This window comes from Spirulina subsalsa PCC 9445 (genome assembly GCF_000314005.1).
In the GTDB taxonomy this organism is placed as follows: domain Bacteria; phylum Cyanobacteriota; class Cyanobacteriia; order Cyanobacteriales; family Spirulinaceae; genus Spirulina_A; species Spirulina_A subsalsa.
In genome coordinates, this window is record NZ_JH980292.1 from 4,287,455 (window position 1) to 4,402,797 (window position 115,343).

The window sequence follows — 115,343 nt, forward strand, 5'->3', positions numbered from 1 at the left end:
ATCGCGTTCTCCTTGATGCCCCTTGTTCCGGTTTAGGCACTCTCCACCGTCATCCTGATATTCGGTGGCGACAAACTCGGGAAAATCTCGCTGAATTAGTGCAACTGCAACGGGAACTTTTAAATCATACCGCTACTTGGGTTAAACCGGGGGGGTGTCTGGTTTATTCTACCTGTACCCTCAACCCCCAAGAAAATGAGGGAGTGATTCAGGACTTTTTGGCCACTCATCCCCAATGGTACCTACAACCCCCTCCCCCCGACTTTCCTGTGCAAAATCCCGCCGGATGGGTTAAAATCCTACCGACGAAAGAGGATATGGACGGTTTCTTTATGGCTAAACTTGTCCTAGAACCGCAAGAGCCATAGGGAATCCAGAGAAATAGGGCATGGTGAAGCGATCGCTCATAGCCTCTCCCACTGGGGTTGAAAAAGCAAAAAAAGCCTTTAAACGCAAAGGATGGACGCAAGAATATTTAGCGGCCGAAGTGGGTCTGCAAACTCGTCAATCCATTTGGAAATTCTTTTCCGGTAAACCGATTTACCGCCATGTTTTTATAGAAATCTGTTTCGCCCTCGACTTAAACCCTGAAGAAATTGCCCTTTCCCCTGAAGACGATTTAACTCCAGATACAGACCATCCGGATCTAGATTTTTGGGTCGAGGATTTGCGTCAGAGTCAAGCCAGCACTCTAGAACATCAATGTGGTTTTGTCCAGATGTTAGATGTAACTCGACCCATTGAACTGGAAGATATTTATGTAGATGTGAATATTTTGCCAGAAATTCCCCATCAACGCTGGTTAGAAATCTCTGATTTTCCCAGTGCTAGTGAGTATAATCGTTCAAGATTGACGAAAATTGCCCAACAACGAATTCCCGTTACTACAATTTTAGAAAAATACAAACATCTTGTCATTTTAGGTCAACCGGGTGCCGGAAAAACGACCCTTTTACAAGCTTTAGCGATTCAGTGTAATCAAGGGAGTTGGCGAAGAGATTTATTGCCTATTTTTATCCGACTGAAAAACCTACCGGAAGATAACCTTAAACTTAACTCAAGTAACTTCTTAAATGATTTATTTAGCTATTCTCCGGCTGATAATTTAGCACAACTTGAACACCTTTTATTACAAGGTAGAGTGCTTTTATTGCTGGATGGACTTGATGAAGTTCCGGCAAAATCTAAACTATTACTGCTGCAAAAACTACAGCGTTTCTTGGAAAAATATCATAATATTACCTGTTTAATCACTTGCCGACCTGCCGCCTATCAATACCACTTACCAAACTTTACAGAAATTGAAATAGCAGACTTTAGCGACCAGCAAATCTCCAGCTTTGTTCCTAAGTTTTTTCAGCTTTTGAACCATCATTCTCTCCTTAATCAAAAGGATTATAGCAGTGAAATTTTAAGTCAACAGTTTTTAAAACAAATTCAAAAGCCTAAAAATCGCTCAATTCGAGAACTCATTAAAACACCGATTTTACTTAACTTAAGTTGCCTTGTTTTTCAACAAAAAGCCGACTTTCCTCATAATTTACTCAAACTTTACCAACAGAGTCTAGATATCTTGCTCACTCGTTGGGATATGACGAGAGGTATCCAAAGAGATAGTGAACAATGCAATTTTTCCGTCGCAGAAAAAATAAACTTATTAAGCTACTTAGCTTATGTTATGATAAAAAAAGACCAATACTTTGTCGATCAGCACCACCTTCAAAAGTATATCATTCATTACTTAATTAATTACCAAAAAAGTCAAAAAAATAGGAATGAACTAGAACAGTATGTTATAAAAATTCTGAAGACAATTGAAAGCCAACATGGAATTTTAGTAGAACAAGCACGGGAAATCTATTCCTTTTCTCATCTTACGTTTCAAGAATATTTAGCGAGTCATTGGATTGCCCATCATCCCAAAACGTCCGTTTTTCAAACCTTGGTTAATCATCTTTATGATCCCAATTGGCACAATATTATTTTAATAACTTTTTCCTTATTGCCCAAGAGTGAAACCTTATTCACAGTAATTCAGGAGAAGAGTCAGGAAGATATTGCCCAAGATGTAGAATGTGTTTTATTTTTAACTTGGGTGCAACAACAAGCAAAACGTTGTCAAGAGCAAAGCAATTTTATTTTCGTTCAGGGAGTATTATTAAGTTTTGGACTATCGCGTAATCTTCGTTTACAACAGCGTAATTTAAAAGGATTAACGTTAGCAACTGCCTTAGTTCAGGAACTTTTATTTTGGCTCGATTTTCAACGCATGATCACCCCATTACGAGTTAAAAACTTAGCCGAAGCTTGGTTAAAAGGGCGGGAGTTAGCCAGCCAATGGGGTGAAAATTTACAGGTACAACTCCCCTCTCGGAAAGTGTCTTATGTGCGCGTTCAACAGAGTATGTTAAAGCGGGATTTGCAAGGACTTTGTGAACTAAGTTTAGAGGGAGAATTAGCGGTCAGCTTAAATTCTCTCTTGTTGGACTTACCGAGTTTAGAGATGAAAACGGAACAACTGAAAAAATGGTGGGAGACGGAGGGGAATATTTGGCTAGAAAAACTCCAAAATGTCTTAGCCCAGCAGGGATACAGCCAATTATTGCAACCTTTGGGCGATCGCCAGCGACAAGCCTTGTTACAATTCTATGAGGCTCAAGTCCTACTGGTGGAGGGGTTGACACGGGCGATAGACCTTTCCCCCGATGTGCGATCGCACCTTGAATCAAAACTCTTTCAAGTGACCTAGTTCAAAGTGCTTAGTTGCCCTCCATTTAATTGGCAACTTCTGCCATTTCAATCACTCGCTCCTCAATATCTTTCACCAAGAAATTAATCGGCTTTTTACTACGAACTTTAAACCGTAAACGTCGAGATTGTACCCGCAAAAGAAGTGTTTCTAAACAGTCTCGATCAAAACAGACATGACGCTGACGGTTTTTATGGCCATAAGTTGCCCCAGAAATCACATGAAGTTGCGTGTTTTTCTTCAGTTGATACCATAAACCCTCACTGCCCCCCATTGTACCGCTTAAAGCGCTCGGGGCAGGGGTAGCAGACAGATAAAGAGGATCTAAACTAGCCGCGCCTAAACTTTGCTCATAATTGTAATAGTAATGGAGGGGAACATCAGCCACAGGTAAATTTAATAACCCCTCGTAAAATTCCTTCGCAATTTGCAAATCCGACACCATGATTGTATGGACTTTTGGCGCACTCGACAGGAACATCCACATAGCCCCTGCATAGGCAACCAAGAGCATTACCATAATACCCTGGGTCGAAAAGAGACTGTCAAGGGCGGGTAAAAGCGCCCCAAGCACAGAAGTTACTGACATGGTGTAGTTCAAAAACATCAATAAGGTCATGTAAGCAATTGTAACGGTTTTCAGGGCTTAGTGAGCAGTCAACCTATCTAAATTCCCCACAGTCCACCTCCTGAAACAGTGCGTAGGTATCAAGTCTCCGTTGTCTGTCACCACTATTCTCTTTCATTTATGTCTTGGAGTGTGCTAGATTACCGGGTGATTCATCCGGAAAAAGTCTCTACAAGTTTGAAGCCTCAATATAGAGAGTTTGTGTTGAATTAATGATTAACCTACTGAATCATATTTGTCAAGAGATATGTGACGGTTTTTTGGATATTAAATGACTGAATATTTCATAATATCTGTGTAGGCTTACTGATGCCTTGATCCTTGACCAACCCATCTCACTGTAGATTTCAATTGAGGCTAAATCATGGAAGTTTTCGGATTATTTATCTCGGTTTACTTCATTTTCTTTACCTTGACCAACCTTGGATATTTTATCTTAGCTTTCTTAGGTCTGTTCACTGTTCAGTTTTGGCTAAAAAAACATCGAACCCGGATATCAAATAAATTTTTGATCCACCAAAAAATTAAACAAGAAATGCTAAATTCGCTCCAATCCAATGGCATTTTCTCGTTCTTTTGGGCAATAACTTGTTTAAAATTAACTCCCCACAATCAACTGTATTTTGACTTCACAAAATGGGGATGGCAATACTGGATTTTGAGCTTGATCGTTCTGCTTATTCTCCATGATACCTATGTCTACTGGGTTCATCGTTTAATGCACCACCCAAGGCTGTACCGATATTTACACCAAAAACACCACATTTCAGTAGATGCTTCTCCTTTTTCGGGTTACTCTTTAAACCGCACTGAAGCCATAATTCATGCTCTATTTTTCGGGGTTGTTAGCCATATTTTTCCGGTTCATTGGTTGGTGATTGTTGTGATGATGGGATTCTCTATCTTGGCCAATGTTATTGGACATTTAGGCTATGAACCAATGCCTAAAAATTGGCTAAAGCTTGGGGGGGTACTGTTTAATACTACAACTCACCATGATATTCATCATCTTTACGGAGGTCGCTATAATTATGGAGTGTATTTCCGTTTCTGGGATTGGATAATGGACACAGAATTTCCCCATTACTCGCAAACTTTTGCCCAAGCAACTCATTCTATTGATTTAGATTAAAAGGAATGAAAAATAGTTTATCCTAGAGGTAATTTGTGGATTGTCCCTACTGATTATTGTTCAACTAATCAATGTTGACAAGTTAAGACCCAAAGTTAGAAGTCAAGGAAACAGGGAACAGGGGGAGGGTGGGAAAATCCGGTTGTGTCCAAAATTGAAGTCAAGGAAACAGGGAACAGGGGAGTCGGGAGTCGAGAAATCAAAAATTATTACCTATTCCCGATTACCTATTCCCTATTCCTTAGAATAGATCGGCTTAATTGAACTAATTCCTGTTGTTCTGGCCAAAAAAGAGGGGGTAACTGGTCAAAAGTGAACCAATGGGTTTCATAGTAGCGATTAGGATCTGTCGGCTTGACATTAATTTGTTCAGTAGAAAAGAGAAAATAATGGGTTACTTTCCAATTGGTTTTAGCAAAATTAAACCGCTCTCGAATGCCTAATTTTGTAATTAGTTCCAATTGAGAAAAGCCCCCCTCTTCTTCAATTTCTCGTCGGGCGGCTTCTTCTAGGGTTTCTCCCGCTTCTAGATGCCCTTTGGGTAAAATATACTCGGTATATTTTTCCCCCCGGACTAATGCCACATAAACTTGTTGTCCTTCCCAACGCACAACAACACCCCCTGCCGAAATGAAAGTAGGAGCATTTTGGGTTTTGTGATACCAACTTTGATCAATCATAATTAGAGGAGTTTATAAAATGTTTAGCTAGATTTACCTTTGCGCTCTAGTTGATTAACTTGTCGCATTAATTGCAGCCAGACTAAAATTCCCATCCCTACACTGAGGGGCGTGGCGATAATATAGGCTATTTTAGGACTAATCGCTAACACTTGTAAGCTAGTCGCCAGAAAGAGACAAACGCCTCCCACAATGCCCAGAAAGGGCAAAAAAAGAGGGATACCGCGCAGTTGGTCTAAAACTTTGGATGAGCGAGTTTTTGACCATTTGTTTAATAGTTGTTTTAACCCTTGAAAAAAGGATAAACCACATACAATCCCTGCAAATAAGCCAAAAGCTAGTAAAACAAAGGGAGGGTTAGAAAAGTCTGTCATTGCTGTTAGAACACCGAGGCTAATTGATCTTTATTCTCTAGCATAACATGAAGGGAATACTCTAAACTAACTGGCTAAAATGGTCGTTAGTAATCTGAACAGAAAATTATGGACTCTCCACTGTTTTCTGAAAAAAAAGCAGATTTGAGATCGGAATTCATGCTTTTGGGTGATGTACCGGGTCACTCCTAATGAAACAATGTAAAGGGGAAGCCTATGGGATTCTGGAGTTTTTTGTAGATCAAATGCTCTAATTTTGTCAAGGCGGGGCATTTACCGCTACAATTGAAGAAACATTACAAAAAGTCACAAATCTTTATAAGTCAAAAATATAAAGTTCAAATTTACTAACTGAGGAAAAGCAGTGAGTCAAGACAGGAACATCACAGGTCAACCAGACCCAGAATCCGGGGTTATGGAGTCGTCTTCTGATCCTTCTGCAACCCTTAAGGGTGGGTTAGACCGTGCTTTAAGCAACAGTGCTTTCAGGAAATATCAGGGCAAAACCTTACTATTGGGGATTGGGATTGGGGTGTCCTTGGCTGTCTTTGGGATGCAGGTGATTGTACCGAAGGCGGAAGAGCCTGCAACGGCGCAGGAAACCCCCCAAACAGAGCCAAACGGTTCAAGCCAAACCATCACGACGGCGCTGGTAGAACGGACGGCGGTAGAACGGACTCTAGAGGCAACGGGAACCGTGAGGGCGCAGGAACTAATTCCGGTGTTTTCTGAGGCCACGGGGTTAAAAATTAGCCGTCTGTTGGTGGATGAGGGCAGTATGGTTCAACAGGGGCAATTGATGGCCGTGTTGGAAAGTTCGGTGCTGGAGGCACAACTGGCGCAGGCTCAGGCTTCCGTGGCGCAGGCGGAGGCAAGGGTGGCGGAGTTGCGGGCGGGGGCGCGAAGTGAGGAACTGACGCGGGCGCGGGAAGCGGTGCGCAGTGCGGAAGCGGGGGTGGCTCAAGCCCAGTCGAATTATGATTTGATTGCCAAGCGGGTGGAGAGTAACCAGAAGTTGGTGGATGAGGGGGCGATCGCCCGAGATCGTTTTGATGAACTCCTCAATCAGAAACAGGTGGCTTTTACCAATATTCAACAAGCCCAAGCCAGTCGGGAAGATGCCAACGCCCGCTTACAAGAAGTCAGTCGGGGGCCGCGGCCGGAGGTGATTTCCCAAGCAGAAGCCCAACTCGCCCAAGCTAAGGGACAAGTCCAATTGATTCGCGCTCAGTTGAATAATACCCGGGTGGTGGCTCCCCGGAGTGGTCAGGTGTTGCGCCGCCATGCCAGTGTGGGGAATTTAACCTCGTCGTCTCAGGAATTGTTCCAAATTGTGGAAAATGGCCGCTTAGAGGTACAGTTCACGGTGCCGGAAACCCAACTGTCCCAAATTCAGCCGGGGCAAGCGGTGGAAATTGTGGCGGAGAATCAATCGGGAATTAATGTAGTGGGGCGGGTGCGAGAAATTGAACCTTCGGTGAATGAAAATTCACGCCAAGCGGTGGTTCGGGTGGACTTACCCAGTGCGGAAGGATTAAAACCGGGGATGTTCCTCCGAGGAAGGATTGTCGTAGCTTCGACGGCAGGGATTACAGTTCCTTCGGGGGCGGTGTTACCCCAACCCGATGGTAGCGGCCGGGTGTTTATCCTACAAGGGGATAATACGGTGCAGGCTCAACGGATTGAGATGGGAGAGTTGTTAGATGGCGATCGCGTAGAAATTCTCTCGGGCTTACAAGTGGGGCAGGAAGTGGCCGTTAAAGGAGTTCCTTACTTGAAAGACGGCGATCGCATTACGGTTCGGAATAACTAGAAAAAACTATGTCCTTTCACGTCTCCTCTTGGTCGATTAAAAACCCGGTTCCCACCGTGGTGATGTTTCTCACCCTCGGCATTGTCGGCTTTTTCTCCTTCCTCGGTCTAGGGATTGATCAACAGCCCAATATTGATATTCCCACGATTCAAGTATCCGTCACCCAACCCGGAGCCGGCCCGGTGGAACTGGAAACCCAAGTGACGCGCAAGGTGGAAGATGCCATTGCTGGTCTAGCGGATGTGGATGATATTATCTCCAACATTAGCGAGGGGATTTCTAACACAACGGTACAGTTTACCCTCGGGGTGGATAGTAACCAAGCGACTAATGATGTACGGAATGCGATCGCCCAAATTCGCTCCGACTTGCCCCAAGATATTAACGAACCGATTGTTCAGAGATTAGAATTTGCGGGGGGGGCGATTATGACCTATACCCTCTCGTCCAATCAGCGTTCTGTGGAAGAGTTGAGTAACTTTATCGACCAAGATATTAGCCGCGCCCTCTCCTCTGTCCCCGGAATTGCCCAAATTGAGCGGATTGGTGGGGTAGATCGGGAAGTTCGGGTGAACCTACAATCCAAACGGCTCCAAGCCTATGGCATCACCGCCACCGCCGTTAATGACCAAATCCGTAGCCTTAACCTTGACCTACCCGGTGGACGGTCTGAAGTCGGGGGCAGTGAACAGAATATACGCACCCTCGGCAGCGCCCAAACCATCGCCCAGTTGCAACAATATCCTATTGTCCTCCCCGATGGTTCAACCGTTCCCTTGGGCAGTTTAGGCAGCGTCGAAGATGGTTCTTCGGATCCCCGACAAATGGCCTTATTAAATGGGGAGTCCGTTGTCACCTTTTCCATTCGCCGCAGCACAGGCAGCACCTTAGTCACCGTCGAAGAACAAACCCGTAAGGCGATCGCACAACTGGAGAAAACCCTACCCAGTGATCTGCGCATTGACCTAATCTTCACCCGTGCCACCGCCATTCGAGACTCCTATAAATCCACCATGGACGCGGTGATTATCGGCTCCATCCTAACCGTAATCACCGTTGGCCTCTTCCTGCGAGATTGGCGCATGACCCTAATCACCGCCCTCGCCCTCCCCTTGTCCATCATTCCCACCTTTGCCGTCATGGGGATGTTGAACTATACCCTCAACGGGATGACCTTGTTGGCGCTGGCCTTAGCGATGGGGAACTTGGTAGACGATGCCATCTGTATGATTGAAAACATCGACCAACACTTACAGATGGGCAAAACCCCCTTAAGAGCCGCTTGGGATGGGGCGCGGGAAATTGGGTTAGCTGTCATTACCACCACCGCCACCATTGTGGCCGTCTTCCTCCCTGTGGCCTTTATGGGGGGCATTCCGGGGCAGTTTTTCCAACCCTTCGGCGTAACCGTAGCCGTGGCGACCATGTTTTCTACCCTCGTCGCCACCACCATGACTCCCATGTTGAGTGCCTACCTGCTCAACCCCAAAACCAACCCCTCCAAATTTGTTAAAACCCCGCCCCAAGATCGGGACACGTTACACCTCCAAGAATGGCGGGAAGAACTACAAGAAGCTTATAGTCCCGCACCTCGACGCAAACGCCAACCCTACCGGGGGGCGCTGACCTGGGCGCTGCGTCATCGCATTGCGACGTTATTAATGGCGATCGCCTTTTTCATCGGCAGTTTACAACTCATCCCCTACATCCCCCAGGGCCTCTTTGATAGTGGGGACATTGGCTTAAGTACCGTTAACGTCAATTTGCCCCCCGGTTCCACCCTCAGCGACACAGAAACCGTCCTGCGAGAAGTGGATCAAGTCCTGCGAGATCATCCCGCCGTCGCCAACGTCCTCGCCAGTGCCTCCGCCCCTGACTCCGCTAGTGTTTTTGTCAACCTCGTTCCCCGTTCAGAACGCATTCATCAACGAGACTTTGAACAGGAAATGCGCTCCGTCTTCCAAACCATTCCGGGGGCCCGGATTTCCTTCCAAAGTGGCGGCGCAGGGGGGAGCAGTAAAGACCTCAGCCTGATTCTGAAGAGTCAAAACCCCGACAGTTTAGCCGACGTGGCCGACCGTTTGGAAAACGAAATGCGCCAACTTCCGGGCTTAGTGGAAGTCAGTTCCAGCGCCAGTTTAGTCCGACCGGAATTAGTCATCCAGCCCAACCTCCAACGGGCGGCCGACCTTGGGGTATCCGTGCAAGCCATTGCTCGGACGGCCTCTCTCGCCTTAATTGGGGATAATGAGTCCAATCTGGCTAAATTTAACCTTCCTGACCGTCAAATCCCCATCCGCGTCCAAATAGACCCCATAGAGCGGCAAAATATCGACACCATCCGGAACTTGCAAGTCCCCACCAACGGGGGGCGCTTAGTTCCCCTCTCCTCCGTCGCCACCATTCGCTTAGGCAGTGGTCCGGCAGAAATTCAGCGTTATGATCGCTACCGTCAGGTATCCCTTGAAGCCAACCTAGAAGGGATCGCCTTGGGGAATGCCGTCCAAGCGGTGCGCGCCTTACCCACCATGACCTCCCTCCCCCCAGATGTGTTTGAGGAGCCTTCTGGGGATGCGGAAATTATGCGAGATATCTTCGCCCGTTTTGCCTCGGCATTAGGATTAGCGATTCTCTCCATTTATGTGATTTTGGTCTTGTTATATAACAATTTCCTCTATCCCTTCGCCATCCTCGCCGCCCTGCCCCTATCAATTGGGGGGGCGTTGCTGGGTTTATTGGTCATGCAGAAGGAGTTAGGGTTATTTGCGCTGATTGGGATTGTCTTGTTGATGGGATTGGTGACGAAAAACGCCATTTTGTTGGTGGATTGTACTCTCGCTAACATGGCAGAGGGCAGCACTCGCCGACAAGCGATTATCGACGCGGGGGTGTCCCGTCTTCGTCCCATTATCATGACCTCCATTTCCACCGTAGCGGGGATGTTGCCTATTGCCTTAGAATTCGGGGCAGATGGGGAGGTGCGGAGTCCGATGGCGATCGCCGTCATTGGCGGATTTAGCACCTCTACCCTTCTCACCCTAATTGTGGTTCCCGTTTTGTTCACCTATGTTGATAGTGTGGTGAAAGGAATCGGCAAACTATTCCGTCGGGAGAATGCCCCTCAAGAGGAGTATTTAGAGATCAACCATTGACACTCCCCCATTGACGGCAGTTGCAGCTTTAAGGCTCTGTTAACAAAAATGTTGCGGAATTCCCCTTAATCGGTTAAAAGCTCTGGATCATGAGATGTAGAGACGTGAGCAAGGCGATGATAGGTTTCGAGATCCAAGAAGACTCCAACCTGCTCTCCTCTCTGATTGGTGAGATATTGTACTACTTCAGACATGGTTTCCGTTAGCTCATCGTCGGGAAGCCCCGCACTGTACGTTCGCGTTCACTTCGTGACGCTTCGCGAACGGGGATGTCCCTAAAAAGACATCTAGAGCCTCCCGTAGAAACAGGAAAGCCTCATAGTGATATGGGGAAGCCCGCACCGCACCCCTAGGGTCGGTGTCGGGAGGATGTCACAACAAGCCTTTATCTAATCTTAGCGAGGTTCTGGCTTGTTCAACTTCCCGCTCTTGCCTAGACGGGGATTCTTCATTTTCAGCAAGCCCCCATTAATTCTCATGCCCCCAACTCGGAACTTTCGGTGAAATAGCCCCGTCCCCAATACAGACTCTGAAATCTTGCTAGAACGAACGAAATAGGGAGAGCTTATGATAAAACTAAGCTTTCCCTCTTGTTTACCGTAAGCCCCTTACTGTGTAATGCACCATCATTCCTGCTCTCACTCCCATTCTTGCAGCCCTTCCCCTGAAAAAATGAAGCGTTTAACGTGGGTGTTGTGCCTCGTGGGAGGCTTTTCCTTGGTCGAGATTGGGATGGGGTGGTTTAGCCATAGTTTAGCCCTACAAGCCGACGCAGGACATTTATTATCGGACTGTTTCGCCTTATTATTAGCCTTGTTTGCCACTTGGTTTGCTCGGGCTAGCCCCCATTCTCACCATCGCCGGGTCGAATTTGCCGCCGCTTTCCTCAATGGGTTAGGATTAGTGGCGATCGCGCTTTGGATTGGTCACCAGGCCATGCTTCACCTCCAAGCCCCACCCCTCGACATTTTAAGCACCCCCATGTTAGCCACCGCCAGCCTCGGTTTTGGGGTGAATAGTATTAATATTTGGCTCCTCCATGAAGACAGTCACCACGATTTAAACCTCCGGGGGGCTTTTCTCCATGTCTTAGCCGATGCCGCCAGTTCCGTTGGGGTTATTTTAGCTGCGATCGCCGTTTGGACCCTCAATTGGTTCTGGGCAGATACCGTCATCAGTTTTGCCGTCGCCCTCCTCATCCTCCTCAGTGCCATTCCCCTCCTTTGGGAAAGTGCCAACGCACTGCGAACCGCAGATCCCACTTAGTTGAGGGGAAAAAACCAACGGAGATAGGTGGATAATAATATCTCACCCCAGAATAGAGTAAGTAAGGCGGCCAAGACTAAAAAAGGGCCGAAGGGAATAGGTTGACTACGTTTTAACCAACCGAGGGCGATCGCACCTCCCCCCACAATTGACCCTAACCCACAGGCCAAAAACCCCGCCACCAGTAGATATTGCCACCCCAACCATACCCCCATCATCGCCGCCAGTTTCCCATCCCCCGCCCCCATTGCCGCCCTACCCAGTACCATTGACCCCACAATGCGGATCAGATCCAACAACCAAATCCCCAATACCCCCCCCACAATCCCCCCCATCAGGGACAAAATCACCCCCTCCGGGGTCTGGCTTTCTTGCCACCCCACCCAAGCCGCAAACCCCAAACCCAATAATAGACCCGGTTGAGTTAAACAGTTAGGTAGGGTGAAAGTGTCGAGGTCAATAAAAGCGAGGGCCAATAATCCACTCACAAAGACCCAATAACCCAAGGTTTGCACCGTCAGTCCAAATTGCCAATAAACCCCCGCCAATAACAAGGCGGTAATGGCTTCAAGGAGGGGATAACGGATGGCAATGGGCGCATGACAATGTTTGCAGCGTCCTTTGAGCAGAAACCAGCCCAAAACGGGAATATTTTCCCGCATCCCCAAACGGTGTAAACAGTGGGGACACCGGGAGGGAGGCGACAAAATGGACAATCCGGCCGGGATGCGGTAGATCACCACATTTAAAAAACTGCCAATGGCCGCCCCAAAAACAAGGACAAATAGGGTAATGATGAGTTCAACCCAAAAGATCATCATGGTGGGTTTTAGGGATAGAGGACAGGAGGACGGGAAACACTCGCCCAAGCTGTTAAATTAGAATACTATATAGAGTTTTTTAAAGACGCGAATCTATGACATCCTATGCTGCCGCTTCTGCAAGAGCAGAAATGAGTGAACTCCGTCGTCTGAAAAGTCTTCTCCCCCCGGAATTACAAAGTTGGGTGATGGTGGAAGCTGCCACAGATGTAAACCCTCCCCTTATTCGCTGTGAAGAAATTGGGCGAGACGAAATTGAGATTCAGGTGGATCTCGCCAAGTGGGACAATTTAGCCATCGACCAGCGAAACTTGATGTTTTGGCACGAAGTCGGACGCATTCAAAATGACACCATCCCTCGGGAAGGTTGGGAAATGGCTGCCCTGGCCATTGGTTTAGGGGGTGCTGTGGGGGAATTGTGGGTGCAAGATGGTCTGTTGTTATTATTAGCCTTAGCCTTGTGTGGGGTTTCGGGATTCCGTCTCTGGCAGAAAAACAACGGGGAAAAACGGTTAGCGGAAAGTCTAGAAGCGGATGAGAAGGCGATCGCACTGGCCACCCGTTTTGGTTATACTCTCCCCAATGCCTACAAGAGTCTGGGCAGTGCCTTAAAGACTTTAATTGAACAAACCCCCAATCGCCGCGCCCGGAAGCAGTACGAAACCCGTTTACAAGCCTTACGGCGCAGTGCTTCTAAGGCGAAAGCAAAAATGGAGCAAGATAAAGAAAACCGCCCTGTGATCTAGTTAGGGCTTGCCGAATCAGTCCGAGAGTTGGGGAGTCGGGAATCGGGAATCGGGAGTCGGGAGTCGGGAGTCGGGAGTCGGGAGTCCGGGAACTCTCCCCCCCTGTTCCCTGTTCCCTGTTCCCCGTTCCCTAAAATAAAAGAGTTTTGGCTATTCACTACCCACTATTCCCCCTCTCCCTGTTCCCTTGATCAATTATCAATTCCCACCTCCCATTTCCCAATCCCTTGGCTAATCGTTCTCAATTACAACGACTCACGATTACCCCCTCACAACGTCAAGGGGAGCAAATCCGCTTAACCTCAGAACAAGAGCATTATTTATTACGGGTTTTACGCTTAGGGAAAGGCGATCGCTTTATTGCCCTATTGACTGGAGAGGGAGAAGCTTGGATTGCCGAAATTACCCAGGAGGGGGCGATTCTCACCCAACCCCTAGCAGGGAGTGGGGAATTGCCTGTGGCCGTGAGTTTGATGGTAGCCTTACCCAAGGGGAATGGCTTTGAAGAGATTGTGCGCTGTTGTACTGAGTTGGGAGTGGTGCAGTTTATTCCGGTTATAAGCGATCGCACCCTCCTGAAGCCCAGCGTTCAAAAAGTCACACGCTGGCGCAAAATCGCCCAAGAAGCCGCCGAACAATCCGAACGGCTGATCATTCCCACCCTATTAGATCCCCTGCCCTTAAACGCAGCCCTCAGCCAATTAGATTTAACCGCCAAACTCAGCTACTGGGCTTTAGCACGGGGGGCTAATGAGCATTTACTGCACCACTTAATCCACAATCCCTCAAGCCAATCCACCCCCGAAATTATCCTAGCCACCGGCCCAGAAGGCGGCTGGACAGCTTCAGAAGTCACCCAAGCCCGAGAAAAGGGGTTTCAGGTCATTTCCCTCGGGGAACGCATCCTCCGCGCCGTTACAGCCCCCATAGTAGCCGTTTCCCTCCTAGCCGCTTGGTCTGAACAAGGAAAAAACCAATCCCCAAACCCGTAGGTTAGGCACAGGAAAAGTGCAACCCAACACCCCCACTTAAACCCGTAGGTTAGGCACAGGAAAAGTGCAACCCAACAACAGATAAAATTCTAAAAAGATGAAAACCAAAACCATCTAGCCCTAGCACCCGTTTCAAGAAATAGCTGTGATTAGAAAAACATTCAACTCAGATCAAAGATCACAGGCAATCAAAATATAAGAGTCATTTCTGAATTGCCCCTAGGACAGAAACTACAGACAATCTTAACAGTTCTTAATAGTCCAACTAAATTGAATAAAGCGGCTATAATAGAAGCGAAAAACTAAATATTTTGGAACATAAATCATGAAAAATCTAGTTAAGTTTGTCATGACAGCAGGGGCAGCACTGACCCTATTTCTGCCCTCTCCCGTCCAAGCCTTCACCAGAAGCTACACCTTTGAATTAATCAACATCACAGGACCTTTATCCGGAGAAAAAATTGGTGGGTCGTTTAGTTTTGATGCAACAAATATGAGGGGAGAAGGTCGGGAGAGTACTTCCGTCAGGTGTCTTGGAGATTGCTCGTATAATTCACATGAATTTGATGGGCAATTGAGCTTTTCTTTCGACTTTTTTGGTACGACTTACACCGAAGAGCAGGAAATGTTCAATATGCCTATTGTATATTTCTTAGATGGCGTTCCCACAAGAATCTATTACCGAAAAGCCGACAGGAGCGACATGATTCCTCATTTTCGATTTAGCGCTCAAGGGGGAACCGATGCCCAAGGGAATACACTGCCCCTTCGGATGTTTGAGTATCATTTACCTTGGCCTGATTACGGCATGGGGAATGCCAGTATTATGTTTACCGAAGACAATGGTAAACGCTCTTACAGTTCCGATATTAATATTCCTGAACCCGGTGTAATCCTTGGACTGGTAACGGTGGGTTTATTGGGAATTGCGACCAAAAAAAATTCCCACACTTCTTAAACTTCCCCCTCTCCTATAACAAATAGGGAAATATTTTAACAAACAGTAATTCTGACCGAAAAACGGCTAAATGAGACTCCAATCAGTCAAGTAGAGAGGGTCTGCTGAATATCCCCCTAAGCACTGTTAATAGGGCTTTGGGCTGTTTTAATAGCGAGAAACTACAAGGTTTTAGGGATAAATCATCAAAAAGGCTTGCCTTTTTCCGATTCCCCCTGTTCCCTAGCCCCACGAGTAGAGTTATTCAGCAAGCCCTAGAGACAAAATCAAACACCAAAACGGGTGAGCCAAAAAGACGGATTTCCTAATTGCCAAAAAATAAAGACACATTAGAACTCATCACCCCAACCCTTGTTTCATTCCCTACCCTCACCGGAGTAAACACGACCTGCCAGACCGAATTTCCCTTTTCGAGGTAATACACCCCATCTTGTTTAAAATCATTAGACACCTCTTTCTCGACGAAGTTTCTCGCCTTTAAACGGGCAATGACCCGTTGCTCAAAAGCCTCCTGAGAAAGACCACTAGACCCCGGCAAACGTCCCCTTAAGGTTTGCCCTGACCCTAAACTAGGATCTACTAAATCAGACTCTTGGAAATTTTCTAACCCTAACTCCTGTTGTAACGCCAGAAAAATCTGTTCAAACTCGCTTTCTTCTGGGGAGAGATTTTCTAAATTTCTTAAACGGGCGAGTTCTGTCTCTGCAATGGGTTGAGACAGTAATAAAATCACGGTTTTATCTTGAACTTTCAGTAAATGTAAAAAACGTGGCTGACTATTGCCCTTAGACACCTGATAAATTTCCACCATGCCCGAACTTTGGGGCATTTTTTGCGGTTCATTAAAGCCCGCCTTAGTAATATTCTTTTGATACCAGTTCGCCACGTTTTCCAGTGAATCTGACGTATGAAATGCCCCTTGTTCAAATTCTGCCGAGAGGAGATTTAAGGCACCCCGTTGACAGGTGAAACTGTCGCAATAGTTGGGAAAGTCAGCAAAGGGATCTCTTGTATCTAATCCTTGGGGATTATTGCGATTCTCCCCTTGTCTTCCCCCCAAGGGACTGGAGAAAGGGCTGGGGGTGACTTGGGGGGTGGGAGAAGGTCGAGGGCTGGGGGTGACTTGAGGAGTGGGAGAAGGTCGAGGGGTGGGAGTGGGTTGAGGAAAGGGGGGAATCTCAAACCTTGGACTAGGAAGATTCAAGGGGGGAGGAGTCCAACTGGGGAGACTGGGGGAGGGTTCCGGTTGGGGGGTGGGTGCAAGGTCAGGGAGGGAGGGGGTTTCTGGTTCGGGAATGGGGGGAACATCGACCCCACGGGAGGGCAGTTGGGTAATTTTAATCAGGTCTTCGTCGTTGATTTTCGCTTCGGTTTGGGGGGAGTCTTCCTGAAGCGGGAGGAATAAAATCCCACCATGTAGACCCAAGGAAATGAGCAACATCGGCCGCCACAGGAAACGCAGCCAGGGGGGGGCGGTGAGTTTAGAGGAGGAGGCAGGAATATCTGTGGCAGCGTTCTCAAACATGGAACAGAAAGGGGGGGTGTCGGCGCTCTGTTGTTTTAGACCCCGAAGAATCTGGAGTTGTTTCCTGTTTTAACATATTTGTTGGAAACTCTGGATATACCATAGAAGGCGGTACAATATACGTCCTAATCATTTGAGTATTAACAATGGAGTGGCACACAACCGACGCGCAAAGTTTGGCAATTATTGATCAGGAGATTGGTGAACATATTTTCGCCCCGGCAGAGTATGAACTTGTGCGTCGTGTCATCTATGAGACGGCGGATTTTGAGTATAAGTCTTTGATTCGCTTTTCGGAGCGATCGCTACAAGCGGGGGCGGCGGCCTTGGCTGCCCGGAGTACCATTGTGGTAGATGTCCCAATGGTTCAGGTGGGGATTGCTTTAGCCCTTCAAGAAACCTTCGCCAATCCGGTCTATTGTAGTCTAGAAACTATTACCCGCCCCCAAAAGGAAAAAACCCAAGCGGCTTGGGGAATTCAGACCTTAGCGCGTCGCTATCCCGAGGGAATTTTTGTCATTGGTCAGTCCCAAACGGCTTTAACGGCTTTGGTAGAGTTGATTGAGTCGGAGGAAATTCGCCCCGCTTTGGTGGTTGGCACTCCGGCGGGTTTTGTGGGGGCAGATGTGGCCAAGGAACGGTTACAGGATTCTATGATTCCCAATATTCGCATCAATGGCCGCAAGGGGAGCGCTGTGGTGGCGGTGGCCTTGATGAATGGTTTGGTTGATTTGGCTTGGGAGGCCTACGGTAAGCCGAATTCAGAGTTTTAGCTAGGGCTTAGGGGAGCATCGGGAGGATGTCCAGAAGCGCTAATCCTAGCATTCCTAGCCAACGAAGCTCCCGGCAGAATCTTTGATTTGCCGGGAGAGAACGTCAAGGAACAACAAATTGATCTCTTCCGCGCCTAATGGCTTCTTGACCCCCAAAATCTTTGGTAAGCTGGAAAACATTATTAAGACTTCACCCCAGAATCGATTATGGCAGGAAAAATAAAAAAGGGTTCTTTAGTTCACGCTGTTCGGGAAAAATTAGAAGCTAGTGTAGAGGCGACGGCGAGTGATGCTCGTTTCCCCCCCTACTTGTTTGAAAGCAAAGGGGAAGTTGTGGAAATGGAGGGAGACTACGCTTTTGTTAAATTCTACGTTCCCACACCCGGAATGTGGTTGCGTTTGGATCAACTGGAATTAGCGGAATAACCCGCCCCCTTTCCCCTCCATAACAGTGTGAATGAACTCACTCCCTGCGTCCTTGGGGGATGATGCACCCAAGACGGAACGAAAGGTTCTGTCTCCAAGGGAAGTATCTCCTCAAGGAACGTCATTTTCCACTTATAGGAGGTTTCATGACACCTGTATCCCCTGCAATCGGGCCACAAAAACCCGCTCGCGTCACAGTTGTTGGAGCAGGAAAGGTGGGTAGCACCTTAGCTCAACGGATTTTAGAGAAAAATATCGCCAATGTTGTTTTACTGGATGTGGTGGACGGATTACCCCAAGGGGTGGCACTGGATCTATTAGAAGCACGAGGTTTGGAAGATCATGATGGGTTTATTCTGGGGACGAATGACTATCAAGACACGGCAAACTCCGACATTGTGGTAGTCACGGCCGGTCGTCCTCGCACACCGGGGATGGATCGTAATGATTTAATTAATATCAATGCGTCCATTATTGCCCAATCGGTTAAATCGGCGATCGCCCATTCCCCCAATGCCATTTTAATCCTTGTGACCAATCCCTTGGATGTCATGACCTATGTGGCCTGGCAAGTCACCCAGTTACCGACGACCCGAGTTATGGGCATGGCCGGGGTGTTAGACTCCGCTCGTCTTCAGACCTTCATCGCCATGGAATTAGGGGTGGCGATCGCGGATGTTCATGCCATGGTTCTCGGTGGTCATGGCGACTTGATGGTTCCCCTACCCAATTACTGCACCGTGCGGGGTGTTCCCATCACTGAACTGTTAGATCAACCCACCATTGACCGCTTGATTGAACGCACCCGCAACGGTGGCGCGGAATTAGTCAAACTGTTTAAAACAGGTGGGGCCTACTACGCCCCAGCTTCCTCAGTCTGTCGTATGGTAGAAGCCATCCTGCATAATCAGTCCCGTCTCCTCCCCACGGCCGCCTACTTACAAGGGGAATACGGCCTCAATGATGTGTTTGTCGGCGTTCCCTGTCGTTTAGGAGCCAATGGAGTTGAACAAATCCTAGAACTCAAACTCTCCGACGCAGAATTAGAAGCGTTGCACACCTCCGCCGAGTCGGTGCGCGCTAATAACAAAATCGCCCTAGAAGCACTACACGCTACCGTGTAGGTGTCTGTGCCCTCTCCCGTCTTCGGCTGGAGATAGCAGACGGGAGGGTTTTCTAGAGGTCTTAAAGCACGTGGCTTGGAAACGAGATGTTTATTTTGAGAAAGTTGATGCTAATTTCACTAGCCAAATTTGTCCGAATTGTGGTGTAGTGACTGGTAAGAAAGACTTGTCTCAACGAGTGCATAAATGTTCTCATTGTGGGTTTGTAACGGATAGGGACGTTGCTGCGGCGATGGTTGTTGAGCAACGTGGACTTGCAGCCCTTGGACTGGGGGTCAAGCTGCCTGTAGAGGAAGAGGTTATTGCTACGCAACGCTTCGCGAACGGGGATGTCCCTAAAAAGACATCTAGAGCCTCCCGTAGAAGCAGGAAAGCCTCATAGTAATATGGGGAAGCCCGCACCACCCCTAGGGTCGGTGTCGGGAGGATGTCACATTATGAAACCATTACCATCAGCAATGGCGGGAGTATGTTAATGGTGGCCACCAGTGGAACGGCTGTCCGCTATCGATAACGCGCCGTCATTCACCAACGGACAGGAAAAACAAGCAGGAGGACGTTGTAGTTCCTCCTGCTCGTTTGCTTAAAGCCTATCAAAAATTAATCCACTAGGTAGGGTCTGCTGAATATCCCTCTAAGCAGTGTTACTAGGACTTTTAGCTGTTTTAAGAGCGAGAAACTGCAAGGTTTTAGGAATAAATAATCAAAAAGGCTTGCCTTTTTTCGACCCCCTTCCTGTTCCCCGTTCCCCGTTCCCTGTTCCCTAGCCCCACGAGTAGAGTTATATTGCTACGCAACGCTTCGCGAACAGCAAGCCCTAGGTATTTTTATTTAAGAAAGATTGAACTTGACCCAGAGCAGCCGCAAAGATATTAAAACCTGCCCAGCCTGCTGCGATTAACAGGGGTCCGAGTACAACCACTAACCGCCAATCGAAATCCATATTTCACATCCTCCCTTGATCAATATTTTAAATTATCTTAATCTTTCTCATTTTTCCCCCATCTTGTCAAGCTCCAATAACTCATCAGAGGCGAACAACTCCGCCCACAAGGGGATGGAGAATTCCCAGCCAATTTATTCAACGGGGGGAGGGGCTTGCATTTTCCCAGACAAGGGGGTATAATAGGAGATCGCGGGCGATTAGCACAGGGGTAGCGCACTTCCTTCACACGGAAGGGGTCACTGGTTCAAATCCAGTATCGCCCATTTTGATTAAACCCTTACCATATATAGAGTTTATGGGTTTAGGCAATCTTGACAAGTTAAGGCTCAACGTTAGAAGTCAAGGGAACAGGGAACAGGGGGGAGTTATTCAGCAAGCCCTACCTAAAAAAGTCATTGATTGCTTAATAAAACCAGTCCAATTGCGTTAGCCGTGTTAAGAGGGAGAAACGGCAAGGTTTTAGGGATAAAGAATCAAAAAGGCAAGCCTTTTTCTGACTCCCCCTGTTTCCCGTTCCCCACCCGGAGCAGACCCTAATAGTGACTTGGTGGGTATTGCGACGAATTGGTTCGGTTCTACCCCTAGGGATACTCTACAGAAACCGTTACCATCAAGGATGAGAGACGAGTGCAACCAGAGAGGTCACAAGTGCAATGGGATTGTCTAATTGGGTGTTACCCACCCTCTACCAAGTTTTAGCGACACATAACCCGGATTCTGCTAGGCCGGGAGGGGCAAAATCATCCGGTGGGTCGGCTTTTAAAGCCGAGGGAGAATGGTATGGTGCGATCGCCGCCCTCCATCAAATCCTGCGCAACCTAACAGAAACGAGCCCCCATTCTTGTGTGGGGGTTGTTTTATCCGGTTGCGCCCCCATAGTTAGCGACTCCCAACTCCTCTCTCGTTTACAAACGGGTATTTTTACCCCGAAAGCCTTCCAAGATTTAGCCTCTCATCAGTTCCAACTCCCGGCCGCTCCGGGGGACGTAGCTCCGGTGGTTTTACCCACCTTAGTTGAATATTCCCTCCTCCCCACCGATCCCCTCGTAGACGAACAATTTTGTCTCGTCCTCACCGCAGAATTTGGGCTAGTCTTGGCCTTGGGAGAAACCCCCAGCGGAGACAGTCACTTTCAATTCTCCTTTGATCCTCACGTCATCCATCAAGCTTGGCAAGCCCTGCGATCGCGCCTTCTGCTGACCAGTCCCCAACACATTCACCCCCTCGACCATCTCCTAGGGGACTTTATCCCTCCCATCCCTGACTATCGACTGGTGACACAATTTAGCCATCACCTACTTCAGCACCTGCCAGACTTTAGCACCCTCGCTCAACGGTGTCCCTTCCCGAACACAGAACGCAGTGAAAGCAAACTCAACCTCGACCTTCCCCAATCCACCCCAGACCCCCCTGCTCCCCCTACCAAAGGTCAGGGGATTTCTGAACTGGAAATCCTACAAGCCTTAACCCATGAGGTACGCACCCCCTTAACAACCATTCGGATGCTCACCCGTTTGTTACTCAAAAAACGGCAACACCTCGGGGACGAAGTAACCAAACGTTTAGAAGTGATTGATCAAGAATGTACCGAACAAATCAACCGCATGGAATTGATTTTCCGGGCGGCCGAATTGGAAACCCAACCCCCCAATCGGGATCATTTCCATCTCATCCCCATTTCCCTCCACCAAGTCATTGAGCAGAACATCCCCCAATGGCAAAAACAAGCCAAGCGGCGTAATGTCCAGCTAGAGGTACTCTTACCGGAACAATTGCCCACCGTAATCACCAACCCCAGTATGTTAGATCAAGCGCTCACGGGCTTGATGGAGTGTTTCACCCGCACCTTACCCACCGGGGGACAATTACGGGTTAAAGTCACCACTGCCGGACATCAACTGAAACTACAATTAGTCTCGGAGAATGTTTCATTTACCAGTTCCCTAAAATCAATGGGACAGTTGTTAATGTTCCAACCCGAAACAGGCAGCATTAGCCTTAATTTAGATGTAACGAAAAATCTCTTTCAGGCTTTGGGCGGAAAATTAACCGTGCGACAACGCCCCCAACAAGGGGAAGTGTTGACCATTTTCCTCCCCTTGGGGGGCGCAGTGCGTTCTTATTTGTAACCGACTCTCGATTAGAAACCGGGTTTTTGTTCGGGTTTACCGAGAAAACGAGACAATAAACGCAACCCGGTTTCTAGCTAAAGTTGAGATCAAGAAACTAGGTTGCGTTATCCCTGAAGTGGGGGCCTCGGGAGCAGCAGAATTCTCTTAAAACCAGCGTTTTAATGGATTACCCACTACTTGGGCAATAAAACCAATGGTTAGGGCGAAGATAACCACGACTAACTGATTGGCAAATTGGGGAACGTGATGATGGGGGATGTGATAATCCAGATGACTAATTGCATTGATTTCAATGCCATCTGAACTCACGGGAATGGTTAATAGATCCCAGTGATTATCTTCCCCAATTTCAACGGACCAAATGCCGGGGATATTATAATCCGGTTCAAAGCGAAAACGTCCTTGTTGATCGGTGAAAGCTTGGAGCGTTTCTAAACCGGAGTCACTGGGAGGATGGATTAGGACATCGGCGTTTTCAAAAGGTTCTTCTGTGCTAAAGAGGGCGTGAATTTCTAGGGCTTGATCTTGCAACTCATAGAAGGTTTCCAGACTATGGGCTAAGGCCTGAGTCGGGAAACTGAACAAACTCATGAGGAGCAATAAAACAATGAACAGGGATTTGAATTTCATGGGTAAATCCTCGAACAAAGGTGGACAATTCGGGTTAGAGTAGCGATGTGCTAGAAACCCATGTTAGACCAAGACCAATAACCACGACAACACAAGCACTGGCCACGGATAAACGGCGAGAGATTTCCTGAGTTTGAGGAAATTTTTCCAGCCATTGCCGAGCATAAACGGCGATTAATCCTAATAGGACTAACACTAACGCTAATCCAAGACTAAAGCCTGTGACTAAAAATAAGCCGTAGACAATCTGATGTAGTGCGATCGCCCCCAATAACATCACCATAGCTGAAGGACAAGGCACTAAGCCCCCAGCAATCCCCAGTTTCACTAAGTCAGAGAGCGTATGGGATGAGTGATCATGGTGATGATCAGGATGATCATGATGATGATCATGATGGTGATGATCATGACTCTGGGATTGTAGCCGTTTGCGTACTAAACCGACCCCCACCAGACAAATCATTATCCCACTCAGTACACTTAAAACCGGATATAACTGTTCGGGTAGGATGTACTGGGAGGCAAAAAGTGCGATCGCCCCCAACAAAAACACCCCTAGGGTATGAGTGATTGTTGTCGTCACCCCCAAGACAATGGCCTGTTGTGGGGTGCCTTGGGTGCCGATGAGATAGGCGCTGACTAATGCCTTACCATGTCCGGGAGAGAGAGCGTGAAAAGCTCCGAAACTAAATGCGATCGCCATTCCTCCCAAAATACTGCCCAGAGTCGGTTCAGCGAGGAGAAAATGGGTTAACTCTCTAGATTGAGCTAAATGAGCGAGGAGAAAAGTTGATGTCATAACCCCAAAACCGTTACAAATCTAAAACTAATGTTAAAATTATCGCAAAAATTTTCAAACGCTAGGAAATCGTGGGGTTCATTTAACCACCGCAAGGAAATATAAACTCATGATCCCAATGAAAAAAGAAGTTCTGGTTATCTTGATGTTAATGGGGGGGGTAATGGGTTGTCAGCCCTCCCCTCCAGATGCCAGGAAGGTGGTTGATTCCTCCCCAGAGATTCCCGTCACCAAACGCTTAAGGGTTTCTGTTAATCCGAACTTTACCGAAATTCAAAGTCGTTCCGTGAGTTTATTGTTACCCCCCGGTTATGAAGGAGGCGACCCGGAAGAGGATTTAGAAACCGTTGCCAGTCAATTAGAAGGGGCAGGTGAAAGATATCGTGATTTAAGTCAAGCGTTACGGGAAAGTCGCCAAGTTGTTCATTTTCTTGCCTTTGATACAGCCGAGTCTACGCAAGGATTTGTCACGACGGTTAATGTAACGGCACCGACAACTATCCCCGGCACGACTCTACAAACGTTGACGGATGCAGTGGTGGAAAATTTCCGCCGTTTGGATTATGAGGTCACAGAACAGGAACTTCAACTCATTAATAATCAGTTGGTGGGACGGATTGTTGTGCAAATTCGGGCTGGGACGAAAGAAATCACCCAGTTGGTTTATGCCCTTGAGGAAAATGATCGGTTTTGGATTGTTACTTACTCTACTCCTCGCACAGAATTTCCCCAGCGTTTAAGTGGTTTTGAACAGAGCGTCGCGAGTTTTCAGGTCTTGCCGGATTTGTAGGATTGGCTGCGGGAATCGGGAGTCGGGAGTCGGGAGTCGGGAGTCGGGAATAGTTAATAATTATCAACTCCCCCTCTCCCCTGCTCCCCTGCTCCCCTGCTCCCCCTCCCCTGTTCCCCGTTCCCTAATCAAATCCAAGTCTTAGAGATTTCTGAGGAAAAATGTGTCATTTTGTAAAATTTCTGGTAATAATATTTGAAAGCAGGTTTTCCGATCTCAGGGTTCGGTAGTCCGAAATACCTAGATTGAAAGCCTTTTACTTGACTTGGGGGCAGATTAAGAAGTATTAATTTATTAAACGGGACTCAGCCCTATGCCCCCCGGGGTCTGAATTATTTTCCCTCACCTCTGGCTGAGTAGATGTTCTGCTTCAAAGCGCATCAATCTATCGACAGAGAGAGAAGAGTGGAACAGCTAAGTCCCTTACTGTCTTCTTAGCGATAGTCTGCCTAAATCTGGGCGAATTTCGGGGCGGTGGTGTTCTAACTCCCCCAACTGACCCGACAAACTGAGGACTTTCACCTGTTGAAAGGGATCAACAGCAAAATTTTCTCAGGAAAATCGAAAATCTGGGATAATAACCAGAACCTTAAAAAAGGGAAAGTCTCCCGTCTCTCCTTCCCAAGACTAATTGAGGAATTGGGAAAAGAGATATTTAGTAAACGTAAATCTTGCATTGTTTCAGTGAAGCAAGAGGTTTTGAATTATGACAATTGCAGTCGGGCGCGTACAGCAGGAACGAGGCTGGTTTGATTCAGTCGATGACTGGCTAAAGCGCGATCGCTTCGTATTTATCGGTTGGTCTGGTTTGTTGCTCTTCCCCTGTGCTTACATGGCATTAGGCGGATGGCTCACCGGAACCACCTTCGTTACCTCCTGGTACACCCACGGACTCGCCTCCTCCTACCTTGAAGGGGCAAACTTTATCACCGTTGCGGTTTCCTCCCCCGCCGATGCCTTCGGTCACTCCCTACTCTTCCTTTGGGGACCCGAAGCCAACTGGGATTTCACCCGTTGGTGCCAAATCGGTGGCCTGTGGCCCTTCGTGGCTTTACATGGCGCATTCGGGCTGATTGGCTTCATGCTGCGTCAGTTTGAGATTGCTCGCTTAGTGGGGATTCGTCCCTATAATGCGATCGCCTTCTCCGGTCCGATTTCCGTCTTCGTCAGCGTCTTCTTAATGTACCCCTTGGGACAATCCAGTTGGTTCTTTGCCCCCAGTTTCGGGGTAGCGGGCATCTTCCGCTTTATCCTGTTCCTGCAAGGCTTCCACAACTGGACTCTGAACCCCTTCCACATGATGGGCGTAGCCGGGATTCTCGGCGGTGCGTTACTCTGTGCCATCCACGGAGCCACCGTAGAAAACACCCTGTTTGAAGACAGCGACCAAGCCAACACCTTCCGCGCCTTCAACCCCACCCAAGCCGAAGAAACCTACAGCATGGTCACAGCTAACCGTTTCTGGAGCCAAATCTTCGGGATTGCCTTCTCTAACAAACGTTGGTTACACTTCTTCATGTTGTTTGTTCCCGTAACAGGCTTGTGGATGAGTTCAGTGGGTATCGTCGGTTTAGCCTTAAACCTACGCGCCTATGACTTCGTATCCCAAGAAATCCGGGCAGCAGAAGACCCCGAATTTGAAACGTTCTACACCAAGAACATCCTATTAAACGAAGGTCTGCGAGCTTGGATGGCTCCTCAAGACCAACCCCACGAAAACTTTGAATTCCCAGAGGAGGTATTGCCTCGTGGTAACGCTCTCTAGTACAACGATCAGTAGTGGTCGCGATATTGAATCCACCGGGTTCGCCTGGTGGTCGGGCAACGCTCGCTTAATCAACCTTTCCGGTAAACTGCTGGGCGCTCATGTAGCCCACGCTGGCCTAATTGTATTCTGGGCTGGGGCAATGACCTTGTTTGAACTGTCCCACTTCACGCCCGACAAACCCATGTATGAGCAAGGGGCGATCTTACTCCCCCACCTAGCCACCCTTGGTTTAGGCGTTGGCCCTGGTGGTGAAGTCGTCGATACTTTCCCCTACTTCGTTGTGGGTGTATTACACCTCATTTCCTCCGCCGTCCTCGGTTTAGGCGGGATTTACCACGCCATCCGTGGCCCCGAAACCTTAGAAGAATATTCCGACTTCTTCGGCTATGACTGGGCCGACAAAAACCAAATGACCAACATCATCGGGTATCACCTGATTCTGTTAGGTTCTGGTGCCTTGTTGCTCGTCGCTAAAGCCATGTTCTTCGGCGGTGTCTATGACACTTGGGCTCCCGGTGGTGGTGATGTTCGGATCATTACGAACCCCACCCTAAACCCCGCCGTGATTTTTGGCTACCTGATCAACGCTCCCTTTGGTGGAGAAGGTTGGATCATCGGGGTCAACAACATGGAAGACATCATCGGCGGTCACATTTGGATTGGCTTAATCTGTATCGGTGGTGGGATTTGGCACATTCTGACCAAGCCTTTTGGCTGGGTACGTCGCGCCTTTATCTGGTCTGGTGAAGCTTATCTCTCCTACAGCTTAGGCGCTCTGTCCTTAATGGGCTTTATCGCTTCCTTCTATGTGTGGTTTAACAACACGGCGTATCCCAGCGAGTTCTACGGTCCCACCAACGCTGAAGCGTCTCAAGCTCAAGCCTTAGTGTTCTTGGCTCGTGACCAACGCTTAGGTGCTAACGTCGGTTCTGCTCAAGGCCCCACAGGTCTGGGTAAATACCTGATGCGCTCTCCCACGGGTGAGATCATCTTCGGGGGTGAAACCATGCGTTTCTGGGACTTCCGAGGCCCTTGGTTAGAACCCCTCCGTGGCCCCAATGGTTTGGATCTTGACAAAATCCAAAACGATATTCAACCTTGGCAAATTCGCCGCGCTTCTGAGTATATGACCCACGCTCCCAACGGTTCTCTGAACTCTGTGGGTGGGATCATTACTGAGCCGAACTCCTTTAACTATGTGAATCCCCGCGCTTGGTTAGGAACTTCTCACTTTGTGTTAGGGTTCTTCTTCCTTGTGGGACACCTCTGGCACTCTGGACGCGCTCGGGCGGCGGCGGCTGGTTTTGAAAAAGGCATCGACCGCGAAACTGAACCCGTACTCTTTATGGATGATATTGACTAAGGGTTTATTCCTCGGTCAATGTTAGCTTGAGTTACGAAAGAAGAGGCGACTGGAAACAGTCGCCTCTTCTGTTTGCCTGTCTGTGAGGCAAGAATCCCCCGTTGCCGCAACACTAGAAACGTTGGGGACATCAGATTGAAGCTCTCCCCACCTGCGAGGGTGCGAGGTGGGAGAGTGCGTCGCTATTTTTGTTCAAAATAAGGACAGCTGGAGATAAGGACTATGCCAATTTGTCTCGCTCACAGGTCGAATGATGGTGGGATAATCGTCTAAACTGCGCCAGATTTCCTTATCCTGAGATAACCAATACTCGAACACTTCAAAACGGTCATCGTCAGGATTCACTAACTGATACACCCGGATTCGTTTTCGGGGTTGGTGGGGGTCTTTTTTGTATTTAATACATTGAACTCTGTAGCCGATTTGTTCCAAAAGTCGCCGCACAATGACAATGGGGGTGGAATTCTTAGCTAGTCCAATCCCTAAGACGGTTTTAATAAAGGAACGATGGCTCAGGGCGAGATGCTGTATGGCTTGGAGGTCGGTGTCGGTGTTGGAGAGTTCTCGCTCGGGGTGGGCGAGGAGGGTAGGAATCCCGAGTCGTTCCAATGTACCAATGGCGGCCCCGAGTTGAGAACGGTTGAAGTCTGGGGGGAAGATTGCCCCTTCTCCTTGTTCCATGAGTTGTTTGGCGATGAAACAATCTCGCTCGCTGAGGTAGGGACGACCAAAGGTGAGGAAGTAGTGTAAGCGTAACTGACTGTACCATCCCCCATCATCTCGGATGACAATTTGGGGGGAGATGGTGATTCCATAACGCTGTTGAAGTTCGTATTTGCGGACTGTGCGCCGTTGGCTGGGGGTTTTGATCAGTTGTTTTTTCAGCTGTTGATAGGTGGTTTCGGTGAGATCCCGACTTTGGGCGATCGCATTACATTCAAGGTGATAGTTGTGATCCCGGACTTGGGCGATCGCATCACTCAAAGAAAAGGGAGAGGGAGCTCCGGCTTCTGAAGGACTCTCAAGGTTTACCTCTTCTGCTGGGGGAGTCACTTCATAATGACCCTCCCGCAATAACCCCGTCAACACCATGTCCCGATAGTTCAACATGGCCGCATTGAGACGAACCGCAAACTTCGCCCAACAGAGCAAGGATTCGGCCCCAAAGCCCGTTTCTAGGTCATCCAAGGCCTCAAAATCCGACTGTTGGAGTAAACGGATGTTGACCTGAGTTAAACGCTGTCCTGAGTCCAAGAGGGCGGGAATAGAAGTAGACCCGTTACCCACTTGATTAAAGCCATAGGGAGCGACCCAAAGCCAGCGGGGCAAATTTTCCCGAATTCGACCCAAGGCCTGACGCACAGAATTCTCACTTTGGATGCCTTGGGCGATCGCCCAGACCGAGGTAAAATGCCCCCGTAACTCAATGCTCACCCCCGTTTCAATCACCGGACTGGCCAAGACAATATCATACTGTTTCAGTCGTTCATCCAGATTCGCCATACAGCCATAGGCCGCATGGGTAGGATCCGCCAAGGACTCAGAATCAAGGCGCAAAATCCGCGCTGTGGGAAATTGACTGCTTAAATAAGCCTCTAAATTGCAAGTTCCCCACTGACTTTGTAACTTTTGGGCGGAAAGACAGACAAACGGCTTGCCCCCCTCGGCGATATGTTGCACCAAATCCTGTAATAAGTGATCCGGCGTGGTTTCGGTGTAGTGGTGGAGGGGCCAAGCTTCCTCCCTTGTCGGCTGCCAGTGGTTTTCAATCACCCAAGGCTGCACCCGAACTCCGGCCAACTTGAGGAGGTAATCGAGGGACACATCACTTAAATCTGCATCCGCCACATAAACCTGTCCCTGACCGCCTAGGGTATTTTCTAACAAAGTTTTGAGGGATTTTAAGATAGCGACGCGCTGATTTTGGCAGGTGGTGGAGTTTAAACCATGCCAGAGGACTTGTTCCACTTCGTCGATAATCACGACCCCATTCGACCAATCCCCGGCCTTGAATTTAGCTTGGGAGTTGGGATGGAGGGAGTCAATACAAAGACCATACCCCAAGGCTTGCCCCGTGGGATTGTCTTGGACTTCGGTGATATATTTCAGCCCAAAACGCTGACAGAGGGCTTCGACTAAACGCACCCGATGGCCAATGACTAACACCCACTGGTGACGATTGAGGGCGTTTTGCACCACTTGGGTTAAAAATTGGGTTTTACCTGTGCCTTTGGGGGATTTTAGACCAATTAAGCGGGCTTCTGAGGGGATTTCTAAGGGGGGTAAATAACGAGTATTGAGGTCGTGGGTGGCCCGATAGGTGAGTTGACCTAAACTGTGGGCTTTCCAAGTATCGAGGGTCAGGGCTTGACCATAGGCGGTTTCAAAAGCCTTAACCCCTTGGGCGGCAATTAAATCATCGACCCCTTTCCCCTGTTGGGGCTGCCATTGCACCACTCGCACTTCGCAGTCTTGGCGGGTCAGGAGGTAGCCTGTTTGACGAATGGCTGCATTAACGGCTTTGATGGTTTTGGGCTTTTGATCTTGGTCAAAAACCATATAAATGGGGCGCTTCTCCTGGGCAAATTTTTCCAGTTGGGGGATGAGGCGAGCCTTGCCGATGATGTTCCCCTGCTCATCTCGGGGGACTCGGTAGCCGCCATAAATTCCCGGAAGTGCGATCGCCGCAAATCCAGCCGTTAACAAAGCACCCGCCTTTTTCGCCCCTTCTGTAATACACAGGGGAATCTCCCGATGAGTGATTAACCACTGCCAAAACCCTAAATCCGGTTGTTGGGGGTCTAAATCTTCTGGCAAAATACAGACCTTATAGCGTTGGGCGATGCGTTGCCAGAGGTGCAACGGTACCCGTAGGGCAAAAATCCCCGTATTGGTTTTTGGCGGGTGTTCGTATTTAATCGGCTTTTGTTTTTGGGGGGCATAACGGGGGGACATGGGCTTAAAACAGCCCCATAAATCCTCATCCCCGGTTAATACATCAATCCCCGAACACCACCATCCCCCCTCCTCTAGGTGTTGATAGCGCTTCAAAATCGAGTCGCGAATCCGCCCATCATTGCGTCGTGGCAGGTCATCGGCATAGAGGAGATAGTCATAGGGGCGATCGCCTTCTAAGACTGTCACATTTAAGCGAGTCAGTTGATCATCAACACAACTCGCAGCCCATTCCTTCAAATAATACACGGTGTCTTTTCTTCATGACTCATTCTTGGTCTTCCATCCTACGCTATAGCTAGCGGTCTGGGAAGTAGTCTTAAGGAAAAAACACTACTAATAGTGTACTATTGCTCCTGCCATCCTTGTTCAAAACCTTGCCAATATCCGACTAAATACCCACTAATATATTGAGGTCGCCACACCACACTAGAGGCAGGATGGGGTTGATAGTCCAGGCCTTGAGTTCGAGCGGAACGCCCCTCTTTCAAACCCATTTGATAGCCGCGATTATAACCATCTTCAAATTCTTCTACTTCATTTAAGGTTAAGTCCGCGTGGTTATAGAACCCATCGTGAAATCCGGCCAAAAATCCGGCTTTATAGCCTGCGATCGCCCTTTGATCCGTTTCGCCCTCCAAAACGTCCCCAATGCCCAAAATTGTGGGATCATAGTCTAACTGCTGACTCCGGTCTAGTTCTCCTTGTTGTAACCCCAAGCTATAGCCAAGATTGTAGCCTTGGGAAAAGGTCGAGGCCCCATAGGTTTGAGCGAGAGGGGAAGACACTTCTAAACTTACGGGACTCCAGGAAACCACAACCGGATTCAGACAGAGGGTTGCGATCGCCAGAAAACACACAACGTTCATACAGACACCCCAGTAGAAGCATTTGGTTGTCTTAATTTTAGCCTGACTTTTTCGGTACACTGGAAGATAGGCACTTTCACTGATTTACCATTCCCGAAAATGCCTCAACTGGTGTGGATAGTTTCTTGAAAAACCTTCTAGAGCCATTGCCCCCTATCGTCCAGATTTTCCTATGAATAATCCTGCGGTTGCCCTTTACTGCTCGGATGCTAAGTGTCAAGCAGCAAATGACCTAAAGCATAAATTTTGTCAAGCTTGTAGTACGCCATTACTGCGACGATATTTATGGATGATTGGGGGAGATGTGCGAGATGTGGCCGTGGGGACACTATTAGAGGAGCGTTATCAAGTCTGTCAAGCGCGGATTCTGCTGGATACGAAACCCGCCGCCCCCCCTACCCCTCCGGAAGAGATTCCCGAGGCGATCGCACCTTACCTAAAACTCATCCCCTATCGCCTGCATTTACCCCAAGTCTACGGCATTATCTCCCTGCCCCATCGCTCCACCCCCACCTGGTTATTAGAATACGGCACCCTCCCCACCCCCCCCGACTTCAGCACCGGGCATATTCTCCCCTCCCTCCTACAACAATGGCCCCACGCCACCGCCATCCGCCAACTCAATTGGCTGTGGCAAATGGCGCAACTGTGGGACCCTCTGGAAAATCAGGGGGTAGTCTCCAGCTTACTCAGTCCTGCCCTGCTGCGAGTGCAAGGGCAAATCTTGAAACTGGCTGAACTCCAAGGAGATAGTCGCCCCCGTGAAAACCCAGAAGTCCTCACCTTGAGCCATCTGGGGCAACTGTGGCTCACTTGGCAAGCCTCCGCCTCTCCCCTGATTCGTAAATTTATCCAACAACTGGCCGAAGCCCTAGAGAATGGCAAGATTAGCGACTCCCATCAACTGGTCTATGTTTTAGATCAGGCCATCGCCCAAGCCACCCAAGCCCGTCAACAGGAACATCATCTCTGTACCCTCACCGATGCGGGCCCTTCCCGGAGTCATAACGAAGATGCCTGTTACCCCCCCCATAACACCCGTCAATCCCTCGCCCAAGGGGAAAATAGCCTCGCCATTGTCTGTGATGGCATCGGGGGTCATGATGGGGGAGAAATTGCCTCCCAATTGGCCATAGAAGCCCTCCAAGAGAGTGTAAAACCCCTGTTAGACCAAAGCCCAGCCCAATCCCCTGAACTAATCACCGAACTCCTTGAAACGGCCATTTCCCGCGCCAATGATCGGATTAGCCAACGGAACGACAGCGAACAGCGCCAGATGCGCAAACGCATGGGAACCACCCTCGTTATGACTCTTTCCCATCAACATCAAATGTTTTGCGCCCATGTGGGGGACTCCCGCATCTATTGGATCACCCGTTCCGGTTGTCATCAAGTCACCTTAGATGATGATATTGCCTCCCGAGAAGTGCGCTTAGGCTATGCCCTTTATCCCGATGCTGTGTCCTATCCCAACGCCGGAGCCCTAGTCCAAGCCCTAGGGATGAGCGCCTCTACTCGTCTTTATCCCAACATTGGGCGGGTGATTATCGATGAGGACTCGGTTTTCTTGCTTTGTTCCGATGGTCTAAGTGATGATGATCGGGTGGATCAGTATTGGGTGACGGAAATCCTGCCCATTTTGACCGAAAAACGGGATCTTAAAGCCGTGACAGACCGTTTAATGGAAATTGGTCAAACCAAAAACGGCCACGACAACATCACCATTGCTCTCGTGCATTGTCAAGTTCAAGCTAAACCCGCCGCCGGAAGTAACCTGATCACCTTACCCCCGTTACACGAACTCCCCGCTCCCTCAACCTACCAAAACACCCATAGCACGGCTCTGTTGGATGAACCGACCGAACCGATGTTAAAGCTCAAACCCCGTTTAAACTGGGTGCAGCGTTCCCTATTGGCGGGGGGAATTTTACTGGGTTTAGTGTTGGCGCTTGGTTCTCTCTCTTGGCTGATGTTCCCGGAAATGCGGCAACAGGCGAATCGTTTGTTGGGCAATAATCCCGCCCGTCCTCCGGTGGCCTCTCCCCCTTCCTCCCCCCCGTCTCCCTCTCCCACGTTGCCCCAACCCACTCAATCCATTCGGAATGTTTCTGTCAATCAGTGGGTTGTTTTTGACCGTCCTCTAGAACTATACCCCAGTCCAAATTTGTTAGGGACTCCCCAAAACATCCCCCCAGAAACTCCCTTAAAAGTCTTCCGTCGTGTCACCCGTGCTGAAGATATGACTTGGGTACAACTAGGTCATTGTCTCTTGTCTCCGGCTCCAGATGAGGCAAACTCCGGGGAGGTTTCCTTACCCTCCCCGGAAACCTCTCCCCCAGATTCCCCGATGCCCCCCAATGAGGGAGAATTAGAAGAAGCGCTAAACCTTGGCTGGTTGCCTGTCGAGCCAGCAACGGATGCTCAAATGCTACTCGTTACTATTGTTGCACCTGTGACCGATTGTCGCCCAGACTGAGCAACTCGCGCTTGTCTCCTCTGTATAATCGGCTGTCCGAATTTTGTGATTTAATGCCCCGGACACCGGATTATTCCTAACCCACTGTTAACCCACTGCTTGGAATGTCTGAAGAAACCCCTTGTTTGAGTTTGGCGCTGACTCGTCTCCAAACGGCCGGACACACAAATTATGCGATTTGGGTGACTAAAGCCCCAGTTCCTGATGGTTATGTTCACCATGACTGTGAGTGGCCGCCGGAGTTAACCCGGCAATGGTTGGCTTGGCAACAAATGTTTTCTTTGGCGATGGGGCCTCATTTACCTGTGATTCATGACAATGTGAACCTGGAGGTGGGGTTTTTGTTGGAGGAATGGTCGGGAACGCCTCAGAATATTGGCGGGCGTTTGATGCAGGATTTAGGGATTAGTTTGTGGCAGTGGCTGTTTGCTGGGGCGATTGGTAAGACGTTAATGCAGGGGCAGGGGGTGGCGATTGGTCAGGGGAAGGCGTTGCGTCTCCGTTTGGATATTCGGGATCCGAATTTAATTCCTCTGCCTTGGGAGATTATGCAGCCGGGGGCGGGGAAACAGGCGATTTCGTTGAATCAACAGTTATTGTTTAGTCGCACGACGAGCGATGTGGATCCGTTGAGTATTGAAGGGACTCAAGATCGGTTACAAATTTTGTTGGTGTTGGGGGAAAGTTCTTATCCTGCCCAAGATACTTTAGATTTGGATGCAGAGGCGGCTACGTTATCGCAGTTTATTGAACGACGGACGGGACAGGCGAATTATGCGCGATCGCATTATCCGGTCCCAACCTATGTTACAACGCTCCTCCAACCGACTCGCGGTCAGTTGATTGAGGCCTTAGAATGCAGTCGTTACAATGTGTTTTTCTACGCCGGACATGGAACTCCTGCACCGGATGGGGGGTTACTCTATTTACGTCGGGATGCCACGATTAACGGCACGGAATTAGCCCAGATTTTAGTGCGGAATCAAGTGACGTTGGCTTTATTTAATGCCTGTTGGGGGGCGCAACCGGATTCCTACAAAACGCTAGGCGAACAAGCGGCGGAGCATACGATTCCTCGCAGTAGTTTGGCGGAGGTGTTGATTCATCATGGGGTTCCGGCTGTGTTGGCGATGCGGGATTCTATTGCCGATCGAGAGGCGTTAAGTTTTATTCAGGCGTTTACTGAGGCACTGTCGGAAAGAATGCCCGTTGATCAGGCGATGGCGATCGCTCGTCAACAACTCCTGACGCTCTACAAGTTTAACCAACCTGCTTGGACGTTGCCGATTCTCTATATGCACCCGGAGTTTAACGGGGAATTGGTGCAGGTGTTGGGGGAGGGGATTACTGAACTCCCTACCATTCTCCCCGGTAGTTCTGCCACTTTACCCCAGGCCAATTTGCGATCGCTCCAAGATCGTCAGCGGGTTTGGTCGTTGCAGGGGGGGTTAATTCGCATTGGTCGTCATCCGACGAATGATGTGGTTATTCAAGAGCGTTGGGTGAGTCAGGAACACGCGGAAATCTTCTATCGAGAAACCTTTACGGCATCGTCTAATGGCCCCAATTATTTCCTCCGGGACTTTTCCCGCTATGGCACTTTGATTCAAGACAGTCAAGGGTGGCGCACGGTTCACCGTCAGGAAATCCCCCTCCCCTCCGGCACCCAGATTAAGCTGGGCAGTAGTCAAGGTCAGATTTTGGAGTTTGTCATTGAGGAGTGATGGGGGAGTCGGGTGTCGGGAATCGGGAATCGGGAATCGGGAATCGGGAGTCGGGAGTCGGGAGTCGGGAGTCGGGAGTCGGGAATCGGAAGTAATGTCATTGCGTTTGCTGCGCAACGCTACGCGTTTGCAACGCAACGCTTCGCGAACGCGAAGCGTCACGAAGTGAACGCGTAGCGTTCCGAAGGAAGGTACGAAGCAATCTAGTCAGGAGTCAGGAGATTGCCTCTCCCTCTCTCCCCGTTCCCGACTAAACCATCCACTCAGAAGCCCGTTCCCCCAAATCAAGGGGAATACTGATCGCTTTTCCTAAACGGGGGCGCTCTCGACTATTCTCAATGGTTTGCTTGACCTGTTCCACCACCCCCCAACCATTGAGATACTGGGCGATCGCATTTAAATGTTCCTCATACTCCAGCGCCGACAGGGGAAACGAGGCCTGTTCTAGATACTTCCACATGACCTGAACATAAATCTTGCCCTTAATCCGTCGAATCTGAACATCGTAGGAACAGCCCCACTTTGCCCGTAAGAGTTGCTGGAGTTCTTGTCCGGTCATTGCGATCGCCTCATCCACTGCACAATCTTTTGATCTTCAGGTTATCCCCTTTGAATGCCCTTTTTCTGTAATAATTTAATACAAAGAGTTGTAACGCTTCTTAAAGAGCGAACCCCTATTCAACTCCTAATACGCTTGGTCGCTAAGTTTGGTTTACCATAACTTGGCAGGATTCTGAGAAAGTCTTCAGGATTCTTTACATCCTTTACAAAAGTATAATTTCTAGCGTTTAGTTATGACACAAATTCCTGCTTCCGATGCCCCTAGCATGGGTCGCCGCCAATTTATGAACCTCTTGGCTTTCGGTACCATCACCGGAACCGCATTAGGCGCTTTATATCCCATTGTGAAATACTTTATTCCCCCCTCCAGTGGCGCTGCTGGGGGTGGAGTTACCGCCAAAGATGCTCTGGGCAATAACGTTAAAGTCAGCGAATTTTTAGCCGAACACAAACCGGGCGATCGCACCTTGACCCAAGGCCTCAAAGGAGATCCCACCTACTTAATCGTTCAAGAAGATGCCACCCTAGCCTCCTACGGCTTAAACGCCATCTGTACCCACCTCGGTTGTGTGGTCCCTTGGAACGCCAGCGCCAATAAATTCATGTGTCCCTGTCACGGCTCCCAGTACAATGCAGAAGGCAAAGTCGTTCGTGGCCCCGCGCCCCTGTCCTTGGCCCTAGCCCATGCCACCGTCACCGACGAGGACACAGTAGAATATACCCCCTGGACAGAAACCGATTTCCGCACCAACGAGAACCCCTGGTGGTCTTAAATCCCCAGACCTTGCCCAATCCATTTGAGAGCTTTTGATGTAGAGATGAGAACACCCTCCTTTTTAAACGTGCTGCGCGTGAGTCAGCAGGTTGCTGTAAAACTGACAATCCTCGTCGTGGCAACTGTTGCAGTCTTCTTTACCAGTGATATCATTGCCCCCCAAAGTGCGGGCGCTTATCCCTTCTGGGCGCAAGAAACCGCCCCGGAAACCCCCCGCGAAGCCACCGGGCGGATTGTTTGCGCTAACTGCCACCTCGCCGAAAAACCCGCAGAAGTGGAACTTCCCATGTCCGTTGCACCGGACACCGTATTTGAAGCCGTCGTTAAAATCCCCTACGACTTAAACAGCCAACAAGTCCTAGGAGACGGTTCTAAAGGCGGTTTAAACGTCGGAGCCGTGTTAATGCTGCCCGAAGGTTTCAAAATTGCTCCCCCCGACCGGATTCCTGAAGAAATGCAGGAAAAAGTAGGCGGCCTTTACTTCCAATCCTACACCGCCGATCAGGAAAACGTGGTCATCGTCGGCCCCTTACCCGGGGAACAATACCAAGAGATTACTTTCCCCGTCCTCTCTCCTAACCCCAAAACGGACAAAAACCTGCACTTTGGGAAATATCCTGTTCACTTAGGCGCAAACCGTGGCCGTGGTCAACTCTACCCCACAGGAGCCAAGAGCAATAATAACGTCTTTACTGCTCCTGTAGCGGGAACCATTAGCGACATCAGCGAAGAGGCCGGAGTTGGCGCAACAGTGACAATTACCGCCGCCGATGGCAAAACCGTTGTAGAAAATATTCCCGTCGGTCCTGAATTAATCGTGGCCGCAGGTCAAACCGTTGAAGCAGGTCAAGAGTTAACCACTAATCCCAATGTGGGTGGTTTTGGTCAAGAGGATTCAGAAATTGTGCTGCAAGATCCGGCTCGGATTAAATGGTTATTACTGTTCTTTGTGGGCATTGCGTTAAGTCAAATGTTCCTCGCCCTGAAGAAGAAACAAATCGAACGAGTCCAAGCGGCAGAAATGAATATCTAACCAGTTTTTTAGATTTTCCCCCTAGGGTTTAAACGTTGTTAAACGGCAACTGTTTAAGCCCTTTTTTTTGTGGGTTATTATTCATTGAGTGTGAACAAAATCTGCATTACCCGGTATCGCTCCCCACTCCATAACCCGTGTAAGGTCGCTTATAAGGCGGCTGTAACCCTAAAACAATATCGTGCTTCGGGACTCCCATAGCCACCAGCGCTTCCCCCACATCACTATCCGTTGCATTCTGCTGTAACCAGATTTGGCCATCTCGAATATCAAAATGCAAGACGGTATAGTAAATTCGCTTCAAATGTTGCCAACCGACTCGCATTAACTGGTAGCGATCGCGTTCTAAATCGAAACACAGTAAACTCTCTACCTCGGCTGTGTCCTTACTGTAATGACTGTATTCCGTTAGGAGTTTTTGAATACAGTCTCGATAGTGCGCTACCTTATCCATTGCACAACCTCCTCAAAAACCGGATCATAAACCAACAACTTGACCTGATTTCGCTCAACAGCAACCTGAGCTAGACGACTCTGGAAAAAACTTTCATAGGCATCAATCGGAACTGCAAGATAAAGTTCTCGTTGAGGTTCATTCACTTCCAACATAATTCGGTAATTCAAAAACTGCCCCAATGCAGTATGAAAATCACTAATCGCGGAAGAACTAATAAAACTCTTAATCTCAACGGCAATTTTTTCATGTTCCCGTTCCGCAGCAATCAGCCGTTCTGCTGCCAGATCGATTTTAACGGTCACTTCTTCCCACTCCAACTCTAGCGGGTCATCTGTAATTTGCCAGCGATCCTTGAGTAACGCTCGTTTGACCGCTTCATGGAAAATATCTCTGGCAGACATAAAGAAAAAAAAATAATTTATTGTCTATATCTCCTTTTTTCCCTTTTTTGATTCTAGCTGAATCAATACACCAAATCGAAAATTCAAGGGGTCTAAGAGGGTTGATTTTTGGGAGTGTTCGCAAATGGGGTCTAGACAACAGGCAGGGCAAGGGGTTAGTTTGATGATTTATCCGTAAAACCTTGCAGTTTCTCGCTGTTAGAAGTCAAGGGAACAGGGGAAATTCAGGTTTTTGCCCTCAAGTCTATTTAATTTGGTATAAACCGCTAAAAGTCCTAGTAACACGGCTTAGAGGGATATATTGCTACGCAACGCTTCGCGAACGCGGAGCGTCACGAAGTGAACAGCAGACCCCAACTATGGCAGGCGCTGCGCCCCCCTACCAGTGGACTGAGAGGCTCTGGTTGAGGTTGATTTTTATATCAATAAAAAGCCGCTATTTAAATTTGGGCAAATTAATCCGCTAGGTTGATTATTTTATAAGGGTTTAGGGGGGAATTTTGGGGGTACATTAAAATAGTGGCTTTTGGGGATTTTGTGGGGTCTGGGGGGTGGGGGGGAGGCGCGGCCGGGATGGCTCGGTTATCTAGTGTTCTGTATGGTAGTTAAACACTAGATATAGGGGATTGACAAATATTTTGCTTTGTGGTAAGGGGAAGATAGCGGGGGGGGAGTTTTGCGACGGGTCGGGAAAATGGCTGAAACGTTGATTTTTCGTCGAGGTGTTCGATAGCTTGTCCTGTCTGAGTTTGAGGTGTGTTGATGGAAAATTCAAGGGGTCTAAGAGGGGTGATTTTTTGGAGTGTTCGCAAATGGGGTCTAGACAACAGGCAGGGCAAGGGGTTAAAATGGGGGTGTTCCTCTTTAATGGGGGACTAAATTGAATGGAAACGCCACTGAACTCAACCCCAGCTGCAGTGTGACAGAAAGGTTCCTCTTTAATGGGGGACTAAATTGAATGGAAACAGGGAATAGGGAATATTCGGTGCCATTTATTACATACTGCTGTTCCTCTTTAATGGGGGACTAAATTGAATGGAAACTTTACTATTGTTTAAAGTGATAGACGAAAATACCACTTGTTCCTCTTTAATGGGGGACTAAATTGAATGGAAACTTGGGCGGCTAGCACGAGGAACTGAATCGCCTCAGGATCGAGTTCCTCTTTAATGGGGGACTAAATTGAATGGAAACTCCAGGCTAAGACGCCCTTTAGCTGCTGCCCGTTGGGTTCCTCTTTAATGGGGGACTAAATTGAATGGAAACCATAGCCGACGTCGACTTCGTCTTCGTCTTCATAGTCGGTTCCTCTTTAATGGGGGACTAAATTGAATGGAAACAGTTTGTTTACTGGGTATGGGTAGGAGCCCTTCAACTGTTCCTCTTTAATGGGGGACTAAATTGAATGGAAACACAGCGTCTCGCAACGCTTCCTCATCCCCCTCATAAGTTGTTCCTCTTTAATGGGGGACTAAATTGAATGGAAACATTAATTACTTGCTAACACGGTAGTGAGTAGCCTCGGCGTTCCTCTTTAATGGGGGACTAAATTGAATGGAAACAGTGGGTGTATCTACATCTACACCCCAATGCATTGTTCCCTGTTCCTCTTTAATGGGGGACTAAATTGAATGGAAACTTCGGCAGACAATGAACCTGCCAGTGATCCGTTCTGGGTTCCTCTTTAATGGGGGACTAAATTGAATGGAAACTTCGGATTCCTCTAATATGGAATCGAATTCTGCTATGGTTCCTCTTTAATGGGGGACTAAATTGAATGGAAACTCTCTTTATCCGTACGGATGAGAGAGGCGCTGCCATCAGGTTCCTCTTTAATGGGGGACTAAATTGAATGGAAACGATGAGGCGCAAGCGGTCGAGATTCGGAACATCACTGTTCCTCTTTAATGGGGGACTAAATTGAATGGAAACACTAGACATCGAAACGACTGGTTCAGCCAAGAATCCTAGTTCCTCTTTAATGGGGGACTAAATTGAATGGAAACTACGTACTCTTCAAGCAACTCTCCCGCAGTGATTAGGTTCCTCTTTAATGGGGGACTAAATTGAATGGAAACATCTTTTGACCCGTTAGGGTATAACCAACCGTCCGAGCTGTTCCTCTTTAATGGGGGACTAAATTGAATGGAAACCAGACTTCTTCGGGAACATTAGCATGGGGAGATTAGTTCCTCTTTAATGGGGGACTAAATTGAATGGAAACTTAGGCAAAATCCGCCGTTACTGTTCCTTTTTCCGTTGTTCCTCTTTAATGGGGGACTAAATTGAATGGAAACTCCCCCGGTGAGGAGGTCACGATTCCCTGTCTTCCCTCGAGTTCCTCTTTAATGGGGGACTAAATTGAATGGAAACTATTTGAACTGGTCTTCAAGAGGGATCATAATCCTGTTCCTCTTTAATGGGGGACTAAATTGAATGGAAACTGCGAGTAATCCCACTCAGCAAAGTTTGTGTACCCGGGCGTTCCTCTTTAATGGGGGACTAAATTGAATGGAAACAAATGACGATCTTGTTAACCAACCATGTGATTTTGTTAAGTTCCTCTTTAATGGGGGACTAAATTGAATGGAAACTTTAATACTAATAGCCATAATTTTCTCCTAATGGCTAAGAGTTCCTCTTTAATGGGGGACTAAATTGAATGGAAACCCAGCGATCTGCAGAAGCAGAGATCCCAGCTAGACCGTTCCTCTTTAATGGGGGACTAAATTGAATGGAAACTCCGACAAAAAGTCTGTTGTTTGCTGCGCGATCCACGATCCTCCCTTTGAGTTCCTCTTTAATGGGGGACTAAATTGAATGGAAACCCTTGGCTCCGAGGGAAGCCGACAAGTTGAACACTAGGGTTCCTCTTTAATGGGGGACTAAATTGAATGGAAACTATTCTATCTCTTTTCAGAGCTATGAAGCTTTTAGAAGTTCCTCTTTAATGGGGGACTAAATTGAATGGAAACTAAATCTTCATACTGTTTCCTTTAGTTCAACGAACTTAGCAGTTCCTCTTTAATGGGGGACTAAATTGAATGGAAACATATTCTTCCGCACCAACTACGTGCTCCACTTGGGGTTCCTCTTTAATGGGGGACTAAATTGAATGGAAACAAGTTAGAGGGATTCAATCTCATCCTCTAACTCTGCCAGTTGTTCCTCTTTAATGGGGGACTAAATTGAATGGAAACAGTCGTTTATCAATCAAGAACTAGGTCGTTCCGATTTTGTGGTTCCTCTTTAATGGGGGACTAAATTGAATGGAAACTCAGTAGGCAAGTCATTACGATTGCCACCTGAAACATCGGTTCCTCTTTAATGGGGGACTAAATTGAATGGAAACCTAAAACCCGCGCTGGGGAAAGGGTGGGTAGTATTAGTTCCTCTTTAATGGGGGACTAAATTGAATGGAAACCAACCTTCTTTAGCTACCGTGTGGATGATCTTCCCAGTTCCTCTTTAATGGGGGACTAAATTGAATGGAAACGATACTAACGAGGATCCTTGGGACACAGCATTACAAAGTTCCTCTTTAATGGGGGACTAAATTGAATGGAAACGATGGCTTCTTCAGGTACGGATTGATCCACTAACAAGTTCCTCTTTAATGGGGGACTAAATTGAATGGAAACTCGTCTTTCATCATCCCGGCGACGACGATGTTTTTAAGTTCCTCTTTAATGGGGGACTAAATTGAATGGAAACCAAAAGCCATTTGTTGCTTTTGACTTTTTCTACTGTTGTTCCTCTTTAATGGGGGACTAAATTGAATGGAAACCTTGAAGCTTTCGCATACGAGCAAAAACTATTGCACCCATGGTTCCTCTTTAATGGGGGACTAAATTGAATGGAAACTTGACGTGGCTAAGTTCTCCGGCACGTTTAACCCAGTTCCTCTTTAATGGGGGACTAAATTGAATGGAAACGCTTTCGACAAGCCGGGCTCCATCAACCCCTCTTTGTTCCTCTTTAATGGGGGACTAAATTGAATGGAAACTATAATTTTGGTAGGAATACGTTTCCCGGCCTTATAGTTCCTCTTTAATGGGGGACTAAATTGATTGGATATGAAAAATTTCACCAATTTAAGCAAAATAGAGGCTTCAAAAATACCTGTAGATAAGCATTTTGTAGATGGAAATAAATCGTTAGATTTTACTGTCACCGATTTCTGGCAATGGGCATTGTCTGATTTAATTGAAAACAGAAACAGAGGGATTTTAGCTGAGTTTCTGGTAATGAAAGCACTCCATATTCAACAAAAAACACGCCTTGAATGGGATGCGTATGATTTATTAACACCCAATGGAATTAAAGTAGAAGTTAAATCCGCCGCATATTTTCAATCATGGAAACAAAAAGCCAAATCCACTATTTCATTTAGCATAGCCCCAAAATTAATAACTGACTCCACCACAAACACACCTATTTCAAAACGTCTGGCAGATGTTTATGTTTTTTGTTTGTTAAATGTTTCAGATTCAGAGACACTCATCAACCCGATGGATATGGAACAATGGACTTTTTTTATTGTAAAAACCGAAGAGTTAAACCAAAAACGAAGTAATCAGAAAACATTGAGATTGACAACGCTAAAAACACTCCGCCATATTGAGTGCAATTATGCTCATTTAAAAGAATCTTTGATAAAAACAACAACATTACCTTGTTAGCAATTGAAACCGGGTTTTTGCCAGAGTTTACTGGGAAAACGAACCCATTAACCCAACCCAGTTTCTGGCTAAGATTTAGGAGTTTATCAGAGGCGATTAAACCCTTTGGGCGTATGCAATACGCCCCTACAAACCGAATACAATGTAGGGGCGTATTGCATACGCCCTTTTGACCTAGGAGACGCAACAAAAACAGAGTCTTGACAACCCAGCCCATCCAGTATCTACAATCTTCTGCCTATTCCCCGTTCCCTTACTGAATCTATAGATAGGGATCGTGTTATCATTTAATTCATAGTTACCAATAAGAAACAATCGGAAGATGGAAATATGACCCAATTAGTCGAGCGAATGCTCCAACAACTCCGGCAGTTACCAGAATATGAACAAAATCAAATTGCTGAAAATGTTATGCAAAAAATCAAGGAGCTACAGAAAAATAAAACATCTAATTCAGTTTCTAAATTATCTGATGATTTATTGATGCCAATTTTAGATTCAGTGGAAGATGATTTATTTGTTAGAGATCAAGACACAGGTAGAGAAATCAGTTTATGAGCTATTTGTTAGATACTTGTAACGCCCCTACAAACCGAATACAATGTAGGGGCGTATTGCATACGCCCTTTTGACCTAGGAGACGCAACAAAAACAGAGTCTTGACAACCCAGCCCATCTAGTATCTACAATCTTCTGGCTATTCCCCTTGAGGATAGCGAGTCCATAAATCACTCACTTGGCGTAAACTCGCAAAATTGCCATTTCCTAAAATTAAATGATCTAAAATAGGCAGATCCAATAATTGAGCCGACTTTAATAACTGCTCCGTTAAAATTAAATCCGCTTGACTCGCTTCAAGATTTCCCGACGGATGATTGTGAGCAATAATTAACTTAGTCGCCCCTTGGCGAATCACTTCCCGGAAAATATCCCGAGGATGGGCTAAGGTTTCCGTGGCCGTGCCAATGGTAATCACTTGAGTCCCAATTAAACAATTTTTATTGTCCAATAATAACACCGCAAAACGTTCCTGATTTTGCCACATTAAATCATGACTCAAGGCATCAGCCGCCACTTGAGGACTATCAATTAAAGCCCGGGGAGCCGGCCGCAGTTGAAAGGCTCGTTTTCCCAGTTCAATGGCCGCTAAAATAGCCGTTGCTTTCGCCGGCCCCACCCCATTAATATCCATTAATTCTTGAGGAGAAACACTGCGTAAAACATCAAGGGGATCTCGTTGATGTTGCCCCAAGGTTTGTAAGATATACTGTCCTAAACCAACAGCCGAGAGTTTGCCAGGGCCTTGGCCTGTTCCGAGGAGAATAGCGAGGAGTTCAGCCGTCAGGAGATTTTTTGCTCCGACAGTGAGTAAACGTTCCCGGGGGCGCTCATTTTCCGGTAAATCGGCAATTCTTAGGCTGTAGGTCATAATACTTCATCAATTCATGTCCCTGTGAGGATTAATATACCCTAACTTTGCCCTCGTGGAACAGAAGCCTTAAGGTGCAGAGATCTGATAAGTCCAAGCCAGATATCCCTCAGCAAAAGCGGCCGGAATCCCTTCTAAGGAAATCTCTGCACTGCCATCAGGATTGAGACGATAGACCCAGCGACTCTCAGGACAAAGGGAATCCTCTAAGCTGTGAATTTGTTCGGGGAGTTGCTGGTTTTGTTGACCCATTAGTTTAATTTTTTGTACCTTTTCTGTCAAGTCCCAATGGAGTTGAGATGCTCCAACTCTTAACCATTGTTTATATAAGATTGAATTGCCGTACACATTCCAGCCCGCAAACGTTAGGTCTGGATTATTAACTAGGGTTTCTGGGATAAAATAACAAAAGGTTTGATGCTCTAAGTAATCGTAAATCCGGTTTTGGGTTGACCAAGTATCTGCGGCGACTAGATAAAAATAAGGCTTTTTAAAAACTTGTAAAAGACCGAGGGCGTAAGAGTTAGCAAGGTCATAGGTGAATGGGTCAAACAGCGCATTTGTCAAGATAGCATTTTCTAATCTTAAGGCGCGGATCATGGCTTGTTCTACGGCTTTAGGCTGTCGTTCAATTTGCCAAGGGGTGGGGGCAAGATTGAACTGGCGGACAATTTGGCTTAAACGTTTATCGAGGAGGAGAGAGGCCAGTTGGGTGATTAAATCCGGGCGTTGTTGGCGTAAGGTTTCAGTGAGTATTGCGGCGGCTTCTAGGTTTTCTGAGGCGGTGGTTATCTCCCCGGCTAAATAGCTCTCAAGGGCGGCTAAAATTAGCACTTGACTGAGGCGAAAATGACCCTGAATGGGGGGGGATTCTGTTTGTAAGTTAAGGCGGGTGATTTGGTAAGGAATGCCAAAGTAGAGGGAATCTGTGGTTAAGATGTGGCGACGAATGCCTGTGATTTCGTTGCGGTGAAGATTCAGATAATTTTGTAGTTTTTCGGGGATGGGGGGAATATTATCTTGGGTTGATTCTCCGAGTTGCTCTAAATATTGTGTGAGGTCGTCGCTAATTTCTGGAAGGAGTTGGGCTGTCGATTCTGGGGGGGTGGAGGAGTCGGAAAGTTCTAGGTTAATTCCTAGTGGATTGGCTAAGGTTTCTAGTTGCAAGGCGGCAGAATTGGGGGGAGTTGGGGGGAATTCTTGCTCAAGGTTGGTCAGATAGGTTTCAACGGCTTGAACGGTGTTTTTAGTTAAGGCTTTAATGCCGAATAGCCAAAAGAGTAAAAGGAGGGCAAAAACAGCACTAATGCTACTAATTCCGATGAATAGAGGAGTGGGTTTGAGATATTGCTTCATGGTGGCTATTGGGCTTGAGAATGTCCGGTTGTTGCTTAACCACAAGTGGAGAATTGGGGATTTCTGAAAATTTGAGGTTTTGAAAATGAAAACCTTTAACGAATAGGAGGAAAGGGGGGAAAGCAGGAACGGAGAGGTTGGAGTGACGGAACGGGGACTATATCCTGAGATGGAACTCTGTCGAGAGTTGAAAAAATCTGTCACAATGAGAAATCATAACGAAATTTTACATATACGGCGAGGTCACAATTTATGGTAGCAACGCTCAACCCACCACAAAAACGTTTAACGACTCAAACGGCGGAGATTGCCGCCGATACGATAACGATTCGCTCTTTGGATTGGGATCGCGATCGCTTTGATATTGAGTTTGGTTTACAAAATGGCACGACTTATAATTCTTTTTTGATTCGCGGGGATAAAGTGGCTTTGGTGGACACGTCCCATGAGAAATTTCGCCAGCAGTATCTGGATTTATTAACAGGATTAATCGATCCGATTGAGATTGATTATCTGGTCATTAGCCACACGGAACCGGATCATAGTGGTTTGGTGAAAGATGTTTTAGCGCTGGCTCCCCAAGCGGTGGTAGTGGGTTCCAAGGTGGCGATTCAGTTTCTGGAGGGGTTTTTACATCAACCTTTTGAACGGTTGGTGGTGAAAAATGGGGACAAATTGGACTTAGGCAAGGGTCACGTTTTAGAGTTTGTCAACGCGCCGAATTTACACTGGCCCGATACCATTTTGACCTATGATTGGGGAACCCAAACTCTGTTTACTTGTGATGTGTTTGGGATGCACTATTGTTCTGATGCCTTGTGGGATGAGAATTTAAGGGATATTGAGCCGGATTATCGGTTTTATTATGAGTGTTTGATGGCCCCTAATGCGCGGTCGGTGCTGTCGGCCTTGAAGCGGATGGGCAATTTAGGGGAGGTTGCCCAGGTGGCCAATGGTCACGGGCCCCTGTTGCGTCATAATGTGGCGGAGTTGATTAACCGTTATCAGGTCTGGAGTCAGGAACAGACGAAGGGTGAGAAACTGGTGGCGGTGTTTTATGTGTCGGATTATGGCTATAGCGATCGCCTTTCTCAAGCCATTGCCCACGGAATCACCAAAACGGAGATCTCGGTGGAGATGATGGATATGTTGGGGGCGGATCAGCAGGAAGTGCGAGAATTGGCGGAACGGGCCAGTGCGATTATTATTGGGATGCCCCCCTCTTCCGGTGAAAAAGCCCAAGAAGCCAGCACGGTGATTAGTACCATTTTGGCTTCCGTTGGGGATAAGCAATTAGTGGGCTTTTTTGAGTCCTACGGGGGCGATGACGAACCCATTGATCCGTTTTTAACCCAATTCCGCAATCAAGGGTTAACTAAGGCCTTTACCAGTATTCGCATTAAGGAAACCCCCAACGAGGCCACCTATCAACTCTGTGAGGAGACGGGAACGGACTTAGGACAGTTGCTGAGTCGGGAGAAGTCGATTAAACAACGGAAGTCTCTGGATTCGGAGTTAGATAAGGCCATTGGACGGATTAGCGGGGGGTTATATATTATCACCGCGCAAAAAGGGGATGTGAAGGGGGCGATGTTAGCCTCTTGGGTTGCCCAGGCGAGTTTTGAACCGTTGGGGGTGAGTATTGCGGTGGCGAAGGATCGGGCGATTGAGTCTTTGATGCAGGTAGGCGATCGCTTTGTGTTGAATATTTTGGAGGAGGGGAATTATCAGGCTTTGATGAAGCATTTCCTCAAGCGGTTTAAACCCGGTGAGGATCGCTTTGAGGGGGTGAAAACCCAGCCCGCTAGTGATGGTTCCCCCATTTTGATTGATGCCCTGGCCTATTTGGAATGTGAGGTGGTCAGTCGGATGGATGCCCCAGATCATTGGATTGTTTACAGCCAAGTCAATGGGGGGCGGGTGTCTAAAGCGGACGCGCTGACGGCGGTTCACCATCGCAAGGTGGGGAATTATTATTAGATTTTAGGGAACGGGGAACGGGGGGGCAGGGGAGAGGGGGAGTTGATAATTAGGGCTTGCTGAATAAGTCCGAGAGTTGGGGAGTCGGGAGTCGGGAGTCGGGAGTCGGGAGTCGGGAATAGGCAATCGTGCCAGTTTTAGATGATCTGTTCCCTGTTAAGAGTTCCCTGTTCCCTTGTTGAGCCTAGCATAGGCGTGTTATTCAGCAGACCCTAATTATTAACTATTCCCCATTCCCGATTCCCCATTCCCGACCCCCTACTCCCTCGCCCCTGCTTTTCTGGTATTTTTTATTCGTCACGAGACAAAAAAATATCAGTTCACAATAATACAGTTATTCCATGAAACAGTCCTCCCAATCTCCCCCCTCTTGGCAGATTTTTATTGTTTTGAGTCTGGGTGTGGTGGCGATATCTTGGTCAGCTATTTTTATCCGCTTGGCGATCGCAACAGCCCAGAAAGAGGGGATTGGCTTTAGTCTGTTTCTCGCGGCAGCCCGTTTAATTTTAGCCTCCGTGGTAGTCCTTCCCGCTTGGCGGAAGTTTAGACCCACCCAAACCCCCAAAAAAGCCCTACTCTTTGCCCTTGCCGCCGGAATTAGCTTGGCGCTTCATTTTGCCACTTGGATTACCTCCCTCTCCTTCACCTCGATTACCGCTTCAACCACCATTGTTACCACAAACCCGATCTGGATTTCCCTGTTACTCTGGGTGTGGTTTCGGGAAAAACCGACTAAACTCACCCTCTTAGGAATTGCGATCGCCCTAGGAGGAGGCGGCCTCATTGCTTGGGGGAGTGCAGAAGGAACAGAAGTCGGCAGTAATCCCCTCTTAGGCGACGGTTTAGCCCTATTCGGTGCTTGGTGTGCTAGTTTGTACTTAATCTGGGGACGAGAAGCCCAACGGCAAGGCCTCAGTACCGGGGTTTATGTTGCGATCGCCTACACCATCGCCGCCCTCATCCTTGCCCCCCTCCCCTTACTCTTCAACACCCCTTACGACGGGTACGCCCCTTGGGTCTATATCTACGTTCTCCTAATGGCCGTCTTTTCCCAAGTCCTCGGCCACACTAGCTTTAACTGGTCCATCCGTTGGCTATCCCCCACCCTCGTTACCCTCGTGATTTTACTCGAACCCGTAGGAGCGAGTTTATTGGGATTTTTCCTCTTCCAAGAAGTCCCCGGCCTTTATGTTTTCACCGGAGCCGTGGTCTTACTATTAGGGGTAATCTTCGCCGTCTTAGGCTTTAAGCCCCTCGAATAACTAGGGTCTGCTGAATATCCCTCTAAGCCGTGTTACTAGGACTTTTAGCCGTTTATACCAAATTAAATAGACTTGAGGGCAAAAACCTGAATTTCCCCTGTTCCTTCCCGTTCCCTGTTCCCTACCCCCACGAGTAGACTTATTCAGCAAGCCCTAACTATGAAAGACCTAAAACGCTGGCGACAGTCTTTGATTCAGTCTGCCCCCTGGTGGGGGACAGCATTAATTATCCTGTTAGTCATCTCCCTGTTAATCCTGCCGAGGCCTTGGTTTGTGCCGTTGATTGATTTAGCCGTCGCGGCCATCTTCGCCCATTTAATCTATCAAATGCGTCAGGAAGTCCTAGAGAAAAGTCGCCGTTTACGGGAAAGTCACGCCCGCTTAGACCTCGCCAACGACCTGATTTTAGTCCGGGATCTCAAAGATCGGATTACCTACTGGAATTTAGCCTGTCAGCGTGCCTATGGTTGGACGAAAGAAGAGGCATTAGGGCAGAATGTCCATGAGTTACTCCAGACCCAGTTTCCCCATTCTGTAGCCGCCATTAAGGAACAGTTTTTAGCAGGGGGAGAATGGCGAGGGGAGTTGATTCACACCACCAAAACCGGGGAAAAAATCATCGTCTCCAGTAGTTGGAGTTTATATCGAGATGAACGAGGGCGACCCATTGCTAACTTAGAGATTAATCAGGATATTAGCGAAGCGAAAAAAGCTGAGGCCGCCCTCCGCAAAAGTGAAAAACTCTATCGCACCCTGGCCGATAACGTCCCCAATGGGGCGGTTTTTCTCTTTGATCAAGATTTACGCTATATCATTGCAACCGGGGCAGAATTGGCCGTGATTGGGGTGACGGAACCCTTGGCGGGAAAATCGGTCTTAGAGGTAGAAGCGCCCCCATACCTCAAAACCCTCGAACCTCTCTATAGAGATGCCTTACAAGGGCAAAGAACAGTCACAGAGATGACGTTAGGCCGGGGGATCTATCAGATTTATGTGTTGCCTGTGAGTAATGAGGGGGGGGAGGTGTTTGCAGGCATGGTCATGATGCAGAATATCACCACCAGTAAACAAGGGGAACAAACCTTGCGCACACGGGCCGATGAGTTAGCCAAAACCACCGCCATCCTAGCGGAAACCATGACCAGTTTAGAGAAACGCAATCAAGAGTTAGATCAGTTTGCCTATATTGTCTCCCATGATCTCAAGGCTCCTTTGCGTGCGATCGCCAATTTATCCAGTTGGTTAGAAGAAGACTTAGAACAACAACTCACCCCAGAAACCCAACATCAGATGAACTTGTTGCGCAGTCGCGTCCGTCGTATGGAAGCCCTGATTGAAGGATTATTACAATATTCTCGCATTGGTCGGTTAAAATCAGAAGAGTCTGTTGTGGATGTTCAACAATTATTAGAAGAGGTGATTGATTCCCTTGACCCTCCCCCCGGAATTACGATAAAAATAGGTGCAGAAATGCCCATTTTTCCCACAGAACGTTTACCCTTATTTCAAGTGTTTTCTAACTTGATTAGCAATGGAATTAAACACCGAGATCAACCCATTGGTCAGGTGGCAATTACCGTCGAGGACAGGGGCGAGGACTTTCAGTTTACCATTAGTGATGATGGCTCTGGTATTGACCCTAGCTATCATGACAAAATCTTCATCATGTTTCAAACCTTACAACCCCGTGACAAAGTTGAGAATACAGGGGTGGGGTTAGCCATCGTGAAAAAAATTATTGAAGATCGGGGCGGGACAATTGAATTAGAATCAGAAGAAGGGAAGGGATCTAAATTTTCCTTTACTTGGTCTAAAAAGACTCCTTCCGAGTTAAAAAATACCTTAAAGATTCAAATTGAGAGGCGGTTAAATTAAGTCAAAAACCGTGATCTACAAACTATTTTAAATCGGGGTTAATTGGGTAAATATTGGGAGAATAAACCATGCCAAAACGTCTAAATGTTTTGTTAGTTGATGATGATGAAGTGGATGTGATGACCGTCCAGCGAGCCTTTAAAAAGAATAACTTAGAACATCATTTATGGGTAGCTCCTAATGGGTTAGATGCCTTAAGAATGCTCCGAGATAGCCTAGGATTATCTCAACATTATCCAGAGCATCATCGCCTAATTTTGTTAGATTTAAATATGCCTAAAATGGGAGGGATTGAATTTTTACAACAGTTACGAGCCGACCCTAAATTAAAACAAATCCCCGTAATTGTTTTAACCACCTCTAACGAGGACGAGGACAAGGTGAAAGCCTATAACTTGAATGTAGCGGGGTATATGATTAAACCTGTCACCTTTGAGAATTTCCTAGAAACTATTGCCACTTTAAATAATTATTGGACAATGAGCGAAATTTTGTAAGTCTAGGGGGGTGTTGGGTAGCGCTGATACTTCACCCAACCAACAGCAAGAGTTCACGGTAAGGCCTCCTTTGCCCTTAAGATAGAGGACGAAAAATCTAACGGGACGAACAAGATCAATCATGGTAGCGGTAGCAATTCTAGCAGCCGGACGGGGAACTCGCATGAAGTCAGACCTACCCAAAGTCTTACATCGCTTGGGTAGCAAAAGTTTAGTCGAACGAGTTTTACAAAGTTGTGAAACCAGTCAACCTGTGCGGAAAATGGTCATTATTGGCTATGGTGGGGAACAGGTGCAAGCGTCTCTCGCTCATTATGAGGGGGTGGAGTTTGTCGAACAGAGGGAACAGTTAGGCACAGGACACGCCATCCAACAGTTGCTTTCTCCCTTAGCAGACTATCAAGGGGATATCTTGATTTTAAATGGGGATGTGCCGCTTTTACGCCCGGAAACCCTAGAAAAACTGGTCACAACTCATCAACATTTTGGTAATGGGGCCACCTTGTTAACGGCACAGTTGGCAGATCCTTATGGCTATGGTCGGGTGTTTTGTGATGGGGAAAACTATGTCCAGCAGATTATTGAACATCGAGATTGTAGCGCCCAACAAAAGGAAAACCGTCGCATTAATGCGGGGGTCTATTGTTTTAATTGGCCTAAATTAGCGGCTATTTTGCCCCATTTAAAGGCCGATAATGACCAGCAAGAGTATTATCTCACCGATGTATTCAGCCAGTTAGATCAGGTGATGGCGCTGGATGTGGAGGATGAACAAGAGATTCTCGGCATTAATGATCGTCAACAGTTGGCGATCGCCTATTCCATTCTACAAGACCGCATCAAAACCGCTTGGATGAAGGCCGGAGTTACCCTGATTGACCCCGATAGCATCACGATTGATGATACTGTTGAACTAAGCCCAGATGTAATTATTGAACCCCAGACCCACCTCCGGGGGAATACCCAAATTGGTCGGGGGAGTCGCATTGGCCCCGGTAGTTTAATTGAAAATAGCCAGATTGGGGAACAGGTGACAGTCTTTTATTCGGTCATTACCGATAGTCGCGTAGCTACTGGGACAAGGGTAGGCCCCTATACCCACTTACGGGGTCATGTGACGGTGGGAGAGTCCTGTCGTCTAGGAAATTTTGTCGAGTTAAAGAAAACCACCCTTGGTCAAGGAACCAATGTCGCTCATTTGTCTTATTTAGGGGATGCCATATTAGGGGAGCGGGTGAATATTGGGGCTGGGACGATTACGGCCAATTATGATGGGGTGAACAAGCATGAGACAAAAATAGGCGATCGCACCAAAACCGGATCGAACAGCGTCCTAGTGGCCCCCCTCACCTTGGGGGAAGATGTCACCGTTGCAGCGGGATCTATTGTCACAGAAGACGTAGAAGCCGATTCCCTCGTTATTGCGCGCAGTCGTCAAGTCGTGAAAAAAGGCTGGCGTTTGAGTTAAGGGAACGGGGAACGGGGAACAGGGGGAGGGGGAGCAGGGGAGCAGGGGAGCAGGGGAGCAGGGGAGCAGGGGAGCAGGGGAGAGGGGGAGTTGATAATTATTAACTATTCCCGATTCCCGACTCCCGATTCCCGATTCCCGACTCCCGACTCCCGACTCCCGATTCCCGACTCCCGACTCCCGACTCCCGACTCCCGACTCCCGACTCCCGATTCCCGACTCCCGACTCCCGATTCCCGATTCCCGACTCCCGACTCCCGATTCCCGATTCCCGACTCCCGATTCCCGACTCCCGACTCCCGACTCCCGACTCCCTATTCCCCGTTCCCTGTTCCCTATCACTTATCAAAATGGCTTCTTGCCTCCAATCAATCAACGTTGTTTAATCACCACCAAAGTAATATCATCATAAATCGTCTGAACTCCAATATGGTGCTTCAAATCTTCAATCACCGCCTCGCGAATTTGTTGCGCGGTGCGGTGACTATTTTGCTGCACCACCTTACAGAGTGCATCAATCCCATACTGTAGATTTTCAGGATTTTCTGCCTCCGTAATGCCATCAGTATATAACACCACAATATCCCCAGATTCCAAGTGAATTGTAGACTGAGCAATAAAATCAACAATATTATCATCTAAGCCGATGGGAAACCCTAAATCCATCGTGTCAATGCGCTCAACACTGCCATTAGATCGGACTAAAATCACCTCTTCATGTTGACCACTTAACGTTAACGTTCCCTCCTGATAGTTGAGTAACGCTAACGTGAGATGTTTTTCCGAATTAATCCGGCGCACATTATCATAAATAGTCCGGTTTAACACCTCAAAAAACTTAATCAGATTGGTTTCCTCACTCGCGATTAAAGTACGAACCGCCGTTTGTACCATAATCATCAACACACCACTCTCTAAACCATGTCCCGTCACATCCCCAATGCCGATAAAAACTCGGTCGCCATAGCTCAAGATATCATAATAATCTCCACCAATTTCACTGGCTGGTTCCATAAAACCGACAATTTCTAGGGCATCAATACGAGTCAATTCCGATTCTTTCGGTAAAATCATCTGTTGCAGTTGGCGCGTAATTTCTAACTCCGAACTCATGCGCAAGTTTTCAGCCGTGAGTTGTTCATTTAGTTTTAAAATTTCTTGATGGGCTTTTTCCAGTTCTAACGTTCGTTGGGCGACTCGTTCCTCTAAAGCATGATTAATGGTTTCTAAAGATTGAAACGTCTGATTCAGTTGACTAGACATTTGATTAAACGATTCAGCCAAAAAGCCGATCTCATCTTGGGTTAGAATGGGTGCTTTTTCACTTAAATACCCTTGAGCAAACCGTTGCACCACTTTACTCAATTGGATAATCGGATAGGCAATAGAACGGGCAATATAGCGGGATAAAATAGCCACAATAATGACAGTTAATGTGACTAAAATAATAAAACTATTACGTTGAGTAACAACCGCTTTTAAGGCTTCCGCTTCGTCAATTTTAACCACCATTCCCCCATCTAGAGAGGGAAGATAACGCCAAGCGGCTAAGGTGATGCGATCGCGATAATCCCTCATCCTACCATAGCTAATTGTCCCCCGAACCGCCTGTTGTAAGGGAGAGAGAGACTCAGACACTAAAGGTTCACGATACTCTAAAGCCGCATTAGGATTATGTCGTGTCGGACTCACCAAAACAATGGAATCCTCCGTTTTAATCCCCACCAAAGTTTCCCCAGTTAATCCTAACCCTGTATAGTTGTTGACGATTTCAGAAAATACCGTATCATCAATTTGAATGACCAACACCCCAATCACTCGTTTTCGCTCCAACACTGGAGCCGCAATCAGGAAACTCGGAGTCCGCAAACGACGATCATAAAAAAAGTTAGAAATATTCACTTCTTGTAATGTTTTCGCCTGTTCAAACACATCCTTGAGTTCTGAATTTGGCGCAACAATTTGTAGGGATTGCCGAAAGGAATTTTGTCGATCCGTATAATCAAATAAAATCTCTCCCCGAGTATTCAGCAACACCACATTCCGATATTGAGCATCTTTAAAATATTCGGTTAAAAATAGATTAAACTTTAAAATTTCTTGGCGGACTTCATTAGAGGTTGCTGTGGGATCTTCCTCAATTAATTTAATCATCTCGGTGATGGTAGGCATATGACTGAGCATCACCACATTAAGCTTGGTATTATTAATATAGGTTTCTAACTGTTCTGCTTTGCTTCGGGTAATCGTAATCAGGTTATTATTGATTTCGCGAACGAGAGCATCTTTAGAGGAAAAAAAGGTTAAGGTACTGGCAATTAACAGAGGAACTAAAGTCAACAGTAAAAACCAGCCTAGCAATTTTTTGTAGATGGTCTTTTGAGCAATCAATAACCTCACCCTATCCCAGTTTATAAGATTTTTTATTCGGTTTTTGGATTTGACCATTGTCCTCGCCATTGCAGTTGATATTGCTGTAATAGTTTATTCCAGTCCGTTTCAGAACGATACATCGGATATGGGATGGGTCGAACAGGCTTGCCTGAACTCCAAACAATCTTAAATTGAGCGTCTTGATCAATTTGACCTACTCGAACAGTTTTCCAAAGATGTTGAGTCTGAGGATCCACATAAACCGGACCTTGGGGGGCGCTAAGGCTTTGATCCTTTAAATTTTCTCGCAGTAATTGAATATCAAAATTCGGAGTTTTTTCTATAGCCTGTTTCCATAAATAAACCCCAACATAAGCAGCTTCCATCGGATCACTTATCATGCGATTTTCTCCATACTTTTCACGAAAATTATGAATAAATTTTTCATTTTCTAAACTATCAATGCTTTGAAAATAATTCCAAGCGGCATAGTGTCCTTTCACAATATCTGGGTCAAAACTTTGCAATTCATTTTCACCAATACTCAACGAAATTACGGGTATAGATTCGGCGGTAATATTCGCTTTTTTGAGTTCATTAAAAAAAGCAATGTTGGTATCTCCATTAATCGTGTTAATCACAACATCTGGCTGAGTTTCTAGAATTTTTTCTATAACATTTTGTACCTGTGTTGTCCCTAACAGTAAGTATTCTTCTCCCAAAATTTCTGCATTTAAAGCCGAAAGTTGTTCCCGCACAATAGTATTGGCAACATGGGGGAAAATATAATCAGAACCCACTAAAAAGAAGCGTTTTCCTAAGTTATTAAATGCCCATTTGACGGCGGGTAAAATTTGCTGATTGGGGGCTGCCCCTGTATAAAGGATATTAGGAGAGGCTTCCAGGCCTTCATATTGAACAGGATAAATTAATAAGTGGTCATACTTCTCAAAAATGGGTTTAACGGTTTTCCGACTGGCTGAAGTCCAACAACCAAACACGGTGATAACTTGATCTTCGACAATCAATTTTTCCGCCAGTTCAGCAAAGATGTCCCAATTGGATGCACCATCTACTACTATAGGCTCAATCCTACGACCGAAAACGCCCCCTTGTTGGTTAATTTCCTCAATAGCCATGAGGGTGGCTTCGACGACAGGTTTTTCACTAATAGCCATTGTCCCGGTGAGGGAGTGGAGAACTCCCACTTTAATGGGGGTGTCTTGGGTTCTGCCCAGCAAGGGATTCAGAAGGAGAATTGTTAAAAAACTGGCTAGAATCAAGAACATTAGCCATGTGTTCTTTTTTAATAAATTGAGCATTCTGGAATCTCCCGATATGAACCGTTAGACTGATTTTTGTTTGAGAACCACTAGGGTAATGTCGTCATAGATTGTATGGCTGCCGATGTGCTGACGAATGTCATCAACGACGGCTTTTTGAATGGCTGAGGCGTTGAGATGGCGGTAGTTTTTCACTATATGACAGAGGCGGTCAAGTCCATAATGTTCTCCGGCTAGATTTTCTGCTTCAGTAATACCATCGGTATAGACTACGGCAATATCTCCGGTGAACAGTTGAACATAGGTTTGATCGACAAAATCCCGAATGTCGTCATCTAAACCAATGGGGAAGCCTAAATCAATGGTATCAATCCGTTCAATATCCCCATTGGCGCGGACTATGATTAATTCTTCATGTTGTCCACTGACACAGAGTTTTCCCTCGTAATAATCGAGGAGAGAGAGGGTGAGATTTTTCTCGGAGCCCATGCGTTGGACATTGGCGTAAATAGTGCGGTTAAGGGTATCCCAAAACTTTTTTGGATCTTGTTCATTGTTGGCGAGTAGGGTGCGGACGGCGGTTTGTACCATAATCATTAATACTCCACTTTCTAAGCCGTGTCCGGTGACATCGCCGATCCCAATTTTAATCCGACCGTCATGATTCAGGATGTCGTAGTAGTCACCACCAATTTCTGCGGCCGGTTCCATGAAGCCGGAAATATCGAGGTCTGCGATCGCCTCTAAATCCTTCTCCCGGGGTAACAGCATCTGTTGCAGTTGTCGAGTAATGTCCAATTCTGCACTTAACCGGAGGTTATCCGCTTTCAGTTGCTCATTGAGTTGGTAGATTTCCTCATTGGCGGTTTCTAGGGCATCCATCACCTGATTATAACGTTTGGCAATTTGCCCCACTTCCGTAAAGGGATCCACCGGCACCCGTAGACTCAGATTTTCACTCTGGGCGTGTTTCTCCATCACCGCAAAGAGATCATGGAGTTCTGTTGTCGCTTGGTGTTCGGAAACATTGAGTCCCGCCTGTTCGGCTTCAGCATTGACTCGCAGAGGAAAACGACGATTAATTAATTTTAAAATAATATAGGTAATCCCGAAACCCCAAAGCAAAGCCACAGAAGCCCCGAAAAACTGCACCGCGATTTGACTCCCTTTGCTTAACCCGGTGCCAATGAGTTCCGGATTGCCAAATAAGCCCACAGCGAGGGTTCCCCAAAAGCCGGCCGCCCCATGCACCGCCACCGCGTCCACCGCGTCATCAATTTGCCACTGTTCTAATTGAGCAGAAACCAGAACCATCACGGCGCCTCCTGTTCCCCCAATAACCAAAGCGAGGGGAGCCGAGACAAGATTACAGGCGGCCGTAATGGCCACTAAGCCCGCAATCGACCCGTTAATCACCATTTCCACTTCGGGAACCTTGCGCCGTTGCCAAGTCAGGGCAGTAGCCACTACCATTCCGGCCACTCCCGCTAAAATGGTGTTGAGTAGGATATGAGGGACTTTCGGACTTAATTCAAAGGTACTACCGCCATTAAAGCCTAACCAGCCAAACCAGAGAATCAGCGCACCTAGAACCGCGAGAGGAAGGTTAGAGCCTTGGATTTTGCGGCGTTTTCCGGGGGCAGGAAAGCGGCCGAGACGGGGGCCAATGACGAGGAGGGCAGCGAGGGACACCCAGCCCCCCATACTGTGGACAACAGTAGCCCCGGCAACGTCTACAAAGCCCAGTTGACCCAACCACCCGAGAGCTTGACCGTCTAGGAGGCCATTCCAAGCCCAATGGCCAAATAGGGGATAAATGCAGCCGGAAATGAGACAGGCAATGAGGAGATAGGCATTAAAATGAATCCGTTCAGCGATCGCCCCAGAAACAATGGTGGTGGCTGTGCTGCAAAACATGACTTGAAACAGAAAAATGGCGGCTTTAAAGGGGGTTTGATCAAAATGAAGAAACCAGTAGGAGTTTCCCCACCATCCTCCGTGAGAAGCCCCAAACATCAGGGCATAACCTACGCTAGTAAAGAGGGTGACGGAAATCCCGAAGTCGGCGAGATTCTTAACCGCGACATTAATACTGTTCTTGGAGCGAGTTAGCCCGGATTCTAAACACATAAATCCGGCTTGCATGGAAAACACCAAGCCAGAACAAACCAAAATCCATAAAATATCGATCACGTGGGTCAAGCATAGTGGGTAAGTTAGCAGGGTAGATCCCAAGGCTGAACCGTTAAGCTTTTTATCAAGGGAACCAGGAGTCGGGAAACTTACGACTTGACAAAATGTACACGGGCTTAACTTTTCACGGCTGGGTAGACTTTGAATCCGTAACCCATTGGGGGGTTTGGGGTTCTCAGGGCAGTGATATCCTCTGAGAACTTTAGCGATCAGCAGCCGGATCTTGCTGACTATTCCGTTACAATTGGCTATTTTCGATTGTATCGCTAAGAAGTGGCCAAAAACCAGTATTTTCCCGGTTGTGGAAAAGGAGGTGCTACCTGTAGTTAATTGTAGGTTGGGTGGGGTGGAGGCGAAACCTAACCATTCCCTGTCTCTAATAGACAGCTATTTCAGATTCTTTTGGTCTATTGGGGAAACCGGATTTCTCTGTTACGTTGAAATTTTATGGGCAAGCGGAAACGGAAGGGAATAAAGTTGAACCGGGTGGAGTTGGCAGAAACAACACGGCTCCAATCGCTATGGTATTTAGAGTGCTAAGATTATCTCTATTAACAATAGAAAGCGCACCTATTCCCCCTGTTCTAAAGAAAACATACTCTGTATCACTGGTATTTCCAGTTAAACTGACACAAGAGTTCTGAGCGCTATTTGTACCAATTTGCATAGATACTTCCGGGCTATTCATGTTTACAAAATTATTAAAAATGTTAGCGGTAAATCTAGCATTCCCTGTTGTCATGCTTGGATCTCCACCCGGTGCGGGAATGCCAAAGGCTGAAATTAAAATTCCAATATTATTATGATCAGCAATCTCATTATTAGAAATGGTTAAATTCGCGACAGAGCTAGCCAAAAAGGAAAGCCTAATCCCTTCCGTTTGACTATCCACAATTACATTATTATCAATCAACAAATTCCGAATTTCAGCCGTACTTCCCACATTTAACCCTACACCAATATCAATCCCTCCGGCGGCATTATTGCGGAATGTATTGCCTTGAATGGTGATATTTTCTGCAACGGCATTTTCAAATAAGCCAATCACTAAACCATCCCCTCGTTGTGTATTACCCGGCAGAATTGCACCATTGTCAATGACTTGATTGTTCCTAATATTCAAGGTTCCGGTGGCATTACCGGGATTTCCTGCAACGTTGGGATTGGTGCGACCTAAAATAACTAGAATGGCATCATCGTAGCTATTGCTAACAGTATTGTTCTCAAGATTTAACTGAATATTTCCCCGCTCATTCGCCACAGCAATAGCTTGTCCGCTCGCTGTTGTAATATTAGGGGGAGTAAAGGCAGAATCTCCCGTTCCGGTGGTGTTGATAATCCTATTTCCGGTAATGTTTACCGTACCGTTAACGTTATAAAAACCAATGCCTTGACCAATAAAATCATTAGCAAATTGAGTGTTGCTGATCTGGTTATTGGTAATATTAAATAGACCTGTTGATTCAGTAAAAGCGATTCCTTGATTGCGGACATTTGTCAAGGTATTGTTACTAACTGTAATCGTTGCATTGGTTAAATTACTGCCAAAAATTCCCCCGTCTGCGCCCGGTGTGCCGCCTGTTTCGGTGATTTGGAAGTTGGAGAGGGTGATAGTACCGGAGGAGTTCTGAATTTTTATCCCGGAGTTGGCGGTGTTGCGAATTTGACTCCCTTCTCCGGCGCTGATATTCACGGTTCCGGCAATATTATTAAGGCTGATTCCATTTTGTTGGGAGTTGGTGAGGTTGAAGGTGGTATTACTAATATTCACCCCTCCCGTCACATTGTTTAACACTAGGCCATTATTAGCAGAATTGGCGCTGGTGAGACTGCCCCCGGCAAAACTCAGGTTTTGGATAGTATTCCCCTGAAACGCCCCTTGTCCTGTGGCGCTGACGCTGGTATTGGTGAACTGGAGATTACTAACAGTATTGGCGACAATTGCCGCGCTACTGCCGGAGTGAGTAATATTGAAATTAGAAAAGGCGATCGCACCCGTTGAATTTTCCACCTCAAGCCCAGTCCTACCGCTCCCTTCAAGGCGATTCCCACTACTGCCCGTTAAATTCACCCCCCCCGTCACATTACTCAATTTCATCCCTGCCCCGGCCGCATTACTCACCGTAATGGGGCTATTTTCCACCGTTACCCTGCCGCGAACTTGGTCTAAACGAATCCCATCCCCCCCAGAATTACTCACAGAAATGGGGGTATTACTCAATTTCACCTCTCCCGTCACATTACTCAATTTCATCCCTGCCCCGGCCGCATTACTCACCGTAATGGGGCTATTTTCCACCGTTACCGTGCCGCGAACTTGGTCTAAACTAATTCCATCCCCCGGAGCATTGCGACTGTTAATGGACCCCCCAGTAATGCTCACATTCTCCACCTGTCGCCCTTCAATCGCCCCTTGATTATTGCCAATCATCTCATTGCGCAAAAACTCCATCGTCCCGGTGGTATTTTGCAGACGTAACGCCGGATGAGTGGCACTGGTGATCACATTATCCCGCACCTGCGCACCGCCCACATTTTCCCCCACAATCCCCGCATCCTGTACCCCCGTGATTTGGAAGCCAGAAATCACGCTATTTGTCCCTAATTTCACCGTATCCACAATTTGAGGACGATTGGCTAAACCCCTATCCGATAAGGGCAATTTCACCGTTCCCCGTTGAGTTGGGACAGTCTGTAAAGGAGCCGTAGAGAGGACTTGCACCTGATCCGGTATGGTAAAGCTAGGAATCCCCGGATTATTCCCCAACTGTACATAGACAATTTCGTTGCGATTGTCGATGTTGTTGGTATTTGCCCCAAAAATGGCGGTTCCTGAGATATTCAAATTCCCCACCAAACCAAAGGGATTTTCAATCGTCCCATCGCCCCCGGCCACCCCAGTATTACTCACATGATGGAAAAACCAAGGTTCCCCCGTGACGGGATTAATCGCCTTCTCATCGGCAAATCCTTCCACCGTGGTAAATTCTTCCACCGTCGGAACTACAACAATCGTGCTATTGCGGGCGACCAAATGACCCAAACGGTCCGGTGTAGACACAGGACTCCCCGGACTACGGGTCAACTTGCCGCCGAAATTCATGCCAAAATTGACAATGAAGTTAGTGCCGAAGCGCTTATCATCCTGTAGCGTTAAACCCACACGATACTGGCTATTGTCGGCCGTGGCTTCCAAACGAGTCCGCCACCCCAACACCGTATTCTGAGGCGCATTGTAATAATACAGCCCCCCATAACCTCGCAATTCGCCAAAATTGCCCAAATCCGCAATTTTCCCCCCAATTTCCCCATCTATGGCCAACATAGCGGACTCAAAGGTGCGGAGGGTGTTAAAGCTGCGTTGACCCGAGAGGAGGAGATAATTCCCTTGAAATCCAAAATCGGTTACTTGTGTTTGTCCGTCTCCAGAGATGACCTCAGCCGTTTGTTGACGAGAGGTGCCGAGGGGGAAGTAGCCATTTAAACGTAAGTCCCATGTACTACTGAGCCGCTCAAACCCCAGTCCCAATTGCTTAAAGTTAGCATTTCCGGTGTCTCTGGTGTCAAAGGCAACATACCCCCCTAAGAGCAAATCCCGTTTTTCCTCATAGAAGCGCTGACCGAGGAGTAAACTGGTGCCGAGGGTTTCGTAGTCTAGCCATAGAATGCGGCCTTCTAGGAAGAGTAAACTTTCGCCGGGGGTTTGGACAAGGGGCAGGAAGGTTTCAACTTGGGTAAAGCGGGGAGTGCCACCCCCAGAGGATTCGACTCCCCCACCCATGCGGGGAGCAATCAGCAAATCTTGAGCTTCTGTGGAGGGGAGGGAAGGGTTCAACTCTTCTTGTGCTGAACTGGGGGCAGTTAGACCAGCCAACAAAACAAAGCTGCTACAACAAAGGGAGAGTAAGCGTTTCACAGTTTTTAAGCTTGGTAGGATACACGACTGGGTAGCAGGCAACCTTGATGATTTCAGGGAGGGTGATGTAGTTGATGTATTGAACCTCCCCTCGCTGAAAGCGAGGGATTCCCATATAGACTCTTATCTAGACCGAAGTCCCCGACAGAACGCCATGACTGGGCTGTTTGACCACGGGCGCACCGACCGCAGTTAATCCACGCTGTTTTACTATCATTGAAGCAGCAACATCCCGATCCACGGTGTAGCCACATTCAGAGCAAGAGTGAACCCTTTGAGAGAGTTCTTTCTGACCTGTATGGGTTCCACATTCAGGACAAACTTGAGAGGTATAGTCTGGATTGACCTTGGCAAAATATGTATCCGTTTGAGAGCAAACATATTGCAAGATAGTAAAGAACTGACCTAAACCCATATCTAGAGATTGCTTACAGAATAGTCCTCTACTCCAAGCTGTGAAGTTAATATCTTCAACAAATACCATCCCGACTCCATCACAGAGTTGATGGGCTAACTTGAAATGGTAATCCTTTCTTCTGTTGGCTACGGCCTCATGTAATAGAGCGATCCGATGCTGTAGCTTCTGCCATTTATTAGACCCTTTGTCTTTATTTTTAAGCCTTCTTTGTAGTAATTTAATCTTACGCAGTGCTTTATCTAAAAACTTCGGCCTAGGAAGAGTCAAACCATCGGAAGTTGCCAGCATACTTTGAATCCCAACATCAATCCCCAAAGCGTGACCATGAGGTATTGGGGTTGGGATATTAACATCAAGCTCAATTGCTACGTTGACAGAGTAACCCGATGCTTTCTTGATTACTTGAACTTGTTTGATCTTAAAACCCTCTGGAATATCCCGTGACTTGACAAACTTAACTTCCCCCAATAGAGGCATCTTTAGCTTGTTACCATTGACTTCAATTCTGCTACTAACTAAATTAAAAGACTTCATGTTCCTTTTGAAGCGAGGAAAACCTAGTCCCTTGCTTTTCATGTCGTTAAACGCCCGATCTAATTTCCGCAATGTTTGCTGCATCGCTTGGGCATTACCAGACTTAAGGAAATCGTTAGTCTTTTTAGCTTGGGTTAAATTGGCAGATTGAGTATGGTAGTTAGGATATTCAAAGGGAGCAACAATATATTCTGAACGAATAGAGCAAGCGTTGACCTGACAACTACGACTGTTAGACCAAAGCTTTCTTTGGGCTAAAGCATAGTTCCAAACAGATTGGCAGACAGTTAAATTTAATTCGATCTTCTCTGTCTGCTCTTTGGTTGGAATTATCTTATAGTTGTAAGTAAGGTTAAGCATTCAATTCTTGCTCATTGCTAGTAAGGTTATAGCACAATTTTACAATTCGGGGGATACTGTTGTAATATGTCGTCATTCATGCCGTCGATAAAATCGAGGGTCTTCTTCCGACGATCAAGATAAAGGGGCGATTGGGGGGAAATAACCCGATTCTACTCTAGGGTGGAGATTTTGGTCTGAATCTGAATGTAGCGTGCGATCGCTGAATCTAAACCCTGATGTGTTGAACCCTGATGATTAGGGAGTTCCTCTAAAACTTTAACCCGCTTGGTTGAAAACAGATTATGTTAAGTAGGAATCTTAGCCGATCTTGAGGGCAATGGCAACCCATGACTTTTTCTGACTCTCCCTTTTGGAAAACGCTTAATCGTTTTGTGGAAATGCGATCGCCTTGGCTAACTCTGATTGGGGAACACCTAGAGGATCATCGCGGCAAACGGTTAGACTATTGGCGCATTGAAAAGGCAGATTCTGCCGTTATTGTGACAATTCAGCAAGATTTTTTCATTTTCCCGAAACCTCTGTATCGTCCGGGGGTGGGAGAAGTGACACTCGATTTTCCGGGGGGCCGCATCCCTCCTGACACCCCACGGGAAACGGTTGTCCGGCAGATTCTGCAACGGGAATTAGGCATTGAGAGAACACAGTGCGATCGCATTATCCCCCTGAATCCTCAAGGTTGGTCGGTTAATAGTTCCTTTTCTAATCAAAAACTCTACGGATTTGTCGTAGAACTTGCCCCCAATTTTAACCTAAATTCTGATTTCATTGGCGCAACCTATCCCGTCGATACTCAAGGCATTTGTCAGTTATTACAAGACTTAACTTGTCTGCAATGTCGCGCTGTTTTATTAGAGTTAATCAACAACTATCAAAGTTTGTGCGGATTGTAGGACATAACTCTTAGGGAACAGGGAACAGGGAATAGGGAATAGGGAATAGGGAGTCGGTGTAGGGGCGCAATGCTTGCGCCCTAGGGAGTCGGGAATCGGGAAAAGGCAATAGTCAAGAGTTTTGGCTATTCACTATTCCCCCTCTCCCCTGCTCCCCTGCTCCCCCTCCCCCTGTTCCCTGCTCCCGACTCCATTCCTCAACCTAGCCCACCCGAACTCGCCTCAATTAAACCCTCTAATTGTGCTTGAATTTCCGCCGTTAAATCCTTAACTGCTTGTTTGGCTTGATGTCTCCCTGCCTTATATGCCCCATAACGATCACTCGCTGAAATCGGCTCACCCAGGGTAATTTTAACCCACCGTTGACCTAAACGAGGACGCTTAGGAATCTTAACCCCGCGAATCCGTTCCACACAATCAAACAAAATTAACGCCACTTCGGCCATTCGTTCCGCCGTAATATTTTCTGCTGTGATATAGTCACTGGTTACAGCCACAAAACTCTCAACTAAGCGCATATGTTTTTCCTGTAGGATGGCCTCTTGAGCGACCCAATCTGCTAATCCCTGTTGAAAGGCAGAAATTCCCCGCCAGTTAGGAATATCTTCCCGATAAATAACATTCCAACTCACCTCTTCTAAGCGGCGGCAACGGTCAATGAAGTTCCCTTGAGGCTCAATTTTAAAGTAGTCCTCCGCTACCGTTAAAGCTACATCAAGTAAGTGATTAAGGCGTTGTTCTAAGGGTTGAGTAGGGGGACTATTTGAGTCTACAGCAACGGGGGAAATGGGGCAGTGGTGGAAGCGGTGATAAAAATCCTCCATTTGTAACAGTAAGGTTTCGGCAACCTTGAATAAACGCTGATACAAAACATCGGGTTCAGCCACAATGGGGAGAGGAGGTAAACCGAGGTTTTTTTCTAAGTGTTGGATGAGTTTGCCAATCTTCGACCAAGGGGGACGGATAAAGTAGTATTGAATGCCAATGGGGAGCAACAAAACGGTTTCCTTGCGCTGGTGTTTGGCTAAGTCTTCCACAGCCCAAAAGGCCAGTTGAGCGGTGCCAGGCTCTAGGGGACTGATTTTTTCACTATGACCGTTGGTGGCTCCTTCTGGGGCGATAGTCATGGGAAATTGACCGTTAATGAGCAAATCACGGGCGGTTTTTAGGGCGGTTCGGTCTAGGGGTTTGCCGCGATGGATGGGAACGCCACCCCCTCGGGATAAGACCCATCCGAGCCAATCTCCGCCCCAGATGGTCATTCCCCGATCATAAAGAAAGTGAGTATGAATGGGGGAGGTGAGGGAGATGTTTTGTCGTTGGGCGGCGCGGGGAATGGCACGGGAAAACAGATAGATGAGGATTAGGGGATCTTCTACTTCGCTATGGCGGAAGGCAAGGATGAGGCGGATTTTGCCCTGTTGGAATTGTTGGTAGAGGTGGAGGAGGGTGTCCAGAGGACTGGTTTCTAGGCGAGAGATGCCCCCAATCAGCCAGCGCCGGAGACGAAAGCGCAGGAAGAGGGGGAGCAGGAGGTGAGCGAGACGGAGGACGAGGGGGTTATAGCGGGGGGGGATGAAAGGGAGTTTGGGGTGGGCGAAGTGGCGCTGAAACATAGGGGTTAGGGTTGCGATCGCAAATAGTCCAGAAATTCCACCAATTCATGATCACTCAACAATTGACGCGATCGCTTCCCGTAAGTCTGTAACAAATAATCCCGCCCCTGTTCATTCGTCCAGCCCAATCGTTTAAGTTCTATATTCGTTTGAGCAATCACATCAGAAAAATCCATCGGGGATTCACTTAAATTCACTGAGGGAGTGCTAGGAGGAGGGGGAGGGGTTTCCACCGGAGGAGTTGGTTCTACGGCAGGGGAGGGAGTTATTTCAACCGGAGTCTCTTCTATCGCCTCTACCGGGGGCAGCACCGACTCCGAATCCGGCTCAGGCAGAGGCTCTAATACGGGGGAAACTGTGGTCACGGGGGAGGACTCAACCTGGGGGAGATTCGGCTCTCGGGGAGGCTCTGAGGGGGCAATGGGCGCAGATTTGGGGGGAGATGTTGGGGTCGCTTGACCCTCTCCATTCTGTTCGGGATGGCGCGCCCCATAAGAAACCGGGGCGGGTGTTGGGGAACTCGCCTTTTCATAGGACAGCAATAGGGCTAAAGCCCGCTCTCGGGCTTGATCTTCCGCCGCCTCCACCGTATCCGCCGCCGCGTGGCCTGTGGCGAGGGTGACACCTTCAACCTGCACGAGCGCTCGCACGATATATTTTCCCTGTTTAAACTGCACTAACTCACTAATTAAACCCCCTTGAGGGTAGTGGTTTCGGAACTCTGCAACTAACATGATTGGGTATCCCTAAAAATCCGTTCCCTCCTCTAGGGTACACCACTTTCAGCAAACTTGACGAAAAAATCAGCATAGGAACAGGTTCGTAGCTTGATTGCTTATTCAGCAAGCCCTAGATAATAATAGGGGAAAGCCCACACTGTATCGCTTGCGATTAGCGTCGGGAGGAGGTCACAATCTCGTTGCGGTGGAAATCCGGGGGAATGACGGCTCGATCGGCGATCGCCTTATGACTCTCCCGTTGCGTCGCCACATCAATGGCAATGGCTTCAAAACGAATGGCTAAACTCCCCAAAGGAATAATTAACTGCGTCATCGTCTCCAATTCCCCCGCCCCATTGCGCTCAAAATCCACAAACGCCCGAGGCCCATCGAGCAATTGCCGAGTTTCTAAATCCTGTACCCACAATTTGACATAGACTGAACCCACACGAGCCGGAAGTTTCACCCGCACTAACACCAACTCCCCGGCCGTCAGTTCCCCCGGCGGAATTTCCAAGCGAGGAGTAGGCACCACTTCCCGTAAACTGGTGTCCCCAAAGGGCTGGTTCACTTGTAGCAAGGGGTGAGCCATCGGCACAACCGGATTATCTTCTTCCTCAGAACGCTCCAACTCCGGCAAATCTGCCCCCGCTAAAGCCCCAGACTCCGCTTGAGAAATCAACCCCTGTTGTTGTCGCCATTGCACCGACTGCAACTCCGCCGGGTAAGGTAAACCGGAGGTGTCATGCTTCACACTAGGCAAACTGGGGGAGAAACTGTCCTCTTCTTCCTCATCCACCACAATTTCTTGTTGTAACCATGCCGTCTCAACTTCCGGTTGTGCCAACAAAGGAGACACTTGATCCTCTGGGGTGGGGAAGTGCTGCCCTTGGGTTTCTGCGGCCAAATGTTGTAACAGTTCCGCCTCCGAGTTCATTTTCTCAAAGAAGGTGACATCATCTAACACCAAATTTTCCGCTTCCCGTTGGCGAATTTCCGCCGCCACCTCTTCCGTCACTTCGGCTTTTTGGGCCAATCGTTGGGTAGTGGTGTCTAAGTCGGCCGCTTCTTCCTCGGTAGAAAGGGGAAGCGTGGGATTTTCCAGCGTTGGGGGTTGCGTTTGGAGCCAAGTGGCTAACTCTTCGTCCACGTCCTCCTCTTCCGCCAAGGAGCTAACGTGCTGCCAAAAGCGGTCTTTCAGGCGCAAGGATTGGAAGGCTTGGTCAACGACCTTTTTCTCCTCAGACACCTCTTCTAGGAGATTTTCCGGGGCATCGGTGACATATTCTGAGGAGATATCCAAGGTCAGATCCGTCTCTTCCCCTTGGGCTTGTTCCTCGTCTATCGGTTTCTCTGAGTCCTCAAGGTCAGGGGGTGGGGTAATGAGGGGAGTCAGGGATTCCCCCTCCTCTGGAGAGGGGGCCGCTTTAGGGCGCTTGAGGGAGGGGGGAAGAGAAAGGCTTTCTAGGAGATCATCATCTCGCTCCTCCTCGTCCTCAACCTCTGAACGTTGTTCAGGGGAAGCGGGTAAGGATAAGAAATTAGAAGATTGCCCAAAAAGAGACTTCGGGGGGGGACTGCTGAAATTCGGCAGTTGGAGGGATTTCGGTTTGGGTTTTTGAGGTTTGCCAGCAGTCCGCAGGAGGGGGGGCAGGGCGGGGCCGCTTTTGGGTTCGAGGGGGGTAGGTTCCGGGGGTTTGGCGGTTAGGTTGAGGAAATCGAGCTTAATCTCTAGATTGCGCTCTTCTTCATCTAAGAGGGCTCCGGCCATACCGGGGGCGGAGGGAATGGTTTGGACGGCGGTCATTAACTCGTTGAGGCCGGCCGTAATGGAAAAGGTTTGACTGGCTAGGGGGAGCAGTTGCCCTCTCTCGGGGGGATTTTCGCCGTCTTGAGGCTCGACTTCTAGGATCACTTGCCCCAAAATCAGGCGGGTGTTGTAGGAGGAGGGAATATCCAACAAGTAGTTAAAGACTAAGGGAATTGTGGCATCACTGAGGGGTTGTTCTACATCTAACAACAGTTCGCCCCCTTGGGGATCTCGCAGTTCGTAGCGCAAGCGCCCCCCAAACCCTTGATCTAGGGGGCTGGGGTTGTTGGGGTTGTTGAAGTTGACATGACCGGAAATGAGAATGGGTTCCCGGTTGCGGCGGATAAAGGTATCTTGCAACAGGGTAATGGTTAGATCCAGATTGGGCGGGGGTTCCGGGGGGGCAACTTCTGGCTCTTCGGAGGGGTATTCTGGGCTAATTTCTACCTCGGGGGCGCTTTCGGCTTCCGGGGGAGGGGGTTCGGCGACTTGCTCCAGAATCTGTTCTAGGCTGAAAATAGACTGTTCCAGCAGGGAATGGGCGGTTAAGGGTTCTGGCTCTGGGGGGGGCGGGGAGTCTAGGGTTTTCTTCGGGGGGGCGTTCTCGACTTCCGGGGGTGGGGCGACGGGGGCAAAGCGGGCGAGTTCCCGAGGCCGAGGGGGTGGGGGGATGAGGGGGGGATCATCTAGGGCGGTTTCTCGTGGGGTTTCGGGTTGAGGTTTGGGGGCTGCTGGTTGGGCTTTGACGGGCTGAGGCGGTCGGCGGGGGGGCAGGGGGCTAGAAACGACGTTTTCGGGGGGTAAGGGGGCGGGTTGCGCCTGCTGGGGGGCGCTGAGGGTGGTTTCTAGGGTGGGTTGCTCGCTTTCGGGGGTGGGGGCTTCGGGCATTTTGGGGGGCAAGACCTGCATTTGAATGACGGCTTGCCAAGGTTCTGCGCCGTCTTGTTCGCTGCGGGCGCGGATTTCCCAATAACCGGATTTAAAGTAGGTGTAGGGGACGACGACCATGAGGCCGTCGCGGGTGGTGCGACAGTCTCGTTGATGGGAACGCCGTTTGGGGGGGGTGTCGAAGGTTTGATGAAGCAGGCGAATTTCTACTTCTGTGTTGGCACGACAAGACTGGGCAACGATGCGATAGATGCCTGCCTCTAGTTTTAGCTTCCGGTGTTTGATGGGAAGCCAGGAACGAGTGCCTTTCTTTTGCAGTAGAAATTCACAGGATTCCATGATCTGGCTGAATAAGGGGTTTAATTGCTGGTCTTACCCGATTTTGGCTTTGATTTGGTCAAGTTGGGAAAATAACTCATTTTGGGTGAGGGTTTCTTGTTCTTGACGGGCGAGCCATTTTAAATTGACTTGTTGTTGTTCGGCTTCGGCTTCCCCGATGATTAAACAGGCGGGGGCTCCACTGCGGTCGGCGCGCTTGAATTGCTTGCCAAAGGCGGCCCCACTTAAGTCTAATTCTACGGTGAAGCCGAAATAACGCAACTTCTGAGCGAGAACGAGGGCTTGAGCTTGGGCGCGATCGCCTCTGGACACTAGATAGAAGTTAGGACAGGGTGGGCTTTGGGTTTGTAAGTCTTGTAACAGTAAGATTAACCGTTCCATGCCTATCGCCCAACCGACAGCCGGGGTGTCTTTCCCTCCTAATTCTGCCACTAAACCGTCATAACGTCCCCCCCCACAAACGGTGGCTTGAGCGCCGAGGTCTTGGGACTGGATTTCAAAGGCGGTGTGGGTATAATAATCCAATCCGCGCACGAGGCGGGGGTTGATTTGATAGGCAATGTCTAAATCGGTGAGCATTTGCTGCACTTGCTCAAAGTGACGCTGGGAGTCAGGTTCGAGGTAGTCTAATAGACTGGGTGCGTCTTGGGTGATGGCTTGGGTGCGTTGGTCTTTGCTGTCTAGAATGCGCAGGGGATTACGAGTTAAGCGATCTTGGGAGTCGGGGTCTAATTCGTTCTGATAGGGGGTTAAATAGTCAATGAGGGCTTGTCGGTAACGGGTGCGATCGCTTTTATTCCCCACTGAGTTTAAATCCAGAGTGAGCGATCGCAGTCCCAATTCCCGTAAAATATCCGTAGCCAGGGCAATCACTTCCACATCAGCCACAGGGGAGCCACTGCCTAATAACTCGGCCCCCACTTGATGAAATTGCCGTTGTCGTCCCGCTTGGGGGCGTTCGTAGCGAAACATGGGGCCGGTGTACCAGAGACGCTGTACATTGCCCTGACTGCCTAAGTTGTGTTCAATGAAAGACCGCACCACACCAGCCGTTCCCTCGGGTCTTAGGGTGATGCTGCGATCGCCTCGATCCACAAAACTATACATCTCTTTGCCCACTACATCCGTAGCTTCGCCAATTCCTCGGGCGAATAATTCGGTTTGTTCAAAAATCGGCGGTCGAATTTCCTCATAACTCGCCCGCGCAAATACCCCCCGCGCTACCTGTTCCACTTGCTGCCAGTACACCACCTCCGGGGGAAGAATATCTCTTGTTCCTCGTAATGCTTGAATTGCGCCCATGCTCTGTTCTGTTTCTGTCCAGCCTCCATTATATGGGCTAGGGGAGAAAATGATTTTCTCTGGGGCTAGGTAAGGCTTGCTGAATCAGTCCGAGAGTCAGAAATATTTACTCCCGCCAGTTTCGGAGGATCTGGCTCCAGATCCGGCGTTCCTGGTTCCCTTGATTGATTTAGTGAAAGCTGAGTGAAACAATAGCTTATTCGTTTTGAGTGAAAAGCTAAAGCTTAAGCATATTAAGGTTTTAGCCTTAAAGCCTGTGACGAGGATTGAACTCGTGACCTCACCCTTACCAAGGGTGTGCTCTACCACTGAGCTACACAGGCATTAAATTCATGCTCTATCATTACGACTAGAGTAGTTTAGATAAAAGCCTTTTAGATCATTTAAGATGGGCCGAGCTGGATTCGAACCAGCGTAGGCGTAGCCAGTGGATTTACAGTCCACCCCCATTAACCACTCGGGCATCGACCCATTTATTTTGACCTCTAAGCCGTGGTCTTGAACCGGGATTTTAACCCTCACAACCCGTTATTTGCCGGGCTGCTTCGCAATCCCACGATTGCTGCTTTTCAATTCCACGATTATCAATCCTAGCACAGCTTTTTCCAAAAAACAATAAAATTTTGCTCAAGCGCGAATTATTTTGCTTACGCTGGGGAGCGTTGATGGCGAAAAGCCCGAGGATAGTCGCTTTCGTCGTAAATTTCCCCAACTAATTCCTCTAAAATATCTTCGAGGGTGACAATACCCACAGTACCGCCGTACTCATCTACCACAATGGCAAGGTGAAGGCGTTGCTGTAACATATCCCGCAGAAGATTGGCCACCTGTTTGGTTTCCGGCACATAGACGGGGGGATCCATCGCTTCGGTGACGAGGGGGGGCGTACTGTCCGGGGAGGCACTATGCAGGCGTTGTAGGGCGCGTTTGAGGTGAATAATGCCCACAATTTGATCTTTAGACTCCCCCTGTACGGGAATCCGAGAATACCCCGTTTCTAAACAAAGGTTGATTAAATCCTCTAAGCTGGCTTCTTGGGAAATGGTGCGCATTTCGATGCGCGGTTTGACCACATCTCTAGCATCGAGTTGATCCAACATTAAGGCTTTATTGAGTAAGTCATGCTTGTAATAGTCTAATTTTCCTTTACCCCCCAACACTTCAATCATGAGTTGTAAATCCGTGAGGGATTCCCCAGATTGGGGGTTTTTCCCGGTTTTGCCTTGGAAGATACGGATCATTTTTTGGGTGATGGTTTCGAGAATGTAAATAATCCCCAAACTGGAGAGAAGACGGGAAAGCCAATAAATTGGGCGCACGACGACCATGAAAACGGGCATGACGTAGAGGATAGCCATGGATTTAGGGGTAATTTCACCGAAAATGAGGACGAGGATGGTTAACAGGGCGGTGGCTAGCCCTAATCCGGCACTGCCTAACCAGAGGGCGAAGAGGTTACTGGTGAGGACGGTGGAGAAAATATTCACCAAGTTGTTCCCGACTAATAACGTGGTGATAAAGCGCGATCGCCGTTGCAAGACTAACCGGAATAAACCTGTAGGATCGCCTTGTTCTTTAATCAGTCCTCGGAGTTTGAGGTCATCTAGGGCGGTGATGGCCGTTTCTGAGCCAGAAAAGCAGGCTGAGAGGGTCAACATTAAAACAATCACGGCCAGATCCAGCCAGATTGATCCTAAAAGGGGACGCGCTTCAGTCGTGGCTAGGATGAACGATGAGACGGGTAGCAAAATGGCTGACAGGGAAATAAGGGGAATAGGAAAATTGAGTTGGGCAAGGATGGGGCTTCGCCAGGAACGGGGGCTAGAATGCAGGTAGTTGATTCTATCTTTCCTCTAACCTTAGACCTACTCCGTGACGAAGCGACATCCAACCAGCATTACAAGGTATAAGCACTTTGTAATGCCCAGAAAATGAGAAATACTATACTACCTAAGACAAGAACGGCTGAAGTAACCACCACAATGGGTTTATCGGCGTTCTTGAATTTCATGATGCCACGATTCAGGTCAGACATAGTGGATCTATCCTCTTGGTGTTTAACCTTGTTTATTGTACAAGCAGACAAGATGGCTATTCATTTGCTACTTTAGCAAAAAGTTTGGATGGCATATTATGGAGATTTGGCTCATTGTTTTGCTGGGGGGCGGTGTCTTTCTTGGCCTGCTGGAAGCGGCGTTACGGTTACTGTTTGGGTTTGGCGACCCCTTGGTTTATCTCCCGGATGAGGACATTGGCTATCTATTAGCGCCTAATCAACGCGTGAGACGGATGGGAAACCGGGTAGAGATTAATCAGTTTTCTATGCGTGGCCAAGGGATTGATGGGGATGGCCTAGTGGGGGGAAAACGGGTCTTATTGTTGGGGGATTCGGTGGCTAATGGGGGATGGTGGACGGATCAAGAACAGATTATTTCGCGCTGTTTGGAACGAGTGTTAGAGGACAAATTAGGGGGACTCCCGGTGCAGGTGTTGAATGCCTCGGCTAATTCTTGGGGGCCGCGTAATGAGTTGGCCTATATTCAACGGTTTGGTCTGTTTGGGGCGCAGGTGGTGGTGGTTGTGATTAATACCGATGACCTGTTTGGGGTGGCGCCGAGTCCTCTGTTGGTGGGGCGCGATCGCAATTATCCCGACCGCAAACCCTTCTCTGCCCTCACCGAAGTTTACAGTCGTTATCTGGTCCCAGCGCGACCTGTACCAGAATGGGAAGCCCATCAAAACGAGCCGGGGGACCGAGTAGGCTTTAATTTGGCGGCTTTAGAGGGGATTAGTGCGATCGCCCAAGCCCAAAACGCCCACCTGATTATTGCCCTCACCCCCCTATTACGGGAACTCGACCCCACCGGCCCCAAAGACTACGAAATAAAAGCCAGAAACAGGCTCCAGTCCTTCACCGAAGCCCATCCTCTGACCTATATAGACTTTCTCCCGCTCTTTGCCCAACACCCCCAACCCGAGGCCTTGTATCGGGATCACATTCATCTCAGTCCCCAAGGCAATCAAGAGGTGAGTCAAACCCTGATCCCACCCCTCCTCGCCGCCCTTAAAGGACCCTAGCCATAGACAGAGGAGCATGAGGACGGCGGATCTCTCCGCTTTCCCACGCTTGACCATCCAACGCCATTTGCTCAATAGAACTCGCCAAACGCAACGCCTTCAGCGCCTGTTCCCCGCCCACCGAGGGCTGATCTCCCCCCCGTACACAGTGAACAAAATGCTCTAACTCCGCATGAAGCGGTTCAATATTACTCGTATAAACCTTTTCAATTAACCCGTCCTGACGATACAACACCTGACCATAATCCGTCATACAATTCGCCGTTGTTTGGCGATGGATCAAAATCTCATGATTGAGAAAATCCGCCTCAGTCAGAGAATTTTTACAATGGGCAGCAATGCGGCGGATTTTGCGGTGCGTCACCTTACTCGCCGTTAAAGTCGCCACCATCCCATTAGCAAAATTCAACGTCGCCGTCACATAATCCAAATAACCAGAATCCGCCGTGCGATTCCCGCTTGCCGTCGCCCGAATCACCGGAGAATCCGCCAACTCCAACAACAGATCAATATCGTGAATCATCAAATCCAGCACCACAGAAACATCATTAGCCCGGTCAGAATAGGGACTCATGCGGTGCGCTTCAATCGCCAACAACTCCTCCGTTTTCAGAACCTTACTCAGTTCTTGGAACGCCGGATTAAACCGCTCAATATGACCCACCTGTAAAATACAATTAGCCTCTGCCGCCGCATTGACCAAAGATTCCGCCTCAGCAATACTCGCCGCAATGGGTTTTTCTATCAGGACATGAACGCCCGCTTCCAAGCAATTCATCCCCACCTGATGATGGAGGCGTGTTGGTACAGCAATACAGACAGCATCCACATAGGGTAAGAGGTCATGATAGTCCTCAAAAAAGCGAACGCGGTGTTTACTGGCGGTATCGAGTCCCCGTTCCACATTAATATCAGACACTCCCACCAACTCCACGTCCTTCATCAAGCTCAGAACGCGAGTGTGATGCTGTCCCATATTACCAACACCAATCACACCAATGCGGATGGGTTGTAAAGCGGGGCGCTGTACTTTAACCTCTTGGTGTCCTTCTGACATCCTTTCTTGCACTCCTATCGACTCCTCTACCACTAGGGCTTAGTCATGATTTAGTCCTGCTGAACCATCCCGATAGTACCATAGCCACTCCTACTGTGAAGAAAGTCTAAGTTCCTTTCTCTTTTTCGAGATATGTGATAGTGACAGCGAGATTTGAACTATTGTTTCATTATGGGTAAAGAATCGTAAAGTTGAGCAGGGAGTGTGTCACTTTTTTGGCTGTCCTGTTAATCCAAGCGGGTAAGGATTTCTACGCCATCCTGAGTAACGGCGATGGTATGTTCAAATTGGGCCGATAGTTTCCGGTCTTTAGTGAGTGCCGTCCAGCCATCCGCCTGCACCTCAGCCTCATAAGTGCCTTCGTTAATCATAGGTTCAATCGTGAAAACCATCCCCGGCCGTAAGCGTTTCCCCTTGCCTTTAGTGCCGTAGTGGGGGATTTGGGGGGCCGTGTGGAAGACGCGACTAATACCATGACCGACAAAATCCCGCACTACCGAAAAATTATGAGCCTCGGCGTATTCCTGAATAGCCGCCCCAATATCACCAATTTTCCCCCCCGGTTTAACCGCCGCAATCCCCCGATAAAGGCACTCCTCAGTCACTTCGACCAATTTCTGCGCCACTGGGGAAGGGGTACCGACAAAAAAGGTTTTCGAGGTGTCCCCATAGTAGCCATCGACAATCGGGGTCACGTCAATATTGATGATGTCGCCCTCTTGTAGAATATGTGTGGGACTGGGGATGCCGTGACAGATCACATCATTCACACTGGTACAAATCGACTTAGGAAAGCCATGATAACCGAGGGGAGCGCTGATGGCTCCGTGAGCTTGAGTCCAGCGTTCGGCTTCATTGTTTAATTCTTCTGTACTAACTCCCGGTTTAACCATCTGGCCTAAGTGTTTGAGTAGTTGGGCGGCCAAACGTCCCGCAACACGCATTTTGTCAATTTCCCGACTGGATAAGAGGATAATTTGTTCGCTTCCCATGAGTTTTGGTGCTTGGATCTGAATCTATAAAAAAAGAGGAGGTGCTTCCTATATTGGAGTTTAGACTAACGGCAAAATAGATCAAGGGCAAGTTGAGTCAAACCGTTGCTTAACCCGTCCGTCTTCTCTCGGAAAATCCACAAGGTTTTTGGGGATAGTGATTCAGAAAGATAACTGGCTAATCACAATCCCCTCGAAGGTGTCGAGAGATTCTACTGTAATGGATTGTCGAAGGAGAGAGGACAGTATTGCTTTCTCCTGAACTTGATTGAGTAACTCTACAAGGGTTTCAGGAACCGAGCTAAAACGGACTTCTAACACCTCTAGAATGTCTTCTCGACCCTTTTGGAGAACTCCCTGTTGTAATCCCTGTTGTAATCCCTCTTCACGGGCGAAACGCTCAATACTGGTGATATAGGGCATTTTACTTTCCTCTTCAAAACGAACTATTTCTCTTTGAAATCCTGACTGAAACTGTTCCGGTAAGCTCATCATCCAGTACAAGGTTAATCTACAGCATCCCCTCTCATTCCTCGAAGTTGTCCGCTCACAGGAGAATCAGGCAGAAAACTGTTCTCTAACCATTCCCTCGAAGGTGTCGAGAGATTCTACTGTAATGGATTGTCGAAGGAGAGAGGACAGTATTGCTTTCTCCTGAACTTGATTGAGTAACTCTACAAGGGTTTCAGAAACTGAGCTAAAACGGACTTCTAACACCTCTAGAATGGCTTCTCGACCCTTTTGGAGAACTCCTTGTTGTAATCCTTGTTCAATTCCCTGTTGTAATCCCTCTTCACGGGCGAAACGCTCAATACTGGTGATATAGGGCATTTTACTTTCCTCTTCAAAACGAACTATTTCTCTTTGAAATCCTGACTGAAACTGTTCCGGTAAGCTCATCATCCAGTCAATCAGTCGGAATAACTCTAGTATATCTGCTCGCTCATAACCTCGTTGATATAAACTTTTGGCTATTCTTAATTTCTCCCGATACCGACGATTGGGGTCTTTCGCACTGGCTTGAGTCTCTCGGTGCGCTAGCACTATCACGGCAAAGGGATTAGAACTGGCTTCTAAGGTTTCTGTACTATAGTCTAGGAGCTTGGCTATGGGGAATTCTAAGGTAAGTCTACCCCCTAAAAACCCGTAGCTGTAGTTATCCGGTCGCCAGCTTTCTTGCTCATCGGCTAAAACGGCTAAACTTAACACCGGACAACGATGTACGTCGTAAATCCGGCTATTGTAAATGTAGATGCGTTCGGGAAAGGAAATCTGGACTTGACTCTGTACTTCAATATGAATCAGAATCCACAGTTCTCGACCGTTTTTGAGCCAAACTTTAACCAGTTTATCCGCATCCCTCCGCCCGGTTTCGGTTTGCCGGATGATTTGCTGGAATTCTTTGTCGAGAAATGTGTAGTCTTTGCTCCAGTCAATGCCTTGATAAACCTCGGGAAAAAAGAATTTTAAAAAGTCAGGAAAGTAGAGGGAAATGGCTTCTTTCCAAGGGGAATCGTAATCGGCACGTTGTTCTGGGTTACTCATGGGGGGAGTTGTGAAAACTTGAGTTTGCTCAATAGTGTTAACTAATGATGAATCTCTAAACTCAAGATATAATGACCCATCTGTAGGTGTTCTGCCCATAACTCATACTCAATGCGCAGGGTATGGGGTAAGGGATAACCGACTAGGTGCAAACTGCGGGTATAGTTCCGCAAGCGTAAGGCGCTGGTGCTGCCGATACTATCCCCATATAACCAGTAACGGCTCGTGCCATAAACCCCCTGTTCCCAAAAATGACGATAGCCGAGTTGACCATTGCCCTGCATGGTCATGATGACTCGGTAGGGGGATAATTCTAGCCATAATAACCCCTCTTTTTTTACTGGGTCAGGAGCAAAGGGGCTTGAGGGTAGGGTTTCTGAGGGGGCGGAGGAGGGAAAGGGAGGTTGTTTGAGGATGATGTGAAAACGCTCTTGATCTTTTTGATATAAGGTTGCGGCGGTTTCTAACATCGACCATAGGGGGAGGTCGGTAGAAATGAGAGAGAGGCAAACTGGGCGGCGATGATGCGTTAGCATGGGTTCTCAATCCCAGAGAAGTACACTGTTATACGATAACTTGTATTTCGGGCGGTCGGGGGCAATTTGTGACCAGAGTTTACAGTTGGCTGAACCGCAAAAAAAAATTTTGCTCAAGGCCTTGCAAAACTCCTGAAGGTTAATCTATAATCAAATACTGTTGCTGAATAAACGAGCAAGTTCAGTGGTATCAATCCTCAGTAGCTCAGTGGTAGAGCGGTCGGCTGTTAACCGATTGGTCGTAGGTTCGAATCCTACCTGGGGAGTTTTAAGCGTATGTCGAAAAGAATTCCTTATTCCTCTATAGGATGGGGAGTTCTTTTCGACAGACTTTAATTAACTTTCATCATTAATTAACTTTCATCAGTCCTCGGGATTCCCTAAAATCTCGACCTGTCCAGTTTCCCCATCTAAACGCACCCATTGTCCATCTTGTAACTGTTCTGTCGCGTGGGGAATATCCATCACGGCTGGAATGCCATATTCCCGGGCGACAATGGCCCCGTGGGAGAGAATGCCCCCGACTTCCGAGATCAGGCCGGACACTTGCGCTAGCAGGGGGGACCATCCGGCATCGGTATAGGGAACCACCAGAATGGTTTTTTCGGCTAAGGATAGATTCTGGGGTAAACTGCGTAGGATTTTGACAGATCCTTCAATTTGACCGGGACTGGCGGCAATGCCTTGCAGGATTTGCTGGGGGGTGAGGGGGGAAATAAGGGGTAGGGGGTCTAGTTTTTGGGGTTTGCCGTAGACAATATAGGGAACGGCACTGAGGGCTTGATCTTGTTGCCAGTGCGATCGCCTTTGTTCAATTAAAGTCCCTAGCTGCTCATGCAGGGGAGCGTTTTCCTCTTCAATCAGGGTGCGAATTTCTTCTAACTCTAAAAAGAAAATATCTCCCCCCTCTCTCAATTGGCTCTGATTTAACCAACGCTGTTCTAGGGCTACAATAGTCCAGCGTAAATGGGCGAGCAGTTTGGCATAAATTTGAGCCACTTGGTTCTGTAAATTAACCCGTTGTTGGACTAAACGGGCGCGCATTCCGGGATTTTTGATGGGTTGAATCTGTTCCACTTGGGCGCGGCGCTGGTCATTGAGCAGACATTGCGTGAATAATTCTCGCATGGGGCGGGGTTCTTCTCGCCAACGGGGACAAGCAATATCGGTGATCACTTCGCTTAAATAACCATAACGCTCTAACCACTGTTGAAACTGGGCGAGAACATTTTCTCCGTCGGGCATTTCGGCGAGATAAGCAAAGAGGGAGGGACAACTGTCAAAGTGCAGTTGACTCATGGGCAGTAGGTTACGGGTTTTGAGGGCGAGTTGCGCTAAAGCCCGGGCGGAGGCAATTTCCGGGGCTTGACTATTATCCAACTGTCGCACCTTGACTCGAAACAGGGCGCGGCGCAGGGCAACACTCAGGGGGGCGAGAATACTGTAGTAGGTCGCCCGTTTGAGGGTGGAGAGGATTAAGTCCACTCGCGCCAGTAACTCCTCGTCAGAAAGGGCGTGATCGGGGTATTGTAGCTGATTTAAGGTGGGGAGAAAACGCTTTTTGAGATCCACCTCAAAATCTTTTTCTAACTGCTGTTCTCGTCCCCAGAGTGCCCACAGACCGGGGAGATTGCGTAGGGTGGCGGTGAGGGGAGGGCGAGAAAATTTCGCCCCTCGGGTGAGAAATTCTAGACTTTCGGCCGGGAGTCCCATGCGGCGGAAAATTTGACCTAACAGACTGGCGTTAAAGTAGGCGCGGGAGTAATGTAGGGTGGCGGTTTCGCTGAAATCAATGTCTTGAGCGCGTTCTCCTAAGACCACTTGGAAAATATCTCCCCAGACCCCACAGGTCAGGGGGCGATTAATCGACCAAGTGAGGGGTCGAATCGCCCCCGGAATCACTTCGGCGGCAATTTTCCGGGTCCAGATGGGTTGTAAGTTGGTGATGGGGCGACTTTGGAGAATCCAGAGTTGTTGACCGTCATAACTCCATTCCATATCTTGGGGGATGCCAAAAAACCGATCTTCCAGTTCTCGCACCCGGGCGGCGACTTCTCGCAGTAAGGCGGGGGGTATATTACCTGTTCCCTCTATCGCAGCTTCTAGGAGGGTTTCTGGGCTACTGGAGGGTGTTTCTGGCAGGTGGAGACGGTAGCGTTCGGGGGTGCGACGACCAGACACTACGGCCTCGGCATCCCCGGGCAGGGCTTCAATCACGACGGCGGGGTCATAACGACGGACGGGATCCCGACTGAAGGCGACTCCGGAAAAAACGCCGGAAATCTGTTTCTGGACAATCACGGCGAGGGATCCTTCTTCCGTCAGGCGATCGCGTAGCGTCTCGGAACGAGAATCGCGTCTATACTGTACGGCATGGGGTCGATTATAGGAACTTTGGCATTGCAGAATGGCTTCTTCTAACTCTTGACTGTTGGTAATATTGCCAATGGAGAGATATTGACCCGCCGCCGATGCGATTTCGGTATCTTCTCCTAGGGCTGAAGACCGGACAATGAGGGGGTTGGTGGGGGAGGGGTCGAGGGATAAAATTAGGGGTTGTGGGTCGTCTCCCGCCGGAATGACCCAGCCTTCTGGCACCGTATAGCCCCAGCGTTTTAATTGGGCGAGGGTGGCGGCCTTTTTCCCCACTTTGCGGGGGTCTAGGGGGTCTTGGAGGGTGAGGATGGCATGATCTCCCCGAAAGAAACGAAACATAGTTTGAGACTCCTGGGCGGCTTTTTGCTGGGGTAGGTCTAGGTCATCTGGGATTTTATAGTAAATCCAGGCGAGGAGGAGGGCTAGGGCGATCGCGGCTAAAATGCGCGAACCGTCTTGAGGGTATAATAGACCGAGGACGAGGGGCAACAGGAAGAGAAAGGCAAATCGTCCGGATTGGCGATCGCGAAAAATCGTAAAACTCACCACACCCAACAACAGAATAAACAGGGACGCTTGCCAACTGTGAACAATCATCCCCCAGCCCACATTCGTAGTCCCGGCCCCCTTCCCCACCCAATAGCGTCCCATGACTAGGGCGAATAAGGCCACCAACTCTAAAGCGGGTTGCTGGGGGAAAAAATAGCGCGCCAACAAAACCGCCATGATTCCCTTCAGCGCCTCCGACAACACCGCCAACAAGCCCATCCCCACCCCACCATGATAAAAGGCCGCCGAAACTGACACATTCCCCGTCCCCATCTTCTCTAAATCCTGACGGGTTAACCGTTTGGTTAACCAACCAATCACTGGCAGTCCTCCCAACAGAGGACAGAGAATAAAAATGGTGAGTAAACCCCAAATTGGTTGTAACATCGCCCTTTGACTAGACCGCTAGAAATTGACAAACGGGATTAGCGTGTTAATCGCTTTTCGTAAGCGTAACAGGAAAATCAACTCTCGAATTTTAGGATCTAGCTTGACCACAGAAACCCCTTCCCTTAAATAGGCTTCCAATTCCGCATATTCCGCCGCCGTTAGGGGTTCTCCGTCTAAGCGAGAGCGCCCTTCTAGAATAATTTCTGTGCGTAACACTTCTTCGGGAATATCCTCCGGAGGAGGTAAAGCCTGAGCCGAATTCCCCCCTGTTAGCACCCCCCACAGCAAAAGGGGGGCAAAAACCCGTTGTCCTAGTTGATTCATCATTAGTGATCAGTCCACAGTACACTGTTTACTGTAGCTCATTTTTTTGGCGTTGTATTTGTTGCCGTTCTATCGCTTTAAAGAGGGCTTTAAAATTTCCTTCTCCAAACCCTTGCGCCTGATTTCGCCGTTCGATTAACTCAAAAAAGAACGTCGGTTCTCTGAAAATAGGTTCTGTGAAAATTTGCAAAAGTAAAGCATCCCCTTGATTGGGCAGGCAAGAGGGTTGATGTTCTACTAAAATCTGCCATTGTTCAAGGTCTTGCCATTGGAAAGGAGAAAGAGGCAAAGGGGGAGTTCGCCCTTTTAAATCCTGATAGTATTGGTTAGGGGTCTGTAAAAAACGTACCCCAGATAAACTTAAATATTTTGTGGCCTTGATAATGTTTTCTACCTTTAAAGCAATATGTTGAATGCCCGCCTTGCCGTTATAGTCTAAAAATTCCTGAATTTGTGAGTTCCGAGAGGTCGGTTCATTAATGGCTAATTGAAATCCGGTTTGGGGATGGACTAAAACCTGCGAATATAACCCCGATTGTTCCGTTTGAATTTTAAACTGTTGTTGAGGAATTAAATCAAATACATCGCTATACCATTTTACCACAGATTCAAGTTTTCCTTGGGGGACATTGAGAACAATATGATCAATGGCATTAATGCCTGTTACTGTGTTATTGTTTCCTGGAGATAACCGATGGCTATCCTCTTCAATTAAAGTCTGGGTTAAGCCGTCAATGACCTCAATAGTAATTCCCCGTTTGTGATAGCCCTGCAGAACACAATACATCCAATTGTGTTGGGCTAATCGCTCAAGAATGGGATCTAGGTTTTCTACATGAAAAACTAAATTAACGACCCCGGGGGGATGACGTTGGAGATAGTCAAAAACTGGGCTTTGAGGGTGAGAAGCCGAGGAAAGTTTGATGTGAATTTCCCCACTCCTGAGACAATGAGAGATGGTCTGGGTATCTTCTACCGTGGACTGCCATTGAAAGCCCATTTTTTGTTCAAACCAATGCCGCCATTCTTGGGCATTTTGTACAAAAAACTCAATTTGCTCAATCTTCATTGCGGAATGGGGACTAAATTCGATCTACCGGGCTATTCTATAGATTGTAGGCTGTGATGTGCTAACGAGAAAGAATGGGATATCCTGTGAGACAACGTTTCCACCACATCCCTTTAGGGTGGGATTTTTTGGTTGATTGGATGATGGCAACACTCCTCGGTTATGGGGTGAGTCTGTTGGTGGTGGAGGTGGGGGAAACCTCTGATATATCCCTATTTTCTGGGGCTTTGGGGGGGCTGTTTGTGGGCATTGCCCAGTTTTTCATCCTGCGGAAAGAACTTCCCCAAGCGCGGGGATGGCTGATTATGACGGCTTTGGGCTGGTTTGTGATTACGGGGGGAGGATTGGGGGCGATTGGTTGGAGTATCCCCCATACGAATTTTATCGGTTTTCGTTTGCTCTATGGGGTGGCCTACGGGGTGACAACGGGGTTAATCTTGGGAACCGTGCAATGGATTTTTTTACGGCAGTTTATCCCGTTGGCGCAGTGGTGGATTATTTTGAATTCTCTGGGCTGGGGATTGGCCTTGGCGGTAGGATGGTTAGTGGGGGGAGGATTGCGATCGCTCACTCAAGTCTTTTTTAGTGAGATTATTGGCTTAGGCGTAACCTGGTTAACCATCGGTGGCATTACAGGACTAGCCATGATTGCCCTCCTCAATCAACGCATCCCCCCAGAATCCCGGACTTGGCAACTCCAACCCCAAAAAACTCGCGCCAGCACCCATTAAGGAGATTTCCCCCCCAAACCGGATAAAATCTTGGTGTTCATCCTGTTTGTAAAATCAGAAGAAAATACATGAGTTTACCGGAAATATTCGCGAACAATAAAAACAGGTTGAGCCTTGCCAGATTGATTTTTTTTCAGAACTCGAAGCAAACGGTTTTTCAGGGTTTGTTGGGTTATCAAGTAATCCTGTAACACATTGACTAAACCTTGCTGATCTGGATCGTCCTTACAAATAATTATGCCCCCATGAACTACCCCACTTCGATGCAATTTCAGAAAATCATCTCGGTTAAATGTCACCACACAACGATCCGCCTCTGTTGCTGTCCCTAAAACCTGCTCATCAGGAATTCCTTGATTGGCATTACCTGCTTCATAAGATGTCAGGATATCATAACCTAACTGTCGTAACCCATTGACCACTTGGAACGCTAAATTCTCGTTGCCATAAAACCTAAACATCCCAATCGTCCTCACTATGATGAGAGACAATGAGCGCATCAATTTCTCCGGTGTTGGCTCGATAATAAGCCCGTGCCGCTAAGAGGTCAAACGGGGTTAAGCCGGGAAAATTATGGAGTAATGCGTCTTCATCCATCCCTTGCTGTGTCAGTGAAATTAATGTCCAGACTGCAATACGAGTATTGCGAATTCGAGCATGACCGCCACAAATTCCTTCAGCTTTTTGAATGGTTTTGGTGATTAAAGTGGACTGAAACAGAGCATAATCATCGGGGGCTAGGGCGTTGATGGCTTCTGCTAGAGATTCAACTAACTTAGGATTCACTTTGATAATGGAAAATGGATAATAGAGAATGGGGTTGAGGAAGGTTTTTCTTCTACTTTGATTGTGACGTTTTACCAGAGGAGGAGGACTTATTAGCAAGTTTTTCACTTGGGAACAATCCAATGGATTATTTTGAATTCTCTGGGCTGGGGATTGGCCTTGGCGGTAGGATGGTTAGTTGGGGGGGGATTGCGATCGCTCACTCAAGTCTTTTTTAGTGAGATTATTGGCTTAGGCGTAACCTGGTTAACCATCGGTGGCATTACAGGACTAGCCATGATTGCCCTCCTCAATCAACGCATCCCCCCAGAATCCCGGACTTGGCAACTCCAACCCCAAAAAACTCGCGCCAGCACCCATTAAGGGGATTTGCCCCCAAACCGGATAAAATCTTGGTGTTCATCCTGTTTGTAAAATCAGAAGAAAATACGGAGAGTATGTCAAGTGAGGAACAGGATGTTGTCTGGGAACCCTTTGGTGGACTTTTCAGCGCATCTTTAGCGGCTAATATGCTCAATCGAAAAGCTTTTGCTTGTGAAATTGACGACACATATTTTTATTATGGGGTCAAAAGATTTAGTCAAGTAGCTCATCAATATTCCCTTTTTTTGACTCAACTTGCCGTTGAGCCATTTTCTCGTTAGCGTGAACTTTAGTTGTGATGATGTGATGTGGAGCAATAGACCCAATGAGACTCAAGATGATTCAACCGCTTATGGTTAGTAGCTTACTGGGGGTCTTTTTCTTAATGGCCTGTGCTACCCCACCGGAGAACCTCGGCAACGCTACCAATGGGGGAGCGCCAGAAAATACCCTCGCCACGGATTCTGAGTCCTCCCCTATCTCCCTCAATCGGGACTGGCAAAGAACAACCGTTGTTGAAAATTTAGAGCATCCTTGGGGATTGGCTTGGCTACCCGATGGGACAATGCTGATTACTGAGCGCCCAGGACGCTTGCGGATAGTGCGGGATGGGGTTCTTGACCCGACTCCAGTGGCGGGACTGCCGGAGATGTTCCCCTTCCGTCAGGGGGGATTATTGGATATTGTGGTTCATCCTCGCTTTGCGGAAAATTCCCTAATTTATTTTACCTATTCCCACGGAACGCAGGAGGCGAATGGGGTTCGAGTGGCGCGAGGGGAATTGAGGGGGAATACTTTAGAAAATGTAGAGGTGATTTTTCAAGCTTCACCCTTAAAGTCAGGAGGCCAGCATTTTGGCTCCCGTATGCTTTGGCTGCCCGATGAGACGCTGCTAGTCAGCATTGGAGATGGGGGTAATCCTCCCTTACAACTTGATGGGGAACTCATTCGCCTACAGGCGCAAAATCGAGGGAGTCATCTGGGAACTATTGTCCGGATTAATGATGATGGTTCGATTCCGAGTGATAATCCTTGGGTGGAGGATTCCGACAGTGACCCAGCCGTTTGGAGTTATGGCCATCGCAATATTCAGGGATTGGCGATTGATGCTCAAAGGGGTCAGGTGTGGTCTACGGAACATGGATCTCGGGGGGGAGATGAGTTAAACCCTATGGCAGAGGGTGAGAATTATGGCTGGCCGTTAGTCACCCATAGTCGGGAATATACGGGGGGGCGGATTTCTGACCTGCAATCCCATCCGGATATGGTTGACCCGGAAATTGTTTGGACTCCGGCGATCGCACCTTCGGGATTAGCGGTACATCAAGGGGATTTGTTTGCCGGAGGATTGGTGTCTGAAGCGGTGCATCATATCCAACTCAATGATTCCGGTGAGGTGGTGGATCAACGAGCGATTCCCATTGGTCAGCGAGTGCGGGATGTGCGGGAAAGTCCCGATGGTTCTCTCTATGTCTTAACCGATTCCCCCCAAGGTCAGTTAATTCGACTCGAGTGAACCACCCCACCCTGCCGAGGCGCGAGTAAGGGGAATTCCGCAACATTTTTGTTAAAAATCCGGCTTTTTCGGGGTATAATAGAAGACTGTGCAAAATTCCATCAGGAGGGTAAATTATGGCAGGCAGTGAACTAAAAGCGGATGCTTGGATTAAGGAATATATCACCCCTTGGGATGTCTATGAACATGGGATTACTCAGGTTTTTGCCTACAAAAAAACCCAGTATCAAGAAATGTTCATTGTGGAAACGGGAGTCTATGGTAAGGCTTTAGTTTTAGATGGCAAATGGCAAACCTGCACCGGGGATGAGTTTCTCTATCATGAACCCTTAATTCACCCCGCTTTCATCTGTCATGGTTCCCCGAAAAAAGCTTTAGTTTTGGGGGGAGGAGATGGTGCAGCCGTGCGGGAAATTCTGCGCTGGAATACCATTGAACGAGTGGTTATGGTGGATATTGATGGGGATGTAGTTAATGCCTGTAAGGAACACTTGGTAGACCTTCATCAAAATTCTTTTTCTGACCCCCGTTTAGAGTTAATTATTGGCGATGCGGTGGCCTATTTAGAGAATTGTTCGGAACAGTGGGATGTGGTGGTTTCTGACCTATCGGATGCCATTGAAGATGGGCCGTCTTTTGCTTTATTTACTCAGGAGTATTTCGAGAAGATTAAAAATGTCTTAGCTCCGAACGGTTATTTTGTCATCCAAGCGGGTGCGGTTTCGGTGGGTGAATTAGGCTTTCATGCTAATTTAGTCAACACCGTTAAGACTATTTTTAGTAGTGTGGTGTCTTATTGTTCTCCGGTGCCAACCTATGGGGCGCCTTGGGGGTTTGCTTTAGCGTCCAATCAACCGATTAATACTCGTCCTGAACCGGAAGAAGTGGATCGTTTATTAGCGGAAAAAACTAAGGGAGGTTTTCGTTTAATTGATGGAATTACGCTGTTAGGATTGATGCAAACTCCTTCTTATATTCGACGTGCTATTACAGACGCAACGGAGGTGTTTACATTAAAAAACCCCCCAAAGTGGTTTGGTAAAGGAGTAACGAAATAACTACGAACCAGTGGCTGTGTTTTTTCCCCGATCTCTGCCGAGTACATTTTACCAAGGGGGCAGCCTCTTAGTCATTCGGGCGGGTCAGCGACCATCTTTATTGTACAAAAAGTTTGCTTTCTGATGGTCGGGCTATCCATCCCCTCCCTGTAAACGAGGAAGGGGAATTCCGCAATATTTGTGTTAAAATGACGGGCCACGGTAACGATTTGAGGTAGCTGGTTCATCCGAATTCGGGGGGCGTCTTCTCCCTAAGTTGTTCAGCATTTAAAAGGGATGTTTTCCATGACCAAGACTTTGACAGAAAGCGGTTTTCATGGTTTCTAGCAATGTCGTTTAAATGACAAGCAGCTTAGGAGCGAGAAACTACAAGGTTTTAGGGATAAATCATTAAAAAGGCTTGCCTTTTTCCGACTCCCCCTTCCTGTTCCCCACCCGGAGCAAAGTTATTCAGCAAGCCCTAAATAGGCCGGATTGAGATAAAAAATAATGCCCCCTTGTTCAGGATAAATCACTTGTTCAATGGCCTTTAGTTCTTGTTGGGTGTCATAGGAGGGAGGAAGGGGGGCAAATTGAGGCCGGGGGATGTCTAAAACTTTGGGCATTTCAGTTAGGGGGATGCCGATATAATCCGGGGTAGTTTGACGGTGGGACCTTTGACAAATCAGGAGGTAAGGCGTAGCTGTCGGGGGGGGAACTTGGGGAAAAAGGGTCTGAAGATTGAGGAGGGTGATCACATCGTTTTGATACTTGACTAAACTATGGCCGTTGTTCAGTTGTCCGTGGGGGGTAAAGTCGGTGACGATGCGCAAGACTTGTTCAATGGCGATCGCATATTGTTCAAAACCCCAGCCGAAAACCAGCACTTTCTGGGTCGGGATAGGGGTTTGTTGCTTTTTGGCTTGGAAGCGCCGCTTAAAGTCCGTCATGGCTGAGAATTTCGCTCAAGGTGGCTAATAATTGCGCCTCATTATAGGGCTTCGTGAAGTAGTGAACCGCCCCCAATTCGGTCGCCCGTTGTCGATGTTTGATGCCACTGCGAGAGGTCAACATAGCCACGGGAATCCGTCGGAATTGGGGGTGAGTTTTAAGCTGTTCGAGTAATTCAAAACCATCTAAACGGGGCATTTCAATATCTGCAATCATTAAATCACAGGCAACCCCCCCTTGTAGTTTTTCCCAAGCCTCTTGGCCGTCTTTCGCTAACTCTACCTGATAGCGCGCCCGCTTTAAGGTCAGGGCGAGGAGTTGGCGGATGGTATAGGAATCATCCACCACGAGGATATGAGGGGCGCTGGGGGTGATGCGGGGGGTGTCGAGGGTAGAGACTTCCTGAATGGCAATTTCGGCCGGATTGTGGGGGTTAAAATCGGCAATCAGTTCATCAATATCCAAAATCAGAATCACGGAACCATCCCCTAAAATAGTCGTGCCGAGGAGGCCGTGGGGTTTCGGTAAGGGGGCGGGGAGGGGTTTGACGACAATTTCCTGTTGTCCGATAATTCGTTCTACGGCAATGGCTAAAATCCCCTCATCACAGGCTAACACCACCACGGGGATTTTATCTTGGGTGAGGGGATCTGGGGAAGGTTCATCACTCAGGGGTAAGGCGTAGTGGATTAAGTCCTGTAAGCGCGTGAGACGGATAAATTCAGAACGCCACCCTAACATCGACTGGGTGCCGGCCATTTGTAAATCCTCGCCGTCAATATAGAGCAATTCTTCCACCGCATCGAGGGGAATGGCGAGGGTGTTGTGTTCCACCCGCACAAGGAGGGCGTTGGTAATGGAGAGGATAAGGGGCAATTTCAGGATGAAGGTGGTGCCTTTACCCTGTCGCGAGTCCAGTTTGACGCTGCCGCGCACTTGACGGAGACTACTCCGCACGATATCTAAACCGACTCCTCGCCCGGATAGGGAGGTGGTGGTGTCGGTGGTGCTGAATCCGGGCCAGAAGAGGAGGTCATAAAGATCCGTGAGGGGGAGGGATGGCGCTTGTTCAGGGGTGATGAATCCCTTGTTTATAGCGGTTTGCCGGATTTTTTCGGGATCAATTCCCCGGCCGTCATCCTGAATGGTAATAATGGTTTGCCCCCCTTGATGATAGGCGGCAATTTCAATCTGTCCGGTGGGGGGTTTACCTAATTTTGTCCGTTCTGGGGGGGGTTCGATCCCATGATCAAAGGCGTTGCGTAAGAGGTGTAACAGGGGCATCCGCAGGGCATCGACGAGACTTTCATCAATTTTGGTGTCTCGCCCTAATAACAGCAGATTTACGTCTTTGTGGTGGAGGCGGCTAAGTTCTCGTAGGGCGCGGGAGAGGTGGTCTACACAGCGACTAAAGGGGACAACGCGCAGTTGAATCACTTTAGCGCGTAATTGTTCGGTAATGCGTCGTAGTTGATCGGTGCTGTGGTCTAGTTGGCTGGCGAGTTCGTCGATTTTTCCGGCGGATTGGGCGATCGCACCTGTGGTTTCAATGACTGACTGAGCGGTACTATGGAACTCGCTGTATTCGTCCATTTCCAAGGGATCGAGGCCATGAATCGGGGCGTTTTTCGGGCGATTTTCCCCCATTTCTCCCCCCGGAGTAACACTCAAACGATCATACTCCTCCCGCAGTTCACTGCCAAACTGATTTAACTCAAAAATACTGCGACGAATCCGTTTCGCTTCGGCTTTCAGTTGGGTTTCTTGGGCTTCTAATTGGGTGCGATTAATCACCAATTCTCCCACTAAATTGACTAACTCGGTTAAGTGTTCTAAATCTACCCGAATAGTGGGGCGTTGCCAAGGGGTAGAAGGGGCAGATTCTTCTAAAATAATGGGGGTCGTTTCTAGGGGTTGAATCGGTTCGGGAGTTGGGCGTTTTACAGTCATTTCAGCCCGGGATTTATGGGGCTTTTGCTCCACCAGTTCCCGGACAGTTACCCGCGCTTGTTCCTGTAAGATGGCTTGTCTGGCTTTTTCCAGTTCCTGGACAATTCTCCAGCCCCGTTGTTGAAATTCATCTAAACTTAAATCGGACTGTTCTAATAAGGCTTCGAGGGGGATTAAGAGTTCACTAAATTTGTCAATTTGCAAAACCCCCGCCATGCCTGATAAGTTGTAGTAAATTTGGTTTAAGGCGCAGAGAGTTTTTTCTAAATCCTCTTCGGTAGCTTGGGAAACTTCGGTTTCAAAGCGGCTCAAAATGGGGACAATTTCTTGAGCAAAAATGGTCTGAACTAAGTCATTATTGAGGGGGCTTTCCCCTAACCAAGATTCCTGTTCTTCTTCGCAAAATTCCTGTTCTAGGTGTTGTTTAATCTGCTCAAAAAGGGTTAGGGTTTGGGAATCGGGGGGTTGATGTTGGCTGGCCTGTTGGAGTAGAATTTTAAGTTGATCAATGCCCTGTAAAAGTTGGGTGAAGAGGTCTAAAGACAAATCGGCTAGATTAGTTTTATCTCGCAATAGGGCAAAGCTATCCTCTAACAAGTGCGCTCCCTCTGAAAGGCAGTCAAAGCCAAACATCGCCGCCCCCCCTTTAATCGAATGAGCCGACCGGAACAGTCTTTTCACAGCCTCTAAGCGTTCCTCTACGGAGTCGCTTTCTTCCATTTTTAATAAGTCTTCTTCCATTCCTTGTAAAAGGTCTTGACTTTCTGCAAGAAATGTGTTTTCAACTGTTTTAAGATCATCCTGGTTCATTGTGTTATTTCGCAGCCAATCTTTAGATAAATTTGTTGGGTTTCGCTATCGCTTCACCCAACCTACAAGAGACTACATTAGGGGGCATTTTGTTATTTCAAACCCAATCTTTAGATAAATTTGTTGGGTTTCGCTATCGCTTCATCCAACCTACAAGAGACTATATTAGGGGGCATTTTGTTATTTTACAGCCAATCTTTAGATGAGTTTGTTGGGTTTCGCTATCGCTTCACCCAACCTACAAGAGACTACACTAGGGGTTATTGAATAAGTCCGGGGGGAGGGGGGAATTTATAATTGATAATTATTCCCCATTTCCTATTCCCTATTCCCTGTTCCCTTTTCCCTATCTAGAGTTAAGATTGAAACTTAGTCACAGACCGTTGTAACTCTTTGACCGCACTCCCCAAACTATCTAAAGAATGGGTGACAGTTTGCACCTTTTGGGTTGTATTTAACGCAATCCGATTTACCCCTCCCATCGTGCCGGAAATTTCCTCCGCAAAAACCACCTGACGACTGGCCGCTTGGGTAATATGTTGAATTAAACCATTCATTTCTCGACTCACCTCAATAATTTGACTTAAATGAGTCTTGGCTTGCGCCGCTAATTGCGTCCCTTCTACCACCTCCTGAGTCCCCGTTTCCATTGCCTCCATTACGCTGCCGATTTCCTTCTGAATCGCCCCCACAATCTCAGAAATCTCCTCCGTCGCTTCAGCAGAACGTTCCGCTAACTTACGCACCTCCTCCGCCACTACCGCAAAGCCTAATCCCTGTTCCCCCGCCCTTGCCGCTTCAATGGTGGCATTCAAGGCCAACAAATTAGTCTGGGAGGCAATTTGAGAAATAGACGTGACAATTTTCCCCACCTGTTGGGAAGACTCCCCGAGGCGCTTCATCATCTTAGCTGTATCAGCAATGGTGCGCCGCAACTCATTAATCCCTTGTACAGCGCGGTCTACCGCCTCTCCCCCTGCTTCGGCGGTGCTGGCCGACTCTTGGGCTACTTCCGAGGCCCGTTGTGCCGCGTTAGAGACTTCCTTAATCGAGGCCACCATCTGTTCTACTTGTTCTAAAGATGCCTCAATTTGCGTGGCTTGAACCGTGGCTTGGTCCACTAACTGGGATGTATTGCTAATAGAATCCGACACCCCTTGATTCACGTCTGCGGCTAATTTTTGAATTCCATTAACCACCTTGCGCAACTCACTAACTAAATAATTAAAGGAGTCAGCCACAGCCCCTAAAATATCATTGGTCACTTGCGCCCGAACGGTTAAGTCCCCTCGCGCTGCCCCTTTAATTTCACCTAATAATTTAACCACTTGTTGGGTTAAAGACTCTGCTTCTGCTTGCCGTTCAGTGGCAATTTTTTCTAAGCGTCTTTCGGCTTCTTTCCGCTCACTCACATCAATTCCCATCACCGCCACTAAAACTGAACCATCACTATCTTGGAAGGGATAGTGATGGATTTGATACTGTTTCTGATTGCTGGGATTTTGCCACTCCCACATCTGGGCTTGTTGGCTGGTTATCACTTGTTGGGTGCGACTTTCGGCGGGCGGTTTATTGGTGCTGCTGCCGAACTCTTCCCGAAACTGCCGATTGGTAAAATTAACCTGATTATCTGCTCCTTCTAAATAAAAAAAGGCGGGTAAACCATCTAGTAAGGAAAAAAGCCGTTCTCGCTCTAGTTTTAAGGCAATTTCTGCTTTTTCCCGTTCCAAAACTTCTTTCTGTAACACCTCATTAAGGGCTTCTAATTCGGCGGGACTTTTAAAGGATAAGGCTTGAGGTAAAAATGGCACCATCTCAAAGGCTGTATAGACGGAAACGAGGGCGCAAAACCCTTTGATGCCTCCCGAAATCCAATAGTTGGGAAACCACAATGTCCAAATCCCCATAACGTGAGTCAGTCCACAGGAGATAATGAAAACTCCGAACAGTAGAATTAAGCGAGAAAAGGGTAAATCTGTGCGTTTTCTCACGAAATAAATTAACAGGATGGGGATGGAAAAATAGGAGAGGGCAATTAGGGCATCTGAGAGAAGGTGTAAACTGATGAGTTGAGGTTTCCAGAGAAAGCACAGTCCATGGGGCATAAATTCCCCACCGAAAAAGGAGTTCACGTTTTCAATCAAATCACTCATTCTGCTTTTAAGGATTAGGTATTGGATAGGAATTTTTGGGCGATCGCTTCAGATTCGAGTATCATCAACAAACGATGATGATGATCATAGAGTCCTCGTAAAATGGGGACTAATGCTTCCCCAACTTCTAAGTGGGAGACGATTTGTTCTGGGTGCAAACTCTGCACTCCCTCGACTTGGGCAACAGCAATCCCCATACGGATTCTGGGCAGTTGCACGTCTTGGGGGTGAGGCAATTCCACCACCAAAATTCGCGCCTCTTCATCCTGACGTTTTACCGCTTCTTCCCCTATAAAGCAACCGAAATCTGTGACTGTAATAATCTCTCCCCGCAAATTAGTTAAACCTAAAACAAAAGTCAGGGTATTGGGAACGGGGGTAATGGTTTGTGCAGAAAGTTTTAAAACTTCGCGGACGGCTTTTAGTTCAATGGCAAAGGCGCTTTGTCCTTGGGTAAACAGGACATACTGTTGCGGAGAACTAACTATAGTCACTTGACCTCACTTACAAGATTTTTGTGTTACTATAGCAAACCTTGCCCAGAAATGCTTTAAGCCATTAACAAGCGATTAACAATTTCCCGTAATTGTTGGGGGTCAAAGGGTTTAGAGACGTAAGCATCTGCTCCTAAATCCATTCCCCAAGTTTTATCAATTTCTGTGTTTTTTTGAGAGCAAAAAACAACCGGAAGTTTTTCCGTTTTTGGATTACTTCGAATCTCACGAATAACCTCAAAACCATTAATTTTAGGCATAATTACATCTAAAATTACTAGATCTGGATTTTCTTGTTCAATTAAACTTAAAGCCTGATCTCCGTCTTTTGCCTGTAAAACATGATAATTTTCAGGGGAAAAAGCTTGAGCTATAGCGGCTAATTCAGCCGTCAAATCATCAACAATTAAAATTTTAGGTTTCATATTCTGGTGGCTTGGGGCATTAATGTTTCAACCGTTTTAAGAAGGTGTTGGGGATCAAAGGGTTTAGTTAAATATTCCGATGCACCCGCCATTTTTCCCTCTAGCTTGTCCGATAAGCTATTCCGCGATGTCACCATAATAATGGGTAAATTTTTATACAAGGCATTCTTCCGAATAATACGGCAAAGTTCTAATCCATCAACCCCCGGCAAAGAAATATCTAATAGCATTAAATTTACTTTCTCGTGGTACAGAATTCCTAGGGCTTCCACTGTATTACTGGCTGTAAAAACCTGATATTTTTTCTTAAGAATCTGTCGGATCAAGTCTTGGATGGCAACACTATCATCAACCGCTAATACTTTATATACCATCAAATCAGAGGATTGCTCAGGGGGTTTTGTCATTGGACTCATAATTTTCTTACCTCTTGATGAGAACTCCTTCAAGGACGGAAAAATACTCACTACATCCCATAAACTCTAGCCTTTTCATCATACAAGACTTTACTATGAATTGTGAATTATATTTAGGCTTTTTTACAAAAATTTAGTATGTTTTTATACTTTATTGAGCATGAAGGGATGAGGAGCAGTCAGGATAGGGAGAGACAATCTGTTACCGTGGCTGAAATAGGGGGGCAATATTAGATGTCTGTAGAGTACACCTTGTTAGATTTGTTGCTAGGATGGGTTTTGAGTCGGTTTAGCTAGTGGGTTGCTGAGTTTTTGTCTAAGCAATATGGGGATTGTGCCTAGGGTGAAGTTTCTTCTAGGGACAGTTATCATAGATTTAAAAATAGCAGTGGGGATGTATTTTCTGCACTCGCAACAGTTCAACTTGTTTGATTCAAGAGGTGAGGGTAGCATCTGCAAATCAGTAGTACAATCGTGGGGAGCTTGTTGGATGGGGAGGAGTCTTTGATGAAATTTGCTACTAATGATTTAGCCCGGAATCAGTCCCTCTTTTCTCGTTTCTCACCAGGAGCGGTTTTGCTAATTACTGGATTATGGTGGGGAGTGCCGTTAAAGAGTGTAAGTTACGGGGCTACGTTTTTCTCTGAAGAGATAGAAAACAATCTGATCAGTAAACCTGTTTTGCAAGCGAAAACGGCGGATCTTTTTCGTCTACAATTGTCACAGCTTCCTACTTTTTCGCAGGGGCAAAATGATAACCAAGACCGTTTTATCCAACCGCCTCCCACTCCTTTAGAACCCCTTGAGCCAGATTCGGAGGGAATTACACCCCAGGAGGATGCTCCGCCCCCCCCCGTCACGACTCCTCAACCGATGGAGGGGGATATTGAGGTGAATTCTATCTCTTTAGAAGGGAGTAGTATTTTCTCCCCGGAGGATTTCGCGGAGAGTTTTCGCCCGTTTATTGGCCAGCGTGTGAGTATGGAGTCCCTGCAACAGTTGGGGGATTTGGTGACGGAACGTTATTTAGAATTGGGTTATATTACGTCTCGGGCGGTTTTGGATTCGGATTCTGTTGCGGGGGGGAATATTCGCTTGCAGGTTGTGGAGGGGGGGATTGAGGAAATCCAAGTGGAGGGACTTCGGCGACTCAAACCTCACTATATTCGCCGTCGTGTGGCTTTGGGGGCGCGAACGCCTCTCAATACGGCCGATTTAGAGAATCAATTACGACTGTTGCGGGCGGATACGCTGTTAGATAATGTGGAGGCGAGTTTACGCACGGGGACGCAAGCGGGGCAGAGTATTTTAGTGGTGCGGGTGACGGAGGCGAGTAATTTTCGGGGGACGGCGTTTAGTGATAATTTTTCTCCGGCTAGTGTGGGGTCGGAACGGATTGGGACGCGGTTGAATTATTATAATTTGTCGGGTTTGGGGGATGTGTTGGGGGTGGAGTTTACGCGCACGGCACAGGGGGGGTCAAATACGTTGGATTGGAATTATCGTATCCCGGTTAATGCGATGAATGGCACGTTTCAGGTGCGCAATTCGTTTAATACGAATCAGGTTATTCTGAGTACGGATATTTTTGATATTCGGGGCAATACACAACTGTATGAGTTGAGTTTTCGCCAACCTTTGGTACGGAGTCCTCGGGAGGAGTTTGCTTTGTCGTTGGGGTTTACTTATCAACAGGGACAGACGTTTACGATTTTTGGTCCGACTCCTATTGGCATTGGGGCTGAGGAGGATGGCCGCACGAGAACCAGTGTGATTAAGTTTGGGCAGGATTACACGCGACGGGATGCTCAGGGGGCTTGGGCGCTGCGATCGCAATTTAGTTTCGGGGTGGATGGGTTGAATGCTACGGTGAACCCCAATCCTATCCCGGATACTCGCTTTGTCAGCTGGTTGGGGCAAATCCAACGGGTTCAAGTGGTTAACCCCAATTACTTTATTATTGCAGGGTTAGATTTACAATGGGCTTCTACTCCCCTGCTACCGTCTCAGCAGTTTGTCGTAGGGGGTGGGCAGTCGGTGCGGGGCTATCGCCAAAATGTCCGCACGGGGGACAATGGTTTGCGTTTTTCGCTGGAGAATCGCTTCACGGTGTTACGGGATGAGGGGGGAGATCCCACGTTAATCCTCGCTCCTTTTGCAGATGTGGGTTATGTCTGGAATAACAGTAATAATCTCATCGGGCCGGTGGATCAAGGGTTTATTGCTGGGGTGGGTGTGAGTTTGTTGTGGCAACCGATCTCGGGGTTAAATATCCGCTTGGATTATGGTTATCCTCTGATTCAACTGCGCGATCGCGGCAATAATGCCCAAGATAGTGGCCTGTACTTTAATGTGATCTTACAGTTTTAAGCCTTAACTCACAATTTAGGGATTTGAGGATGGGGGGTGTTACCCCCTTTCTATAACAAAAGATTTCTGAATTGTCAAGGGCAGAAAGGGGATTGAATCCCCGTGAAATCTCCCTTGGCCAAAAGGGCAAGATCGGTCATTATGGGGGTACCATAATTAAACCCACTCACCTGATTTCTCCTGATCTGAATAGAAATCAGGTGTTTTTATGATCTATAGTTTTGGGTTCATCAATCTTTTAATCAAAAATGTCTATTCTGTCCCAACTTAAAGCATTAACGGAACAAGATATTAAAAGCCGTTGGAGGATTTATCCGGGAGAAGGTGATCCCCTTGCTTTAACGTTTAAGGATTGGGAAAGTTTGCCGATGGCGGAGTTAAACGAAAAGGGTTATATTGTCTGGGAAGCTGGGCATAAAGTGCAATGGTTGGGACAAACTATTATTATTCCTCCTGCTTTAAATGGCTATCCTTTAGATGGGTTAGAATTACGATTAGCTTTAACTTGGTGGTCAGAAGATGCCCAGATTTTTGTCAATGGTCAGCTAATCCAATCTGGGGATTTATTTGACTCTTCAGCGCGGGTTTTACTCACCTCTCAGGCACAGGTGGGGGATAGTTTTTTAGTCTGTCTCCGTTTGGTCAGTCCGGGTCATGATATTGGCGGATTAATGCGTTCTTTTTGTCTGTATGAAAATCCCCAAGGGATTGATCCTAGTTTTGTCGCCCATGAGTTGGAAATTTTACAAAATTATTGGCAAAAGTTCACGCCGGAACGGATGGAGACGTGGCAAGAAGCGGTGAGTTTAATTGATTGGCAAGTGGTGGGAGATCAAGGGGCATTTCATGGGCAGTTAGAAGGGGTGAGAAATGCCTTAAAAGTGTATAGTCAGGAGATGAAGGAACGCTGTTTTTATGTGATGGGTCATGCTCATTTAGATATGGCTTGGCTGTGGGAATTAGGAGAAACTTATGAGGTGGCGAGGCGTACTTTTTCCTCGGTTCTTCAGTTACAGGCAGAGTTTCCAGAGTTGACGTTTTGCCATACTAGCCCGATTTTGTATGAATGGATAGAAAAACACCATCCAGACCTGTTTGCAGGGATTCAAGAGGCTGTGAGGGAGGGGAGATGGGATGTTTTAGGGGGGATGTGGGTTGAACCGGATGTTAATTTGGTGTCTGGGGAGTCGATTCTCCGGCAATTGTTATATGGTCAGGTGTATATTAAAAGTCGCTTTGGGGCAATTAGTCAAGTGGCTTGGTTGACGGATAGTTTTGGGTTTAATGGACAGTTACCTCAGTTATTAAAGGCGGGGGGAATTGAATATTTTGTGACGCAAAAGTTACACTGGAATGATAGCACGGAGTTTCCTTATGGGGCGTTTTGGTGGGAGTCTCCTGATGGAACGCGGGTGTTTACGGTGATGTCTCCTCCTAATGTTACGGGGGTGATGGATACTCACCCTATTACTATGACGAATTATGGGATAAAGTGGGAGGCACAAACGGGGTTAAAAGCGATGTTTTGGTTGCCGGGGGTGGGAGATCATGGGGGAGGCCCGACAAGGGATATGTTGGTGGTTCAAAAACGTTGGCAAGGTTCGCCTTTTTTTCCTCGGATTTGTTTTGTTAGGGCGGCGGATTATTTGGGGGTGATTCGAGAGATGTTGAGTATCCCCCCTAGCCCCCCTTTGGAAGGGGGGGAAATCGGGAGTATTCCCACTTTAGAGGGGGGGGAAATGTTGGGAATTTCTCCTAGTTTGGACGGCGGAAAAATAGGGGAGGGGGATGGGATTCCGGTGTGGAATGATGAGTTGTATCTGGAGTTTCATCGGGGATGTTATACCACCCATGCAGATCAAAAGTGGTTGAATCGGCGCTGTGAGGGGTTATTGTATCAGGGGGAATTGTTGGCGACTCTGGCGAGTTTGTTGGGGGGGGTAGATTTCCCCCGACAGGAGTTAGAAAGGGCTTGGAAGGAGGTATTATTAAATCAGTTTCATGATATCTTGCCGGGGACTTCGATTCCGGAAGTGTTTGATGGGGCGAATTTAGGCTGGGAAAGGGCGATCGCATCTACGGAAAAAATTCTCACCTCCTCCCTCTCTCATCTTACCGCCTCTCTCGCTTTCCCGCCCCCACCCCAACCCGGTGCAAAGCCGTTTGTTGTGTTCAACGGGTTAAACTGGAGGCGATCGCACATTATCCCCCTTTCCTTCGGCCCTGGACAGGTGCTAGACTCTCAGGGCGAGGCGTTACCCTGTCAAGTCGTGGATTCCCAAACCCTCTTATTTTACGCTTCAGATGTGCCGGGGGTGGGGTATCGTCTGTTCTGGTGGGTACAGGCAGCAAAATCAGAAGGGGAAGAGTCTAGTTTTCCCCCTCCCCCAACATCCCCCCCAGTGACTGCTACTTTACCCCTTGTAACCCTGAAAAACTACAGCTTAGAAAATCCTTGGCTACAAGTTAAAATCTCTAGCACAACAGGAGATATTTGTCAAGTATTTGATAAACTTCAACAGCGAGAAATCCTGGGATCTGCTGGGAATCAACTGCAATTTTTCCGAGATGAGGGACAATATTGGGATGCTTGGAATATTGACCCCAACTATGAACAGCATCCCTTACCTGCGGCGGAATTGAAAGCCATTGAGTGGATAGAACAGGGGCCAGTGCGATCGCGTTTAAGAGTTATTCGTCAGTTCAACCAATCCCAATTCACCCAAGACTACATTCTAGAGGCCACATCCCCCATCCTACACATCGAAACCACCGTAGACTGGCAAGAACGCCATGTTTTAGTCAAAGCGGCCTTTCCCCTCAACCTAGAGGCCAACGTTGCCAGCTATGAAATGGCCTGTGGTACCATTGAACGCACCACCCAACCCCGCACCCCCGCAGAAAAAGCGAAATGGGAAGTTCCCGCCCTCAACTGGGCAGATTTAAGCGACAATCAAGGAACATGGGGAGTGAGTTTGCTCAATAACGGCAAATATGGTTATGACGCAAAACCCGACTGTTTACGTCTCACCCTCTTACGCAGTCCCCAATGGCCCCATCCCGATGCAGACCGAGGGATTCATCACTTTACCTACTCCCTCTATCCCCATTCGGGAACTTGGCAAACCGCGAAAACCGTTCATCGTGGGTATGAATTGAATTTACCCCTCTTGGTGTCCCCCCTCCTCTCCCCCTCCTCCTACTCCCCCTCTGGTGCCGAAAGTCACGGTTTCCTGACCTTAGAAGGAGATAACCTAGTGTTAATGGCCTTTAAACCCAGTGAAATCGAGGGAAATGGCTACATTTTGCGCTTTTATGAAGCTTACGGCCAAGCCATAACCACCCCCTGTCATAATACCCTTGCCCTCACCCCCACCCATCGCGTCAATGCTTTAGAAGAGTCTCAGAGTGAGTTAAAAGATGCCGTCTTAACCGTCCATCCTTGGCAGATTGTGACCGTGAAGTTCGCAGGGGACAGGAAACAATAAAATAAACTTGTGGCTTGTTTCCCCTACCATTACCCCCAAGCAAAGATTATGAAACAAACAAAACCCACCATTTTGGTAACAGGAGGCGCTGGTTATATTGGCTCCCATGCCGTGCTAGAACTGAAAAAAGCCGGGTATCCTGTGGTCATTTTAGATAACCTCGTTTACGGCCATCAGGAATTGGTGGAGCAAGTCCTAGGAGTAGAATTAATTGTGGGGGATACCTGCGATCGCACCCTACTAGACCAACTCTTTCAAACCTACCCCATCGGTGCCGTCATGCACTTTGCGGCCTATGCTTATGTGGGGGAATCCGTCACCGACCCCGCTAAATACTACCAGAATAACGTTGTCGGCACCCTCACCCTCTTAGAAGCCATGCGGCAGGCCGGAATCAACAAATTTGTCTTTTCCTCCACCTGTGCCACCTATGGGATGCCAGAAATCCTCCCCATCCCCGAAGATCACCCCCAAGCCCCCATCAACCCCTACGGCACCAGTAAACTGATGGTAGAGCAAATCCTGAGCGATTATAGTCACGCTTACGGGTTTAACTCCGTCCGTTTCCGCTACTTCAACGCCGCCGGAGCCGACCAAAGCGGTACACTGGGGGAAGACCACAACCCCGAAACCCATTTAATCCCCCTCACCCTTTACGCGGCAATGGGAAAACGGGACAGCATTTCCATTTTCGGCACCGACTACCCCACCCCTGATGGGACTTGTATCCGGGACTATATCCACGTCACCGACTTAGCCAGCGCTCACCTCTTGGGGTTAGAATACCTGCTCAAGGGGGGAGAAACGGCCGTGTTCAATCTGGGGAATGGTAATGGTTTCTCGGTGCGAGAAGTGATTGACACCGTGAAGCGCATCACCGGACGAGATTTTAAGGTGGTAGAATGCGATCGCCGTCCCGGAGATCCCCCCGTCTTAGTCGGGAATAGCGAGAAAGCGCGTAAGATCCTGAATTGGACTCCCCAATATGCGGATTTAGATGTCATTATTGCCGATGCTTGGCAATGGCATCAAAAACGACATTACGTTAAATGCAATCAGTGAAGAAGAACTCATAGACATCTTTTCCAACCCGCTTTTAGCTCATCGTCGGGAAGCCCCGCACGGGGATGTCCCTAAAAGACATCTAGAGCCTCCCGTAGAAGCAGGAAAGCCTCATAGTGATATGGGGAAGCCCGCACCGTACCCCTAGGGTCGGTGTCGGGAGGATGTCACGAACAGTAGACTAAGAGTTTCAGCTTAAGATATCGTGTTTATTGACGGTCTGCTGAATAACTCTACTCGTGGGGCTAGGGAACGGGGAACAGGGAGCAGGGGAGCAGGGGAACAGGGGAGCAGGGGAGCAGGGGAATAGTGGCTAGTGAATAGCCAAAACTCTTTTATTTTAGGGAACAGGGAACAGGGAACAGGGGGGGAGAGGGGGGAGAGTTCCCGGACTCCCGACTCCCGATTCCCGACTCCCGATTCCCGACTCCCCAACTCTCGGACTTATTCAGCAAGCCCTATTTACTGGTTGCCCAAAAAGTACCCCAACAAATACAACGAACCACACAAAACTACCGTATTCCTCCCCTGTAACGCTCTCTCCAGCGCAGGGAACAAGTCAGGATAGGTTTCACAGACTAGCAACTCTGGACAGATTTGGCGCGCTAATTGGGCTAACTCCAAAGGGTTGGCCCAACTGTGACCCGGAACAGGGACAAGGTATATTTGATCTTGGGGGTGTAAAAGTGCCTCAAAGATTTTATCGTGTTCCTTGGTACTCAACATTCCCATCACCCAAGTGATTGGTTGAGGAAGAGTTTGTACATAGGCCCCCAATGCTTGGGCAGCGGCCGGATTATGCGCCCCATCCATTAAGAACTCATAATCTCGCCAAGTCATCCATTGCAATCTGCCGGGCCAACGAGTGCGGGAAATCCCTTCAGTGATGGCCTCCTCGGAGATAGACCATCCTTGCTCTTGGAGTTCTTCAATGGCCGCAATGGCGATCGCGGAATTCAACAACTGCACCTCTCCAGCTAAAGGTAACTCATACTCTAAAACCTTCCCCCCCTTGGGATAGATCGCCCTCATTTCCCCCTCCTTCTGTGCCGGATGCACCCACCGCGTCGGACAATTTAACGCGGCCACCTTCTCCTCAATCACCAGACGCGCCTCTGGGGGGATTTGACCTAAAAGCGCCGGACACCCCGCCTTAAGGATACCTGCCTTTTCTGCTGCAATTTTGGGTAAGGTATCCCCCAGAACTTGCCAGTGTTCCCGACTGAGAGATGTAATAATAGTGACTAAAGGGCGATCGCAGACATTCGTCGCATCCAAACGCCCCCCTAATCCCACCTCAATCACCCCAATATCCACCTCCTGTTCCGCCAAAAACAACCAAGTCGCCGCCGTAAACACCTCAAACAGCGTCGGAGTCTCCGTCATCCCTGCAACCACCTCCCCCACCCGTTGCAAAACATCCGTTAATTGTTCCGTCGTAATCGGTTTTTCCTGTAAATAAACCCGTTCCGTCCAATCCACCAAATGGGGAGACGTATAACGCCCCACCCGATACCCCGCCTCCGTTAAAATAGACGACAGATAAGCACAAACAGACCCCTTGCCATTCGTCCCCGCCACATGAACAATCGGTACCCGATCTTGAGGATTATTAAGCATCTCCAGCAGCCTTTTCATCCGCTCTAAACCCAGATTAACCCCAAAGCGTTGATAAGGTTCCAACAGTTGATCAATACTAATAACAGACTTCATAAAATAAGTGAATAATTGGCAGAATTCCACTCTATCAGATTCGGGGGATCAGAAATCACGAATCTATGCTCAACCTTCTGTTCCCCCGTCCCAATCCCCCCGTCCCAATCCCCTATTTCTCAAACACTTCTGACAGCACCGATTGAGTCGCCCCATCGTCAACCATCCATCAGGTTTAGGATACCTAGCATATCCCCCCAACCCTTGAAAAAAAAGCAACCTAGCCCGCCGAATATTCATCCGATTTGCAAGAATCTGAGAAAATTGTTATAATAGAACAGAAGTCAAGATGAGGTAAATTAACCCAATGGTTAATCAACTCGACCAAAAACAAGCTTATCGTCAAAAAGTAGCCGCACAACTCGACAAAATCAACGCTCAGATTGACGAACTAAAAGCAAAAGCAAATCAAGTGAAAGCTGACCGAGAAATAGAATTTAACAGCACCATCGAAGAATTAGCCAGCAAGCGAGATGCTGCCCAAAAGAAACTAGAAGAGCTACAAAATTCCAGCGAGGATGCTTGGCAAGAAATTCAAAGCGGTTTTGAAAATGCTTGGAACGATTTAAATAGTGCTTGGCAAAAAGCAACCTCTAAATTTGAGTAAGATTAATTTCTGAAACAATCAACCCCACGAGAATAACACGGGATGCCCTAACCCTTGTCTCTCAAGGGAGGTTTAGGGTAACTCTTGAAGAATCCCCGTCTAGGCAAACGCGGGGAGCATCAAATCCCCGCTAATACTCTTAGCCTTGCCAAACAAAAAGAGTCTAAACAAAAAGAGAAACTGCCATAAGACAGTTTCTCTTTGTAGTATAGCCGTCCTATTTAAGTTATAAGAGTTTGAGAAATTTAACCCACATTTTAGAGGGAATTCATGACTTCCCCCCACGCCACGACTGGACACAATTCTAAATAAACTGCAAATTTTATTTACTTTCCCCCCCGATTTAGGCTATAAAACATTAAGATATTCAAAGCCTGCTCCAAGCCCTTAAAATTCTTCCTTTCGCCTCAGTAATATCCCTTAGATAGAACTCGTAATTTTACCGAATGAAAACTCAGGGATTTTAGGGAGACTAACACCCACCCAAAATCACGATTCCCTCGGATGTGTGACAGGAATCAAACTGGTATCGTGAAGCCAGATATAGGGAGCTAAATTATTATGCTTGATCATGCTTTATACCAGCACCAATCATCACGTTCCCCCGACCTAGTTCGCGCTCCTTCCAACTCGTCCTTCACTCAGCGCGCTCCCAAGGTCGCAGAAACCTCCAGTGATCCACAACTTTGTATTGTACAGCACAACCCAGTTCAAGACAAGATCATACACTTAAGAGATCGTGTCCAAAATGAGAGCCTCACGGAAAGTCAGGTCAAAGAGTACAGTCTCCTTGCTGCACTGCCCGATTTAATCATCCGAGTCGATCAACATGGCACGATTCTGAATTATTTTCCTCCTGCTTCTACCCCCACCCTTGAGCAGGAATATCTAGGTCAACACATCAGCGCTCTCTGGTCAGAAGACATTGTAATCTATACCACCTACCATATCGAGCGCGCCCTTGCCAGCAAAAACGTCCAAACCGGGGAATATGTCCTGCAAGAACAAGAGGAATGGTTTTATTACAAAACCCAGTATGTTCCCTATGGAGAAAATGAAGTTTTAATGGTGATTCGGGATGTTTCCGAAGATAAAAGACTGGAAGCTGACTTACGAGTAGCTCAAGTTAAAGAACGGCAAAACGCCCAGGAATTAAAAAAGACGTTAGACCATTTACAACAAACTCAAGCGCAACTTATCCAAGCGGAAAAAATGTCAGCCTTGGGAACAATGGTGGCTGGCATTGCCCACGAATTAAATAATCCCGTTTGCTTTATTCAAGGGAACTTACAGTATGCCTTGGAATATATCACCCATTTATTAAACCTTGTCCAACTCTATCAAGCTCACGAGACAGTACCCCATCCTGAGATTGCACAATATTGTCAAGAAATCGAATTAGATTTTCTCGAAGAAGATTTACCTCGCTTACTGTTGAGTATGCAAGGAGGGACTGAAAAAATTAGTCAAATTATTCAGTCTCTTTTGAACTTTTCTCGCTTGCAACAATCTGATAAAAAAACCATTGATCTTCATGAAGGGTTAGACAGTACCTTAGTCATTTTAGAACATCGTTGTAAAGCGAAAGATGGCAAGCCCCCCATCCAAATCATCAAAAACTACGGCAATATCCCCCCAGTAGACTGCTATGCTGGACTCTTAAATCAAGTCTTTATGAATTTGATTAGTAATGCCATTGATGCGTTACGAGAAAAGGATGGAGAAGCCACACCAAACATTAGAAAAACGAAAAAGACAAAGGATTTAAAAATCACTATAACCACTGAACAGACAGCTAGTGCTATCCGGGTGAGGATTAAAGATAATGGGGTAGGAATTCCCGATCATATTCGCGACAAAATCTTTAATCCTTTCTTCACTACAAAATCTGTAGGTCATGGGACAGGTTTAGGATTGTCTCTTTCTTATGCCATTGTGGTGGAACGTCATCAAGGTCAACTCACCATGACTTCTGAATTGGGAACAGGGACAGAGTTTTGTGTTGAAATTCCTACTCATTCCCTAAGTTTTACGGCTTTGTCTGCTTAATATAATTTTTCATTACTCAATCATCATGTTACTTTCTGTCTACCTTGAACAAGCTATCCAAAATCAAGAGTTGGTCGCCTATTACCAACCTCAATATTCATCTAAAAACAATCAAATTTCTGGTTTTGAAGCTCTGGTCCGTTGGCAGAATCCAGCGTTGGGCTTAATTAAGCCTTTAGAGTTTCTTCCTTTAGCTCAAGCAACAGGTTGGATTGTTACGATTGACCGTTGGATGTTAAAAAAAACCTGTGAAGAAACCAAACGTCTCCATGATTTGGGTTATCCTATTGTTGCGGCGGTGAATGTGTCGAGTTTACATTTCCACCAGCCGGATTTTGTCGAGTATATTGAGGGGGTGTTAGAGCAAACTGGACTAGATCCGAATTTTCTCGAGTTAGAAATGACAGAAGATGTTGTCATTCTCAACTTAGAAAAAGCACAGGAGATCATGCTACGGTTAATTGATCTAGGGGTTCGTTGGTGTTTGGATGATTTCGGCACAGGGTATTCCAATTTATTTTATTTGTTACAGTTTCCGTTTTTACGAATTAAAATTGATCGCTGTTTTATTCAGGATCTCGACCAAGATCAGAATAAGCGTTATATCGCCCAGTCTATCCTTCAACTTGCCCAAAATTTACGCTTAGAAGTTGTGGCCGAAGGGGTAGAAACTGAGGTTCAAGCTGACTGGTTAAGAGAACAAGGTTGTGACGTGTTGCAGGGGTATTTATTTAGTGAGGCTATTCCGTTGCTTCAGTTGAAGCAAAAGTTATGGATTGATCAATATCAATTTCTGAGCAATGCAGCCGAAAGTGTTGCCTAATTCCTAGCTCTTTTGAGGATTCCTATGAATTCCAATATTTCCCTTCCTCCCGACTTGTCTTGTGATTTATCTCTGGAGAATTTACCCTCCCAGTTGTTCCAGCAAAAGCGGGAACAGATTTTGCGAAATGTGTCGCTTTCTATTCAAAATTCTTTGGAGTTGCGTCTGATTCTCAAGGATTTAGTGACGGAAATCCATCACTGGTTATTGTGCGATCGCGCTTTGATTTACCGTCTGGACACCGAACAGGGGGGATTCGTGATGTCCGAGTCACACACCCCCGACTGTACTTCCCTTTTAGGTTGGAATATTCGTCTTCCCCTCTGGGGGAAGTCTGCCGTCTTAAAACCCGCAGGATTTGAAGCACAAGTGATTCCTGACTTCACTCGAATTCAACTCGACAGTGATGAACGTCAAATCCTCCAGCTTTTTAACATTAAATCTCAAGTGTTAGTTCCTTTGTTGTTAGGACAAAATCCTTGGGGTTTATTAATTCTACATCAGTGTTGTGATGTAAGAATGTGGCAGTCTTGGGAAGTGCAAGGGGTACAAGATTTGGCGGTTTTTTTAAGCATTGCTATTCAACAATCTTATCTGTACCATCAATTGCAATGGATTACGCATCATTGTTTACCATCTAATGGGGCTCATGGGTGATTTTTATGTATTCTTGTCCTTGCTGCGGCACTCAACTCCTGCGTTTTGCGAGTAAAAATCGAGTCTATTGGTTTTGTCGATCTTGTTATCAGGAAATGCCAATTATTGAAGTCCACCCCTTAGCCCATTATCCTGCGGGTAAAGTTGGTTATTTGAATTTATCAACTCCCCCCTTAAAAGCCTCGGCAACTCCCCTGAATTTTAATCCGGATTTAAAAGCGTCTTAAAGCGAATGATCTTGTTGTCGGTCTAGCAAGTTCAATTGTGCTAGGATTTGGGCGTTTTCTGGGTTGATAATTTTTCGCAGTTCTTCCAGTTGATTCAACAGCGAAATTTCTCGTTTAAATTCGGTTTGTAAGATCCGAATATATTCTTTTTGTTGAAATTCTTTGGGGGATTGACTGAGCAGTTCTAACACTATTTTGATGTTAGACAAGGGACGACGAAGTTCTTGATTAAATCCTTGTATCATCCTTTCTTTGGTTTCTAAAAATTGCTTGATTTTATGCAATTCTTCTGTTAACATTGCAAGGTTAGCATCAAAATCTAGCTTCTTTTTTAATTTAGCTTCTATGGCATCCATTAACTCATCCATCGTAAAAGGTTTGGTGATGTAGTCGTCCGCACCTAATGCCATTCCTTTCCGTTGTTCGGAGCGTTCAACTTTGGCGGTCAAAAAAATAAAAGGAATGGTGCGAGTGCTTATGTTATCTTGCAATCTTTCCAAGACTTCATAACCATTGATCTGAGGCATCAAGATATCACAAACAATCAAGTCAGGTTGATGGTCTTGAGCGAGTTGAATGCCCACTTGACCATTTTCTGCGCTGATCACAGCGAACCCTTTAAGGGTTAGAATTTTGGCGATGTTATTTCGGACGGCTTTTTCGTCTTCAATAACCAGAATGGTTTTCATCGACATTCGGTGTTATCCTACGTTACCTCGTCTCCTCTATGGTAGCCAATTTAATTTTATTCGGCGATAATATCCCGTAGATCGTCAAATTAAGGATTAATCTTTACGCCAACTTGCGGTATGGGAAGGCAGGGTAACGATAAAGGTTGTACCTTGTCCGACTTGAGATTCTACGGCTATCTCGCCTCCTTGTAAATCGACGGCTTGTTTAACGATGGCGAGGCCTAAACCTGTGCCGGGGATAGCATTAACATTATTGCCGCGATGGAAGGGAAGGAAAATGTGGGGTAAGTCTTCGGGAGGGATGCCGATGCCAGAATCACTAATGCGAAAGATGACTTTATGTTCTGAACTGGTGAGGCTGAAGCGGATGGGATGATGGGGACGAGAATATTTGAGGGCATTGGATAGCAGATTGGTGAGAATTTGCCGCAAGAGTTTTTCGTCCATTTCAACGTTTAGGGTGGAATGATCTGGGGTTTCAAGGTTAAATTCTGTGCTTTGGATGCTTTTATAGTTGCGTTCGAGTTCCAAGATGAGACGGGAGCAAAAACTAATCAGTTCAATGGGAACGGGACGACATTGGAGTTTCCCTATTTGCCCGTGATTGAAGGTTTTCATTTCTTCGAGGAGTAGGGTGAGATGATGAACGGCTTCTTCAATTTGACTGAAGAGTTCGGTTTCTTCTTCATCGTCCCAATCTCCAGCTTGTAGGAGTTGGGCGGAGGAGAGGATGCTGGTGAGGGGATTGCGGAATTCGTGGGAGGCGATGGAGATGAAGCGGCTTTTGTGTTCGTTGAGTTCTTTTTCCCGCACGAGGGCGTTGAGAATGGCGGCTTCGGCTTTTTTGCGATCGCTCACATCGTGCATTAAGGCAAAATGATAAACCATTTTTCCCTGATCATCTCGGATGGTGTTGATGCGTTGCCAGAGGGGGAAACATCGCCCGGACAAGTCTTGAGCATCAATTTCACCAATCCAATCGTGACCTTGATTGAGTAGGGGATAGACGGCTTTTTCTAGGTAATCTTGGCTTTTAGGGGTCAACAAATCACGATAGTTAAGGGGGCCTTTTTCGAGGGGGGGATTGCCAAAAAGTTTATTGTGGGCGGGATTGGTGTAAATAATATTCCCTTGGGGGTCACTTACGCCAATGGCTTCTTGGGAGTTTTCGACAATCATTTTGAAGAGGTGTAGTTGTTCTTCGGTGGCGTGGCGATCGCTAATATCCACAATGGAGCCGATACATTCCCATAAATTGGCTTGGGGATCGTGAATCATTTTCATTTCATCTCGTAACCAACGGGCTGAACCATCGGGGTGGAGAAAACGGTATTCTAAAATCAAGTGTTGCTGGTGTTCTAGCTGACTGAATGCTTGCAGAACACGCTCCCGATGGGCGGGATCAATCCGTTGCTTCCACAATTCCGTGGAGGCTAAAAAGTCTTGGGAGGAATAGCCTAAGATGTCCTGACAATTATCACTGATAAAGGTGAGAATGTGGGTGTTGGGATGACGAGTATAAATCACTACGGGACTGGATGACAGGAGGTGCTGGAGACGATTTTGAGCCGCTTGTAAGGCTTCTTGCGATCGCTTGGAATCGGTAATATCTTGTCCCACGGCTTGGACAATAATTAACTCGCCTTGCTTGTCAAAAATTCCTCGATTCCGCCAACTTTGATGACGAATTTCACCATGATTGAGGATGACCCGCACTTCACAGGTAAAGACGGGATTCTCTGGGGTTAACAGTTCATACTGTTGATTGAGAATTTGTAGGTCGTCGTGGGGAATGTTGGGAATCCAACAGCGCCCGATTAATTCTGAACGGGATTTCTGGAAATACTTACAGTAGGCATCGTTGACAAATAGAATTGTCCCATCGACTTCATAGCGACAGATTAAGTCAACGTGATCCCGGATAATGGCATAAAAGTTATCATCACTATTTTTCATGGTGGGTGTTGGGGAAGTATTCCCAGAGTTATTCATTGTCAGAAGTGTTGAATGTTAGTAAAAAACTTGACAAAAAGCCCCTATTGTTTTAAAATAGGGGCTTACTTTTTTAAAAAAACTAATCCCTTGATTCTATCCAACTTTCCTCAAATTGTCAAACAATGCCTCGGTCATTTGCCTCAAGATGACTATCCCGTCTTAAATACTTTTAAATTCGTTTCCATTTGGCTTGAATTTGTTCTTGACCAGAGTCAAACCAGTATGAGAAGTCTCTTCAAGAGGCTTAATATTATGGGGGAGTCTGTTGATATTTCCACCTTTTCTAAAGCCAGTAAGTATCGCGATCCTCAAATTTTTTATCAATTGTGGGTTCATCTAACACAACAGTTTCTTAAACAGAATAAGATTCCATCCAATCAGCTACAACTTTTTCCCTTAGATTCAACCATTGTCACTCTCACCAGTAAGTTACTCTGGCATCAAGAAGTTCACCAAGTCAAGCTTTTTGCGGGTCTAAATCTCTTCACCGGAATTCCAGGCGGACTCTTCCTTCATTTTGGTCAAGGTCATGACTATAAATATGGCGATACAACCCTAGAATCAATTCCAGCTAATGGCGTTGGAATAATGGATAGAGGCTTTTTTAGCCTAATTCAAATTGCCCTGTTACAAAAGTTGAAGGATCGCTACTTCGTTCTGAGAATTAGGAACAATGTTCACTTAACTTTCCTAGATAATGGCAATTGTTTACTAGGCCAAGGTCGCGAACAAATTGAAGCTAGAGTCGTAAGTTTTAGCGACTTAGAGAAAAAGACTGAGTTTCGATTAGTAACGAACTTACCCGAGACGGGAGAAGGAGGAGTTAGCTCAGAAGAAATTGCCGAGTTTTATCGTTTGCGTTGGTCAATTGAGTTGCTTTGGAAATTTTTAAAGATGCACCTCAAATTAGATCGCCTCATCCCTAAAAATATCAACGGAATTGAAATCCAGATTTATAGTTGTCTGATTGCCTATTTACTTCTAAATATGCTCAAGATACCGACAGAGTTCGGTAAATCTTTATTGGATAAATTGCGATATTTACAGGCGTTTATGTGTCAAAAAATTAGCTATGTACACTGGTTTAGAGAGCTAGTGCCACCTGGTTAAATTTACCCCTTAACAGGGTTAGTGTGTCCATTTGTACTTAGTTCATAAGTACCGATTCAACACTTCTGATTCATTGTGTATAGTTTTTATAAATTGTAGCGATGTATACTGTTTGTTGGTAAAAAACAGATTTGTAGATCCTCAAATGTCAAGATACCAAAAGCGGATCTTTCTTGTTTATTTTTCCCAGTTTTCTCGATTGGATTAACGGCTTGATGTATCTTTACAAAGACTAGAGTAAGGGATTAAATTTTGGGTTACAAAGCTTTGAAAAGTTGGGGGGAGTAGATGGGCAGAATCTAAGGGCGAAGAGAGTAAACAGGGGAACTGAAGGAACTTAAGATTAATCCCCCTAGGATTAGCCCAAAAACAGCCTTTTCTTTGTACAATGAAAACTTTAAACTAAGTTTAAGAAGATGGTCAAGTCATAACAATGGAATCACAACAAAATCCGGAAGTAATTGGTATTGACTTAGGAGGTACCGCGATTAAATTGGGGCGGTTTTTAGCCGATGGGACTTGTCTGGAGTTCCGCAGGATTCCCACTCCGCAACCGTCAGAACCGAATCGGGTGATTGAGGCGATCGCGCAAACGGTGCAGGAGTTGAATCAAGGTCACGCGATCGCCCTTGGGGTGGGGGTTCCCGGGCCGGCTGATGTGGCGGGAAAAGTGGCTTTAGTCGCGATTAATCTCGCCGAGTGGCAGAATGTTCCTCTAGCCCAAGAATTAGAAGCTAAAACGGGACTCCCGACGGTTATTGCCAACGATGCCAACTGTGCGGGATTAGGGGAAGCTTGGATTGGGGCGGCGGCTAACTTTCGCCATTCTATCCTGCTGACCTTGGGAACGGGGGTGGGGGGTGCGATTATCTTGGAGGGTCAGTTATTCACAGGCTATGATGGAGCGGCCGGGGAGTTGGGGTTAATGACGATTAATCCCGAGGGGCCGCCTTGTAATAGTGGGAATCGTGGTTCTTTGGAGCAACATTTATCAATTGGGGCGATTCGACGAGCAACGGGGCAGGAGCCGATTGAGTTGGGGGAGTTAGCGAAAAAGGGCGATCGCAAGGCCTTAGAATTTTGGCAGGATTACGGACGGCTTTTAGGCATTGGTTTAAGCAATTTACTCTACATTCTCACCCCCGAGGTGGCTGTTATTGGGGGGGGAGTCAGCGCTAGTGCAGAGTTCTTTTTTCCCTCAGCCCTAGCGGAAATTGAACAGCGAGTCCTAGCCACCTCTCGCACCCGTTTTCATCTCCTTGTGGCCGCTTTAGGTAATAATGCCGGAGCCATTGGCGCAGCCCGTTTAGCTTGGCAACAGTTGGGGAGTCGGGAATAGGGAGCGGGGGAGCGGGGAATAGGGAACAGGGGGGGAGAGTTCCCGGACTACCGATTCCCGATTCCCTAAGCCCACCCTCCCACTCATTGCAACACCGACACCCGATCCCGTCCTTCAGCTTTAGCGCGACTTAAAGCCATTTCTACCCCTTCCAACAAGGTCTTCCAAGTCATGCCATTTTCCGGCAGTTTAGCCACCCCAAGGGAGACAGTAATGCTATCTAAAAACTGTTGCTGATGTTCAAATTTTAAGCCCTTAATCCCTTCCCGTAACACTTGGGCCCGATGGTGGAGTTCATCAAGGGATTGATCCGGAATCAACACAATGATCTCCTCTCCCCCGTAACGAGCCGCTAAGTCCGCTTGGTGGAGACTGCGCCGGATAAAACTCCCGAGGCCTTTGAGGACTAAATCCCCGGCCTCATGGCCAAAAGTATTGTTAAAGTTGCGGAAGTGGTCGATATCGAGCAGGATTAAGCCCAGAGAGCGTTTTTGGCGGACGGCGGTATAAACTTCCCGTTCGAGGGACTCTTCTAAATAACGACGGTTAAATAGCCCGGTGAGGGGATCGTGAATGGTATCCAGTTTTAAGTTAACCCGCAGCTTGACATTAGCCAAAGAGAGGGCTAATTGTTCAGCGACAGTGTGGGCAAATTGCTGCTTTGCCTCATTGAGAATCTCTTGATGGGGAGACGTGAGGTATAACAGGCCGAGGGTGTCCCCTTGGGCTACCAGGGGGATACTGAGGGAGAATCCGGGGGGGGGATCTCGGCGAATATGTTTGCTCATCAGACGGGGATGGGAAGCGTCGGACCAGTGGGTGCGGCCTCGTCTGAGCGCCCAACTGTCATCGGGAGAAAAGATGGTTTCGCTGTTGAAATGTTCTCCCCAAGTGGCGATCGCCTCGACCAAATTTCCGGCTTCATTGAGGGCGAAAACCCCCCCAGAACAGTCAGGGAAGAGGGGGGCGATTAATTCGGCAATGGCATCATAGGCATCATTGAGGGTGGCGCTGGCCTGTAAAAAGTCGTTGAGTTCGGCGAGTTTTTCCATTTCTTGGCGGTGGGAATCCAATTCCAACACCGAATGACTCAACTGTTCTTTCGCTCGCCGCAGTTCTTCGGTTTGTCGCCGTCGTTCGGTGATATCTTCCACCATATAGGAGAACCGTTGTTGACCGTCAATGGAGGAAACCGTGGCCGATAACCAACGAATATCGACGCTGTGATCATCGAGATCGGTTTCATAAGCATATTCAAATTGAACAGGTTTCCCCAGACGCGCACTTTCTTGACAGTGATCGATCCAATAGCGGCGGATCTCTTCCGGCACGCCCATTTCACTGGCCAGTAGGCTGGTTTGGGTGAGGGGGGAGAGGCGGAAAAACTCCGTCGTCACGGCATTATCGGAAATGTGGCGAATGTCATTGTCCAGCAATTCAATAATCCCCATCATCATGGAGGTGCTGTTATAAAAGCTCTTGAGGGTGGATTCACTCGCTTGTAGGGCGGTCTGAATGGTCATGCGATCGCTAATATCTTCCACCAAACCCAAGAAATACATCACCTCGCCCATCACATCCCGCACCACAGACCCAGTAATCATCACCCACACTTCTGAGCCATCTTTGCAA

At 47.6% G+C, this 115,343-nt stretch carries 91 protein-coding genes, 4 tRNA genes, 2 pseudogenes and 1 CRISPR repeat array (2 of these 98 running past the window's edge); of the genes and pseudogenes, 48 read left to right on the top strand and 49 right to left on the bottom strand.

Annotated features, from left to right (window positions below; genetic code table 11):
• Positions 1–368, top strand: partial view of a 16S rRNA (cytosine(967)-C(5))-methyltransferase gene (locus SPI9445_RS0119590; RefSeq protein ID WP_017306483.1) — the final stretch only. Its footprint begins 973 nt before the window's first position; only the last 368 of its 1,341 coding nucleotides appear in the window; the start codon falls outside the window, past its left edge; it ends in the stop codon at positions 366–368.
• 20 nt (positions 369–388) lie between these two features.
• On the top strand, positions 389–2,749 hold the full coding sequence (locus tag SPI9445_RS26250; RefSeq protein WP_017306484.1) for an NACHT domain-containing protein: 2,361 nt from the start codon (positions 389–391) through the stop codon (positions 2,747–2,749).
• 25 nt (positions 2,750–2,774) lie between these two features.
• Here SPI9445_RS26250 and SPI9445_RS0119600 read toward each other — a convergent pair whose 3' ends face one another.
• Positions 2,775–3,368 carry a hypothetical protein gene (locus SPI9445_RS0119600; protein WP_017306485.1) on the bottom strand — a complete coding sequence of 198 codons (594 nt, stop codon included), beginning with the start codon at positions 3,366–3,368 and terminating at the stop codon, positions 2,775–2,777.
• 373 nt (positions 3,369–3,741) lie between these two features.
• Here SPI9445_RS0119600 and SPI9445_RS26255 point away from each other — a divergent pair, with 373 nt between their 5' ends.
• The gene (locus SPI9445_RS26255) at positions 3,742–4,509 is read left to right on the top strand and encodes a sterol desaturase family protein (RefSeq protein ID WP_017306486.1); all 768 of its coding nucleotides are present in this window, start codon (positions 3,742–3,744) and stop codon (positions 4,507–4,509) included.
• A 227-nt stretch (positions 4,510–4,736) separates the two neighbouring features.
• Here SPI9445_RS26255 and SPI9445_RS0119610 read toward each other — a convergent pair whose 3' ends face one another.
• Both SPI9445_RS0119610 and SPI9445_RS0119615 read right to left on the bottom strand, forming a co-directional pair.
• Positions 4,737–5,189 (bottom strand): NUDIX domain-containing protein, encoded by a 453-nt coding sequence (locus SPI9445_RS0119610; RefSeq protein ID WP_017306487.1) that lies wholly within the window; start codon positions 5,187–5,189, stop codon positions 4,737–4,739.
• A gap of 23 nt (positions 5,190–5,212) precedes the next feature.
• Positions 5,213–5,563: a hypothetical protein gene (locus SPI9445_RS0119615; RefSeq protein ID WP_017306488.1), complete on the bottom strand. Its 351-nt coding sequence runs from the start codon at positions 5,561–5,563 to the stop codon at positions 5,213–5,215.
• A gap of 364 nt (positions 5,564–5,927) precedes the next feature.
• Here SPI9445_RS0119615 and SPI9445_RS0119620 point away from each other — a divergent pair, with 364 nt between their 5' ends.
• Both SPI9445_RS0119620 and SPI9445_RS0119625 read left to right on the top strand, forming a co-directional pair.
• A complete protein-coding gene (locus SPI9445_RS0119620) occupies positions 5,928–7,376 on the top strand; it encodes an efflux RND transporter periplasmic adaptor subunit (protein WP_017306489.1) in 1,449 nt (482 codons plus the stop codon).
• An 8-nt stretch (positions 7,377–7,384) separates the two neighbouring features.
• A complete protein-coding gene (locus SPI9445_RS0119625) occupies positions 7,385–10,528 on the top strand; it encodes an efflux RND transporter permease subunit (protein ID WP_017306490.1) in 3,144 nt (1,047 codons plus the stop codon).
• 65 nt (positions 10,529–10,593) lie between these two features.
• Here SPI9445_RS0119625 and SPI9445_RS31730 read toward each other — a convergent pair whose 3' ends face one another.
• A complete protein-coding gene (locus SPI9445_RS31730) occupies positions 10,594–10,722 on the bottom strand; it encodes a hypothetical protein (protein ID WP_272943242.1) in 129 nt (42 codons plus the stop codon).
• A gap of 478 nt (positions 10,723–11,200) precedes the next feature.
• On the opposite strand from SPI9445_RS31730, the gene SPI9445_RS0119630 reads away from it, so the two are divergent.
• Positions 11,201–11,794, top strand: coding sequence for a cation diffusion facilitator family transporter (locus SPI9445_RS0119630; RefSeq protein ID WP_017306491.1), 594 nt, complete (start codon positions 11,201–11,203; stop codon positions 11,792–11,794).
• Here the strand turns inward: SPI9445_RS0119630 and SPI9445_RS0119635 are convergent.
• The gene (locus SPI9445_RS0119635) at positions 11,791–12,612 is read right to left on the bottom strand and encodes a prepilin peptidase (RefSeq protein WP_017306492.1); all 822 of its coding nucleotides are present in this window, start codon (positions 12,610–12,612) and stop codon (positions 11,791–11,793) included. The two genes, SPI9445_RS0119630 and SPI9445_RS0119635, sit on opposite strands and share 4 nt — an antisense overlap.
• Positions 12,613–12,710: 98 nt before the next feature.
• Between SPI9445_RS0119635 and SPI9445_RS0119640 the strand changes: the two genes are divergently transcribed.
• The 4 genes from SPI9445_RS0119640 to SPI9445_RS0119655 all read left to right on the top strand — a co-directional run bounded on the left by SPI9445_RS0119640 (position 12,711) and on the right by SPI9445_RS0119655 (position 15,311).
• Positions 12,711–13,361, top strand: coding sequence for a DUF3318 domain-containing protein (locus SPI9445_RS0119640; RefSeq protein WP_026079952.1), 651 nt, complete (start codon positions 12,711–12,713; stop codon positions 13,359–13,361).
• Between the two features lie 7 nt (positions 13,362–13,368).
• The gene (locus SPI9445_RS31735; RefSeq protein ID WP_272943243.1) at positions 13,369–13,500 is read left to right on the top strand and encodes a hypothetical protein; all 132 of its coding nucleotides are present in this window, start codon (positions 13,369–13,371) and stop codon (positions 13,498–13,500) included.
• 88 nt (positions 13,501–13,588) lie between these two features.
• A complete protein-coding gene (locus SPI9445_RS0119650; RefSeq protein WP_017306495.1) occupies positions 13,589–14,353 on the top strand; it encodes a 16S rRNA (uracil(1498)-N(3))-methyltransferase in 765 nt (254 codons plus the stop codon).
• A 325-nt stretch (positions 14,354–14,678) separates the two neighbouring features.
• Complete coding sequence (locus tag SPI9445_RS0119655; protein ID WP_017306496.1) at positions 14,679–15,311, top strand: PEP-CTERM sorting domain-containing protein; 633 nt, start codon at positions 14,679–14,681, stop codon at positions 15,309–15,311.
• A 304-nt stretch (positions 15,312–15,615) separates the two neighbouring features.
• Here the strand turns inward: SPI9445_RS0119655 and SPI9445_RS0119660 are convergent, their stop codons facing one another.
• Positions 15,616–16,836 (bottom strand): hypothetical protein, encoded by a 1,221-nt coding sequence (locus tag SPI9445_RS0119660; protein WP_017306497.1) that lies wholly within the window; start codon positions 16,834–16,836, stop codon positions 15,616–15,618.
• 146 nt (positions 16,837–16,982) lie between these two features.
• Between SPI9445_RS0119660 and SPI9445_RS0119665 the strand changes: the two genes are divergently transcribed.
• The 4 genes and pseudogenes from SPI9445_RS0119665 to SPI9445_RS0119685 form a co-directional block, all read left to right on the top strand.
• Positions 16,983–17,609: a precorrin-8X methylmutase gene (locus SPI9445_RS0119665; protein ID WP_017306498.1), complete on the top strand. Its 627-nt coding sequence runs from the start codon at positions 16,983–16,985 to the stop codon at positions 17,607–17,609.
• Positions 17,610–17,816: 207 nt separating this feature from the next.
• Positions 17,817–18,035 carry an NAD(P)H-quinone oxidoreductase subunit O gene (gene ndhO / locus SPI9445_RS0119675; protein WP_017306500.1) on the top strand — a complete coding sequence of 73 codons (219 nt, stop codon included), beginning with the start codon at positions 17,817–17,819 and terminating at the stop codon, positions 18,033–18,035.
• 146 nt (positions 18,036–18,181) lie between these two features.
• Positions 18,182–19,159 (top strand): malate dehydrogenase, encoded by a 978-nt coding sequence (gene mdh / locus SPI9445_RS0119680; protein WP_017306501.1) that lies wholly within the window; start codon positions 18,182–18,184, stop codon positions 19,157–19,159.
• A gap of 46 nt (positions 19,160–19,205) precedes the next feature.
• Positions 19,206–19,541 (top strand): annotated as a pseudogene (locus SPI9445_RS0119685) (zinc ribbon domain-containing protein); the annotation flags it as partial.
• Positions 19,542–19,976: 435 nt separating this feature from the next.
• Here SPI9445_RS0119685 and SPI9445_RS0119690 read toward each other — a convergent pair.
• Entirely contained in the window at positions 19,977–20,102 is a 126-nt protein-coding gene (locus SPI9445_RS0119690; protein WP_017306503.1) for a photosystem II protein Y, read from the bottom strand.
• Positions 20,103–20,296: 194 nt separating this feature from the next.
• Here SPI9445_RS0119690 and SPI9445_RS0119695 point away from each other — a divergent pair.
• Positions 20,297–20,368: transfer RNA gene (locus SPI9445_RS0119695), tRNA-Val, on the top strand.
• Positions 20,369–20,758: 390 nt separating this feature from the next.
• Positions 20,759–22,234 (top strand): sensor histidine kinase, encoded by a 1,476-nt coding sequence (locus tag SPI9445_RS0119700; RefSeq protein ID WP_017306504.1) that lies wholly within the window; start codon positions 20,759–20,761, stop codon positions 22,232–22,234.
• Positions 22,235–22,381: 147 nt separating this feature from the next.
• On the opposite strand, the gene SPI9445_RS0119705 is transcribed toward SPI9445_RS0119700, so the two are convergent.
• Together SPI9445_RS0119705 and SPI9445_RS0119710 are read right to left on the bottom strand one after the other, a co-directional pair.
• Entirely contained in the window at positions 22,382–22,867 is a 486-nt protein-coding gene (locus tag SPI9445_RS0119705; protein WP_017306505.1) for a hypothetical protein, read from the bottom strand.
• 34 nt (positions 22,868–22,901) lie between these two features.
• Positions 22,902–23,666: a nickel/cobalt transporter gene (locus tag SPI9445_RS0119710; protein WP_017306506.1), complete on the bottom strand. Its 765-nt coding sequence runs from the start codon at positions 23,664–23,666 to the stop codon at positions 22,902–22,904.
• A gap of 118 nt (positions 23,667–23,784) precedes the next feature.
• Here SPI9445_RS0119710 and SPI9445_RS0119715 point away from each other — a divergent pair, with 118 nt between their 5' ends.
• From SPI9445_RS0119715 to psbC, 3 genes are all read left to right on the top strand, one after another.
• Entirely contained in the window at positions 23,785–24,456 is a 672-nt protein-coding gene (locus SPI9445_RS0119715) for a hypothetical protein (protein WP_026079953.1), read from the top strand.
• Between the two features lie 706 nt (positions 24,457–25,162).
• Positions 25,163–26,221: a photosystem II D2 protein (photosystem q(a) protein) gene (gene psbD / locus SPI9445_RS0119720; protein WP_017306012.1), complete on the top strand. Its 1,059-nt coding sequence runs from the start codon at positions 25,163–25,165 to the stop codon at positions 26,219–26,221.
• Entirely contained in the window at positions 26,205–27,587 is a 1,383-nt protein-coding gene (gene psbC / locus SPI9445_RS0119725; protein WP_017306508.1) for a photosystem II reaction center protein CP43, read from the top strand. Before psbD ends, psbC begins: the two co-directional genes overlap by 17 nt.
• 192 nt (positions 27,588–27,779) lie before the next feature.
• Here the strand turns inward: psbC and SPI9445_RS0119730 are convergent, their stop codons facing one another.
• The gene (locus tag SPI9445_RS0119730; RefSeq protein WP_017306509.1) at positions 27,780–30,791 is read right to left on the bottom strand and encodes a plasmid replication protein, CyRepA1 family; all 3,012 of its coding nucleotides are present in this window, start codon (positions 30,789–30,791) and stop codon (positions 27,780–27,782) included.
• A gap of 98 nt (positions 30,792–30,889) precedes the next feature.
• A complete protein-coding gene (locus SPI9445_RS26260; RefSeq protein WP_017306510.1) occupies positions 30,890–31,411 on the bottom strand; it encodes a hypothetical protein in 522 nt (173 codons plus the stop codon).
• 172 nt (positions 31,412–31,583) lie between these two features.
• Between SPI9445_RS26260 and SPI9445_RS26265 the strand changes: the two genes are divergently transcribed.
• The gene (locus SPI9445_RS26265; protein WP_083883566.1) at positions 31,584–33,887 is read left to right on the top strand and encodes a PP2C family protein-serine/threonine phosphatase; all 2,304 of its coding nucleotides are present in this window, start codon (positions 31,584–31,586) and stop codon (positions 33,885–33,887) included.
• Between the two features lie 104 nt (positions 33,888–33,991).
• Positions 33,992–35,611, top strand: coding sequence for a CHAT domain-containing protein (locus SPI9445_RS0119745; RefSeq protein WP_017306512.1), 1,620 nt, complete (start codon positions 33,992–33,994; stop codon positions 35,609–35,611).
• Between the two features lie 250 nt (positions 35,612–35,861).
• Here the strand turns inward: SPI9445_RS0119745 and SPI9445_RS0119755 are convergent, their stop codons facing one another.
• A complete protein-coding gene (locus tag SPI9445_RS0119755) occupies positions 35,862–36,170 on the bottom strand; it encodes a DUF3067 family protein (RefSeq protein WP_017306514.1) in 309 nt (102 codons plus the stop codon).
• A gap of 235 nt (positions 36,171–36,405) precedes the next feature.
• On the opposite strand from SPI9445_RS0119755, the gene petC reads away from it, so the two are divergent.
• Together petC and petA are read left to right on the top strand one after the other, a co-directional pair.
• On the top strand, positions 36,406–36,945 hold the full coding sequence (gene petC / locus SPI9445_RS0119760; protein ID WP_017306515.1) for a cytochrome b6-f complex iron-sulfur subunit: 540 nt from the start codon (positions 36,406–36,408) through the stop codon (positions 36,943–36,945).
• A gap of 45 nt (positions 36,946–36,990) precedes the next feature.
• Positions 36,991–37,980 (top strand): cytochrome f, encoded by a 990-nt coding sequence (gene petA, locus SPI9445_RS0119765; RefSeq protein WP_017306516.1) that lies wholly within the window; start codon positions 36,991–36,993, stop codon positions 37,978–37,980.
• 106 nt (positions 37,981–38,086) lie between these two features.
• On the opposite strand, the gene SPI9445_RS0119770 is transcribed toward petA, so the two are convergent.
• Positions 38,087–38,434, bottom strand: coding sequence for a XisI protein (locus tag SPI9445_RS0119770; protein WP_017306517.1), 348 nt, complete (start codon positions 38,432–38,434; stop codon positions 38,087–38,089).
• On the bottom strand, positions 38,422–38,838 hold the full coding sequence (locus SPI9445_RS0119775) for a XisH family protein (protein ID WP_017306518.1): 417 nt from the start codon (positions 38,836–38,838) through the stop codon (positions 38,422–38,424). The genes SPI9445_RS0119770 and SPI9445_RS0119775 overlap by 13 nt, the downstream gene beginning before the upstream one ends.
• Positions 38,839–39,694: 856 nt before the next feature.
• Positions 39,695–42,916: direct repeats of the CRISPR family, unit length 36 nt; unit sequence GTTCCTCTTTAATGGGGGACTAAATTGAATGGAAAC.
• A 115-nt stretch (positions 42,917–43,031) separates the two neighbouring features.
• Here SPI9445_RS0119775 and SPI9445_RS28890 point away from each other — a divergent pair.
• Entirely contained in the window at positions 43,032–43,520 is a 489-nt protein-coding gene (locus SPI9445_RS28890; RefSeq protein ID WP_164674565.1) for a hypothetical protein, read from the top strand.
• Positions 43,521–43,850: 330 nt separating this feature from the next.
• Entirely contained in the window at positions 43,851–44,078 is a 228-nt protein-coding gene (locus tag SPI9445_RS0119785) for a hypothetical protein (RefSeq protein ID WP_017306520.1), read from the top strand.
• Positions 44,079–44,217: 139 nt separating this feature from the next.
• On the opposite strand, the gene radC is transcribed toward SPI9445_RS0119785, so the two are convergent.
• Both radC and SPI9445_RS0119795 read right to left on the bottom strand, forming a co-directional pair.
• The gene (gene radC, locus SPI9445_RS0119790) at positions 44,218–44,949 is read right to left on the bottom strand and encodes a RadC family protein (protein WP_017306521.1); all 732 of its coding nucleotides are present in this window, start codon (positions 44,947–44,949) and stop codon (positions 44,218–44,220) included.
• Between the two features lie 69 nt (positions 44,950–45,018).
• Complete coding sequence (locus SPI9445_RS0119795; protein ID WP_017306522.1) at positions 45,019–46,305, bottom strand: hypothetical protein; 1,287 nt, start codon at positions 46,303–46,305, stop codon at positions 45,019–45,021.
• A gap of 252 nt (positions 46,306–46,557) precedes the next feature.
• Here SPI9445_RS0119795 and SPI9445_RS0119800 point away from each other — a divergent pair, with 252 nt between their 5' ends.
• From SPI9445_RS0119800 to glmU, 5 genes are all read left to right on the top strand, one after another.
• Entirely contained in the window at positions 46,558–48,285 is a 1,728-nt protein-coding gene (locus tag SPI9445_RS0119800) for a diflavin flavoprotein (protein WP_017306523.1), read from the top strand.
• Positions 48,286–48,626: 341 nt separating this feature from the next.
• Entirely contained in the window at positions 48,627–49,547 is a 921-nt protein-coding gene (locus SPI9445_RS0119805; protein WP_017306524.1) for a DMT family transporter, read from the top strand.
• Positions 49,548–49,706: 159 nt separating this feature from the next.
• Positions 49,707–51,422, top strand: coding sequence for a sensor histidine kinase (locus tag SPI9445_RS27815; RefSeq protein WP_017306525.1), 1,716 nt, complete (start codon positions 49,707–49,709; stop codon positions 51,420–51,422).
• Between the two features lie 68 nt (positions 51,423–51,490).
• Complete coding sequence (locus tag SPI9445_RS0119815) at positions 51,491–51,919, top strand: response regulator (protein ID WP_017306526.1); 429 nt, start codon at positions 51,491–51,493, stop codon at positions 51,917–51,919.
• 121 nt (positions 51,920–52,040) lie between these two features.
• A complete protein-coding gene (gene glmU, locus SPI9445_RS0119820) occupies positions 52,041–53,387 on the top strand; it encodes a bifunctional UDP-N-acetylglucosamine diphosphorylase/glucosamine-1-phosphate N-acetyltransferase GlmU (protein ID WP_017306527.1) in 1,347 nt (448 codons plus the stop codon).
• 100 nt (positions 53,388–53,487) lie between these two features.
• Here the strand turns inward: glmU and SPI9445_RS26285 are convergent, their stop codons facing one another.
• The 6 genes from SPI9445_RS26285 to SPI9445_RS0119855 form a co-directional block, all read right to left on the bottom strand.
• Positions 53,488–53,763 carry a hypothetical protein gene (locus SPI9445_RS26285; protein ID WP_017306528.1) on the bottom strand — a complete coding sequence of 92 codons (276 nt, stop codon included), beginning with the start codon at positions 53,761–53,763 and terminating at the stop codon, positions 53,488–53,490.
• The gene (locus tag SPI9445_RS27820; protein ID WP_164674566.1) at positions 53,760–55,727 is read right to left on the bottom strand and encodes a SpoIIE family protein phosphatase; all 1,968 of its coding nucleotides are present in this window, start codon (positions 55,725–55,727) and stop codon (positions 53,760–53,762) included. The genes SPI9445_RS26285 and SPI9445_RS27820 overlap by 4 nt, the downstream gene beginning before the upstream one ends.
• An 83-nt stretch (positions 55,728–55,810) precedes the next feature.
• The gene (urtA, locus tag SPI9445_RS0119835) at positions 55,811–57,082 is read right to left on the bottom strand and encodes an urea ABC transporter substrate-binding protein (RefSeq protein WP_017306530.1); all 1,272 of its coding nucleotides are present in this window, start codon (positions 57,080–57,082) and stop codon (positions 55,811–55,813) included.
• A 24-nt stretch (positions 57,083–57,106) separates the two neighbouring features.
• Positions 57,107–59,236: an ammonium transporter gene (gene amt, locus SPI9445_RS0119840; protein WP_033375184.1), complete on the bottom strand. Its 2,130-nt coding sequence runs from the start codon at positions 59,234–59,236 to the stop codon at positions 57,107–57,109.
• A 445-nt stretch (positions 59,237–59,681) separates the two neighbouring features.
• Positions 59,682–63,152, bottom strand: coding sequence for a beta strand repeat-containing protein (locus SPI9445_RS0119850; protein WP_017306533.1), 3,471 nt, complete (start codon positions 63,150–63,152; stop codon positions 59,682–59,684).
• A gap of 127 nt (positions 63,153–63,279) precedes the next feature.
• Positions 63,280–64,464: an RNA-guided endonuclease InsQ/TnpB family protein gene (locus tag SPI9445_RS0119855; RefSeq protein ID WP_017306534.1), complete on the bottom strand. Its 1,185-nt coding sequence runs from the start codon at positions 64,462–64,464 to the stop codon at positions 63,280–63,282.
• Between the two features lie 329 nt (positions 64,465–64,793).
• On the opposite strand from SPI9445_RS0119855, the gene SPI9445_RS0119860 reads away from it, so the two are divergent.
• The gene (locus tag SPI9445_RS0119860) at positions 64,794–65,357 is read left to right on the top strand and encodes an NUDIX hydrolase (RefSeq protein ID WP_017306535.1); all 564 of its coding nucleotides are present in this window, start codon (positions 64,794–64,796) and stop codon (positions 65,355–65,357) included.
• 197 nt (positions 65,358–65,554) lie between these two features.
• On the opposite strand, the gene SPI9445_RS0119865 is transcribed toward SPI9445_RS0119860, so the two are convergent.
• The 7 genes from SPI9445_RS0119865 to SPI9445_RS0119895 all read right to left on the bottom strand — a co-directional run bounded on the left by SPI9445_RS0119865 (position 65,555) and on the right by SPI9445_RS0119895 (position 73,689).
• A complete protein-coding gene (locus tag SPI9445_RS0119865) occupies positions 65,555–66,973 on the bottom strand; it encodes a 1-acyl-sn-glycerol-3-phosphate acyltransferase (protein WP_017306536.1) in 1,419 nt (472 codons plus the stop codon).
• A gap of 5 nt (positions 66,974–66,978) precedes the next feature.
• Positions 66,979–67,707: a hypothetical protein gene (locus SPI9445_RS0119870; protein WP_017306537.1), complete on the bottom strand. Its 729-nt coding sequence runs from the start codon at positions 67,705–67,707 to the stop codon at positions 66,979–66,981.
• A 157-nt stretch (positions 67,708–67,864) separates the two neighbouring features.
• Positions 67,865–70,729, bottom strand: coding sequence for a hypothetical protein (locus tag SPI9445_RS0119875; protein ID WP_017306538.1), 2,865 nt, complete (start codon positions 70,727–70,729; stop codon positions 67,865–67,867).
• Between the two features lie 33 nt (positions 70,730–70,762).
• Entirely contained in the window at positions 70,763–72,031 is a 1,269-nt protein-coding gene (gene hisS, locus SPI9445_RS0119880) for a histidine--tRNA ligase (protein ID WP_017306539.1), read from the bottom strand.
• 251 nt (positions 72,032–72,282) lie between these two features.
• Positions 72,283–72,354 (bottom strand) — tRNA-Thr (locus tag SPI9445_RS0119885).
• A gap of 66 nt (positions 72,355–72,420) precedes the next feature.
• A tRNA-Tyr gene (locus SPI9445_RS0119890) sits at positions 72,421–72,502 on the bottom strand.
• Between the two features lie 176 nt (positions 72,503–72,678).
• Complete coding sequence (locus SPI9445_RS0119895) at positions 72,679–73,689, bottom strand: hemolysin family protein (RefSeq protein WP_017306540.1); 1,011 nt, start codon at positions 73,687–73,689, stop codon at positions 72,679–72,681.
• A gap of 475 nt (positions 73,690–74,164) precedes the next feature.
• Between SPI9445_RS0119895 and SPI9445_RS0119905 the strand changes: the two genes are divergently transcribed.
• Positions 74,165–75,109 carry an SGNH/GDSL hydrolase family protein gene (locus tag SPI9445_RS0119905; RefSeq protein ID WP_017306542.1) on the top strand — a complete coding sequence of 315 codons (945 nt, stop codon included), beginning with the start codon at positions 74,165–74,167 and terminating at the stop codon, positions 75,107–75,109.
• Here SPI9445_RS0119905 and SPI9445_RS0119910 read toward each other — a convergent pair.
• From SPI9445_RS0119910 to SPI9445_RS0119930, 5 genes are all read right to left on the bottom strand, one after another.
• Positions 75,096–76,166 (bottom strand): Gfo/Idh/MocA family protein, encoded by a 1,071-nt coding sequence (locus SPI9445_RS0119910; RefSeq protein ID WP_017306543.1) that lies wholly within the window; start codon positions 76,164–76,166, stop codon positions 75,096–75,098. The genes SPI9445_RS0119905 and SPI9445_RS0119910 overlap by 14 nt on opposite strands.
• Positions 76,167–76,393: 227 nt before the next feature.
• Complete coding sequence (gene map / locus SPI9445_RS0119915; RefSeq protein ID WP_017306544.1) at positions 76,394–77,158, bottom strand: type I methionyl aminopeptidase; 765 nt, start codon at positions 77,156–77,158, stop codon at positions 76,394–76,396.
• 162 nt (positions 77,159–77,320) lie between these two features.
• Complete coding sequence (locus tag SPI9445_RS0119920) at positions 77,321–77,653, bottom strand: hypothetical protein (protein WP_237747990.1); 333 nt, start codon at positions 77,651–77,653, stop codon at positions 77,321–77,323.
• 63 nt (positions 77,654–77,716) lie between these two features.
• Positions 77,717–78,703, bottom strand: a complete 987-nt coding sequence (locus SPI9445_RS31485) for an RpnC/YadD family protein (RefSeq protein WP_017306546.1) — start codon at positions 78,701–78,703, stop codon at positions 77,717–77,719.
• 41 nt (positions 78,704–78,744) lie between these two features.
• Complete coding sequence (locus tag SPI9445_RS0119930; protein ID WP_017306547.1) at positions 78,745–79,239, bottom strand: hypothetical protein; 495 nt, start codon at positions 79,237–79,239, stop codon at positions 78,745–78,747.
• A gap of 194 nt (positions 79,240–79,433) precedes the next feature.
• Here SPI9445_RS0119930 and SPI9445_RS0119940 point away from each other — a divergent pair.
• Positions 79,434–79,505, top strand: a tRNA-Asn gene (locus tag SPI9445_RS0119940).
• Positions 79,506–79,602: 97 nt separating this feature from the next.
• Here the strand turns inward: SPI9445_RS0119940 and SPI9445_RS0119945 are convergent.
• The 3 genes from SPI9445_RS0119945 to hppD are packed head-to-tail and all read right to left on the bottom strand — an operon-like array spanning position 79,603 to position 83,947.
• Complete coding sequence (locus tag SPI9445_RS0119945) at positions 79,603–82,551, bottom strand: glycerol-3-phosphate acyltransferase (protein ID WP_017306549.1); 2,949 nt, start codon at positions 82,549–82,551, stop codon at positions 79,603–79,605.
• A gap of 18 nt (positions 82,552–82,569) precedes the next feature.
• Positions 82,570–82,881, bottom strand: a complete 312-nt coding sequence (locus SPI9445_RS0119950) for a hypothetical protein (RefSeq protein WP_017306550.1) — start codon at positions 82,879–82,881, stop codon at positions 82,570–82,572.
• A 25-nt stretch (positions 82,882–82,906) separates the two neighbouring features.
• Positions 82,907–83,947 (bottom strand): 4-hydroxyphenylpyruvate dioxygenase, encoded by a 1,041-nt coding sequence (gene hppD, locus SPI9445_RS0119955; RefSeq protein ID WP_017306551.1) that lies wholly within the window; start codon positions 83,945–83,947, stop codon positions 82,907–82,909.
• A 74-nt stretch (positions 83,948–84,021) separates the two neighbouring features.
• Between hppD and SPI9445_RS26295 the strand changes: the two genes are divergently transcribed.
• A complete protein-coding gene (locus SPI9445_RS26295; protein ID WP_017306552.1) occupies positions 84,022–84,678 on the top strand; it encodes a hypothetical protein in 657 nt (218 codons plus the stop codon).
• Between the two features lie 74 nt (positions 84,679–84,752).
• On the opposite strand, the gene SPI9445_RS0119965 is transcribed toward SPI9445_RS26295, so the two are convergent.
• Positions 84,753–85,139 carry a DUF5615 family PIN-like protein gene (locus tag SPI9445_RS0119965; RefSeq protein WP_017306553.1) on the bottom strand — a complete coding sequence of 129 codons (387 nt, stop codon included), beginning with the start codon at positions 85,137–85,139 and terminating at the stop codon, positions 84,753–84,755.
• Positions 85,132–85,464, bottom strand: a complete 333-nt coding sequence (locus tag SPI9445_RS0119970; RefSeq protein WP_026079955.1) for a DUF433 domain-containing protein — start codon at positions 85,462–85,464, stop codon at positions 85,132–85,134. Before SPI9445_RS0119970 ends, SPI9445_RS0119965 begins: the two co-directional genes overlap by 8 nt.
• 108 nt (positions 85,465–85,572) lie before the next feature.
• On the opposite strand from SPI9445_RS0119970, the gene SPI9445_RS26300 reads away from it, so the two are divergent.
• The 4 genes and pseudogenes from SPI9445_RS26300 (at position 85,573) to SPI9445_RS0119990 (ending at position 88,401) form a co-directional block, all read left to right on the top strand.
• On the top strand, positions 85,573–85,827 hold the full coding sequence (locus tag SPI9445_RS26300; protein WP_017306555.1) for a hypothetical protein: 255 nt from the start codon (positions 85,573–85,575) through the stop codon (positions 85,825–85,827).
• A gap of 77 nt (positions 85,828–85,904) precedes the next feature.
• Positions 85,905–86,108 (top strand): annotated as a pseudogene (locus SPI9445_RS32220) (DNA methylase N-4/N-6 domain protein); the annotation flags it as partial.
• A gap of 56 nt (positions 86,109–86,164) precedes the next feature.
• Positions 86,165–87,343, top strand: coding sequence for a PQQ-dependent sugar dehydrogenase (locus SPI9445_RS0119985; RefSeq protein ID WP_026079956.1), 1,179 nt, complete (start codon positions 86,165–86,167; stop codon positions 87,341–87,343).
• Positions 87,344–87,459: 116 nt separating this feature from the next.
• Positions 87,460–88,401, top strand: coding sequence for a spermine/spermidine synthase domain-containing protein (locus SPI9445_RS0119990; RefSeq protein ID WP_017306558.1), 942 nt, complete (start codon positions 87,460–87,462; stop codon positions 88,399–88,401).
• A gap of 446 nt (positions 88,402–88,847) precedes the next feature.
• Here the strand turns inward: SPI9445_RS0119990 and SPI9445_RS0120000 are convergent, their stop codons facing one another.
• The 6 genes from SPI9445_RS0120000 to SPI9445_RS0120025 form a co-directional block, all read right to left on the bottom strand.
• On the bottom strand, positions 88,848–89,330 hold the full coding sequence (locus tag SPI9445_RS0120000; protein WP_017306560.1) for a chemotaxis protein CheW: 483 nt from the start codon (positions 89,328–89,330) through the stop codon (positions 88,848–88,850).
• Complete coding sequence (locus tag SPI9445_RS0120005) at positions 89,317–92,091, bottom strand: hybrid sensor histidine kinase/response regulator (RefSeq protein WP_017306561.1); 2,775 nt, start codon at positions 92,089–92,091, stop codon at positions 89,317–89,319. The genes SPI9445_RS0120000 and SPI9445_RS0120005 overlap by 14 nt, the downstream gene beginning before the upstream one ends.
• Positions 92,092–92,447: 356 nt before the next feature.
• Positions 92,448–94,244: a methyl-accepting chemotaxis protein gene (locus SPI9445_RS27825; RefSeq protein WP_017306562.1), complete on the bottom strand. Its 1,797-nt coding sequence runs from the start codon at positions 94,242–94,244 to the stop codon at positions 92,448–92,450.
• 14 nt (positions 94,245–94,258) lie between these two features.
• On the bottom strand, positions 94,259–94,738 hold the full coding sequence (locus SPI9445_RS0120015) for a chemotaxis protein CheW (RefSeq protein ID WP_017306563.1): 480 nt from the start codon (positions 94,736–94,738) through the stop codon (positions 94,259–94,261).
• Between the two features lie 56 nt (positions 94,739–94,794).
• Positions 94,795–95,163, bottom strand: a complete 369-nt coding sequence (locus tag SPI9445_RS0120020; RefSeq protein WP_017306564.1) for a response regulator transcription factor — start codon at positions 95,161–95,163, stop codon at positions 94,795–94,797.
• A complete protein-coding gene (locus SPI9445_RS0120025; protein WP_017306565.1) occupies positions 95,160–95,570 on the bottom strand; it encodes a response regulator in 411 nt (136 codons plus the stop codon). Before SPI9445_RS0120025 ends, SPI9445_RS0120020 begins: the two co-directional genes overlap by 4 nt.
• A gap of 516 nt (positions 95,571–96,086) precedes the next feature.
• Here SPI9445_RS0120025 and SPI9445_RS0120030 point away from each other — a divergent pair.
• From SPI9445_RS0120030 to galE, 3 genes are all read left to right on the top strand, one after another.
• Positions 96,087–97,949 carry a ShlB/FhaC/HecB family hemolysin secretion/activation protein gene (locus SPI9445_RS0120030; RefSeq protein WP_164674567.1) on the top strand — a complete coding sequence of 621 codons (1,863 nt, stop codon included), beginning with the start codon at positions 96,087–96,089 and terminating at the stop codon, positions 97,947–97,949.
• Between the two features lie 248 nt (positions 97,950–98,197).
• The gene (locus SPI9445_RS0120035; protein ID WP_017306567.1) at positions 98,198–101,437 is read left to right on the top strand and encodes an alpha-mannosidase; all 3,240 of its coding nucleotides are present in this window, start codon (positions 98,198–98,200) and stop codon (positions 101,435–101,437) included.
• 48 nt (positions 101,438–101,485) lie between these two features.
• Positions 101,486–102,499: a UDP-glucose 4-epimerase GalE gene (gene galE, locus SPI9445_RS0120040; protein ID WP_026079958.1), complete on the top strand. Its 1,014-nt coding sequence runs from the start codon at positions 101,486–101,488 to the stop codon at positions 102,497–102,499.
• A 462-nt stretch (positions 102,500–102,961) separates the two neighbouring features.
• On the opposite strand, the gene SPI9445_RS0120045 is transcribed toward galE, so the two are convergent.
• On the bottom strand, positions 102,962–104,212 hold the full coding sequence (locus SPI9445_RS0120045) for a bifunctional folylpolyglutamate synthase/dihydrofolate synthase (RefSeq protein ID WP_017306569.1): 1,251 nt from the start codon (positions 104,210–104,212) through the stop codon (positions 102,962–102,964).
• 307 nt (positions 104,213–104,519) lie between these two features.
• On the opposite strand from SPI9445_RS0120045, the gene SPI9445_RS0120050 reads away from it, so the two are divergent.
• From SPI9445_RS0120050 to SPI9445_RS26320, 5 genes are all read left to right on the top strand, one after another.
• On the top strand, positions 104,520–104,819 hold the full coding sequence (locus SPI9445_RS0120050; RefSeq protein WP_017306570.1) for a sll1863 family stress response protein: 300 nt from the start codon (positions 104,520–104,522) through the stop codon (positions 104,817–104,819).
• A gap of 561 nt (positions 104,820–105,380) precedes the next feature.
• A complete protein-coding gene (locus SPI9445_RS26310) occupies positions 105,381–106,868 on the top strand; it encodes a sensor histidine kinase (RefSeq protein ID WP_017306571.1) in 1,488 nt (495 codons plus the stop codon).
• A gap of 25 nt (positions 106,869–106,893) precedes the next feature.
• Positions 106,894–107,691 carry a putative bifunctional diguanylate cyclase/phosphodiesterase gene (locus tag SPI9445_RS26315; protein WP_017306572.1) on the top strand — a complete coding sequence of 266 codons (798 nt, stop codon included), beginning with the start codon at positions 106,894–106,896 and terminating at the stop codon, positions 107,689–107,691.
• A gap of 24 nt (positions 107,692–107,715) precedes the next feature.
• A complete protein-coding gene (locus tag SPI9445_RS0120065; RefSeq protein WP_017306573.1) occupies positions 107,716–108,348 on the top strand; it encodes a GAF domain-containing protein in 633 nt (210 codons plus the stop codon).
• 5 nt (positions 108,349–108,353) lie between these two features.
• Positions 108,354–108,575, top strand: coding sequence for a hypothetical protein (locus tag SPI9445_RS26320; RefSeq protein WP_071525361.1), 222 nt, complete (start codon positions 108,354–108,356; stop codon positions 108,573–108,575).
• On the opposite strand, the gene SPI9445_RS0120075 is transcribed toward SPI9445_RS26320, so the two are convergent.
• The gene (locus tag SPI9445_RS0120075) at positions 108,572–109,264 is read right to left on the bottom strand and encodes a response regulator (protein ID WP_017306575.1); all 693 of its coding nucleotides are present in this window, start codon (positions 109,262–109,264) and stop codon (positions 108,572–108,574) included. The genes SPI9445_RS26320 and SPI9445_RS0120075 overlap by 4 nt on opposite strands.
• A gap of 96 nt (positions 109,265–109,360) precedes the next feature.
• Entirely contained in the window at positions 109,361–111,259 is a 1,899-nt protein-coding gene (locus SPI9445_RS27830) for a sensor histidine kinase (protein WP_083883569.1), read from the bottom strand.
• Between the two features lie 93 nt (positions 111,260–111,352).
• Here SPI9445_RS27830 and SPI9445_RS0120085 point away from each other — a divergent pair, with 93 nt between their 5' ends.
• Complete coding sequence (locus SPI9445_RS0120085) at positions 111,353–112,372, top strand: IS4 family transposase (RefSeq protein WP_026079427.1); 1,020 nt, start codon at positions 111,353–111,355, stop codon at positions 112,370–112,372.
• Between the two features lie 433 nt (positions 112,373–112,805).
• Complete coding sequence (locus tag SPI9445_RS0120090; protein ID WP_017306577.1) at positions 112,806–113,711, top strand: ROK family protein; 906 nt, start codon at positions 112,806–112,808, stop codon at positions 113,709–113,711.
• 83 nt (positions 113,712–113,794) lie between these two features.
• Here the strand turns inward: SPI9445_RS0120090 and SPI9445_RS27835 are convergent, their stop codons facing one another.
• Positions 113,795–115,343, bottom strand: the 3' portion of a protein-coding gene (locus tag SPI9445_RS27835) for a PAS domain S-box protein (RefSeq protein ID WP_083883570.1). The gene runs 1,427 nt beyond the window's last position; 1,549 of the gene's 2,976 nt are visible here — the last part of the coding sequence; the start codon falls outside the window, past its right edge; its stop codon occupies positions 113,795–113,797.

What these genes read in the sequence shown, in the direction of transcription:
- SPI9445_RS31730 (WP_272943242.1), bottom strand. Translation starts at nt 10,722, where the DNA reads ATGTCTGAAGTAGTACAATATCTCACCAATCAGAGAGGAGAGCAGGTT.
- SPI9445_RS26295 (WP_017306552.1), top strand. Translation starts at nt 84,022, where the DNA reads ATGGGATATCCTGTGAGACAACGTTTCCACCACATCCCTTTAGGGTGG.
- SPI9445_RS26310 (WP_017306571.1), top strand. Translation starts at nt 105,381, where the DNA reads ATGCTTGATCATGCTTTATACCAGCACCAATCATCACGTTCCCCCGAC.
- SPI9445_RS0119710 (WP_017306506.1), bottom strand. Translation starts at nt 23,666, where the DNA reads ATGACATCAACTTTTCTCCTCGCTCATTTAGCTCAATCTAGAGAGTTA.
- SPI9445_RS0119640 (WP_026079952.1), top strand. Translation starts at nt 12,711, where the DNA reads ATGACATCCTATGCTGCCGCTTCTGCAAGAGCAGAAATGAGTGAACTC.
- SPI9445_RS0120030 (WP_164674567.1), top strand. Translation starts at nt 96,087, where the DNA reads ATGAAATTTGCTACTAATGATTTAGCCCGGAATCAGTCCCTCTTTTCT.
- SPI9445_RS0120050 (WP_017306570.1), top strand. Translation starts at nt 104,520, where the DNA reads ATGGTTAATCAACTCGACCAAAAACAAGCTTATCGTCAAAAAGTAGCC.
- SPI9445_RS0120035 (WP_017306567.1), top strand. Translation starts at nt 98,198, where the DNA reads ATGTCTATTCTGTCCCAACTTAAAGCATTAACGGAACAAGATATTAAA.
- SPI9445_RS27815 (WP_017306525.1), top strand. Translation starts at nt 49,707, where the DNA reads ATGAAAGACCTAAAACGCTGGCGACAGTCTTTGATTCAGTCTGCCCCC.
- hisS (WP_017306539.1), bottom strand. Translation starts at nt 72,031, where the DNA reads ATGGGCGCAATTCAAGCATTACGAGGAACAAGAGATATTCTTCCCCCG.
- SPI9445_RS0119665 (WP_017306498.1), top strand. Translation starts at nt 16,983, where the DNA reads ATGGAGTGGCACACAACCGACGCGCAAAGTTTGGCAATTATTGATCAG.
- SPI9445_RS0120045 (WP_017306569.1), bottom strand. Translation starts at nt 104,212, where the DNA reads ATGAAGTCTGTTATTAGTATTGATCAACTGTTGGAACCTTATCAACGC.
- SPI9445_RS0119625 (WP_017306490.1), top strand. Translation starts at nt 7,385, where the DNA reads ATGTCCTTTCACGTCTCCTCTTGGTCGATTAAAAACCCGGTTCCCACC.
- SPI9445_RS0119700 (WP_017306504.1), top strand. Translation starts at nt 20,759, where the DNA reads ATGGGATTGTCTAATTGGGTGTTACCCACCCTCTACCAAGTTTTAGCG.
- mdh (WP_017306501.1), top strand. Translation starts at nt 18,182, where the DNA reads ATGACACCTGTATCCCCTGCAATCGGGCCACAAAAACCCGCTCGCGTC.
- SPI9445_RS0119785 (WP_017306520.1), top strand. Translation starts at nt 43,851, where the DNA reads ATGACCCAATTAGTCGAGCGAATGCTCCAACAACTCCGGCAGTTACCA.
- SPI9445_RS26265 (WP_083883566.1), top strand. Translation starts at nt 31,584, where the DNA reads ATGAATAATCCTGCGGTTGCCCTTTACTGCTCGGATGCTAAGTGTCAA.
- ndhO (WP_017306500.1), top strand. Translation starts at nt 17,817, where the DNA reads ATGGCAGGAAAAATAAAAAAGGGTTCTTTAGTTCACGCTGTTCGGGAA.
- SPI9445_RS0119865 (WP_017306536.1), bottom strand. Translation starts at nt 66,973, where the DNA reads ATGTTTCAGCGCCACTTCGCCCACCCCAAACTCCCTTTCATCCCCCCC.
- SPI9445_RS0119660 (WP_017306497.1), bottom strand. Translation starts at nt 16,836, where the DNA reads ATGTTTGAGAACGCTGCCACAGATATTCCTGCCTCCTCCTCTAAACTC.
- SPI9445_RS0119950 (WP_017306550.1), bottom strand. Translation starts at nt 82,881, where the DNA reads ATGATGAATCAACTAGGACAACGGGTTTTTGCCCCCCTTTTGCTGTGG.
- SPI9445_RS0119770 (WP_017306517.1), bottom strand. Translation starts at nt 38,434, where the DNA reads ATGGATAAGGTAGCGCACTATCGAGACTGTATTCAAAAACTCCTAACG.
- SPI9445_RS0119690 (WP_017306503.1), bottom strand. Translation starts at nt 20,102, where the DNA reads ATGGATTTCGATTGGCGGTTAGTGGTTGTACTCGGACCCCTGTTAATC.
- SPI9445_RS0119775 (WP_017306518.1), bottom strand. Translation starts at nt 38,838, where the DNA reads ATGTCTGCCAGAGATATTTTCCATGAAGCGGTCAAACGAGCGTTACTC.
- SPI9445_RS0119795 (WP_017306522.1), bottom strand. Translation starts at nt 46,305, where the DNA reads ATGAAGCAATATCTCAAACCCACTCCTCTATTCATCGGAATTAGTAGC.
- SPI9445_RS0119705 (WP_017306505.1), bottom strand. Translation starts at nt 22,867, where the DNA reads ATGAAATTCAAATCCCTGTTCATTGTTTTATTGCTCCTCATGAGTTTG.
- SPI9445_RS26320 (WP_071525361.1), top strand. Translation starts at nt 108,354, where the DNA reads ATGTATTCTTGTCCTTGCTGCGGCACTCAACTCCTGCGTTTTGCGAGT.
- SPI9445_RS0119635 (WP_017306492.1), bottom strand. Translation starts at nt 12,612, where the DNA reads ATGATCTTTTGGGTTGAACTCATCATTACCCTATTTGTCCTTGTTTTT.
- SPI9445_RS0119615 (WP_017306488.1), bottom strand. Translation starts at nt 5,563, where the DNA reads ATGACAGACTTTTCTAACCCTCCCTTTGTTTTACTAGCTTTTGGCTTA.
- map (WP_017306544.1), bottom strand. Translation starts at nt 77,158, where the DNA reads ATGGGAAGCGAACAAATTATCCTCTTATCCAGTCGGGAAATTGACAAA.
- SPI9445_RS0119600 (WP_017306485.1), bottom strand. Translation starts at nt 3,368, where the DNA reads ATGACCTTATTGATGTTTTTGAACTACACCATGTCAGTAACTTCTGTG.
- SPI9445_RS0119815 (WP_017306526.1), top strand. Translation starts at nt 51,491, where the DNA reads ATGCCAAAACGTCTAAATGTTTTGTTAGTTGATGATGATGAAGTGGAT.
- SPI9445_RS26315 (WP_017306572.1), top strand. Translation starts at nt 106,894, where the DNA reads ATGTTACTTTCTGTCTACCTTGAACAAGCTATCCAAAATCAAGAGTTG.
- SPI9445_RS0120020 (WP_017306564.1), bottom strand. Translation starts at nt 95,163, where the DNA reads ATGAAACCTAAAATTTTAATTGTTGATGATTTGACGGCTGAATTAGCC.
- galE (WP_026079958.1), top strand. Translation starts at nt 101,486, where the DNA reads ATGAAACAAACAAAACCCACCATTTTGGTAACAGGAGGCGCTGGTTAT.
- SPI9445_RS0119985 (WP_026079956.1), top strand. Translation starts at nt 86,165, where the DNA reads ATGATTCAACCGCTTATGGTTAGTAGCTTACTGGGGGTCTTTTTCTTA.
- radC (WP_017306521.1), bottom strand. Translation starts at nt 44,949, where the DNA reads ATGACCTACAGCCTAAGAATTGCCGATTTACCGGAAAATGAGCGCCCC.
- SPI9445_RS26255 (WP_017306486.1), top strand. Translation starts at nt 3,742, where the DNA reads ATGGAAGTTTTCGGATTATTTATCTCGGTTTACTTCATTTTCTTTACC.
- petC (WP_017306515.1), top strand. Translation starts at nt 36,406, where the DNA reads ATGACACAAATTCCTGCTTCCGATGCCCCTAGCATGGGTCGCCGCCAA.
- SPI9445_RS0119610 (WP_017306487.1), bottom strand. Translation starts at nt 5,189, where the DNA reads ATGATTGATCAAAGTTGGTATCACAAAACCCAAAATGCTCCTACTTTC.
- SPI9445_RS0119655 (WP_017306496.1), top strand. Translation starts at nt 14,679, where the DNA reads ATGAAAAATCTAGTTAAGTTTGTCATGACAGCAGGGGCAGCACTGACC.
- SPI9445_RS0119630 (WP_017306491.1), top strand. Translation starts at nt 11,201, where the DNA reads ATGAAGCGTTTAACGTGGGTGTTGTGCCTCGTGGGAGGCTTTTCCTTG.
- SPI9445_RS0120075 (WP_017306575.1), bottom strand. Translation starts at nt 109,264, where the DNA reads ATGAAAACCATTCTGGTTATTGAAGACGAAAAAGCCGTCCGAAATAAC.
- SPI9445_RS26250 (WP_017306484.1), top strand. Translation starts at nt 389, where the DNA reads ATGGTGAAGCGATCGCTCATAGCCTCTCCCACTGGGGTTGAAAAAGCA.
- psbD (WP_017306012.1), top strand. Translation starts at nt 25,163, where the DNA reads ATGACAATTGCAGTCGGGCGCGTACAGCAGGAACGAGGCTGGTTTGAT.
- SPI9445_RS0119715 (WP_026079953.1), top strand. Translation starts at nt 23,785, where the DNA reads ATGAAAAAAGAAGTTCTGGTTATCTTGATGTTAATGGGGGGGGTAATG.
- hppD (WP_017306551.1), bottom strand. Translation starts at nt 83,947, where the DNA reads ATGAAGATTGAGCAAATTGAGTTTTTTGTACAAAATGCCCAAGAATGG.
- SPI9445_RS0119805 (WP_017306524.1), top strand. Translation starts at nt 48,627, where the DNA reads ATGAAACAGTCCTCCCAATCTCCCCCCTCTTGGCAGATTTTTATTGTT.
- SPI9445_RS0119895 (WP_017306540.1), bottom strand. Translation starts at nt 73,689, where the DNA reads ATGTTGACCCTCTCAGCCTGCTTTTCTGGCTCAGAAACGGCCATCACC.
- SPI9445_RS31485 (WP_017306546.1), bottom strand. Translation starts at nt 78,703, where the DNA reads ATGAGTAACCCAGAACAACGTGCCGATTACGATTCCCCTTGGAAAGAA.
- SPI9445_RS0120025 (WP_017306565.1), bottom strand. Translation starts at nt 95,570, where the DNA reads ATGACAAAACCCCCTGAGCAATCCTCTGATTTGATGGTATATAAAGTA.
- SPI9445_RS0119855 (WP_017306534.1), bottom strand. Translation starts at nt 64,464, where the DNA reads ATGCTTAACCTTACTTACAACTATAAGATAATTCCAACCAAAGAGCAG.
- SPI9445_RS0120000 (WP_017306560.1), bottom strand. Translation starts at nt 89,330, where the DNA reads ATGACGGACTTTAAGCGGCGCTTCCAAGCCAAAAAGCAACAAACCCCT.
- SPI9445_RS0119870 (WP_017306537.1), bottom strand. Translation starts at nt 67,707, where the DNA reads ATGTTAGTTGCAGAGTTCCGAAACCACTACCCTCAAGGGGGTTTAATT.
- SPI9445_RS0119875 (WP_017306538.1), bottom strand. Translation starts at nt 70,729, where the DNA reads ATGGAATCCTGTGAATTTCTACTGCAAAAGAAAGGCACTCGTTCCTGG.
- SPI9445_RS0119965 (WP_017306553.1), bottom strand. Translation starts at nt 85,139, where the DNA reads ATGTTTAGGTTTTATGGCAACGAGAATTTAGCGTTCCAAGTGGTCAAT.
- SPI9445_RS0119755 (WP_017306514.1), bottom strand. Translation starts at nt 36,170, where the DNA reads ATGACCGGACAAGAACTCCAGCAACTCTTACGGGCAAAGTGGGGCTGT.
- SPI9445_RS0119920 (WP_237747990.1), bottom strand. Translation starts at nt 77,653, where the DNA reads ATGATGAGCTTACCGGAACAGTTTCAGTCAGGATTTCAAAGAGAAATA.
- SPI9445_RS0120090 (WP_017306577.1), top strand. Translation starts at nt 112,806, where the DNA reads ATGGAATCACAACAAAATCCGGAAGTAATTGGTATTGACTTAGGAGGT.
- urtA (WP_017306530.1), bottom strand. Translation starts at nt 57,082, where the DNA reads ATGCTCAATTTATTAAAAAAGAACACATGGCTAATGTTCTTGATTCTA.
- SPI9445_RS0119910 (WP_017306543.1), bottom strand. Translation starts at nt 76,166, where the DNA reads ATGTCAGAAGGACACCAAGAGGTTAAAGTACAGCGCCCCGCTTTACAA.
- SPI9445_RS27830 (WP_083883569.1), bottom strand. Translation starts at nt 111,259, where the DNA reads ATGAATAACTCTGGGAATACTTCCCCAACACCCACCATGAAAAATAGT.
- SPI9445_RS0120065 (WP_017306573.1), top strand. Translation starts at nt 107,716, where the DNA reads ATGAATTCCAATATTTCCCTTCCTCCCGACTTGTCTTGTGATTTATCT.
- SPI9445_RS0119930 (WP_017306547.1), bottom strand. Translation starts at nt 79,239, where the DNA reads ATGCTAACGCATCATCGCCGCCCAGTTTGCCTCTCTCTCATTTCTACC.
- SPI9445_RS0119905 (WP_017306542.1), top strand. Translation starts at nt 74,165, where the DNA reads ATGGAGATTTGGCTCATTGTTTTGCTGGGGGGCGGTGTCTTTCTTGGC.
- SPI9445_RS0119945 (WP_017306549.1), bottom strand. Translation starts at nt 82,551, where the DNA reads ATGTTACAACCAATTTGGGGTTTACTCACCATTTTTATTCTCTGTCCT.
- SPI9445_RS0119860 (WP_017306535.1), top strand. Translation starts at nt 64,794, where the DNA reads ATGACTTTTTCTGACTCTCCCTTTTGGAAAACGCTTAATCGTTTTGTG.
- SPI9445_RS26260 (WP_017306510.1), bottom strand. Translation starts at nt 31,411, where the DNA reads ATGAACGTTGTGTGTTTTCTGGCGATCGCAACCCTCTGTCTGAATCCG.
- petA (WP_017306516.1), top strand. Translation starts at nt 36,991, where the DNA reads ATGAGAACACCCTCCTTTTTAAACGTGCTGCGCGTGAGTCAGCAGGTT.
- SPI9445_RS0120005 (WP_017306561.1), bottom strand. Translation starts at nt 92,091, where the DNA reads ATGAACCAGGATGATCTTAAAACAGTTGAAAACACATTTCTTGCAGAA.
- glmU (WP_017306527.1), top strand. Translation starts at nt 52,041, where the DNA reads ATGGTAGCGGTAGCAATTCTAGCAGCCGGACGGGGAACTCGCATGAAG.
- SPI9445_RS0119800 (WP_017306523.1), top strand. Translation starts at nt 46,558, where the DNA reads ATGGTAGCAACGCTCAACCCACCACAAAAACGTTTAACGACTCAAACG.
- SPI9445_RS0119990 (WP_017306558.1), top strand. Translation starts at nt 87,460, where the DNA reads ATGGCAGGCAGTGAACTAAAAGCGGATGCTTGGATTAAGGAATATATC.
- SPI9445_RS27825 (WP_017306562.1), bottom strand. Translation starts at nt 94,244, where the DNA reads ATGAGTGATTTGATTGAAAACGTGAACTCCTTTTTCGGTGGGGAATTT.
- SPI9445_RS0119745 (WP_017306512.1), top strand. Translation starts at nt 33,992, where the DNA reads ATGTCTGAAGAAACCCCTTGTTTGAGTTTGGCGCTGACTCGTCTCCAA.